Annotated in this window: 103 protein-coding genes, 5 tRNA genes and 4 pseudogenes (2 of these 112 only partly in view); 52 read left to right on the top strand and 60 right to left on the bottom strand. The window is 71.5% G+C overall.

Going from position 1 to position 112,355, the window contains the following annotated elements:
* Positions 1 to 322, top strand: partial view of a site-specific integrase gene (locus tag QE381_RS11870; protein ID WP_307218415.1) — the end only. It extends 848 nt beyond the left edge of the window; only the last 322 of its 1,170 coding nucleotides appear in the window; the start codon falls outside the window, past its left edge; it ends in the stop codon at positions 320 to 322.
* 50 nt (positions 323 to 372) lie between these two features.
* Here QE381_RS11870 and QE381_RS11865 read toward each other — a convergent pair.
* A tRNA-Ser gene (locus tag QE381_RS11865) sits at positions 373 to 463 on the bottom strand.
* A gap of 56 nt (positions 464 to 519) precedes the next feature.
* A complete protein-coding gene (locus tag QE381_RS11860; protein WP_307218413.1) occupies positions 520 to 1,380 on the bottom strand; it encodes an LLM class F420-dependent oxidoreductase in 861 nt (286 codons plus the stop codon).
* Between the two features lie 85 nt (positions 1,381 to 1,465).
* Here QE381_RS11860 and QE381_RS11855 point away from each other — a divergent pair, with 85 nt between their 5' ends.
* From QE381_RS11855 to QE381_RS11840, 4 genes are all read left to right on the top strand, one after another.
* Positions 1,466 to 2,890, top strand: coding sequence for an MFS transporter (locus tag QE381_RS11855; RefSeq protein WP_307218411.1), 1,425 nt, complete (start codon positions 1,466 to 1,468; stop codon positions 2,888 to 2,890).
* A 501-nt stretch (positions 2,891 to 3,391) separates the two neighbouring features.
* A complete protein-coding gene (locus tag QE381_RS11850; protein WP_307218409.1) occupies positions 3,392 to 4,342 on the top strand; it encodes an L-lactate dehydrogenase in 951 nt (316 codons plus the stop codon).
* Positions 4,343 to 4,427: 85 nt separating this feature from the next.
* Positions 4,428 to 5,204: a hypothetical protein gene (locus tag QE381_RS11845; protein ID WP_307218407.1), complete on the top strand. Its 777-nt coding sequence runs from the start codon at positions 4,428 to 4,430 to the stop codon at positions 5,202 to 5,204.
* A gap of 29 nt (positions 5,205 to 5,233) precedes the next feature.
* A complete protein-coding gene (locus QE381_RS11840) occupies positions 5,234 to 5,974 on the top strand; it encodes a creatininase family protein (RefSeq protein WP_307218406.1) in 741 nt (246 codons plus the stop codon).
* Positions 5,975 to 6,031: 57 nt separating this feature from the next.
* Here the strand turns inward: QE381_RS11840 and QE381_RS11835 are convergent, their stop codons facing one another.
* From QE381_RS11835 to QE381_RS11815, 5 genes are all read right to left on the bottom strand, one after another.
* Positions 6,032 to 7,648 (bottom strand): ABC transporter ATP-binding protein, encoded by a 1,617-nt coding sequence (locus QE381_RS11835; protein WP_307218404.1) that lies wholly within the window; start codon positions 7,646 to 7,648, stop codon positions 6,032 to 6,034.
* Complete coding sequence (locus QE381_RS11830) at positions 7,645 to 8,442, bottom strand: ABC transporter permease (protein ID WP_307218402.1); 798 nt, start codon at positions 8,440 to 8,442, stop codon at positions 7,645 to 7,647. Before QE381_RS11830 ends, QE381_RS11835 begins: the two co-directional genes overlap by 4 nt.
* A complete protein-coding gene (locus tag QE381_RS11825; RefSeq protein ID WP_307218401.1) occupies positions 8,439 to 9,449 on the bottom strand; it encodes an ABC transporter permease in 1,011 nt (336 codons plus the stop codon). Before QE381_RS11825 ends, QE381_RS11830 begins: the two co-directional genes overlap by 4 nt.
* Before the next feature lie 14 nt (positions 9,450 to 9,463).
* The gene (locus QE381_RS11820; protein WP_307218399.1) at positions 9,464 to 11,089 is read right to left on the bottom strand and encodes an ABC transporter substrate-binding protein; all 1,626 of its coding nucleotides are present in this window, start codon (positions 11,087 to 11,089) and stop codon (positions 9,464 to 9,466) included.
* Positions 11,090 to 11,165: 76 nt separating this feature from the next.
* Positions 11,166 to 12,377 carry an amidohydrolase family protein gene (locus QE381_RS11815; protein WP_307218397.1) on the bottom strand — a complete coding sequence of 404 codons (1,212 nt, stop codon included), beginning with the start codon at positions 12,375 to 12,377 and terminating at the stop codon, positions 11,166 to 11,168.
* A 240-nt stretch (positions 12,378 to 12,617) separates the two neighbouring features.
* Between QE381_RS11815 and QE381_RS11810 the strand changes: the two genes are divergently transcribed.
* From QE381_RS11810 to radA, 4 genes are read left to right on the top strand one after another with little or no spacing between them, the layout of a single operon-like run.
* A complete protein-coding gene (locus QE381_RS11810) occupies positions 12,618 to 13,094 on the top strand; it encodes a PPC domain-containing DNA-binding protein (RefSeq protein ID WP_307218395.1) in 477 nt (158 codons plus the stop codon).
* Positions 13,091 to 14,476, top strand: a complete 1,386-nt coding sequence (locus QE381_RS11805) for an amidohydrolase (protein WP_307218393.1) — start codon at positions 13,091 to 13,093, stop codon at positions 14,474 to 14,476. The genes QE381_RS11810 and QE381_RS11805 overlap by 4 nt, the downstream gene beginning before the upstream one ends.
* Positions 14,477 to 14,512: 36 nt before the next feature.
* Complete coding sequence (locus QE381_RS11800; protein WP_307218391.1) at positions 14,513 to 15,259, top strand: GntR family transcriptional regulator; 747 nt, start codon at positions 14,513 to 14,515, stop codon at positions 15,257 to 15,259.
* 35 nt (positions 15,260 to 15,294) lie between these two features.
* A complete protein-coding gene (radA, locus tag QE381_RS11795; RefSeq protein WP_307218389.1) occupies positions 15,295 to 16,638 on the top strand; it encodes a DNA repair protein RadA in 1,344 nt (447 codons plus the stop codon).
* A 13-nt stretch (positions 16,639 to 16,651) separates the two neighbouring features.
* Here radA and QE381_RS11790 read toward each other — a convergent pair whose 3' ends face one another.
* A complete protein-coding gene (locus QE381_RS11790; RefSeq protein WP_307218387.1) occupies positions 16,652 to 17,059 on the bottom strand; it encodes a dehydrogenase in 408 nt (135 codons plus the stop codon).
* Between the two features lie 281 nt (positions 17,060 to 17,340).
* Between QE381_RS11790 and QE381_RS11785 the strand changes: the two genes are divergently transcribed.
* The 7 genes and pseudogenes from QE381_RS11785 (at position 17,341) to QE381_RS11755 (ending at position 24,624) form a co-directional block, all read left to right on the top strand.
* Entirely contained in the window at positions 17,341 to 18,312 is a 972-nt protein-coding gene (locus tag QE381_RS11785) for an ABC transporter substrate-binding protein (protein ID WP_307218386.1), read from the top strand.
* Positions 18,313 to 18,380: 68 nt separating this feature from the next.
* The gene (locus QE381_RS11780; protein ID WP_307218385.1) at positions 18,381 to 19,976 is read left to right on the top strand and encodes a sugar ABC transporter ATP-binding protein; all 1,596 of its coding nucleotides are present in this window, start codon (positions 18,381 to 18,383) and stop codon (positions 19,974 to 19,976) included.
* A complete protein-coding gene (locus QE381_RS11775) occupies positions 19,973 to 21,010 on the top strand; it encodes an ABC transporter permease (protein ID WP_307218383.1) in 1,038 nt (345 codons plus the stop codon). The genes QE381_RS11780 and QE381_RS11775 overlap by 4 nt, the downstream gene beginning before the upstream one ends.
* Positions 21,007 to 21,630 (top strand): annotated as a pseudogene (locus QE381_RS11770) (sugar ABC transporter permease YjfF); the annotation flags it as partial. The gene QE381_RS11775 and the pseudogene QE381_RS11770, both read left to right, overlap by 4 nt.
* 100 nt (positions 21,631 to 21,730) lie before the next feature.
* On the top strand, positions 21,731 to 22,042 hold the full coding sequence (locus tag QE381_RS11765; protein WP_307220502.1) for a hypothetical protein: 312 nt from the start codon (positions 21,731 to 21,733) through the stop codon (positions 22,040 to 22,042).
* Between the two features lie 34 nt (positions 22,043 to 22,076).
* A complete protein-coding gene (locus QE381_RS11760; protein ID WP_373426939.1) occupies positions 22,077 to 23,600 on the top strand; it encodes a sugar ABC transporter ATP-binding protein in 1,524 nt (507 codons plus the stop codon).
* Positions 23,593 to 24,624: a LacI family DNA-binding transcriptional regulator gene (locus QE381_RS11755; RefSeq protein WP_307218379.1), complete on the top strand. Its 1,032-nt coding sequence runs from the start codon at positions 23,593 to 23,595 to the stop codon at positions 24,622 to 24,624. Before QE381_RS11760 ends, QE381_RS11755 begins: the two co-directional genes overlap by 8 nt.
* A gap of 270 nt (positions 24,625 to 24,894) precedes the next feature.
* Here QE381_RS11755 and QE381_RS11750 read toward each other — a convergent pair whose 3' ends face one another.
* Positions 24,895 to 25,590, bottom strand: a complete 696-nt coding sequence (locus QE381_RS11750; protein WP_307218377.1) for a hypothetical protein — start codon at positions 25,588 to 25,590, stop codon at positions 24,895 to 24,897.
* A 58-nt stretch (positions 25,591 to 25,648) separates the two neighbouring features.
* On the bottom strand, positions 25,649 to 26,152 hold the full coding sequence (locus QE381_RS11745) for an amino-acid N-acetyltransferase (protein ID WP_307218375.1): 504 nt from the start codon (positions 26,150 to 26,152) through the stop codon (positions 25,649 to 25,651).
* A gap of 253 nt (positions 26,153 to 26,405) precedes the next feature.
* Between QE381_RS11745 and mftD the strand changes: the two genes are divergently transcribed.
* On the top strand, positions 26,406 to 27,647 hold the full coding sequence (gene mftD / locus QE381_RS11740; protein ID WP_307218373.1) for a pre-mycofactocin synthase MftD: 1,242 nt from the start codon (positions 26,406 to 26,408) through the stop codon (positions 27,645 to 27,647).
* Between the two features lie 65 nt (positions 27,648 to 27,712).
* Here the strand turns inward: mftD and QE381_RS11735 are convergent, their stop codons facing one another.
* A complete protein-coding gene (locus tag QE381_RS11735) occupies positions 27,713 to 30,238 on the bottom strand; it encodes an ATP-dependent Clp protease ATP-binding subunit (protein ID WP_307218371.1) in 2,526 nt (841 codons plus the stop codon).
* Positions 30,239 to 30,487: 249 nt separating this feature from the next.
* Here QE381_RS11735 and QE381_RS11730 point away from each other — a divergent pair, with 249 nt between their 5' ends.
* Both QE381_RS11730 and QE381_RS11725 read left to right on the top strand, forming a co-directional pair.
* A complete protein-coding gene (locus QE381_RS11730; protein WP_307218369.1) occupies positions 30,488 to 31,099 on the top strand; it encodes a hypothetical protein in 612 nt (203 codons plus the stop codon).
* Positions 31,096 to 31,329 (top strand): helix-turn-helix transcriptional regulator, encoded by a 234-nt coding sequence (locus tag QE381_RS11725; RefSeq protein WP_307218368.1) that lies wholly within the window; start codon positions 31,096 to 31,098, stop codon positions 31,327 to 31,329. The genes QE381_RS11730 and QE381_RS11725 overlap by 4 nt, the downstream gene beginning before the upstream one ends.
* A 3-nt stretch (positions 31,330 to 31,332) precedes the next feature.
* Here the strand turns inward: QE381_RS11725 and QE381_RS11720 are convergent, their stop codons facing one another.
* From QE381_RS11720 to QE381_RS11710, 3 genes are all read right to left on the bottom strand, one after another.
* Positions 31,333 to 32,061: a hypothetical protein gene (locus tag QE381_RS11720; protein ID WP_307218366.1), complete on the bottom strand. Its 729-nt coding sequence runs from the start codon at positions 32,059 to 32,061 to the stop codon at positions 31,333 to 31,335.
* Between the two features lie 94 nt (positions 32,062 to 32,155).
* Complete coding sequence (gene cls, locus QE381_RS11715) at positions 32,156 to 33,619, bottom strand: cardiolipin synthase (RefSeq protein WP_307220499.1); 1,464 nt, start codon at positions 33,617 to 33,619, stop codon at positions 32,156 to 32,158.
* A 60-nt stretch (positions 33,620 to 33,679) separates the two neighbouring features.
* Positions 33,680 to 33,871 (bottom strand): hypothetical protein, encoded by a 192-nt coding sequence (locus QE381_RS11710; RefSeq protein WP_307218364.1) that lies wholly within the window; start codon positions 33,869 to 33,871, stop codon positions 33,680 to 33,682.
* 135 nt (positions 33,872 to 34,006) lie between these two features.
* On the opposite strand from QE381_RS11710, the gene QE381_RS11705 reads away from it, so the two are divergent.
* Positions 34,007 to 34,696, top strand: a complete 690-nt coding sequence (locus QE381_RS11705; RefSeq protein ID WP_307218362.1) for a DUF4192 family protein — start codon at positions 34,007 to 34,009, stop codon at positions 34,694 to 34,696.
* On the top strand, positions 34,617 to 35,129 hold the full coding sequence (locus tag QE381_RS11700; protein WP_307218360.1) for a hypothetical protein: 513 nt from the start codon (positions 34,617 to 34,619) through the stop codon (positions 35,127 to 35,129). The genes QE381_RS11705 and QE381_RS11700 overlap by 80 nt, the downstream gene beginning before the upstream one ends.
* 11 nt (positions 35,130 to 35,140) lie before the next feature.
* On the opposite strand, the gene lysS is transcribed toward QE381_RS11700, so the two are convergent.
* Both lysS and QE381_RS11690 read right to left on the bottom strand, forming a co-directional pair.
* On the bottom strand, positions 35,141 to 36,688 hold the full coding sequence (gene lysS, locus QE381_RS11695) for a lysine--tRNA ligase (RefSeq protein ID WP_307220495.1): 1,548 nt from the start codon (positions 36,686 to 36,688) through the stop codon (positions 35,141 to 35,143).
* Between the two features lie 75 nt (positions 36,689 to 36,763).
* A pseudogene (locus QE381_RS11690) lies at positions 36,764 to 37,375 on the bottom strand (TetR/AcrR family transcriptional regulator C-terminal domain-containing protein); the annotation flags it as partial.
* A gap of 18 nt (positions 37,376 to 37,393) precedes the next feature.
* On the opposite strand from QE381_RS11690, the pseudogene QE381_RS11685 reads away from it, so the two are divergent.
* Both QE381_RS11685 and QE381_RS11680 read left to right on the top strand, forming a co-directional pair.
* Positions 37,394 to 38,065, top strand: a pseudogene (locus QE381_RS11685) (beta-ketoacyl synthase N-terminal-like domain-containing protein); the annotation flags it as partial.
* A 164-nt stretch (positions 38,066 to 38,229) separates the two neighbouring features.
* Entirely contained in the window at positions 38,230 to 38,622 is a 393-nt protein-coding gene (locus QE381_RS11680) for a hypothetical protein (RefSeq protein WP_307218358.1), read from the top strand.
* Between the two features lie 25 nt (positions 38,623 to 38,647).
* Here QE381_RS11680 and QE381_RS11675 read toward each other — a convergent pair whose 3' ends face one another.
* The 12 genes from QE381_RS11675 to tilS all read right to left on the bottom strand — a co-directional run bounded on the left by QE381_RS11675 (position 38,648) and on the right by tilS (position 48,779).
* Positions 38,648 to 39,274, bottom strand: coding sequence for a formylglycine-generating enzyme family protein (locus tag QE381_RS11675; protein WP_307218356.1), 627 nt, complete (start codon positions 39,272 to 39,274; stop codon positions 38,648 to 38,650).
* Positions 39,271 to 39,972 (bottom strand): DUF2520 domain-containing protein, encoded by a 702-nt coding sequence (locus tag QE381_RS11670; RefSeq protein WP_307218355.1) that lies wholly within the window; start codon positions 39,970 to 39,972, stop codon positions 39,271 to 39,273. The genes QE381_RS11675 and QE381_RS11670 overlap by 4 nt, the downstream gene beginning before the upstream one ends.
* The gene (locus QE381_RS11665) at positions 39,969 to 41,759 is read right to left on the bottom strand and encodes a PH domain-containing protein (RefSeq protein ID WP_307218353.1); all 1,791 of its coding nucleotides are present in this window, start codon (positions 41,757 to 41,759) and stop codon (positions 39,969 to 39,971) included. The genes QE381_RS11670 and QE381_RS11665 overlap by 4 nt, the downstream gene beginning before the upstream one ends.
* Positions 41,756 to 42,355: a PH domain-containing protein gene (locus tag QE381_RS11660; RefSeq protein ID WP_307220492.1), complete on the bottom strand. Its 600-nt coding sequence runs from the start codon at positions 42,353 to 42,355 to the stop codon at positions 41,756 to 41,758. Before QE381_RS11660 ends, QE381_RS11665 begins: the two co-directional genes overlap by 4 nt.
* A complete protein-coding gene (locus QE381_RS11655) occupies positions 42,300 to 42,797 on the bottom strand; it encodes a DUF3180 domain-containing protein (RefSeq protein WP_307218351.1) in 498 nt (165 codons plus the stop codon). Before QE381_RS11655 ends, QE381_RS11660 begins: the two co-directional genes overlap by 56 nt.
* Positions 42,794 to 43,300, bottom strand: coding sequence for a 2-amino-4-hydroxy-6-hydroxymethyldihydropteridine diphosphokinase (gene folK, locus QE381_RS11650; protein WP_307218349.1), 507 nt, complete (start codon positions 43,298 to 43,300; stop codon positions 42,794 to 42,796). The genes QE381_RS11655 and folK overlap by 4 nt, the downstream gene beginning before the upstream one ends.
* Entirely contained in the window at positions 43,297 to 43,662 is a 366-nt protein-coding gene (gene folB / locus QE381_RS11645; RefSeq protein ID WP_307218346.1) for a dihydroneopterin aldolase, read from the bottom strand. Before folB ends, folK begins: the two co-directional genes overlap by 4 nt.
* Positions 43,659 to 44,462: a dihydropteroate synthase gene (folP, locus tag QE381_RS11640; RefSeq protein ID WP_307218344.1), complete on the bottom strand. Its 804-nt coding sequence runs from the start codon at positions 44,460 to 44,462 to the stop codon at positions 43,659 to 43,661. Before folP ends, folB begins: the two co-directional genes overlap by 4 nt.
* Positions 44,459 to 45,049, bottom strand: a complete 591-nt coding sequence (gene folE / locus QE381_RS11635; protein ID WP_307218343.1) for a GTP cyclohydrolase I — start codon at positions 45,047 to 45,049, stop codon at positions 44,459 to 44,461. The genes folP and folE overlap by 4 nt, the downstream gene beginning before the upstream one ends.
* A gap of 9 nt (positions 45,050 to 45,058) precedes the next feature.
* A complete protein-coding gene (gene ftsH / locus QE381_RS11630; RefSeq protein WP_307218341.1) occupies positions 45,059 to 47,065 on the bottom strand; it encodes an ATP-dependent zinc metalloprotease FtsH in 2,007 nt (668 codons plus the stop codon).
* A gap of 121 nt (positions 47,066 to 47,186) precedes the next feature.
* Positions 47,187 to 47,738, bottom strand: coding sequence for a hypoxanthine phosphoribosyltransferase (hpt, locus tag QE381_RS11625; RefSeq protein WP_307218339.1), 552 nt, complete (start codon positions 47,736 to 47,738; stop codon positions 47,187 to 47,189).
* A gap of 54 nt (positions 47,739 to 47,792) precedes the next feature.
* Entirely contained in the window at positions 47,793 to 48,779 is a 987-nt protein-coding gene (tilS, locus tag QE381_RS11620; protein WP_307218337.1) for a tRNA lysidine(34) synthetase TilS, read from the bottom strand.
* Positions 48,780 to 48,909: 130 nt separating this feature from the next.
* Between tilS and QE381_RS11615 the strand changes: the two genes are divergently transcribed.
* Positions 48,910 to 49,443: an inorganic diphosphatase gene (locus tag QE381_RS11615; RefSeq protein ID WP_307218335.1), complete on the top strand. Its 534-nt coding sequence runs from the start codon at positions 48,910 to 48,912 to the stop codon at positions 49,441 to 49,443.
* Between the two features lie 88 nt (positions 49,444 to 49,531).
* On the opposite strand, the gene QE381_RS11610 is transcribed toward QE381_RS11615, so the two are convergent.
* A complete protein-coding gene (locus QE381_RS11610) occupies positions 49,532 to 50,932 on the bottom strand; it encodes a M23 family metallopeptidase (protein ID WP_307218333.1) in 1,401 nt (466 codons plus the stop codon).
* Between the two features lie 232 nt (positions 50,933 to 51,164).
* Between QE381_RS11610 and QE381_RS11605 the strand changes: the two genes are divergently transcribed.
* The 5 genes from QE381_RS11605 (at position 51,165) to QE381_RS11585 (ending at position 52,980) form a co-directional block, all read left to right on the top strand.
* Positions 51,165 to 51,237: transfer RNA gene (locus QE381_RS11605), tRNA-Glu, on the top strand.
* A gap of 28 nt (positions 51,238 to 51,265) precedes the next feature.
* Positions 51,266 to 51,339: transfer RNA gene (locus QE381_RS11600), tRNA-Asp, on the top strand.
* A gap of 67 nt (positions 51,340 to 51,406) precedes the next feature.
* Positions 51,407 to 51,479, top strand: a tRNA-Phe gene (locus QE381_RS11595).
* Between the two features lie 146 nt (positions 51,480 to 51,625).
* Positions 51,626 to 51,698, top strand: a tRNA-Phe gene (locus tag QE381_RS11590).
* Positions 51,699 to 51,825: 127 nt separating this feature from the next.
* On the top strand, positions 51,826 to 52,980 hold the full coding sequence (locus tag QE381_RS11585; protein WP_307218331.1) for a polysaccharide deacetylase family protein: 1,155 nt from the start codon (positions 51,826 to 51,828) through the stop codon (positions 52,978 to 52,980).
* 9 nt (positions 52,981 to 52,989) lie between these two features.
* On the opposite strand, the gene QE381_RS11580 is transcribed toward QE381_RS11585, so the two are convergent.
* From QE381_RS11580 to QE381_RS11570, 3 genes are all read right to left on the bottom strand, one after another.
* Complete coding sequence (locus tag QE381_RS11580) at positions 52,990 to 53,667, bottom strand: metal-dependent transcriptional regulator (RefSeq protein ID WP_307218329.1); 678 nt, start codon at positions 53,665 to 53,667, stop codon at positions 52,990 to 52,992.
* Between the two features lie 10 nt (positions 53,668 to 53,677).
* The gene (locus QE381_RS11575) at positions 53,678 to 54,931 is read right to left on the bottom strand and encodes a sodium:proton exchanger (RefSeq protein WP_307218327.1); all 1,254 of its coding nucleotides are present in this window, start codon (positions 54,929 to 54,931) and stop codon (positions 53,678 to 53,680) included.
* A gap of 333 nt (positions 54,932 to 55,264) precedes the next feature.
* Positions 55,265 to 56,413 carry a glycosyltransferase family 2 protein gene (locus QE381_RS11570; protein WP_307218325.1) on the bottom strand — a complete coding sequence of 383 codons (1,149 nt, stop codon included), beginning with the start codon at positions 56,411 to 56,413 and terminating at the stop codon, positions 55,265 to 55,267.
* 168 nt (positions 56,414 to 56,581) lie between these two features.
* Here QE381_RS11570 and QE381_RS11565 point away from each other — a divergent pair, with 168 nt between their 5' ends.
* A complete protein-coding gene (locus QE381_RS11565) occupies positions 56,582 to 56,833 on the top strand; it encodes a glutaredoxin domain-containing protein (RefSeq protein WP_307218323.1) in 252 nt (83 codons plus the stop codon).
* Between the two features lie 55 nt (positions 56,834 to 56,888).
* On the opposite strand, the gene QE381_RS11560 is transcribed toward QE381_RS11565, so the two are convergent.
* On the bottom strand, positions 56,889 to 57,653 hold the full coding sequence (locus tag QE381_RS11560) for a hypothetical protein (RefSeq protein WP_307218321.1): 765 nt from the start codon (positions 57,651 to 57,653) through the stop codon (positions 56,889 to 56,891).
* Here QE381_RS11560 and QE381_RS11555 point away from each other — a divergent pair.
* Positions 57,625 to 58,647, top strand: coding sequence for an aldehyde dehydrogenase family protein (locus QE381_RS11555; RefSeq protein WP_307220490.1), 1,023 nt, complete (start codon positions 57,625 to 57,627; stop codon positions 58,645 to 58,647). The two genes, QE381_RS11560 and QE381_RS11555, sit on opposite strands and share 29 nt — an antisense overlap.
* Positions 58,648 to 58,715: 68 nt before the next feature.
* Here QE381_RS11555 and QE381_RS11550 read toward each other — a convergent pair whose 3' ends face one another.
* The 3 genes from QE381_RS11550 to QE381_RS11540 all read right to left on the bottom strand — a co-directional run bounded on the left by QE381_RS11550 (position 58,716) and on the right by QE381_RS11540 (position 61,365).
* Positions 58,716 to 60,077 carry a glutamate decarboxylase gene (locus QE381_RS11550; RefSeq protein ID WP_307218319.1) on the bottom strand — a complete coding sequence of 454 codons (1,362 nt, stop codon included), beginning with the start codon at positions 60,075 to 60,077 and terminating at the stop codon, positions 58,716 to 58,718.
* Positions 60,078 to 60,112: 35 nt separating this feature from the next.
* On the bottom strand, positions 60,113 to 61,087 hold the full coding sequence (gene pip / locus QE381_RS11545; protein WP_307218317.1) for a prolyl aminopeptidase: 975 nt from the start codon (positions 61,085 to 61,087) through the stop codon (positions 60,113 to 60,115).
* A 71-nt stretch (positions 61,088 to 61,158) separates the two neighbouring features.
* Complete coding sequence (locus QE381_RS11540) at positions 61,159 to 61,365, bottom strand: helix-turn-helix domain-containing protein (RefSeq protein ID WP_307220487.1); 207 nt, start codon at positions 61,363 to 61,365, stop codon at positions 61,159 to 61,161.
* A 275-nt stretch (positions 61,366 to 61,640) separates the two neighbouring features.
* Here QE381_RS11540 and QE381_RS11535 point away from each other — a divergent pair, with 275 nt between their 5' ends.
* From QE381_RS11535 to QE381_RS11515, 5 genes are all read left to right on the top strand, one after another.
* Complete coding sequence (locus QE381_RS11535; protein WP_307218315.1) at positions 61,641 to 62,996, top strand: DUF11 domain-containing protein; 1,356 nt, start codon at positions 61,641 to 61,643, stop codon at positions 62,994 to 62,996.
* Between the two features lie 38 nt (positions 62,997 to 63,034).
* Entirely contained in the window at positions 63,035 to 63,640 is a 606-nt protein-coding gene (locus tag QE381_RS11530) for a class F sortase (RefSeq protein WP_307218313.1), read from the top strand.
* A 205-nt stretch (positions 63,641 to 63,845) separates the two neighbouring features.
* The gene (locus tag QE381_RS11525) at positions 63,846 to 64,163 is read left to right on the top strand and encodes a hypothetical protein (protein ID WP_307218312.1); all 318 of its coding nucleotides are present in this window, start codon (positions 63,846 to 63,848) and stop codon (positions 64,161 to 64,163) included.
* 94 nt (positions 64,164 to 64,257) lie between these two features.
* On the top strand, positions 64,258 to 66,039 hold the full coding sequence (locus tag QE381_RS11520) for a sodium:proton antiporter (protein ID WP_307218311.1): 1,782 nt from the start codon (positions 64,258 to 64,260) through the stop codon (positions 66,037 to 66,039).
* Positions 66,032 to 66,463, top strand: a complete 432-nt coding sequence (locus tag QE381_RS11515) for a recombinase family protein (RefSeq protein ID WP_307218309.1) — start codon at positions 66,032 to 66,034, stop codon at positions 66,461 to 66,463. The genes QE381_RS11520 and QE381_RS11515 overlap by 8 nt, the downstream gene beginning before the upstream one ends.
* A 19-nt stretch (positions 66,464 to 66,482) precedes the next feature.
* Here QE381_RS11515 and QE381_RS11510 read toward each other — a convergent pair whose 3' ends face one another.
* The 4 genes from QE381_RS11510 to QE381_RS11495 form a co-directional block, all read right to left on the bottom strand.
* Positions 66,483 to 67,055, bottom strand: coding sequence for a DNA-3-methyladenine glycosylase I (locus QE381_RS11510; RefSeq protein ID WP_307218307.1), 573 nt, complete (start codon positions 67,053 to 67,055; stop codon positions 66,483 to 66,485).
* A gap of 77 nt (positions 67,056 to 67,132) precedes the next feature.
* Complete coding sequence (locus QE381_RS11505) at positions 67,133 to 69,244, bottom strand: acyl-CoA dehydrogenase (RefSeq protein WP_307218305.1); 2,112 nt, start codon at positions 69,242 to 69,244, stop codon at positions 67,133 to 67,135.
* A gap of 194 nt (positions 69,245 to 69,438) precedes the next feature.
* Entirely contained in the window at positions 69,439 to 71,229 is a 1,791-nt protein-coding gene (locus QE381_RS11500) for a glycoside hydrolase family 3 protein (protein ID WP_307218303.1), read from the bottom strand.
* 1 nt (position 71,230) lies between these two features.
* On the bottom strand, positions 71,231 to 72,529 hold the full coding sequence (locus tag QE381_RS11495; RefSeq protein WP_307218301.1) for an MFS transporter: 1,299 nt from the start codon (positions 72,527 to 72,529) through the stop codon (positions 71,231 to 71,233).
* Positions 72,530 to 72,675: 146 nt separating this feature from the next.
* On the opposite strand from QE381_RS11495, the gene QE381_RS11490 reads away from it, so the two are divergent.
* A complete protein-coding gene (locus QE381_RS11490; protein WP_307218299.1) occupies positions 72,676 to 73,950 on the top strand; it encodes a TetR/AcrR family transcriptional regulator in 1,275 nt (424 codons plus the stop codon).
* 40 nt (positions 73,951 to 73,990) lie between these two features.
* On the opposite strand, the gene recQ is transcribed toward QE381_RS11490, so the two are convergent.
* The 4 genes from recQ to QE381_RS11470 all read right to left on the bottom strand — a co-directional run bounded on the left by recQ (position 73,991) and on the right by QE381_RS11470 (position 81,053).
* Positions 73,991 to 75,958 (bottom strand): DNA helicase RecQ, encoded by a 1,968-nt coding sequence (recQ, locus tag QE381_RS11485; protein WP_307218297.1) that lies wholly within the window; start codon positions 75,956 to 75,958, stop codon positions 73,991 to 73,993.
* Between the two features lie 54 nt (positions 75,959 to 76,012).
* On the bottom strand, positions 76,013 to 77,080 hold the full coding sequence (locus QE381_RS11480) for a 2,3-butanediol dehydrogenase (protein ID WP_307218294.1): 1,068 nt from the start codon (positions 77,078 to 77,080) through the stop codon (positions 76,013 to 76,015).
* Between the two features lie 141 nt (positions 77,081 to 77,221).
* A complete protein-coding gene (locus tag QE381_RS11475) occupies positions 77,222 to 78,391 on the bottom strand; it encodes a glycoside hydrolase family 3 N-terminal domain-containing protein (RefSeq protein ID WP_307218292.1) in 1,170 nt (389 codons plus the stop codon).
* A 154-nt stretch (positions 78,392 to 78,545) separates the two neighbouring features.
* The gene (locus QE381_RS11470) at positions 78,546 to 81,053 is read right to left on the bottom strand and encodes an RNA helicase (RefSeq protein WP_307218290.1); all 2,508 of its coding nucleotides are present in this window, start codon (positions 81,051 to 81,053) and stop codon (positions 78,546 to 78,548) included.
* Between the two features lie 57 nt (positions 81,054 to 81,110).
* Between QE381_RS11470 and QE381_RS11465 the strand changes: the two genes are divergently transcribed.
* The 7 genes from QE381_RS11465 to QE381_RS11435 all read left to right on the top strand — a co-directional run bounded on the left by QE381_RS11465 (position 81,111) and on the right by QE381_RS11435 (position 87,346).
* On the top strand, positions 81,111 to 81,443 hold the full coding sequence (locus QE381_RS11465) for a GNAT family N-acetyltransferase (RefSeq protein ID WP_307218287.1): 333 nt from the start codon (positions 81,111 to 81,113) through the stop codon (positions 81,441 to 81,443).
* Complete coding sequence (locus tag QE381_RS11460) at positions 81,440 to 82,432, top strand: pirin family protein (protein WP_307218285.1); 993 nt, start codon at positions 81,440 to 81,442, stop codon at positions 82,430 to 82,432. Before QE381_RS11465 ends, QE381_RS11460 begins: the two co-directional genes overlap by 4 nt.
* 163 nt (positions 82,433 to 82,595) lie before the next feature.
* Positions 82,596 to 83,144 (top strand): ECF transporter S component, encoded by a 549-nt coding sequence (locus QE381_RS11455; protein WP_307218283.1) that lies wholly within the window; start codon positions 82,596 to 82,598, stop codon positions 83,142 to 83,144.
* Between the two features lie 156 nt (positions 83,145 to 83,300).
* Positions 83,301 to 85,070 carry an ABC transporter ATP-binding protein gene (locus QE381_RS11450; protein ID WP_307218281.1) on the top strand — a complete coding sequence of 590 codons (1,770 nt, stop codon included), beginning with the start codon at positions 83,301 to 83,303 and terminating at the stop codon, positions 85,068 to 85,070.
* A complete protein-coding gene (locus tag QE381_RS11445; protein WP_307218279.1) occupies positions 85,067 to 85,885 on the top strand; it encodes an energy-coupling factor transporter transmembrane protein EcfT in 819 nt (272 codons plus the stop codon). The genes QE381_RS11450 and QE381_RS11445 overlap by 4 nt, the downstream gene beginning before the upstream one ends.
* A gap of 31 nt (positions 85,886 to 85,916) precedes the next feature.
* The gene (locus QE381_RS11440; protein ID WP_307218278.1) at positions 85,917 to 86,786 is read left to right on the top strand and encodes a siderophore-interacting protein; all 870 of its coding nucleotides are present in this window, start codon (positions 85,917 to 85,919) and stop codon (positions 86,784 to 86,786) included.
* On the top strand, positions 86,783 to 87,346 hold the full coding sequence (locus QE381_RS11435) for an ECF transporter S component (protein ID WP_307218275.1): 564 nt from the start codon (positions 86,783 to 86,785) through the stop codon (positions 87,344 to 87,346). The genes QE381_RS11440 and QE381_RS11435 overlap by 4 nt, the downstream gene beginning before the upstream one ends.
* A gap of 42 nt (positions 87,347 to 87,388) precedes the next feature.
* Here QE381_RS11435 and QE381_RS11430 read toward each other — a convergent pair whose 3' ends face one another.
* From QE381_RS11430 to QE381_RS11420, 3 genes are all read right to left on the bottom strand, one after another.
* Complete coding sequence (locus QE381_RS11430; RefSeq protein WP_307218273.1) at positions 87,389 to 88,552, bottom strand: acyl-CoA dehydrogenase family protein; 1,164 nt, start codon at positions 88,550 to 88,552, stop codon at positions 87,389 to 87,391.
* 175 nt (positions 88,553 to 88,727) lie between these two features.
* A complete protein-coding gene (locus tag QE381_RS11425; RefSeq protein WP_307218270.1) occupies positions 88,728 to 89,864 on the bottom strand; it encodes a hypothetical protein in 1,137 nt (378 codons plus the stop codon).
* A gap of 66 nt (positions 89,865 to 89,930) precedes the next feature.
* Positions 89,931 to 90,920 (bottom strand): M15 family metallopeptidase, encoded by a 990-nt coding sequence (locus QE381_RS11420; RefSeq protein WP_307218268.1) that lies wholly within the window; start codon positions 90,918 to 90,920, stop codon positions 89,931 to 89,933.
* Positions 90,921 to 91,030: 110 nt separating this feature from the next.
* On the opposite strand from QE381_RS11420, the gene QE381_RS11415 reads away from it, so the two are divergent.
* Positions 91,031 to 92,098 carry an Rv2578c family radical SAM protein gene (locus QE381_RS11415; protein WP_307218267.1) on the top strand — a complete coding sequence of 356 codons (1,068 nt, stop codon included), beginning with the start codon at positions 91,031 to 91,033 and terminating at the stop codon, positions 92,096 to 92,098.
* A 16-nt stretch (positions 92,099 to 92,114) separates the two neighbouring features.
* On the opposite strand, the gene QE381_RS11410 is transcribed toward QE381_RS11415, so the two are convergent.
* Positions 92,115 to 94,025 (bottom strand): DEAD/DEAH box helicase, encoded by a 1,911-nt coding sequence (locus QE381_RS11410; protein WP_307218265.1) that lies wholly within the window; start codon positions 94,023 to 94,025, stop codon positions 92,115 to 92,117.
* Positions 94,026 to 94,262: 237 nt separating this feature from the next.
* On the opposite strand from QE381_RS11410, the gene QE381_RS11405 reads away from it, so the two are divergent.
* Positions 94,263 to 95,168: an aldose 1-epimerase family protein gene (locus QE381_RS11405; RefSeq protein ID WP_307218263.1), complete on the top strand. Its 906-nt coding sequence runs from the start codon at positions 94,263 to 94,265 to the stop codon at positions 95,166 to 95,168.
* A gap of 138 nt (positions 95,169 to 95,306) precedes the next feature.
* Positions 95,307 to 95,978, top strand: a pseudogene (locus tag QE381_RS11400) (DUF998 domain-containing protein); the annotation flags it as partial.
* Between the two features lie 157 nt (positions 95,979 to 96,135).
* Here QE381_RS11400 and QE381_RS11395 read toward each other — a convergent pair.
* From QE381_RS11395 to QE381_RS11375, 5 genes are all read right to left on the bottom strand, one after another.
* On the bottom strand, positions 96,136 to 99,297 hold the full coding sequence (locus QE381_RS11395) for an efflux RND transporter permease subunit (RefSeq protein ID WP_307218261.1): 3,162 nt from the start codon (positions 99,295 to 99,297) through the stop codon (positions 96,136 to 96,138).
* A gap of 62 nt (positions 99,298 to 99,359) precedes the next feature.
* Positions 99,360 to 99,728, bottom strand: a complete 369-nt coding sequence (locus QE381_RS11390) for a CrcB family protein (protein WP_307218260.1) — start codon at positions 99,726 to 99,728, stop codon at positions 99,360 to 99,362.
* Entirely contained in the window at positions 99,725 to 100,135 is a 411-nt protein-coding gene (locus QE381_RS11385) for a CrcB family protein (RefSeq protein ID WP_307218258.1), read from the bottom strand. The genes QE381_RS11390 and QE381_RS11385 overlap by 4 nt, the downstream gene beginning before the upstream one ends.
* Positions 100,136 to 100,156: 21 nt before the next feature.
* The gene (locus QE381_RS11380) at positions 100,157 to 101,119 is read right to left on the bottom strand and encodes a DNA topoisomerase IB (protein ID WP_307218256.1); all 963 of its coding nucleotides are present in this window, start codon (positions 101,117 to 101,119) and stop codon (positions 100,157 to 100,159) included.
* 1 nt (position 101,120) lies between these two features.
* Entirely contained in the window at positions 101,121 to 101,381 is a 261-nt protein-coding gene (locus QE381_RS11375; RefSeq protein ID WP_307218255.1) for a Rho termination factor N-terminal domain-containing protein, read from the bottom strand.
* Positions 101,382 to 101,635: 254 nt separating this feature from the next.
* On the opposite strand from QE381_RS11375, the gene QE381_RS11370 reads away from it, so the two are divergent.
* The 4 genes from QE381_RS11370 to QE381_RS11355 all read left to right on the top strand — a co-directional run bounded on the left by QE381_RS11370 (position 101,636) and on the right by QE381_RS11355 (position 103,740).
* A complete protein-coding gene (locus QE381_RS11370) occupies positions 101,636 to 101,797 on the top strand; it encodes a hypothetical protein (RefSeq protein WP_307218253.1) in 162 nt (53 codons plus the stop codon).
* A gap of 165 nt (positions 101,798 to 101,962) precedes the next feature.
* Complete coding sequence (locus QE381_RS11365; RefSeq protein WP_307218251.1) at positions 101,963 to 102,796, top strand: DUF4097 family beta strand repeat-containing protein; 834 nt, start codon at positions 101,963 to 101,965, stop codon at positions 102,794 to 102,796.
* A complete protein-coding gene (locus QE381_RS11360) occupies positions 102,793 to 103,410 on the top strand; it encodes a PadR family transcriptional regulator (protein WP_307218250.1) in 618 nt (205 codons plus the stop codon). The genes QE381_RS11365 and QE381_RS11360 overlap by 4 nt, the downstream gene beginning before the upstream one ends.
* A 135-nt stretch (positions 103,411 to 103,545) precedes the next feature.
* Positions 103,546 to 103,740, top strand: coding sequence for a DUF3073 domain-containing protein (locus QE381_RS11355; RefSeq protein WP_307218249.1), 195 nt, complete (start codon positions 103,546 to 103,548; stop codon positions 103,738 to 103,740).
* A gap of 38 nt (positions 103,741 to 103,778) precedes the next feature.
* On the opposite strand, the gene purF is transcribed toward QE381_RS11355, so the two are convergent.
* Together purF and purM are read right to left on the bottom strand one after the other, a co-directional pair.
* Complete coding sequence (gene purF, locus QE381_RS11350; RefSeq protein WP_307218247.1) at positions 103,779 to 105,239, bottom strand: amidophosphoribosyltransferase; 1,461 nt, start codon at positions 105,237 to 105,239, stop codon at positions 103,779 to 103,781.
* Positions 105,240 to 105,245: 6 nt separating this feature from the next.
* Positions 105,246 to 106,373 carry a phosphoribosylformylglycinamidine cyclo-ligase gene (purM, locus tag QE381_RS11345; RefSeq protein WP_307218246.1) on the bottom strand — a complete coding sequence of 376 codons (1,128 nt, stop codon included), beginning with the start codon at positions 106,371 to 106,373 and terminating at the stop codon, positions 105,246 to 105,248.
* A 138-nt stretch (positions 106,374 to 106,511) separates the two neighbouring features.
* On the opposite strand from purM, the gene QE381_RS11340 reads away from it, so the two are divergent.
* Positions 106,512 to 107,108, top strand: a complete 597-nt coding sequence (locus tag QE381_RS11340) for a zinc-binding alcohol dehydrogenase (RefSeq protein WP_307218245.1) — start codon at positions 106,512 to 106,514, stop codon at positions 107,106 to 107,108.
* Here QE381_RS11340 and QE381_RS11335 read toward each other — a convergent pair.
* The 5 genes from QE381_RS11335 to QE381_RS11315 form a co-directional block, all read right to left on the bottom strand.
* A complete protein-coding gene (locus tag QE381_RS11335) occupies positions 107,105 to 107,446 on the bottom strand; it encodes a potassium transporter Trk (protein WP_307218243.1) in 342 nt (113 codons plus the stop codon). The genes QE381_RS11340 and QE381_RS11335 overlap by 4 nt on opposite strands.
* 148 nt (positions 107,447 to 107,594) lie before the next feature.
* Entirely contained in the window at positions 107,595 to 109,667 is a 2,073-nt protein-coding gene (locus QE381_RS11330; protein WP_307218241.1) for an HtaA domain-containing protein, read from the bottom strand.
* Positions 109,668 to 109,776: 109 nt separating this feature from the next.
* Positions 109,777 to 110,586 (bottom strand): heme ABC transporter ATP-binding protein, encoded by an 810-nt coding sequence (locus QE381_RS11325; RefSeq protein ID WP_307218240.1) that lies wholly within the window; start codon positions 110,584 to 110,586, stop codon positions 109,777 to 109,779.
* Positions 110,583 to 111,641 carry a FecCD family ABC transporter permease gene (locus tag QE381_RS11320; RefSeq protein WP_373426938.1) on the bottom strand — a complete coding sequence of 353 codons (1,059 nt, stop codon included), beginning with the start codon at positions 111,639 to 111,641 and terminating at the stop codon, positions 110,583 to 110,585. Before QE381_RS11320 ends, QE381_RS11325 begins: the two co-directional genes overlap by 4 nt.
* A protein-coding gene (locus QE381_RS11315; protein ID WP_307218239.1) for a hemin ABC transporter substrate-binding protein crosses the window boundary here: on the bottom strand, positions 111,638 to 112,355 show its 3' portion. The gene runs 386 nt beyond the window's last position; 718 of the gene's 1,104 nt are visible here — the last part of the coding sequence; its start codon lies off the right edge, out of view; its stop codon occupies positions 111,638 to 111,640. Before QE381_RS11315 ends, QE381_RS11320 begins: the two co-directional genes overlap by 4 nt.

Here is a 112,355-nt window from a genome sequence, read left to right as displayed (position 1 = left end):
CGCGGCCGCGGTCCGACGTGTCCTCGACGACGAGGCGAAAGCCGCCGCTGAGGCGAAAGCTCGCGGCGGGAAGGAGCCGGCGCGGATGCCGAGAGTGACGCCGCACGATCTGCGGCACACGGCCGCGTCGCTCGCGATCAGCTCCGGCGCGAACGTGAAAGCGGTGCAGCGGATGCTCGGCCACGCGTCCGCGAGCATGACTCTCGACACCTACGCGGACCTGTTCGACGACGATCTCGACGGGGTTGCGACGGCGCTGGATGAGGCTCGCCGTGCAGCAGTTGTTGCCAAAGTGTTGCCACGGAGCAAGTCCGGGGAGTGACGAAGGCCCCGACTTCCCAGTGTTTTCTAGGGGAGTCGGGGCCTTCGTGGTGGCGGTGACGGTGGGATTTGAACCCACGGTAGGGGGTTACCCTACACAACTTTTCGAGAGTTGCACCTTCGGCCGCTCGGACACGTCACCGTCTACCAGCTTACGACACGCCATGCCCACCCCGCGAATCGCGGACGGCCGGGGGCCTACGCGACGCGCGCGGCGACGTTCGAGACGAGCTCGACCGTGCGCGACGGGTCGTCCGCCCCCACGGCGAACACGTAGGTCGCGGTGACCCCGAGCTCGGCGAGCGCATCGACCTCGGTGGCCACCGCATCCGCCGTCGACTGCGGGTTCACGCCGACCATGGCCGTCTTCTCGATCTCGTCGTAGGAGCGCCCGACCGCCTCGCAGTGGCCGCGCAGCACGTCCAGCTTGTGCGCGAGCGCGTCGAGCCCGCCCATCGTCGACAGGTTGCAGGCGTCGGCGTGCTGCGCCACGAGCCGCAGCGTCTTCTTCTCGCCCCCGCCGCCGATCATCAGGTACGGCTTCGACAGGTTCTGCGGCGAGTTCAGCGTGCGTTCCAGCTGCCAGATCTCACCCTCGTACGGCCCGTCGGAGTCCGACCACATCTGCTGACAGATCTGCAGCGTCTCCTCGAGCTCCCGGAAGCGCCGGGCGACCGGCGGGAACGGGAACCCGAGCCCCGCGCACTCCTGCTCGTTCCACGCCGCGCCGATCCCGAGGCCGACCCGGCCGCCGGAGAGCACGTTGAGGGTCGAGATCTGCTTGGCCAGCAACGACGGATGCCGGTAGATCACCCCCGTGACGAGCGTGTGCAGCAGCGCCTTCTCCGTGTGCGCCGCGATGAACCCGAGCGTCGCATATGCCTCGAGCATCTCGTTGCTCTCGGGCCCGATGCCCGGCAGCTGCCAGAAGTGGTCCATCACCGTGATGCGCTGGATGCCGGCGGCCTCCGCCTCGCGCACATGCGCGGCCAGCGCCGGCCCGAGGGCCGCGGGCCCCGTCTTCCAGGTGAAGTCCGCGATGTGCAGCCCGAATTCCATGGTCGTCCGTCCCGGGCGGATGCCGCATCCGCCCTCCCCGCACAGGCTACGTCCGGTGGCGTAACCTCGCACCCGGGAGGTCCCGATGACGGAGCGGTTCACTGCGCAGCAGCGGCTGGTGGTGGCGATCGCGGTCCTCGGATCCTTCGTGTCCTTCCTCGACGGCACGATCGTGAACGTCGCACTCCCCGCGATCGACCGCGAGCTCGGCGGGGGACTCGCGACGCAGCAGTGGGTCGCCGACGCCTACCTCGTCACTCTCGGCGCGCTCATCCTGCTGGCGGGCTCGGTGAGCGACGCGTTCGGGCGGATCCTCGTGCTGCGCTGGGGGCTCGTGGGCTTCGGCGTGGCCTCGATCGCCGTGGCCCTCGCGCCCAGCGCCGTCTTCCTGATCGTCGCGCGGGCGGTGCAGGGTGCGGCGGCGGCATTCCTCGTGCCGAGCTCGCTCGCCCTCATCACCTCGACGATCCGAGGGTCCCGGCAGGCTCGCGCGATCGGCGTCTGGACCGCTCTCACGACCTCCGCCATGGTCGCGGGACCCCTCATCGGCGGGCTGTTCGTCGACCACCTCTCCTGGCGGTTCGCGTTCCTCGTCAACGTGCTCCCGATCGCCGTCACACTGTGGCTGCTGCCCCGGGTCGACGCGCGTGACCGCCGCGTGCCCGGCGCGAAGATCGACTGGTGGAGCGGATCGCTGTGCACCGTCGGGCTCGGGCTGGCCGTCTTCGCGCTCATCGAGGAGCCCAACGCCGGCTGGGGGTCCCCCCTCGTCTGGGCGCCGTTCGCGGCGGGTCTCCTGCTTCTCGGCGGTTTCGTCTGGCGACAGCGCGTCGCCGCATCCCCGCTGCTCCCCCTCGGGCTCTTCCGCATCCGGAACTTCTCGGCCGGCAACATCGCCACCTGGTTCGTCTACGCCGCCCTGTCGCTCAACGGCTTCGTGATCGCGATCTACCTCCAGCAGGGCGCGGGGCTGTCCGCCACCCTGGCGGGTCTCGCCTCGCTCCCCACGACGATCCTGATGGTCGCGCTCAGCTCCCGCTTCGGCGCGCTCAGCGGGCGGATCGGGCCACGGCTGTTCATGACCGCGGGGCCACTCGTCATGGCCGCGGGATCGCTTCTGTTCCTGCGGATCGAGCCCGACTTCGACTACTGGTGGCAGGTGCTGCCGGGGATGCTGGTGTTCGGCCTGGGTCTGTCGATCACGGTCGCGCCGCTCACCGCCGCCATCCTCGGCTCGGTCGACGCGTCGCGGTCGGGCATCGCCTCGGCCGTCAACAACGCGGTCTCCCGCATCGCGGGGCTCGTCGCGATCGCCGCCGTGGCCGCGGCGATCGGCGGCTCTCTCGATCTGGACGGCTTCCACCGTTCGGCCGTGATCACCGCGGTCCTGCTCGCGGCCGGCGGCGTCGCGGCGCTCATCGGCATCCGCAACGCGCCCGCTCTCACCCCCGGCCCCGGCCCCGGCCCCGGCTCCGGCTCCGGCTCCGGCTCCGGCTCCGGCCGTTCATAACTCAGGCAGAACCACCTCCCGCACCCGCCACCAGCCCCACCAGGCCAGTCCTGCCTGAGTTATGCGCACCACGCCCCGCCGACCCCGGCACCACACCCGGCCGCGGCGCCCGCCGCGGCGCCCGCCCAAACCCTGGTCCTGGCCCCGCTTCCGCCTCAGCCTCCGGCCCCGGCCCCGGCCCGGGCTCCGGCTCCGGCCCCGGCCCGGGCTCCGGCTCCGGCTCCGGCTCCGGCTCCGGCTCCGGCTCCGGCTCCGGCTCCGGCTCCGGCCGTTCATAACTCAGGCAGAACCGCCTCCCGCACACCGCCACCAGCCCCACCAGGCCAGTTCTGCCTGAGTTATGCGCACCACGCCGCAGCATGCACCCGACCCCACCACACCACGCCACACCGCGCCCCGGCACGCCCCGGCACGCCCCGGCACGACCCGGCACGACCCGGCGGCGGGATAAACCCGGCGCGAGCAGTGGCCCCGCCGTCCTCGGCCTGAAAGACTGGCCGCATGTCCGTGATCGAGAACTCGAAGCTCACCGTCGTCGGCGCCGGATCGGTCGGTTCCAGCACCGCCTACGCGGCGCTCATCCGCGGATCCGCTCGCCACGTCGCGCTGTACGACATCGCCACCGAGAAGGTCGAGGCGGAGGTTCTCGACCTGGCCCACGGAACGCAGTTCACCGGCACGAGCGACATCATCGGCGGCAGCGACATCTCGGTCGTCGAGGGCTCGCACGTCGTCGTCATCACCGCCGGCGCCAAGCAGAGGCCGGGTCAGACGCGGATCGAGCTGGCGAGCACCAACGCGAACATCCTCAAGACGATGATGCCGCAGCTTCTCGAGGTCGCACCGAACGCGATCTACGTCATCGTCACCAACCCGTGCGACGTGCTCACCGTGCTGGCCCAGGAGGCGACCGGGCTTCCGCCCGAGCGCATCTTCGCCTCCGGCACGGTCCTCGACACCTCCCGACTCCGGTGGCGGCTCGCCCAGCGGGCGGGGGTCTCCGCCTCGAGCGTCCACGCCTACATCGTCGGCGAGCACGGCGACACCGAGTTCCCGCTGTGGTCGAAGGCCACGATCGGCACGGTCCCGATCCTCGAGTGGCAGACGCCCGACCGCCCGCGCATGACGATCGACGAGCTCGACGAGATCGCCGTCGACGTGCGCGACGCCGCCTACAAGGTCATCCAGGGCAAGGGCGCGACGAACTACGCGATCGGTCTCTCGAGCGCACGCATCGTCGAGGCGATCCTGGGCGACGAACACGCTGTCATGCCCGTCTCGACCGTGCTCGACGGCTTCCACGGGGTCGATGGGGTCGCGCTCTCGGTGCCTTCGATCGTCAGCGCAAGCGGCGCCGTGCCGATCGCCGAGACGACGTTCGACCCCGCAGAACGCGTGCTCCTGCGCCGGTCCGCGGATGCGCTGCGGGAGGTCGCCGCCTCGCTGCGATGACTTTTCCCGGCGCCTCGCGTTGAGGCGGCCCCGGCCGCGGGCTTAGGCTCGCCTCCATCGGGGAACGAGTCCGGAGGGGGACACGATGTCGGCCTACGTCACGCTGCCGATCCTCGCCGAGACGGGGTACGCGGTGCTGGATGCCGTCGCGCCGCCGGAGCGGTCGCAGTGGCAGGACCTCGAGTACGTCGGATGGCGGTCGTCGGGCATCACACGCTTCGCCCCGCTCACGAGCTTCGACGGCCGGATCGACTGCAACGCGTTCTGGAACCGGACCCCGCCGCGCACCGACAAGGACGGCGTGTGGATCGACTCGCAGGTGCGGATCGCCCCCGAGCTCGCGCGCCGTGCGCAGGAGCCGGGCGCCAACGTCGGCCGCTGCCGGGTCGTCGAGCTGCAGCCCAACACCTACGCGGATGCGATCTACAACCTGCACGAGGACGACAACAACCGTCTCAACACCACCGGGTCGGGCTGGGTCGTGCGGTGCCTGGAGAATCTCACGCACGACCCCGACTCGGTGCTCGTGCTCCGCGAGGACCGCTTCGACCCCGCGACGGAGACACGGCTGCCGCTACCGGCGGGCAGCCGCATCCTCGTCGACACGCAGCGCCTGTGGCACGCCGTGTGGCATCGCGGCACGCGACCCCGGTACGCGCTGGTGACCTCCTGGGAGTCGGGCTCCGCCCTCGACGCCTACGTCGCAGCGCATGGCGGCCGCACCCGGACGCGGAGTCTGCCGCTGGATGCTGCGACGATAGACGAGGCGCAGCACGAGCTGCATCGTCGCATCGAGGAGCGGCGCGTCGCCCTCGAGGCGGCGGGGCTCTCGTTCGAACGGCCGACCATGAGCGAGGCCTGAGGCCCGCCGACCCGACCCCGGAGGACCCGTTGCTCGAGCTCGCCCACGCCGCCTGGCCCGATGTCGCCGCGCACCTGCGGGAGCGACCGGGCGTCGCGATCCTCCCGTTCGGGGCGCTGGAGCAGCACGGCCCGCACCTCCCGCTGTCGACCGACACGCTGCAGGCGGATGCGGTGGCCCGACGTCTGGCGGAGCGCCTCGACGCGGTGCTGCTGCCCGCGGTCGCATTCGGCAACACGTGGAGCAACGAGGCGCTGCCGGGCACGGTCTCGCTCGGCGCCGACACCGTCGCAGCCGTCTGCGGCGACCTCGCGGCCTCGCTCGAGCGGGGCGGCTTCGCCGCGCTCGTCGTCGTCAACGGCGACTTCGGCAACCGGCTCCCGCTCCAGACGGCGGCGGAGGCATCGGCGGTGCGCGGCGGCATCCCCGTCCTGGTGCTGGACTACCCGGGTCTGACCGAGATCGGCGACCGGGTAAAGGAGACTCCGTGGGCGGCGCCGGGACTGTGCCACGCCGACGAGATCGAGACCTCGATGGTGCTCGCGATCGCCCCAGCGCTCGTGCACCGCGACCGGATGGTCGCCGACTACCCGGAGCTTCCCGCCGACTTCGGGCTGCGCCAGATGGCGCTCGCCCCGCTGTCGGCGACGGGGGTGTTCGGCGATCCGCGCCCGGCGACGCCGGAGAAGGGTGAGCGCATCATCGCGCACGTCGTCGACGAGAGCGAACGGATCGTCCGCCGCGTGCTGAGCGCGCTCGGCCTGAGCTGACCCGCCCACCCCGGCCGGAGCGACCCCCGCGCCGATCGGAAGGCACGCGCCGGGGGCTCAGCCCAGCCGTGCCCCCGGGATGGCGCCGATCAGCTCCCGCGTGTAGTCGTGGCCCGGCGCGGCGAAGATGCGCTCCGTCGTGCCCTGCTCCAGGATCCGGCCGCCCTTCATGACGGCGACGCGATCCGAGATCTGACGCACCACGCCGAGGTCGTGCGAGATGAACAGGTAGGTGAGACCGTGCTCCGCCTGCAGGTCGACGAGCAGCTGCAGCACCTGCTCCTGCACCGAGACGTCGAGCGCGGAGACCGGCTCGTCGAGCACCACGAGCTCGGGGCGCAGCGCGAGTGCCCGCGCGATGGCGACGCGCTGACGCTGACCGCCCGACAGCTCGGCCGGTCGGCGCGCGGCCAGCTCGGGACGCAGCCGCACCTGGTGGAGCAGCTCTCCGACCGCGCTGCTCCGCTCGCGACGGCCGGTCCCGAACGCGCGCAACGGCTCCGCGACGAGCGCCGCGACCGTCATGCGCGGATCGAGCGATCCGAACGGGTTCTGGTACACGACCTGGATGCGGCGGCGCAGCTGCCGCAGCGGCTCGCCCGTGAGGCGGGTGATGTCCTGTCCGTCGAAGTCGATGCGTCCCTCGTCGGAGGGGATGATCCGCGCGACCATGCGCGCCGTCGTGCTCTTGCCCGAGCCCGACTCGCCCACGAGGGCGAAGGTCGAGCCGCGGGCGATGTCGAAGTCGGCGCCCGTCACGGCCGGGGCGGCGTTCGCGCGACGCCCGGAGGAGTAGGTCTTGCCGAGGCTCGTGACCCGCACGAGCGGGGCCGCCGAGGGCTCCGCGGCGGCCCCGACGATCCCCGGTGAGGCCGTGAGCCGCGTGCTGTGGAGTCCGGGCGCGGCGGCGACGAGCCGGCGCGTGTACTCGTGCGACGGCGCGGCGAGCACCTGCTGCGAGGGTCCCTCCTCGACCACGACCCCCTGCTCGACCACGACGATCCGGTCGGCGCGCTCGGCGGCGACCGCGAGGTCGTGCGTCACCAGCAGGACGGCCGTGCCGTGCGCGACGGCGAGGCGCTGCATCCGGTCGAGCACGTGACGCTGCACGGTCGCGTCCAGGGCGCTGGTCGGCTCGTCGGCGATCACGAGCTGCGGCTCGCAGGCCCAGGCGATGCCGATGAGCACGCGCTGCCGCAGGCCGCCGGAGAGCTCGTGCGGGTACTGCCCGGCACGCAGCTCCGGGTCCGGGATCCCCACCTCGGCGAGGATCTCGACCGCGCGACGGGCAGCGTCCTGTCGCGACATGCCCCGGTGGCGCCGCAGCGTCTCGGCGACCTGCTCGCCGATCCGCATGAGCGGGTTGAGGCTGTGCGAGGGGTCCTGCGGAACGAAGCCGATCCGTCCGCCGCGGATCCGCCGGAGCGCGGCGAGCGGCATCCGCCGCAGTTCCGATCCGTCGAAGGAGATCGACCCCTCCCGGACTCGCGCGACGTCGGGCAGGAGCCGCACGATGGCGTGCGCGAGCGTGCTCTTGCCCGAGCCGGACTCCCCCACGATCGCGACGATCTCGCCCGCGCCGACCCGCAGGTCGACACCGCGCAGCGCCGCGTGCGCACGACGTCCGACGCCGTAGTCGACGCGGAGGCCGCGGACCTCCAGCAGAGCGCTCATCGATCCCCTCCGAGGTAGCGGGACACCCGGTTCACGGCCAGCACGACCGCGAGGATCACGACACCGGGAAGGATGCTGAGCCACGGCGCCGTGGCGACGAAGTCGCGTCCGGCGGAGACGAGCGAGCCCCACTCGGGCGCGGGCGGCTGGGCGCCGAACCCGAGGAAGCTCAGCGCCGAGACCGAGAGGATCGCCACCGCGAGCTCGAGCGCGGCCATCGCGACGATCGGGCGGGCGGCGTTGGGCAGCACGTGACGCAGGAGCACGACCGGCCGGCGCACGCCGAGGGTCTCCGCCGCCTCGACGAACTCCTCGCCCCGTACCCGCAGGACCTGGGATCGCATGACACGTGCGAACGACCCCGCGGTCCCGAGCCCGACGCCGAGCGCGATCGAGAGCGGCCCGAAGCCGAGGGAGGCGACGACGATGAGGGCGAGCAGGATGCTCGGGATCGCCAGCAGGACGTCGATGAACCGCATGACCGCGACGTCGACGAATCCGCCGAGCCAGCCGGTGATCAGGCCCACGATGGCCCCGATGACGACGCCCGCGACGACGGCGAGCCCCGCCGCCGACAGCGAGAGCTGCGCACCGTACACGACGCGCGAGAACACGTCGCGTGCCAGGTGGTCGGTGCCGAACAGGTGCTCGAGGCTCGGCGGGGCCAGCCTCATCCTGCCGACCGAGTCGTAGGGGTCGTAGGGCGCGATGAGCTGCGGGGCGACGACCGCGACGAGGACGACGGCGAGGAAGATCAGCGAGACGAGGAGACCGGGCTTGCGGAGGATGCTCATGCGGTCACCGCCGTCCGCTTGGCACCGGAGGTCAGACGCGTCCGGGTGCGGGGGTCGATGACGCCGTAGAGCGCGTCGACGATCAGCGTCACGACGGCGTAGACGACCGCCACGACGACCACGACGCCGAGGACGACGTTGATGTCGCGGGCCAGGACGGCATCCACCGTCAGCCGGCCGATGCCGTCCCGGGAGAACACCGTCTCGACGACCGCCGTGCCGCCGGCGAGGTAGCCGATCTGCAGCCCGATGATGGTGATCGAGGGCAGCAGCGCGTTGCGCAGCACGTGACGGAACACGACGGCCGATTGGCTGAGGCCCTTGGCGTTCGCGGTGAACACGAAGGGGCTCGCGCCCGCATCGAAGACGGCGGCCGAGAAGACCTGGAAGAAGATCGCGCCGGTGGGCAGCGCGAGGGTGATGCCCGGCAGCACGACGCTCGCGAAGCCGTTCGTGCCCGACGCGGGGAACCACCCGAGGCCGAAGGAGAACACGCTGATCAGCACCACACCGCTGAGGAACGCCGGGATCGCGATGCCGAGCGGCGGCACCTGGACCACGACGTTACGCACCCACGCGGGTCGCGCGATGTAGGCCCACACCGTGAATCCGAGTGCGCCGAGGAACCCGACGAGGAGGGCGAAGACCGCGACGGCCGCGGTGTGGGGGAAGGCGCGGCCGACCATCTCGGAGACGGGCTGCCCCGTCGCGATGGAGACGCCGAGGTCGCCGCGGAAGAGGTTGAGGAAGTTCGTGAGGTACTGCTGCCACACCGGTCCGTCCAGGCCGTACCGGGCACGGACCGCCGCGAGCTGCTCGGGGTCGGTCGTGGTCGCGTCCCCGCCCTTGACCGACAGCGCGGCCAGGATGGGGTCGCCGGGCAGCGCGTGGATCAGGAGGAAGGCGACGGTGTAGGTCGCCCACACCACGAAGATGCACTGGGCGATCTTCGGCAGGAGGAACCGGGCGATGACCCGGCCCCTCCCGGCGCCTCCTGAGGAGTCCACGCGCTGCCCGTCGCTCACTTCGCGGTCACCGCCGCGTCGAAGAGCTGGACACGCGCGGCCGAGTCGAACTCGATGCCGCCGACGCCGGCGCGCGAGGCGTGCAGCTGCACGGTCTCGAGGGTCGGCATGACGTAGGCCTTCTCGGCCACGGTCTTCTGGATGTCGTCCACGATCTTCTGCCGGGCGGCGGCGTCAGCCGTCTGCGCCTGCTTCTGCAGCATCGACTCCAGCTCCGGGTCGTCGACGATGCCCCAGCGGGACTTCGACGTGGAGGAGAGGAGCACTCGGAGCACATCGGGGTCGGTGCGGGTCAGGCCGGCGCCGAGCATCTCGTAGTTGCCGCTCGCGATCGCACCGAAGAAGTCGCCCGAGGAGACCATGTTCAGCTGCAGGTCGATGCCGGCGTCCTTCAGCTGGATCTGGGCGGCCTCGAGGACGTCCTGCGCGTAGAAGGCCGTCACGGTCACCGTCAGCTTCTGGCCGTTCTTCTGGTAGATCCCGTCGGAGCCGAGGGTCCAGCCGTCGCCTTCCAGGAGCTTCTTGGCGCCGTCGGGGTCGTGCGCGAGCACGTCACCGAGGTCGGTGTAGCCGGGCGTCGAGCTCGTGAGCACGCTCGTGGGCGCCTTGCCGCTGGCCGAGCCGGCGATCACGTTGATCTTGTCGCGGTCGAGCGACTTGCTGATCGCCTGGCGCACCGCCTCGTCGCCCATGAGCCCCTTCGTCGTGTTCACGATGAGGGAGTTCGGCACGCCCGGGTTGGCCTTGGCGTACAGGTGGTAGGAGTCGGTCGTGAACCGGCTCTCGTCCACGTAGGGGAGGTCCTGGATGACGTCGTACTCGCCGGACTGCAGCCCGCCGGTGCGCACGCTCGCCTCGGTGATGATCGGGAACGTCACCTTCTCCAGGTAGGCCTCGCCCTGGTGCGTGCGCAGACCCGACGCCCAGTCGTAGCCGGCGCGCTTGACGATCTCCACCGAGTCGTTCGGGACGTAGGACGCGAGCGTGAAGGGGCCCGAGCCGACGGGCTTGGCGCAGCGTTCCTCCGCGCTCGCCTTGGCGGATGCGTCCGAGAGGATGCCGAGGGACATCGTGGTCGCACCCTGCGCGAACTGCACGTTCGGTGCCGAGAAGTTCACGGTGAACGTCGTGTCGCTCGTGACGGTCGTTCCGGCGTAGCCGGCGAGGTAGCCGTTGGCGAGGGATGCCGAGGCCCCGAGGGCGGCGATCGCGTCGAAGTTGTCCGCCACGACCTGCGACGTCAGCGGCGTGCCGTCGCTGAAGGTGACGCCGTCCTTGAGCGTGAAGGTGTACGCCGTGAGGTCCGTGTTGGCCGACCACTCGGTCGCGAGCCACGGGACGATCTCACCGGTGTCGGGGTTCTGGTCCAGCAGCGAGTCGACGAGCTGGCGCCCCACGTTCAGCGCCGTGGTCATCGAGGTCTGCTGCGGGTCGAGGCACTTCGGGTCCTCCTTGAGCGCGAACACGATGCTCTGCTCGAGGTCGGGGTTGGGCGTGCTCGCCGCGGCCGTCTGGCCGCCGGTCGCTCCGCCGGACGCGCAGCCGGCCATCGTCAGGGCCGCGACGGCGATCCCCACGGGCAGGGCCAGGACCCGCATCCGGGCTGTATGCGGTGATGCCATGGTGTCTCCTTCTGTGATCGGGTGGTGCAGGTGTGTGTCGATTCGGTGCCGGGGGACGGGCCGGCACCCCGGGTCCTCAGGCGGGCAGCGCGCCCCGGACGACCTCGCCGCGCGCGACGACGGCGACGATGTTGTCGGAGGTGAGCGCGTCGATGTCCTCCCAGGGGCGTCCGCGCAGCACGATGAAGTCGGCGGCGAGCCCCGGACGCAGGCGGCCCGCGACATCCCCGAGGCGGATCGCGTCGGCGGCGTCGGACGTGCCCGAACGCAGGGTGCGCTCCGCGGTCCAGTCGAATGCCGTGCGCATGAGCCGCAGCTCCTCGAGCTGGTCACCGAAGCGGACCATGACGCCGTTCGCATCCGTGCCGAGCACGAACCGGACGCCCGCGGCAGCGGCGCCGACGAAGTTCGCATCGCGTTCGATGACGACGGCGCGGGCCTTCTCCGCGGCGTCCTCGCTGACCGGGATCCGCCGGTCGGCGATCGCGTCGTTGATCATGAGTGTCGGGGCGACAGGGATGTTGCGCTCGATGAGCACGGGCCAATGCCGCTCGAGGATCCCGGTCCCGTGCTCGATCGAGTCCACCTCGAACTCGAGGGCGATGTCGACCCCCTCCGCGGAGTGGGTGTGGGCGGCGACGAGCATTCCGAGGGCGTGGGCCTCGTCGACGGTGGCCGCGATCTCGGCCGGGGTCTGGTTGCGCCAGCCCACGCGGTCGCCGATCGAGAGGACACCGCCGCTCGTGAAGATCTTGATGCCGTCCGCACCCTGCCTCGCCCATTGGCGCACGAGCTTGCGGCACTCGTCGGGCGAGTCCGCGACGGGCGCGCGATGCGGGTAGTGCGGGGGGATGAAGAGGTCGCCGTGGCCGGCGGTCATCCCGACCGCGCCGTGCACGAGCAGGCGCGGTCCCGCGACGACGCCGGTGGCGAGCGCGCGGGCGGCGGAGAGCTGCACCTCGCTGCCGGACAGATCGCGGAGGGTCGTGACCCCGGCCGCGGCAGCGTTGCGCGCGTGCGCGAGAACGTGCAGCGAGCGCTCGGAGGCGGGCGTGATGAGCGGCCAGGTCATCCAGTCCACCGGCGAGGGAACGGCCGACGCATCGAGGTGCACGTGCGTGTCGATGAGGCCGGGGATGACGCTGAGCTCCGGCTCCGCCGCCGTGTCCCGGTCGACCGCGTCGACCGCCTGGAGCCGTCCGTCCGACCACGAGAGGGTGACCACCCCGCGGTCCTCCTCGCCGTCCCAGAGGCGGATCCCGGACAGCTCGCTCACGACATCCGTCATCGGTTTCCTCCTCGGTCGGGGTACGGGCAATGACCCGGCCGAGGCTGGGCATCTCTTCACGATATCCGTTGATCTCCCCAACACATCGACAAGTGGCAAGCTGCCCCGCAGTGTTTACGACCCCGAAACACGATGCAGTGCCCGCAGAAACCGTAAAACGGTGAGGTAGAAGGCAACGGAACGTGGCGCGCATGGCACACACTTGTCGATAACCGCTCCGCAATCGAGACTCGAGGTCATATGCGTTCACATGTCGCACGCACCGGAAGGCGCATCCTCGTCGCCCTGGAGCCCGGAGACGAGGTGCTCGGCTCGATCGCTGCCGCCTGCCGCGCGCACGAGATCGCGCAGGCGGTCGTCGTGACCTTCAGCGGAGCGTTCCGGTGGGCCGACCTGATCGCCGGCGATCACGAGCCCGACGACCCCGAGGCACCGTCGGCCGAGGTCACCCGCGTCTCCTACACCGAGGGCGTGGGGTCCGGGACGATCACGAGCGAGAACGGCGAGCACGTCGTGCACATCCACGTCGCGCTCGGCGAGAAGAGCCGCTCCGGCGCCGCCGTGGCCGGTCATCTGCTGCGCGCCGAGACGCACTACGTCGTGGAGATCGCCCTCGACGAGATCCTCGCGCCCGCGATGCTCCGACGCCCGCACCCCGGCAGCAGCGGGGTCGGCATCCTCACGTTCGCCGAGAGCCAGAACGGACCCCAGGCATGAGCGCCTTCCTCCTCACCGCCGACATCGTCGTGCCGATGACCCCGGGTCGCGAGATCCTCACCGACGCGGGTGTCGCGATCGAGGGCGACACGATCGTGGCCGTCGGCCCGACCGCCGAGCTCGTCGCGCGCCATCCGGGCGCCGCGCGACGCCACCTGCCGCACCACGTGCTCATGCCGGGGCTCGTCAACGCCCACCACCATTCCGGCCTGCTGCGGGGCACGGCCGAGCATCTCCCGGTGTGGGAGTGGCTCCGCCTGCACATCGACCCGATGCACCGCGTGCTGCAGCCGGAGGACGCGGAGGCGGCGGCCTGGCTCTGCTACGCCGAGGGGCTGCTCTCGGGAACCACCACGGTCGTGGACATGTGGCGCTACATGGACGGCGCCGCCCGCGCCGCGGACGCGCTCGGCAACCGGCTCGTCACGGTCAACTACGTCGGCGAGCACCCCGACTACGACTACTTCGACACGCTCGACGACAACGAGCGGATCCTGCGGGACTGGTCCGGGCACGACCGCGTCATGCCGTGGGTCGGACTCGAGCACCCCTTCTACGCGGATGAGGCGGGCCAGCGCCGCGCGATCGCGATGGCGCAGCGGTACGACACCGGCCTGTACACGCACTGCAGCGAGTCCGAGCTCGACGTGCAGATCTTCGCCGAGCGCACCGGCGCCCGCCCCATGATCGCCCTGGACCGTCTCGGGTTCTTCGACACGCCCCGCACGATGATCGCGCACGCGGTGTGGCTGGATGCCGACGAGATCGACCTGATGTCCCGCCGCGGGGTCAGCGTCTCGCACAACCCCGTCAGCAACATGAAGCTCGCGAGCGGCTTCGCCCCGGTCGCCGAGCTGCTGGCCGCGGGCGTGGCCGTCGGCCTCGGCACGGACGGCGAGAAGGAGAACAACAACCTGGACATGTTCGAGGAGATGAAGGTCGCCTCGCTCATGGGCAAGCTGCGCTCGATGGATGCGGCCGCGATGGACTCGTGGCAGGTGCTCGAGATGGCGACGACCGGTGGTGCGCGCGCCATCCGCCAGGAGCACCGCCTGGGCTCGCTGGAGACGGGCAAGCAGGCCGATGTGGTCGCCGTGCGCACCGACACCCCGCGCATGACGCCGCTCATTCCGTCCGGGGCATATGCCAACATCCACCACAATCTGGTGCACGCCGTGCGCGGCGGAGACGTCGATCTCACGATGGTCGCCGGCCACATCGTCGTCGACGGCGGCGAGCTGCGCTCGGCGGACATGGACGGGATCATCGCGGCGGCGCGGGCGCGCGTCCCGGAGCTGTTCGCCCGCCGCTCGGCGTACCTCGACTCGATCGAGGAGCCCACGGGCCTGTTCGGATCCCCGGGGACGGGCTCCTCGCGCTAGCGTGGGGTCACGTATCGGAGCACAGAGAGCATCGACATGTCCTACATCCCGCTGCCCCGTCCGAGACAGGATCCGGCCCACACGCGCCTGCAGCACGAGCTGCTGCGCTTCGTGCGCGACGCGGCGGCCGCCCACGCGCCCCTGCCGGGCGAGCTCGAGCTGACCGCCCGGCTGGGCTGTTCCCGTCAGCAGCTGCGCAACGCCATGTCGGAGCTGGAGCGACAGGGCATCCTCCGACGGCGCCAGGGCGCCGTCACGACGGTGGATCCGATCGCGCTGCGCATGAGCGTCCGGCTCGAGGAGCAGTACGAGCACAGCGAGCTGCTGGACCGGCTGGGGTTCCGCTCCGACGTCGACGTGCTCGGATCGGAGGTGACCGAGCTTCCGGCGAGCGTCTCCGCCCTGATGGAGCTTCCCGCCGCGACGCGGGGCATCGGCATCCGCAAGCGATGGCGTGCGGACGGCGCGGTGGCGATGGTCGCGCACGACGTGGTGCCGATCGCGGGCGACGTCGAGTTCGACCCGGAGGAGTCGGTCTTCACGATCGCGGCACGCGTGTGGGGCGAGCCCGTGATCTGGGAGGTGTCCACTCCGGGGGTCGCGGCCCTGGACGCGTCGCTGGCCGAGCTGTTCGAGCGCCCGGTGGGAACCCCCGTCATGACGCTCGAGTTCGTCGGCATCGGGGCGAGCGGACGGCGCCTGCTGTACAGCATCGAGCACCACGACCCGGATGTGGTGTCGTACTCGCTCGTGCGCACGGTGCGGCCGCCCTGGAACGCCTGAGAGCGGATGTCGCAGGCTCGCCGTAGCCTGAACGAATGGCCGTCAAGAAACCCGCCCCCGCACCGTTCCGCTGCACCGAGTGCGGCTGGACGACGGCGAAGTGGGTCGGACGGTGCGGCGAGTGCCAGCAGTGGGGAACCGTCGTCGAGGCAGCCGCGCAGACCGGCGTGCTGCGGGGCTTCGTGCCCGTCGCGCCGAGCGACGAGCGAGCCGCGCGCCCGATCACGCACGTCACCACCACGGATGCGCCGCGCTGGGCCACCGGCGTCGCCGAGTTCGACCGGGTGCTCGGCGGCGGCGTCGTGCCGGGCGCGACGGTGCTGCTCTCGGGCGAGCCTGGGGTGGGCAAGTCGACGCTGCTGCTCGAGGTCGCCTCGCGGTCGGCGCACGACGGACGAAGGGTGCTGTACGTCAGCGCCGAGGAGTCGATGGCCCAGGTGAGGCTCCGCGCGGAGCGCACGGGCGCGCTGCACGACGAGCTGTACCTCGCGAGCGAGACCGACCTCGCGACCCTCGTGGGACACGTCGACCAGGTTCAGCCGGGGCTTCTCATCGTCGACTCGGTGCAGACCGTCTCGTCCTCGTCGAGCGAGGGGCTCGCAGGGCACCCGAGTCAGGTGCGCGAGGTCGCCGCGACGCTCGTGCGCATCGCCAAGGAACGAGGGCTGTCGGTGCTCATGGTCGGGCACGTCACGAAGGACGGCCAGGTCGCGGGCCCCCGGCTGCTCGAGCACCTCGTCGACGTCGTCTGCCACTTCGAGGGCGATCGCCACACCGCGCTGCGCTTCGTCCGCGCGCTGAAGAACCGCTTCGGACCGACGGACGAGGTCGGCTGCTTCGAGATGACCGGCGACGGCATCGTCGAGGTCCCCGACCCGTCCGGCCTGTTCCTCGGCAGCGGGGAGCCGGTCAGCGGCACCTGCGTCGCGGTGGCGCTGGAGGGCCGGCGGGCGCTTCCGGTCGAGATCCAGGCGCTCGTCGTCCCCTCCGCGACGCCCAACCCGCGCCGGATCGTGAACGGGGTCGAGTCGTCACGGGTCGCGATGATCCTCGCGGTGCTCGAGCGGCGCGCGGGACTGCGGCTGAGCGAGCGCGACGTGTACGTCTCGACGGTCGGCGGGGTGAAGCTCTCCGAGCCCGCCGCCGACCTCGCGATCGCGCTCGCGGTCGCGAGCGCCTCGACCGATCGTCCGCTGCCGCCGAAGGTCGCCGCCTTCGGCGAGCTAAGTCTCACCGGCGAGATCCGCCCGGTCGCGCAAGGGGCCCAGCGCCGTGCCGAGGCGACGCGGCTCGGGTACGCCGAGCTGCTGGACTCCGCGATCCTCGACGTCACGAGCGCGCTGCTGCGCCTGCGGGTCATCGCGCCCCGGGTGGGCTGAGGGCCCGCACCGGTCAGGACTCGAGCGTGAGTGCCGCGAGCAGGTCGGCGGGGGTCGCCTGCATCGGATGCGGACCCGCGATGTCGAAGAACACGGTCGTGATCCGCTCGCCGTGCGTCACGAGGAACTGACGCAGCCACTCCGGGTCCTGGAGAGCGACCGCGGCGGGCAGCGCCTCCGGCTTGTGCACCGCGTCGCTGAACAGCAGGAGGGCGATCTGCCCGGTCGCGGGATCGCGATAGGTCCACACCTCGCCCCGATCGAGCGGGTTGTCGCGCGCGCCGGCGCGCAGGAGCGGGACGACGGTCGGACCGTGGCGAAGCGCGAACGCGACCGCGGCCATGTCCTGCGTCTGCAGGGCGTCGCTCAGCGCGGTGTTGCGGAACTCCAGCTCGACCCCCGGCCGCTTCTTCTTCGCCATCGCTCCAGGGTATCGACCGCTCGCGCCGTGCGCGTCGGGCGGGAACACGACAGGCGCGACCTCACACGAGACCGCTCACATTCGTGCCCCTCCACGCCGCCGTCGTGAGACCACCTCCTTCGCCAGAGTGCAGCGAAACCGCGTGCGTTACGGATTCGTTACGGAAGGATGCTTGTGCGGACGGTGATTGTGAGCGCTAACATTCTGACCACGGACTCCACGGGGGAGGACCGGCATCATCTGCACCGGCATCGAAGCCGGTGGGAACACGGAGGTTTCCGATGAAGATCAAGACCCTGCTCGCCGGCGTGGCGATGCTCGGAGCGCTCGCGCTGACCGCGACCGGCTGCGCCGGCTCCGGCGACAAGGCGGGCGGCGACAAGCCGATCACGGTCGGATTCGCCCAGACCGGCTCGGAGTCGGGCTGGCGCGCGGCCAACACCGAGTCGATGAAGAAGGCGTTCTCGGCGGAGAACGGCTTCGACCTCGTCTTCAACGCGGCCGACAACAAGCAGGAGGCGCAGATCGCCGCGGTGCGCAGCTTCATCAACCAGGGCGTCGACGCCATCGTCATCGCCCCGATCACCGTCGACGGCTGGGACGACGTGCTCAAGGAGGCGAAGGACGCCAACATCCCGGTGATCCTCGAGGACCGCACGGTCAGCGCCAGCCCCGACCTGTACGCCTCATGGGTCGGCCTGGACTTCACCCAGGAGGGCAAGACAGCCGGCGAGTGGGTGAAGAAGAACTTCGACGGGAAGGGCGCGAACCTCGTCGTGCTGGAGGGAACCACCGGCTCCTCCGCGGCGCTGGACCGCTCGACGGGCTTCAACGACGCGATCAAGGGCACCGACATCAAGGTCCTCGACTCGCAGACCGGCGACTTCACCCGCGACGGCGGCAAGAAGGTCATGGAAGGCTACCTGCAGAAGTACGGCAAGTCGATCAACGTGCTCTTCGCACAGAACGACGACATGGGGCTCGGGGCGCTCGACGCCATCAAGGCGGCCGGCCTCACCCCGGGCGTCGACATCCAGATCGTGACGATCGACGCGGTCAAGGACGGCATGACGGCCCTGTCCAAGGGCGAGTTCAACTACATCGTCGAGTGCAACCCGCTGCTCGGCGACAAGGCGGCGGAGCTCGTGAAGGCGGTCCTGGCCGGCGACACGGTCGAGAAGAAGACCATCGTCGCCGACCAGTCCTTCGACCAGGAGCAGGCCGCGAAGGTCCTGGACTCCCGTCCCTACTGATCCCATCCGCCGTGCGGGGACCGGAAGATCCCGGTCCCCGCACGCTCATCGCGAGGAGGCGAGCCCCGATGTCAGCAACGGCCACCGACGCCCACGTCGTCGAGATGCGCGGCATCACGATCGAGTTCCCCGGCGTCAAGGCGCTGTCGGATGTCGACGTCACGCTGCGAGGCGGCGAGGTCCACACCCTGATGGGCGAGAACGGCGCGGGCAAGTCCACGCTCATCAAAGCCCTCACCGGCGTGTACCAGACCACGGCGGGCACCATCCGCGTGGGCGGGCAGGAGCGGACCTTCCGCTCGTCCGCGGACGCGCAGGCCGCCGGGGTCTCGACCGTCTACCAAGAGGTCAACCTCTGCACGAACCTGTCCGTGGGCGAGAACGTGATGCTCGGCCAGGAGGTGCGCCGCGCCGGCCGCATCGACTGGCGTGCGACGCATCGCGTGGCCGCCTCGCATCTGGAGGCCCTCGGGCTGCGGATCGACACGCGGTCCACCCTCGCGACGCACTCGCTCGCCGTGCAGCAGCTCGTCGCCATCAGCCGGGCGATGGTCGCGGAGGCTCGCGTGCTCGTGCTGGACGAGCCGACCTCCAGCCTGGATCGGGGCGAGGTGGAGCAGCTGTTCTCCGTCATGCGCAGCCTGCGCGACCGTGGCGTCGCCATCCTGTTCGTCACCCACTTCCTCGACCAGGTGTACGAGATCTCGGACCGCCTCACGGTTCTGCGCAACGGCACGCTCGTCGGGGAGTACCTCGCCGCAGATCTGCCGCGGGGCGAGCTGATCGCCAAGATGATCGGACGCGAGCTCGACGAGCTCGAGGAGATCTCTCGTGTCGCGGACCGCGAGATCGACCGCACTGCGACGCCCATCGTGCGGGCGACGGGGCTGGCACGCAAGGGCGTGCTCGAGCCGGTCGACATCGAGGTGTACGACGGCGAGGTCGTGGGCCTTGCCGGTCTCCTCGGCTCGGGCCGCACCGAGCTCGTCCGCCTCCTCTACGGCGCCGACCGAGCGGATGCGGGAGCCACCGAGGTGCGCGGAAGGCAGACCCGGCTCACCAGCCCGCGCCAGGCGATCGATCAGCGCATCGCGTTCTCCTCGGAGGACCGCCGCGCCGAGGGGATCATCGCCGACCTGACCGTCGCGGAGAACATCATCCTCGGCCTGCAGGCCAAGCGCGGCGCCCTGCGGCGCATCGGGCGAGCCGAGCAGAACGCGATCGTCGAGGAGTACATGTCGGCGCTGGGGGTGCGTCCGGCGAATCCGAACGCCCTCATCCGCAATCTCTCCGGCGGCAACCAGCAGAAGGTGCTCCTGGCCCGCTGGCTCGCCACGGCGCCCCAGCTGATCGTGCTGGACGAGCCGACCCGCGGCATCGACGTGGGCGCGAAGGCCGACATCCAGCGCAAGGTCGCAGAGCTGTCGGCGCAGGGACTGGGCGTGGTGTTCATCTCGTCCGAGCTGGAGGAGGTCGTGCGCATCGCGCAGCGTATCGTCGTCCTGCGCGATCGCCATAAGATCGGCGAACTGGACGCGCGTGCCGTCGGCGTCGACGACCTCGTGGCCATGATCGCCCAGGAAGACCCGCAGTCGGCGGCACCCGTCGCTGCGCTCGCCCCCGAGACGATGTCGTCTCCCGAGACGCCGGAGAACGCGGCATGAAGAAGATCCTGAAGCATCGGCTGGTCTGGCCGATCGCCGCTCTGATCGTGCTGATCGCGATCAACACCGTGGCGCGTCCGTCCTTCATCGGCATCACGGTGCAGGACGGCCAGCTCTACGGTCCCCTCATCGACATCCTGCGCAACAGCGCCCCGCTCATGCTGGTGGCCCTCGGCATGACGATCGTCATCGCGACGCGGGGCATCGACCTGTCGGTGGGCGCGATCATGGCGGTGTCGGGCTCCGTCGCGCTCACCTTCATCGCCGCCTCGGACGACCCGAGCGGCCCGGCCACTGTCGCCATCGCGATCTCGCTCGGCGTGCTGGTCTCGCTCGTGCTCGGCCTGTGGAACGGCTTCCTCGTCTCGGTCGTGGGGGTGCAGCCGATCATCGCGACGCTCGTGCTGATGCTCGCCGGACGCGGCATCGCGCTGCTCATCACGGGCGGCTTCATCACGACGATCAACAGCGACCCCTACAAGTTCATGGCGCAGGGGTACGTGCTCGGGCTCCCGTTCGCGTTCTACGTCTCGCTCGCCGCCGTGGCTCTCATCGCCGTGATCGAGCGGCGGACCGCCCTCGGGATGCTGACGGAGGCCGTCGGCATCAATCCGGAGGCGAGCCGCCTGGCCGGCGTGCGGGCGCGGGGCATCATCTGGGGCGCCTATGCCCTGAGCGGCCTGCTCGCGGGTTTCGCCGGAATCCTCTACAGCTCGAACATCATGGCCGCCGACGCGAACTCCGCGGGCCTGTACATCGAGCTCGATGCGATCCTCGCGGTCGTGCTCGGCGGGACATCGCTCATGGGCGGCAAGTTCTCGATCGCCGGGACCGTGGTGGGCGTCTTCACGATCCAGACCCTGAAGTCCACCATCACCTTCCTCGGCGTTCCCCCGGCGGTCAGCCCGCTGTTCCTCGCGATCGTCGTCGTGGTGGTCGTGCTCGTCCAGTCGCCGCGGTCGCGCGACTACCTCGCGCGGGCCAGCCGGCGCATCCAGAAGCCGTCACGATCCCAGATGGAGGTGGCCCGATGAGCGGCGCCAGCATCGCCGGCACCGCCGGTTCCCCCGCCACCGCCGCGGTGGAGTTCATCCGCCGGTTCCGGCGCCGCCACAGCTCGTGGGTGCCGACGCTCGCCGCGCTCGTGATCCTCGTCGCGATGCTGCTCGGCGCACAGGCCTACTTCGGCAACTTCCTGACGCCGCGGGTGCTCTCGGCGCTGCTCCTGGACAACGCCTACCTGCTCGTGCTGGCGGTCGGGATGACCTTCGTGATCCTGACGGGGGGCATCGACCTCTCGGTCGGCGCGGTCATGGCCTTCACCGGGATGCTGGGGGCCACGATGCTCGCCTCCGGTCTGCCGACCGCGGTCGTCGTGCCCGCCATGCTCGCGATCGGCGCGGCGATGGGCCTCGCCGTCGGCGTCATGGTGCAGTACTTCGACGTGCAGCCGTTCATCGCCTCGCTCGCGGCCATGTTCGCCGCCCGCGGGCTCGCGTTCATGGTGAGCCTCTCCTCGGTCAAGGTGGAGGACCCGGCCATCCTGTGGTTGCAGTCGACGCGCATCCAGGGCGCACCCGGCTCGTTCTACATCACCCCGACCGGCATCATCGCCCTGCTGGTGGTCGCCGCCGCCGCGCTGATCCTGCACCTGACCCGCTTCGGGCGCACGATCTACGCCATCGGCGGCAACGAGCAGTCGGCGCGCCTGATGTGGCCTGCCCGTCGTCCGCACGAAGCTCCTGGCCTACGTCGTGTGCGGCGTCTGCTCCGGGCTGGCGGGCGTGATCTTCACCGCGTACACGGGGGCGGCGTACCCGCTGAACGGGATCGGGACCGAGCTCGACACGATCGCCGCGGTCGTCATCGGCGGGACGCTGCTCACGGGTGGCAGCGGTTTCGTGATCGGCTCGATGATCGGTGTGCTCGTCTACGGCACGATCAAGTCGGTCATCTCCTTCCTCGGGGCGGAGCAGTCGTGGATGCGGATCTCGGTGGGCGCGCTCCTGCTCGTGTTCGTCGTGGTGCAGCGCGTGCTGGTGGCCCGGTCTGCGCATCGGCGGTGAAGCCGCGCCGCGGCCGCGCGGCATGATAGTCACCATGGACAGCACGGTCGCTCCGGTCGTAGAGATACGAGGAGCGACCGTGCGCTTCGTCTCGGAGACGGCCCTCGACAGCGTCGACCTGCGGCTGCGGCCGGGCGAGGTGCACTCGCTCATGGGCGAGAACGGTGCGGGCAAGTCGACCCTGATCCGGGCGCTCACGGGCGTGCGGCCGCTCGACGAGGGCAGCATCCTGATCGACGGCGTGCCGACACGGTTCTCCTCCCCCGCCGATGCGCTGCGTGCGGGGATCTCGACCGTGTACCAGGAGATCGATCTCCTGCCGAACCTCACGGTCGCCGAGAACATCTGTCTGGGTCGGGAGCCCCGGCGACTCGGCCTGATCGACGTGCGCCGGATGCGTCAGGTCGCCGCCGACGCGTTGCGTTCGCTCGGCGTCGAGGTCGACCCGGCATCGCTTCTCGGCACGCATCCGCTGGCGGTCCAACAGCTGGTCGCGATCGCCCGCGCGATCTCGGCGGACGTGAAGGTGCTCGTGCTGGACGAGCCGACCTCGAGCCTCGATGCCGACGAGGTCGCGGAGCTCTTCCGTGTCATCCGCGAGCTGAAGGCGCGCGGCGTCGCGATCCTGTTCGTCTCCCACTTCCTCGACCAGGTGTACGAGATCTGCGACCGGGTCACCGTTCTCCGCAGCGGGCGTCTCGTAGGCGAGTACCTGACCCGCGAGCTGTTGCGGATCGACCTGGTCGAGAAGATGCTCGGACGTCGCATGGAGCAGCTCGACACCGTCCATCCGCCCGCGTGGGAGGAGAGCACGGCGACCTCCGCGTTGTCGGCGCGGGGACTGACGGTCGGGACAGGGGTGGTGAACGCGGACCTCGACCTCGCGGAGGGCGAGGTGCTCGGGGTCGCCGGCCTGCTCGGGTCTGGGCGCACCGAGCTCGCCCGCGCGCTGACCGGCATCGATCGCCCCGACGCCGGGGCGCTGCGACTCCACGGGCGCGCCGTCCGGTTCACCGGCCCGCGGAGCGCGATGCGCCTCGGCGTCGTCTACTCGTCCGAGAACCGGCGCACCGATGGCATCATCGGCGAGCTCAGCGTGCTCGACAACATCACGCTCGCGCTCCAGGCGCAGCGCGGCATCCTGCACCGGATCAGCGCGGCGCGACGCCGCGAGCTCGCGGCCAGCTGGGTCGAGGCGCTCCACATCCGGCCGGCCGACGTCAACCGCCCGGCCGCGACGCTCTCCGGCGGCAACCAGCAGAAGGTCCTGCTGGCACGCCTGCTGGCACTCGCGCCGGGTGTGGTCGTGCTCGACGAGCCGACGCGTGGCATCGACGTGGGCGCCAAGGTCGACGTGCAGAACCTCGTGGGCGACTTCGCCGAGAACGGTCTGGCGGTGGTGTTCATCTCGGCCGAGCTCGAGGAGGTGCTGCGGGTCAGTCACCGCGTGGCGGTCATGCGCGATGGACGCATCGCCGATGTGCGCACGGCAGCCGAGCTGAGCCCGGACTCGCTGCTCGTGCTGGTGGCGCAGGGCGAAGAGGATGTCGATGGCTGAGGGATCGGGGGCGCCCAGGGCGGCGAACATCTTCGACGTCGCGAAGCTGGCCGGCGTCTCGCACCAGACCGTGTCGCGGGTTCTCAACGACCTGCCGAACGTGCGTCCCGCCACACGCGCGCGCGTCGAGCAGGCGATCGCGCAGCTGCGCTACAGCCCGTCGCCCGCCGCGCGAGCGCTCGTCACCAAGCGCACGCGCACGATCGGTCTGGTGACGCCCGGCAACATCCAGTACGGACCCACCTCGATCGCGACGCACTTCAACTTCGCCGCGCGGGCAGCGCGCTACAACGTGGATGCGGTCAGCTCCCCCGAGGCGGACGTCGCCGGGGTGCGCGCCGCCGTCGAGGCGCTGCTGCGGCAGCGCGTCGACGCCATCGTGCTGATCGTGGTCGACGTGGGAGTGCTGGAGGGCATCCGCTCGCTCGATCTGGGCATCCCGCTGATCGCGGCCGCGGCCACGTCGCGACCGTCGCCGGCGCTCGTCTCGATCGACCAGTATCGCGGCGCACGCTCCGCCGTCCGGCACCTGCGCGAGCTCGGGCACGACCGCATCCTGCATCTCGCGGGCCATCATCGTGCGCCCGACGCGGTCGAGCGCGTCCGCGGGTGGCGCGACGAGGTCGCCGCCCACGGGCTGGAGGTCGTCGAGCCCGAGTACGGCGACTGGTCGGCGACCAGCGGCCACGAGATCGGCGGCGGCTGGGACATCCGGCGCGGCGACGGGATCTTCGTCGGCAACGACCACATGGCGATGGGCCTCATCGCCGCGCTCCGCGCCCGCGGCTTCCGGGTGCCGGCCGACGTCAGCGTCGTCGGTTTCGACGACGTGCCGGAGGCGCCGTACGTCTACCCCGCGCTGACGACCGTGCGTCAGGACTTCGCCGCCCTGGGCGAGCTGATCATGCAGAAAGTTCTGCTCGCGGTCGAGGAGCCCGACCGCGTGACCGAGAGCACGCCGCTTCCCACCCGGCTGATCGTGCGCGAGTCGACGCGATCGCGACGCGCGCCCGACGCCGAGTAGCGCCGCGCCGGGAGCAGCACACGCGACGGCTGGGCTTCGCGCCCCACCCGCGTCGGCGGTCGCGGGGGGTCCACCGTGTCGGCTCAGCGGCGCTCGCCGTGTGTGATCGTCCTCCCCACGACGATTCCCAGTGGGACGCTCAACAGCGCCCACGCGACGATCCCGGCGATGACGAGGGTCAAGGTGTGCATGCTGAAGGGATGCGGCGGTGGCCGGATCGTGACGCGGTCGCCGCGACAACAGGATCAGCGCGGGACGCCGGGCCCCGCGTCAGTAGAGCAGGAACTGCGCGGTCTGCGCGGAGCTCACACCGCCGATCGCGACCGCGAGGTGGTACGAGGCGCCGCCCGCGGGGGCTGCCGGCCGGTTGCCGCTGCCGCACGTGTCGACGGATGAGCGCGTGCGGTCCCACGTGATCGGCGTCGCGCTCGTGACCGTCTGACCGGCGGCGAGGGTCACGTACTGGTCGCTCGGAGCGGTCTGGCAGTCCGTCGAACGCCAGTACACATCCGTCCCGCTCGTCACGGTGAACGACTGGGTCGCGGTCCCGACGTTCATCGTGCAGTCGCTGCCGGAGGTGTTGGTCAGCCGGATCGAGAACTGCGGGTCCACACCGGCGGCGTAGGTGTTCTGGTCGGTGAGGGCCTCGACCCTGACGTCCTTCGCGGCGCACGCGGCGAGCGCGGGCGAGGCGGAAGGGGCGGGCGCCGACGCCTCCGTCGGAGCGGGCGACTCCGCTGCCGGAGTCGCGTCCGTCGGCGTCGGATCCGTCGTCGCCGGCGGCGCGGTCGAGGCGCCGGGCGTCGAGGCGTCCGGCGTGGGTGCCGCGGTGTCGGCGCCGCCACGCCACGGCTGTGCGATGAGCAGCCACACCACGGCGATCACCGCGACCACCGCGAGCAGCAGCACCAGCCGACGCCTGCGGTAGACCGCGGGCGACGGCTTGCGGCGGGGCGGGGTGCTCACCCGTTCAGGCTACGCGGGCCGGCCTGTGAGGCGGTGCAACGCCTCGCGGGAACGGCGCCTACAGCTGCTTCAGCATGCGGGTGTTGCCGAGCGTGTTCGGCTTGACGTGGGCGAGGTCGAGGAACTCCGCGACGCCCTGGTCGGGGCTGCGCACGAGCTGCGCGTACACGTCGGGGTCCACCACGTGCTCGCCGATCGGCGCGAACCCCCGCCGCGTGAAGAAGTCGACCTCGAAGGTCAGGCAGAACAGTCGCGACAGCCCGAGGCTGCGTGCGTTGGCCTCCAGCCCCTCGACGATCGCCCGGCCCACGCCACGATGGAGCCACTCGTCGGCGACGATGAGGGTGCGCACCTCGCCCAGGTCCTCCCACATGACATGGAGCGCCCCGCATCCGATGATCCGGCCGTGGGAGTCCTCGGCGACGAGGAACTGCTGCACGGCCTCGTAGAGCACGACGATGTCCTTGCCCAGCAGGATGCGCCGCTGCACGTAGGGCTCGAGCATGCGATGGATGCTGCGCACGTCGCCCGCGCGCGCGGACCGGACGATGAAGTCGCTCACCCTGTCACCCTACCGAGGAGGATGCACGGATCGGCGCGACGACGACATCGTGACCCTAGTTTTTGGCACCCCGTGCCATTATGCTGATGGCCGGGCGCCCACCGCGCCGTCCATCGGAGCAAGGAGGCTCGACATGACGGGACGTCGCCCTCCTCCCGTCCGACGGCTCACGTCGCATCCCGCCGCCGAGCGCATCGGCATCGACCAGCGTATGCACACGCTCTGACGCCGACGTCAGACAGAAGGGACATCTATGTACTGGCCGTGGAAACAGAACCCGTGGTTCGAATCCGTCCTGGAAGCCCAGCGGCGCGCGAAGCGACGGCTTCCCCCCTCGGTCTACGCGGCCCTCGTGGCCGGCTCCGAACGCGGCGCGACGCCACGCGACAACACCGACGCGTTCGCGGAGCTCGAGTTCGCACCCCATGTCGCCGGCCATCAGGCCGAGCGGGACCTGTCGACCACCGTGCTCGGCATCCCGATCTCCTTGCCCGTGCTGATCTCGCCGACGGGAGTGCAGGCGGTGCATCCCGACGGCGAGGTGGCCGTCGCCCGCGCCGCGGCCGCCCGCGGCACCATCATGGGGTTGAGCTCGTTCGCGAGCAAGCCCGTCGAAGAGGTCGTCGCCGCGAACGAGAACACGTTCTTCCAGCTGTACTGGACGGGCTCGCGCGACTCGATGATCGAGCGGATGGAACGTGCTCGCGCAGCCGGAGCCAAGGCGCTCATCGCGACACTCGACTGGTCCTTCTCCATCGGACGCGACTGGGGGAGCCCGTCGATCCCCGAGAAGATGGATCTCGCGGCGCTCGTGAAGTTCGCACCGGAGGGGATCCGCCGCCCCCGCTGGCTGCTCGACTTCGCCACGCACGGCATCCCGGACCTCACGGCACCCAATCTGCAGCCCACGGACGGTCCGGCCCCGACGTTCTTCGGCGCCTACTACGAGTGGATGCAGACCCCGCCCCCCAGCTGGGATGACGTGAAGTGGCTCCGCGACCAATGGGGAGGCAAGTTCCTCCTCAAGGGGATCACCCGCGTCGACGACGCCCGGCGCGCGGTCGACATCGGAGCCGACGCGATCTCGGTGTCGAACCACGGCGGCAACAACCTCGACACGACACCGGCGACGATCCGTTGCCTGGGCCCGGTGGCCGATGCCGTCGGCGATCAGCTGGAGGTGCTGCTGGACGGCGGTATCCGCCGCGGCGGTGACGTCGCGAAGGCCCTCGCGCTCGGCGCCCGCGCGGTCATGATCGGCCGCGCCTACCTGTGGGGCCTCGCCGCGAACGGGCAGACCGGAGTCGAGAACGTGCTCGACCTGCTGCGCATGGGACTCGACTCCGCCGTGCTCGGGCTCGGTCACTCCTCCATCCGCGACCTCAGCCGCGAGGACTTCTGGATTCCGGACGACTTCTTCCGGACGCTGGGCGCTCCCCCCGCTCGCCCGCCCGCGCGGCGTGCGCCAGCCCGGAAGCCCGTCGCCCAGGGCTGAGCCTGCATACGAGAGGGGCGGATGCCGGAGGTCGCACCCTCGGCATCCGCCCCTCTCGTCGCGCGTCAGTCGGTGGCGGCGATGTCCGGCGTCGCGGCGATCTCGCCCGCCACACCGACGCCGACCGCGACCTTCTCGCCGCGCGGCGCGCTCTCGAAGACGAACGTGCCGTCCTTCGCGTCGACCAGGATGTGGTCGCCCGACTCGAGCTGGCCGTGCAGGATCTGCTCGCTGAGCTGATCCTCGACCTCGCGCTGCATGGCACGGCGCAGGGGCCGGGCGCCGAGCGTCGGGTCGAAGCCGATCTCGATCAGGCGGTCCTTGGCGTCCTGCGTGAGCTCGATCGTCATGTCGCGGTCGAGCAGCCGCTCGGCGAGACGCTTCGTGAACAGGTCGACGATCTGGCGCAGCTCGTCCTTCGACAGCTGCGGGAAGACGATGACGTCGTCGACACGGTTGAGGAACTCGGGCTTGAAGTGACGCTTGAGCTCCTCGTCGACCTTGCCCTTCATCCGCTCGTAGCTGGTCTGCGAGTTGCCCTCGACCTGGAAGCCGACCGGACCACCGGCGATCGCCGACGAGCCGAGGTTCGTCGTCATGATGATCACGGTGTTCTTGAAGTCGACCACGCGACCCTGACCGTCGGTGAGGCGGCCCTCCTCCAGGATCTGCAGCAGCGAGTTGAAGATGTCGGGGTGAGCCTTCTCGATCTCGTCGAACAGCACGACGGAGAACGGCTTGCGGCGCACCTTCTCGGTGAGCTGGCCGCCCTCTTCGAAGCCGACGAACCCGGGAGGGGCACCGAACAGCCGCGACACAGTGTGCTTCTCACCGAACTCGCTCATGTCGAGCGAGATGAGAGCACCCTCGTCGTCGAACAGGAACTCGGCCAGCGCCTTGGCGAGCTCGGTCTTGCCGACACCCGTGGGGCCGGCGAAGATGAACGAGCCGCTCGGCCGCTTCGGGTCCTTGAGGCCGGCGCGCTGACGACGGATCGTCCGCGCGAGGGCGGCGATTGCCTCCTCCTGGCCGATGACGCGCTGGTGCAGCGCCTTCTCCATGAAGACGAGCCGCGAGGACTCCTCCTCGGTGAGCTTGAAGACCGGGATGCCGGTCGCCTGTGCGAGGACCTCGGCGATCAGCCCCTCGTCGACCACAGCGGTGGTGGCGACGTCGCCGTTGCGCCACTGCTTCTCCAGGCGCAGCCGCTCGGCGAGCAGGGACTTCTCCTCGTCTCGCAGGGACGCGGCCTTCTCGAAGTCCTGCTCCTCGGAGGCGGCCTCCTTCTGCTCGCGCACCGCGGCGATCTTCTCGTCGAACTCGCGCAGCTCCGGCGGGGACGACAGGATGCTGAGACGCAGCCGGGCGCCCGCCTCGTCGATCAGGTCGATCGCCTTGTCGGGGAGGAACCGGTCGCTGATGTAGCGGTCGGCGAGGTTCGCGGCGGCGACGATCGCGCCATCCGTGATCTGCACCTTGTGGTGCGCCTCGTACCGGTCGCGCAGCCCCTTCAGGATGTTGATCGCGTGGGGCAGCGAGGGCTCGGCGACCTGGATCGGCTGGAACCGGCGCTCGAGCGCCGCATCCTTCTCGAAGTGCTTCCGGTACTCGTCGAGCGTCGTCGCGCCGATCGTCTGGAGCTCGCCACGGGCGAGGAGGGGCTTGAGGATCGAGGCCGCGTCGATCGCGCCCTCGGCGGCACCGGCACCCACGAGGGTGTGGATCTCGTCGATGAAGACGATGATGTCGCCGCGAGTGCGGATCTCCTTCGTGACCTTCTTGAGGCGCTCCTCGAAGTCGCCGCGGTAGCGGGAACCGGCGATGAGCGAACCGAGATCGAGCGAGTAGACCTGCTTGTCCTTGAGCGTCTCGGGAACCTCGCCCTTGACGATCGCCTGCGCGAGACCCTCCACGACGGCCGTCTTGCCGACGCCGGGCTCGCCGATGAGGACGGGGTTGTTCTTGGAGCGGCGGGAGAGGATCTGCATGACCCGCTCGATCTCCTTCTCGCGCCCGATCACCGGGTCGAGCTTGTTCTCGCGCGCGGCCTGAGTGAGGTTGCGGCCGAACTGGTCGAGCACGGCGGACCCGCCCTGGGCGGCCTGCTGGCTCTGCTCGCCGGATCCGGCGGCGACGCCCGCGGGCTCCTTGCCCTGGTATCCGCTGAGCAGCTGGATGACCTGCTGGCGCACCTTGTTGAGATCGGCGCCGAGCTTGACGAGCACCTGGGCGGCGACGCCCTCGCCCTCACGGATGAGGCCGAGGAGGATGTGCTCGGTGCCGATGTAGTTGTGACCGAGCTGCAGCGCCTCGCGCAGGGACAGCTCGAGCACCTTCTTGGCACGGGGCGTGAAGGGGATGTGCCCTGTCGGCTGCTGCTGGCCCTGGCCGATGATGTCCTGGACCTGCTCGCGCACGGCGTCGAGCGAGATGCCCAGGCTCTCGAGCGCCTTGGCGGCGACGCCCTCGCCCTCGTGGATCAGGCCGAGCAGGATGTGCTCGGTGCCGATGTAGTTGTGGTTGAGCATCTTCGCCTCTTCTTGGGCGAGGACGACCACTCGACGGGCGCGGTCCGTGAATCTCTCGAACATTCTGTTCCTCCGACCTGGGGCGGGGCAGGCACGAGTTCCCGCGCCTGTGTATCGAGGGTAACGAGCGACCGGATGCCGCGGTCCCGTGTTCGCTGGGGGCGTGACGCCCGAGACGGATCTGCGCCCGCGGGAACGGTTGACAGCGCCGACATATCGTTTATCGTTGCTATCGATAGTCGATACGCTCTCGCTGCACGAAGCGCTGGGTCGAGGAGAGCGCCCGCAGCATGACACGGAAGGACTGGCGCGATGTCGAACACGCAGCCCATCAGCCGCCGCATGGAACGCGGCATCCTGATCCTCTTCGCCGCAGCCGGGCTCGTGCTGGGCCTCGCGCTCGCGCTCCCCGGCATCCGACAGGCGATCGGACTCGCGACGGGCGAGAGCGGAATCTCCCTGCTCACCGACGCCGCGGTGCCGCTGGGCATCGGCGGCGGCGCATCCCTCACCGCTGCGACGTTCGACACCGCCTGGGTCGTGCCGACCGGGCTGAGCGCGAGCGCCCGGTCGCTCCTCGTGCTCGGCGCGCTGTCCGGCGCCCTCACGACGCTGCTCACCGTCGGCGCGGTCGTCCTCTTCCTGCTCCTCCTCATGTGGCGTCGGCCCTTCCACCGCGCCGTGATCGTCGCGACGCAGGTCGCGGGCTGCGCGCTCCTCCTGGGCAGCATGCTCTCGTCCGGCCTGGGAGGCCTCGGCCGCATGATGGCGGCGGACGAGCTGAACCCCGTCGCCGGGGACGTGTTCGTCGTCGGCTTCCGCTTCGACCCCGCCTGGACGCTCGCCGGGCTGGCGGTGCTGGCGCTGTCGGTCGTCTTCTCCTACGGAACGCGGCTGCAGCGCGACACGGAAGGCCTCGTATGACCCCTGTGGAGGACGAGGGACCCAGCGGCATCCACTGCCGGCTCGACGAACTGCTCGCCGAGCGCGGCATGACCCTCACGAGACTGAGCGAGGTCGTGGGGGTGTCGGTGGTCAACCTCTCGATCCTCAAGAACGACCGCGCGCGGGCGATCCGCTATTCCACGCTCGCGGCGATCTGCCGGGCGCTCGACTGTGAGATCGGCGAACTGCTCGTACGGGCCGACCGCTGATCCTCAGCCGCCCCCGACGATCGGCACCGCGACTCCGGCGAACGCATCCCCCGCGAGCACGAGCTGCGCGCCGGATGCGGTCTTCACACCGGACACCTGGGCGAGCCCGGCGCGCGGGACCATGTCCATCGTGCAGACGCGGTCGGCGGCGGGTTCCGCGAACGTCAGGGTGACCTGCGCGTCGCCGGTGGCCGCGACATCCTTCACCGCGGGGACGCACGAGGACGAGCCCCATGTGACGAAGGCGAACATCCCCGGCGTGCCGGTCCAGCCGGCGCTCGGAGCGTTGTCGCTCGGCGTGTCCGGCCGCGTCAGGCCCGGCGCGGCGGCGAGCGCCGTCTCTCCCGCCCCCGCGCCGTAGGTCACATGCAGGCCGACGCCCGTGGCGGGATCGACGCCCTGGGGGACGTCGACCAGGCTCACGCGCGGGGCGTGATCGGCCGTGCAGGCTCGCGGGGTGCCGCCCTCCGAGGCCGGGGCGTCCTCGAGCGTCACGGCCAGCGTCCCGTCGGCGCCGAGGGCCGCCGATGCCGCGACGGGCACACAGCTCGAGCTGCCCCAGGTCACGACGCCGATCAGACGGCCGCCGTCGAGCCAGGCCGCATCCACATCCATCGCGGTCGTCGTGGTGGTCGTCGGCGCCGGCGCGCCCGCGCATCCGACGAGGATCCCCGCCGCCGCCAGCACAACGCCGGTCAGGGCCGCTCCCGCGCCCGCACGCCATGCGCTCATGATTCCTCCCGAGGGTCGTGCCGCCCATCCTGACGCACGGCCCCGCGCGATCCGTGCACGACCGGTAACGGCGAGGTCACGATCGGGGCTGCTGCTACTGGAGCGCGGAGGTGAGGCGAGCGATGTTGTCGAGCACGGTCGAGCGCAGCGGCTGCGTCAGCCACTCCTCGAGCGTCAGCTCGCGGGACAGCTCGCGGTAGCGCCCCTCGACCTCGCGCATCTGCTCCACGAAGCCCGCGCCGCGCACGAGCAGCGAGATCTCCATGTTCAGGCCGAACGAGCGCATGTCCATGTTGCTCGAACCGATGACGGCGACCTCGTCGTCGATCGTGAAGGCCTTCGTGTGCAGGATGTAGGGCTTCCGGTACATCCAGATCTTCACGCCGGCCCGCAGCAGCGCCTCGTAGTAGCTGCGCTGCGCGTGGTACACCATCGCCTGGTCGCCCTCCTCGGAGACGAACAGCTCGACCTCGAGACCTCGGTGGCACGCGGTGGTGATCGCCAGGAGCATCGACTCGTCGGGCACGAAGTAAGGGCTGATCAGCACGATCCGCCGCTGAGCGCTGTAGAGGAGGCCCAGGAACAGGCGCAGGTTGTTCTCGAACTCGAACCCCGGACCGGAGGGGACGATCTGGCAGTCGAGCGCGCCGACGGCCCGATCGACGTCGAACAGATCGACCTCGCCCGAGAGGATCTCGTCGGTCTCGCTGTACCAGTCGGACAGGAAGACGGCGTTGACGCTCGCGACGACCGGCCCCTCGAGGCGCACCATCAGGTCGACCCAGTGCAGGCCCCGCCGGATGTTCTTGCGCAGGTTGTACGTCGAGTCGGTGACGTTCTGGGAGCCCATGTACGCGACGTCCCCGTCGATGACCAGGAGCTTGCGGTGGTTGCGCAGATCGGGGCGCTGATAGCGACCCTTGAACGGCTGCACGGGGAGCATCAGATGCCACTGCGCGCCCATCGCGTCGAGCCGCTTGAGCGTGGCGCGGTAGAAGGGCTTGCCCCGGTTGGCCCAGTGGTCCAGCAGCACCCGCACCGTGACGCCGCGTGCCGCGGCCTCCTCGAGCGCCCGGAAGAACCCGTCGGTCGAGGCGTCGGACTGCAGGATGTAGAACTCGACGTGCACGTAGCGCCGCGCCCGCCGGATCGCCTCGGCCATGTCGTCGAGGCTCGTCTGGTAGTCGGCGACCAGGCGCGCGGAGTTCTCTCCGGACAGCGGGAGCGCGCCCAGGTTGCGGTTGAGCCGCACGAGGGAGGTGAACCACTCCGGCGCCCCGGGCTGAGCCATGCCGAAGTCGAGGCCCGCCGTCGTGTCCTCGATGTAGTCGTTGATCGCGCGCTGCTTGCGGCGGCGCTTGCGCGGCAGTCGCGGCGTGCCGATCACGAGGAACAGCAGCACGCCGATGATCGGGATGAAGTAGATCGCCAGCAGCCACGCCATCGCCGCCGTGGGCCGACGGTTGCGCGGCACGATGATCACCGCCGCGACGCGCACCACGACGTCGAACACGAAGACGAAGAGCAGCCACCACGGATCGTCGAAATCGAACTGGATCACGGCTGCCCCCCGGGGTCGGCTCTCAGCGTAGCGGAGGCCTCCGACGCCGAGCCGTTCTCAGCGCTCGGATGCGGCGGCGCCGGCCGGCGGCATCCCCCGCCGCGCGCGTTCCTCGGCCTCGGCCTTCGCGTAGGCGCGACGCTCGTTGCGGTCCATGTGCACGACCGAGCGGAGGATGAAGAAGAACAGCACCACGAGGCACGCGGTCGGCAGGACCGCCCAGAGCGCGGCGACCCAGAAGCTGTCCATGCGCCCATCGTACGCCGCGAGGCTGGGAGGCGGACTGCGCCATCCTCTCCTCCCCAGCCGGGACAGACGGCGGGAGGGCGACGACACCTGGGGAGGGCCGGCCCGCGCCGGGCCGCCGCAGCCGATCCTCGACGCATGAAGACGATCGTGAAGGCCACCGAGCCTCGCCAGTTCCTGTCCGTCGTACCGCACCTGCTGGGCTTCACCCCGACCCGGAGCGCCGTGATCATCCCCTTCTCCGGGGGCCGGAGCGTGGGCGGCATGCGCGTCGATCTCCCGCGCGAGAGCGAGATCGACACGTTCGCGGCGACGCTCATCGGCATGGTCTGCCGTATCGCGGATGCCGATGCCTACGCGCTGGTGGTGTACGGCGAGGAGCGGATGAGCGCGGGCGCCGTGCCGTACGCGACGCTCGCCGCAGCGCTCGCGGCACGAGCCCATGCGTGTGGTCTGGGCACGGTCGACGCACTGTACGTGGGCGGGGGACGCTGGGCGTCGTACCTCGTCGCCGACCTCGGCGGGGACGCCGCCGACCTCGACGACGGGCCGGCCGCCGGTGTGGTCGCGGATCCCGTGGGCGACCAGGCCACCGGCGCCGCGTTGCCGGCGGTCGATCTCGCCACGACCGAGCGCACCGCGGTGGCGCTACGGGAGCTCGGACACGCCGTGCGCCTCCTCGCCGGCTCGCCGTCCGCCGAGGGAGCACGCGTGCATCCGCTTGCCGTCGCGGCGACCGGGGTGCTCGATGACCTGCCGGGCTTCTTCGACGACGTCGTGGCGGAGCGCGCTGTGTCGGCGGGCGCTCCCGCCGACACGGCACGCTGACGACGCCTACGCCCGCGCCCTGCTGATCTGGTGCCTGGAGCGCCCGGCGGCCCGCGACATCGGCCTGCTGACCTGGATCGGCGGGGTCGACGCGGGTGACGACGCGGTCCACGCTCAGCTGCGGTGGGAGAACGGCGAGGAGTACTCCCACGAGTTCGCGCCGTCCATGTGGGGCGAGGGCCCGCGACCCGACATCGAGCGGCTCGGGATCGCGCTCGACGCGTGTCGCGAGGCGGCGGCGTCCGCACCGCGGGAGCATCGCCCCGGAGCGCTCTCCGCGTGCGCCTGGCTCTGCTGGGCACTCGGGCGGTCGACGCACGCCGATGCCTACGCCCGCGGAGCGCTGGAGATCGAGCCGGGCCACGGGCTCGCCGGCATCGTCATGTCGATGGTGCAGGCGGGGCATCTGCCGGACTGGGCGTTCCGCCCCTGACGAGCGGCCGACTACTTGACGAGCGGGAAGAGGATGGTCTCGCGGATGCCGAGGCCGGTGATCGCCATGAGCAGCCGATCGATGCCCATGCCCATGCCGCCCATGGGCGGAAGGCCGTGCTCCATGGCCCGCAGGAACTCCTCGTCGATGCGCATCGCCTCGTCGTCGCCGCGGTCGGCGAGCTTCGCCTGCTCGACGAACCGCTCGCGCTGCACCACGGGGTCGACCAGCTCGGAGTATCCGGTGGCCAACTCGAACCCGCGCACGTACAGGTCCCACTTCTCCACGACGCCCGGGATCGAACGGTGCTCGCGCACGAGCGGGCTCGTGTCGAGGGGGAAGTCCATGACGAACGTCGGCCGCTCGAGGCCGCCCTTGACGAAGTGCTCCCACAGCTCCTCGACGTACTTGCCGTGGGTCGCGGTCCGCGCAGGGACATCCACGCCGGCCTCCTGCGCGAAGGCCGCGAGCTCGTCGACCGAGGTCTCCGGGGTGACGGCGCGGCCACTCGCGGCGGTGAGCGAGTCGTACATCGAGATGCGATCCCACTCGCCGCCCAGGTCGTACACCGTGCCATCGGCCCAGACGACCTCGTGCCCGGCCTCCGGACGACCGAGCAGCCGGTTGACGGCGGCGGCGGCGTTCTGGATCAGCTCCTGGGTGAGGTCGGCGATGCCGTTGTAGTCGGTGTAGGCCTGATAGGCCTCGAGCATCGCGAACTCGGGGCTGTGGGTCGAGTCCGCGCCCTCGTTGCGGAAGTTCCGGTTGATCTCGAACACCCGGTCGAGCCCGCCCACGACAGCGCGCTTGAGGAACAGCTCGGGCGCGATCCGCAGGTACAGCTCGGTGTCGAAGGCGTTCGAATGCGTGACGAAGGGGCGCGCCGAGGCGCCGCCGTGCTGCACCTGGAGCATGGGGGTCTCGACCTCGATGAAGTCGTGCCCGGCGAAGGTGGCGCGCAGCGAGGCGTTGACCGCGGCCCGGGCGCGGACCGAGGTGCGGGCCTGCTCGCGCACGATCAGGTCGAGGAAGCGCGAGCGCACGCGACTCTCCTCGCTGAGCTCGGTGTACAGGTTCGGCAGCGGCAGAAGCGCCTTGGCGGCGATCGTCCAGTCGCTCACCATGATCGACAGCTCGCCGCGACGGCTGGAGATGACCTCGCCGGTGACCGAGACGTGATCGCCGAGGTCGACGAGCTCCTTCCAGCGGGCAAGCGACTCCTCGCCCACGACGGCGAGCGAGACCATGGCCTGGATGCGGCTTCCGTCACCGGACTGCAGCGAGGCGAAGCAGAGCTTGCCGGTGTTGCGGCTGAAGACCACGCGACCGGCGACGGAGGCGACGACACCCGTCTCCGCGCCCGCCTCGAGATCGGCGTAGCGCTCGCGCAGCGCCGGGATGGTGTCGGTGACAGGAACCGTCACCGGGTAGGCACCGCCGGCGGCGTCGACGCGCTCGGCGATGAGCCGCTCCCGCTTGGCCAGACGCACGGCCTTCTGCTCGAAGACATCCTCCTCGGAGGAGTCTGCGGGCACGGCGGAGTCGGGCTTCGAGGTCATGGGGTCTCCGGTCTGAGCGGTCGACGGGGGCGATTTCAGTCTATCGGCGCGGTCGTGGACGCTCAGAATGCCGGCGAGGTCGAGGTCGGCGGCCGTCCCCGCCGCCCCCGCCCGCGCAAGCAGAGCACCGCCGAGCGCGGTGCTCCAGAAGGTCCTGACCTCGAGGTGCGGCGAGCGCTCGATGCCCCAGCCCCGGCGGTCGAGGAGGACGCCGAGGTAGCGCTCCGACTGGCGGAAGAGCAGGTGGAGATGCTGGTCGATGACCGGCGCGACATCCGCCCGGGCGATTCCGATCGCGAGCGCCCCGGCCACGCCGGGCAACGAGGGCAGTGCCAGGACGGCACGGCTGATGTTGCGGCGGAACGCCTCGGCCGTCGCAGCCGCGCGGCCGATCCGCTCGACGCGGCGGGTGTCACGCAGGAGGCGGAGGAACGCCGCGTGCACGAGCAGCGCGTCCTTGGAACCGAAGTGGTAGGTGATCTGGTTCGGGAAGACACCGGCGGCCTCCGCGACCTCCGCCACGCTCAGAGCCGAACCCGGACGCTCGACACCGAGCCGCGCCGCCGTCTCGATCAGCCGCAACCGGGTGGACCGTCCGCGCGCCCGCCTGCTCGGATCGCCGCCCGTCCGCTCAGAGGTCACCCCGTAATTGTATGTGATACAAATGACCAACGATTTGTATAACATACAAGAAAAGTGGTCGCCATGTCTTTCGGAACCGACGTCGTCGTGACGGGAGTGGGCGCGCTCACCCCGCTCGGAGTCGACGCGCACTCGACCTGGGAGGCGCTGCTGGCGGGCGCATCCGGCATCCGAGCCGGCGTGCTGGCGGGCAGCGACGGGCTCGCGGCCATCGCGGCGGGCACGATGGCCGCCGATCCGGGAGAGCTCCTCTCCCCCGTGCAGCGCAAGCGTCTCGACCGCTCGCAGCAGGCGGTGCTCGTCGCCGCTGCCGAGGCATGGGCCGATGCCGGCGCACCCGAGCCCGATCCCGACCGCCTGGCGACCGCGATCGGCACCGGGATCGGCGGTGTGCAGACGCTGCTGCACGAGGAGGGCGTCCGCCTCACGTCGGGAGCCCGCAGGGTGTCGCCCCGGACCGTCCCGATGCTCATGCCGAACGCTGCGGCCGCCGTCCTCGGCATCGCCTACGGCGCACGGGCCGGCGTGTTCACCCCGGTGTCCGCCTGCTCGTCCGGCGCCGAGGCGATCGCGCTCGGCGCCCGGCTGATCCGCGCGGGCGAGGCGGACGTCGTGATCACGGGCGGCACCGAGGCCGCCATCACCCCGATCACGGTCGCCGGCTTCGCGCAGGCACGCTCGCTCTCCCATCACACGGGCGATCCGGCGTCCGCGTCACGCCCCTTCGCCGCCGACCGCAGCGGGTTCGTCCTCGCCGAGGGCGCCGCCGTCCTCATCCTGGAGAGTCGCGCACACGCCGTCGCGCGCGGCGCACGCATCCGCGCCGAGCTCGCGGGAGCAGGGATCGCCTCGGACGCCCACCACACCTCACGGCACCGGACCCGGCGGGCACCGGTCAGATGTCGGCCATGCGCAAGGCTCTCGCCCAGGCGCGGCTGGCCCCCGAGGACATCGGACACGTCAACGCGCACGCCACCGGAACCGAGGTCGGGGATGCGGCGGAGGCGCACGCGATCACCCGGGTGTTCGGACGGGCCACGGTCACCGCGCCGAAGGCCGCCCTGGGGCACCTCTTCGGCGCCGCCGGTGCCGTCGAGGCCCTCATCGCCGTCCTCAGCGCGCAGCACGGACGCATCCCGCCAACCCGCAACCTGAGCTCGACCGGGGTCGATCCGCGCATCGCGCTCGATGTCGTGACCGAGGCGCGACAGGCGACACCTCACGCCGTTCTGAGCAACTCGTTCGGTTTCGGCGGGCAGAACGTCTCCCTGGTCATCGCTCCCTCGCGGTGACAGGGCAGCACCCGCAGACCCGGCGTCACAGACTGCGCGCCACGCGGAAGCCGACGTCGGGCGCTCCCTCACGACGAGGCCCGGCACGGCGCACGTCGGCGCGCACGCTCCACGCGTCGTCGGCGAACCCGCCGCCGCGGATCGCGTGCTCCTCACGGCCTTCGTCCACGACGTCCTCGCACCACTCCCACACGTTTCCGAGGATGTCGAACAGGCCGTTGAGGTTCGGCAGCCGGGCGCCGACGGGCTGCGGCGTGCGGACGCCGTCGGCGACGGTCCAGGCGATCTCGGGCAGCGGGCCGTACTGCGGCGCGGCCGAGCCCGCCCGGCACGCCAGCTCCCACTCGGCCTCCGTCGGCAGCCGGTACCCCTCGGCGTCGTCGTAGCGGGCGACCTCGTCGCCGTCGACCCGGTACGCCGGCTCGAAGCCCTCCCACTCGGACACCGCGTTGCAGAACCGCACGGCCCGCAGCCAGCTCACACCCACGGCCGGGCGACGGGGATGGGCGGCGGTGACGCCGAGGATCTCGGCCAGCTGCTCCTCGGTGACGGGATACACACCGATCTCGAAGGCCTCGACCCGGACGGGCGGGCGCCCCCGTTGCGGCGGCAGGGCACCCGCGGGGATGCGCGCGAGCTGGATGTCGCTCACGACAGCGGCGGGTCGGCATCCGCGGCCGTCCCCGACGCGAGCGCCTGGTCGACGGCGGAGCGCACGAGGGCGGAGAGGAAGCCGCCCGGGTTCTCGACGCCGATGCCGGCGAGGATACCCGTGGACTGCCGGACGATCGAGCGGGAGAACTCGGTGGCGGTGGCGATGGCCTCGGCGTAGAGCGGGCGGTCCTCCTCGGCGACGACGACCGGCTCGCAGCCCATCTCGACCGCGAGCGCCTGCGCGATCGGCAGGACCGCGGCGGGTGCCGTGACGGCGGCGTACGCGGCGGCCAGCTGGCGCAGGTCGATGCTCGTCCCGGTGAACGAGATCGCCGGGTGCACGGCGAGCGGGATCGCACCCCGCGCCGCGGCGGGCGCCAGCACGGCCGTGCCGTAGGCCGGGTCGGGATGCAGCACGAGCTGGCCCGGCTGCCACGCGCCGACCTCGGCCAGCCCCGACGCGAGGCCCGGCAGCTCGTCGTGCGGCACCGCGACGACCACGAGCTCGCTGCGCCGGACGACCTCGAGGGCGTCGAGCACCGGCACCCCGGGCAGGATCGCGTCGACCCGGTCGTCGTCGGAGCCGCTCGTGATGCCGACGAGCGCGTGACCGGCGCCGGCGAGCGCCGCCGCGAGCACCGGGCCCACGCGCCCGGCACCGATCACGCCGACGCCGAGTCTGCCGTCGCGGTTCATGTGTCCTCCTCGGTGGTCGGGTCCTCGGGCTCGGGCTCGGGCTCGGGCTCGGGCTCGGGGTCGGGCTCGGGCTCGGGCTCGGGCACGGGCTCGGGCGAGACCGAACGGCGGGAATCGTACGCAACACCCCGAGAATCAGCATCCCCCACCGGCGTGTCGATCACGATCCCCGCCGTTGCGGATGCCGCGGCCGACCCGAACGCGGCGGCGAGCCCCGGCTCGGCGACCGCCCCGGACGCACCCGCGGAGCGGGCCGGCGGAACGGCGGCCCATCGATGCGAACGGTCCGCCGCGGCGGCGGCCACGACGGCGTCGGCGGCCCGCTGCCACACGGCGAGCGCGGCGTCGCGGTCGAGACCTGCCACGACCGTCCGGACCGGCCCCGCGACGGTATGCACGTGCAGCGACGCGACGCGGGCCGCACGGGAGAGCGGGCCCTGCTGCACCGCGACGCTCTGCATCCTCGCCCACGGCACGATCGCGAGCGAACGACGGATCGCGCCGCGACGCAGCAGCAGCGCATCGGCAGCGCGGAGCACGCCGGTGCGCCGCCACGACAGCGGACGCAGGAACCACGCACGGCGCGGCATCGTCGTGAAAGGGTCCGACGCCGGCCGGGCGGCGAGGCCAGCAGGCATCGCCGCCGCGACGTCCGCCGCGGGCAGCACGAGAGCCAGGACCCGTGCCGCATCCGCCGCGGTGCCGACGGGCATGAGGGTCGTGAACTGGTCGGATGTCGTGTCGCTCGCGCTGCGCCCGCTCACGCGGTTGATGCGCACGGCCCACCACCCGGCGGGCCGCCACAGCAGCGGCTGGCTGAGCTCGACGGCGTGGATGCGCCCGGGCGGGATCGTCTCGGTCACGGTCGTGAGCAGCCCGAAGGTGATGCGCACCCCATCGGGGGTCGCCACGATCGCGTAGCGCAGCGCACGGATGATCTGCCGGACCTGGTAGGCGCCCAGGCCGAACACGACCGGCACCGCGACGAAGACGATCCAGGGCGGGCCGAGCGTTGCGAGGACGACGGCCGCGACGGCGACGAGCACCATGACGACGGTCAGGGTGTCCAGCAGGTGAGAGAGCACGATGCGGGCCGGCGGCAGACGCACGACCGACGCGGGCTCGGGCACGGGTTCGTCGCCTTCGGCGAGTCCCTGGATGCCGCGCGCCACGTCCGCGAGGAACGCCGGGCGTCCCTCCCCCGCCGCCTCGGCCAGGCGGACACCCGAGGCGAGGCGCAGGATGTCGGCGCGCACCGTCTCGGCATCGCTGCGCCGCAGGTACTCCAGGCGCACGTTCGCGTCGAGCCCCGCGCCGACGACCTCGAGCTTGGCCAGCCCGAGCAGCCGCGCGACGAACGGGCGTGTCAGGTTCACGCCCTGCACCCGATCCAGCGGCGCACGTCGGTGCGAGCGGAAGAGCACGCCGCGGCGCACCTCGACGTCCTCCTCGGTGACGCGGAAGGTGTGGAACCGCCAGGCGAGGGTGAACGCGATGACCAGCACCACGAGCACTCCCAGGACCACGAGGGCGGCCACGAGCACGAGACCGCGGGCGAGCACCCAGTCGACCGGGTCCCCCGGAGTCGTCCACCGCTCGTAGTCGTCGCCGAGCGCCGGGTCCACCCGCGGCAGGAAGAAGCCGACGATGCGTTCCCGCAGGTTCGCGATGATGACGCCCGAGACCGCGAGGAGCGCGAACCCGCCCCGCAGCAACGGCGTCAACGGATGCGGCCGGTGCCACTGTCCGTCGCTCAGCGGCGAGCGCGAGGGCGGGGGAGCGGTCACAGCCCGGTGCGCCGGTTCTCTGCGACCCGCACGAGGTGGTCGCGCAGCGCCTCGGCGGCCGACTGGTCGAGCCCCGGGATCACGACCGCGCTCGACGCCGCCGCCGTGACGAACTTCAGCTGCGCGATGCGGAACCCGCGGTCCAGCGGCCCGTGCGTGATGTCGATGAGCTGCATCCGCCCGTACGGGACGGCGACCTGGCGCTGCCACAGGATGCCGCGCCGGAACTCGAGGTCGTCGTCGCGCAGGCGGTATCCGATCGAGCGCACCCGCCGCGGGAGGATGACGAGCTCGCCCAGGAGGAGCACCGCCAGGACGGCGCCGGGGACCAGCGGCCACGGCTGCCCGACGAGCGCAGCGACGACGGGAGCGGCGACCGCGACGGCCGCGAGGAGGGCGCCCGTCGTGATGAGCTGCGTCCACAGGTAGCGACGCGAGATGCGGTGCCACCCCTCGCCGTCGGCGGGCAGACGGTTCGGCGACCGCGACTCCAGGAACCCGGCGTAGGTGTCGGCGTCCAGCAGCGCGGCGAGCCCGACGTCAGTGGTGGGACGGGGTGACGCCGGGTCCGGGGTCGTCTGATCCGGGTTCGTGATCGTCGTCGTCCTTCCGGATGATGCACAGGTGTTCGGCGATCAACGCCGCCGCGACCAGCCAGGCGCTGGCCACGACCGTGGCGATCAGTGTCGTCATCGACTCTACCGACGGCGTGACGGGACGGGTCAGGAGGAAGACCAGAAGCCCGAGCGCGCCGCCGCCGAGCGCGGCGCCGACGAGGCTCGACGCCTTCGCCAGCACGACGACCCGCAGCGCACGGAACGGGTCGATGGGCACCTGGGACCTGCCCTGTATGGCACGGCGGATCGGGATCGCGAAGGCGAGCACGACGACGCCGACGAGCGCGAGCACGAGGGCCATGGAGATGTGCGGGGCGACGGTCGCGGCGCCGCCGCTGGTCAGCAGCTGGTCGATCAGGAAGCCGACTCCGCCGCCGAGCACGGCCGCGATGACGAGAACGGCGGGGTTGGTGCGCTTCACGCGGCTCCCTCGATCGTGGCGAGCAGCCGGGACACCCGGCCGCTGCCGGGCAGCTCGGCCTCCGGGTCGAGAGCGAGCCATGGCCGGAGGACGAAGTCCCGCTCCGCGGCGTGGGGATGCGGCAGGACGAGCGCGGGCTCGGTCGAGCGCACCTCGCCGTAGGCGATCAGATCCAGGTCGAGCGTGCGGTCGCCCCAGCGCTCCACACGCACACGGCCGTGCCGACGCTCGATCTCGTGCAGGCAGGCCAGGAGCACGGACGGCGCGAGACGGGTCCGCACGAGCGCGACGGTGTTCAGGTACCCCGGCGCCTCGACATCCGGCCCATCGGGCTTGACGGCGACCGAGGAGACGGCCGGCGCGAGACGGACGTCGTCGACGAGCGGCAGCGCGCGCAGCTCCGCCGCGGCGGCCTCGATGGTCGCAGCGCGGTCGCCGAGGTTGGCGCCGAAGGCGACGACCGCCGTCTGCGACCGGAGGCCCTGCGCCAGCCGTCGGTTCACGGTCGCGCCCGCTCGATCGTGACGGCGACGTCCGCGAACGGCACCGTGATGGGCGCACCGGGCTTGTGGACGGTCACCCGGACGGCCTCCACCGCGGGGCGAGCCAGCACGGCGTCCGCGATGCGTTGGGCGAGCGTCTCGACCAGGTCGACGGGGTCGCCGGTGACGACCGCGACGACATCCTCCGCGACCTCGCCGTAGTGCACCGTGTCGGCGACGTCGTCGCTGCGGGCGGCCGGACGGGTGTCGAGCGTGATCTCGACATCGACCACGAACTCCTGCCCCTCCCGTCGCTCCTCGGGGAACACCCCGTGGAAGCCGCGGCCGCGCAGGCCGGTGAGGGTGATGCGGTCGCCGTTCATGCGTGTCCCTTCCGCCAGGCGGCCTCGACCAGCAGCGCATCGCGCGTCGAGACGACGTCGTGGACGCGCACGGCCCAGGCGCCCTCGCGTGCCGCCAGCGCGCTCGTGACCGCCGTCGCCAGGTCGCGACGCTCGACCGCGGCATCGCCGCCGAGCAGGTCGCCGAGGAAGCGCTTCCGGCTCGCGCCCACGAGCACGCGGGAGCCGATGCCGGTCAGCTGCGGCAGTGCCCGCAGCACCTCCCAGTTCTGGGCGCCGCGCTTGCCGAACCCGATCCCGGGGTCGAGGATGAGCCGGGAGGGGGCGATGCCGGCCGCAGCGGCTGCCTCGACGCGACCGGCGAGCTCGGCCGAGACCTCTCGCACGACGTCGCCGTACTCGGCCCGCGCGTACATGTCGGAGGAGTGACCGCGCCAGTGACCGAGCGCGATGTCGGCGTCGGTGGCGGCGACGGCGGGAAGCATGTCGGGGTCGGCGAGGCCGCCGGACACGTCGTTGACGATGCGGGCGCCGGCGGCGACGGCGGCGCCCGCGGTCGCCGCGTTCATCGTGTCGACGCTCACGGTCGCGCCGGCGGCGGCGAGCGCCGCGATGACGGGCAGCACGCGCTCCTGCTCCACCTCGACCGGGACGCGCTCGGAGCCCGGTCGCGTCGACTCGCCGCCGACGTCGAGCAGGTCGGCGCCCTGGGACAGCAGCAGCAGCCCCTGGGCGATCGCGGCGTCCGCGTCGAGGTAGCGGCCCCCGTCGCTGAACGAGTCGGGGGTCACGTTGACGATCCCCATGATGAGACAGCTCATGCGCCCCCCGGGCCGATCAGCGCGACCAGCTCCGCCCGCGCGGCGGGCTCGACGTACTCGCCGCGCGCCGCGACCGTCACCGTCGTCGCGACCGGCTGCCGGCCGCCGCGCATCGTCACGCACTCGTGCGACGCGTCGAGGATGACGAGCACCCCGCGAGGCGCCAGTGCGTGGTCGATCGTGTCCGCGATCTGCTCGCCCAGTCGCTCCTGGACCTGGGGCCGCGCCGCCAGCACGTCCACGACCTTCGGCAGCGCTCCGAGCCCCACGACGCGCTCGCCCGGCAGGTAGGCGATGTGCGCCCGCCCGCGGAACGGGAGCAGATGGTGCTCGCAGGTGGAACGGAAGAGGATGTCGCGCAGCATCACCGCGCCGGAGGGGGACGTCTCGGGCGCGGGGCCCCGCGAGACCGAGATCGTGTGCTGCAGCGGCTCGGCCGCATCCTGCCCCACACCGGAGAAGAACTCCGCATAGGCGTCGGCGACGCGGCTCGGGGTCTGGGTCAGGCCGGGACGGTCCGGGTCCTCCCCGATGGCCTCGAGAAGATCACGGACGAGCAGGGCGATGCGCTCACGGTCGACGGCCATCGGCCGAGCCTACGCGGTCGCGGGCCGCGCCTGTCCGGTGCTGGGGCGACGACGCGGAGCCTTCTCGGTCGCGGCGGCCTCGGCCTCGGTCTGGGCGGCGACGCCGACATCCTGCCGGCGCGGCACGTCGATCGGCGGCTGGTTCGACACCGGACGGTCGGAGCTGGAGAGCCACTGCGGACGCGGCGGGAGCTTCTTGATGTCGGTGAAGATCTCCGCGACCTCGTTGTGGTCGAGTGTCTCCTTCTCGAGCAGCGCCAGGGCGAGCCTGTCGAGGATGTCGCGGTTCTCGTTGATGACCTGGTACGCCTCGTTGTGCGCCTGCTCGATGAGCGCACGCACCTGCACGTCGACCCGCTCCGCGATCTCGTCGGAGTAGTCGCGGCCGTGGCCCATGTCGCGGCCGAGGAACATCTCACCCGAGGAGCCGCCGAGCTTCACCGGGCCGATGTCGGTCGTCATGCCGTACTCGGTCACCATCTTGCGAGCGATGCCGGTGGCCTTCTCGATGTCGTTGGAGGCACCCGTGGTCGGGTCGTGGAACACGATCTCCTCGGCGACGCGCCCGCCCATCGCGTAGGTGAGCTGATCCTGGAGCTCGTTGCGGGTGACGGAGTACTTGTCGTCGAGCGGCAGCACCATGGTGTAGCCGAGCGCCTTGCCCCGAGGCAGGATCGTGATCTTCGTGACGGGGTCGGTGTGGTTCATCGCCGCCGCGGCGAGGGCGTGACCGCCCTCGTGGTAGGCCGTGATGAGCTTCTCCTTGTCCTTCATCACGCGGGTCCGACGCTGCGGTCCGGCGATCACGCGGTCGATCGCCTCGTCCAGCGCACGGTTGTCGATGAGCTGCGCGTTGGACCGGGCGGTCAGCAGCGCGGCCTCGTTCAGCACGTTCGCCAGGTCGGCTCCCGTGAAGCCGGGGGTCTTGCGGGCCACGACCTCGAGGTCGACCGAGTCGGCGAGCGGCTTGCCGCGGCCGTGCACCTCGAGGATCTTCTGCCGACCCTTGAGGTCGGGGGAGTCGACACCGATCTGCCGGTCGAAACGGCCGGGACGCAGCAGGGCCGGGTCGAGGATGTCGGGACGGTTCGTCGCGGCGATGACGATGACGTTCGCCTTGGGGTCGAAGCCGTCCATCTCGACGAGCATCTGGTTCAGGGTCTGCTCGCGCTCGTCGTGCCCGCCGCCGAGCCCCGCACCGCGGTGGCGGCCGACGGCGTCGATCTCGTCGATGAAGATGATCGCCGGCGCGTTCTCCTTGGCCTGGTTGAACAGGTCGCGCACGCGGCTCGCGCCGACGCCGACGAACATCTCGACGAAGTCCGAGCCGGAGATCGAGTAGAAGGGCACGCCCGCCTCGCCCGCCACGGCGCGAGCGAGCAGGGTCTTGCCGGTTCCGGGAGGGCCGTACAGCAGCACGCCCTTGGGGATGCGGGCTCCCAGCGCCTGGAACTTGGAGGGGTCCTTGAGGAAGTCCTTGATCTCCTGGAGCTCCTCGATCGCCTCGTCGGCGCCGGCGACGTCGCCGAACGTGACGGTCGGCGTCTCCTTCGTGACGAGTTTCGCGCGCGACTTGCCGAACTGCATGACCTTGCCGCCGCCGCCCTGCGCGGACGAGAGCAGGAACCAGAAGATCACGCCGAGCAGCAGGATCGGGATGAGGAGAGAGAGGATGCTGTCGAACCACGTCGCGCGGGGCACGACGTCGTTGTACCCGTCCGAGGGGTTCGCGGCGTCCACGGCCTGCACGACCTCGTCGGCGCGCGCGCCCACGTAGTAGAACTGCACGTTCGTCGCGCCCTCGAACGGCGAGGACAGCGTCATGTCGACCCGCTGGTCGCCGTCGGTGTTGGTGACCTTCGTGACGGTGGTGCCCTTGAGCAGCTGGAGACCCTGCTGGGTCGTGATCTGCTTGGCCGCACCGAGGCTGGAGATCAGCGAGAAGCCCACGATGAGCAGCAGACCGATCAGCAGCACATAGATCAGCGGATTTCGGGTGATCTTCTTGAAGTCCATTGTGCGGGGGCGAACCCCGGCCCTTTCCTCGACGAGCCCACCGGTGGCGGATCGTCTCAGGGTAGCGTGCGCCCGCTATGCCGCGTCTGTGCATTCGCCCACGGCGTACAGAGGCTGGACATCAGCTGTACACGTGCGGGGCGAGGACGGCGACATCCCTCAGGTTGCGGTACTTCTCGGCGTAGTCGAGCCCGTAGCCGACGACGAACTCGTTCGGGATGTCGAACCCGACGTAGCGGCAGTCGACCTGCACCTTGGCGGCCTCCGGCTTGCGGAACAGGGCGAACACCTCGACGGACGCGGCGCCGCGGGCCGCGAAGTTCTCGAGCAGCCAGCTCAGGGTCAGGCCGGAGTCGATGATGTCCTCGACGATGAGCACGTGCTTGTCGTGGATGTCGGTGTCGAGGTCCTTGCGGATCTGCACGACGCCCGAGGAGCGCGTGCCGGTGCCGTAGGAGGACACCGCCATCCAGTCCATCGGCACGAGGATCGGCAGGGCACGGGAGAAGTCGGCCATCACCATGACGGCTCCCTTGAGCACGCCGACCAGCACGAGGTCCTTGCCGGCGTAGTCGCTCGCGACCTGGGCGGCGATCTCGTCCAGCTTCGCGAGGATCTGCTCCTCGGTCGCGAGCACGTCGGTGAGGTCGTCGGCGAGGTCTGCGGCGCGCATCCCTCGATGTTAGGCGCTCGCGGTGAGGGCTCGCGACGGGGGCGGGGCGATCCGTCAGAGGTCCGCGTGCGCGGTGATCTCGATGCGGCCGCCGACACGGGCGGCGCGGCACCCCGGAAGGTCGATCGGGCCCTGTCCCCGCCAGTCCGTCACCAGGCGAGCGACCTCGAGCGTCTGCGTGCGGGTGAGGGAGACGTGGAACTCACTGGCCACGACGTGGCGGATGATGCGGTGCCGCAACGCGGGCGGGTTCGCCGCGAGCGCCGCGACCGAGACGGCGATGCCCGCCTCCGCGTGCTCGACGATGTCCTCGATCGTCTCCTCGATCATCTCGGCGAAGGCCTCGGCGTCCTCCCGCAGCTGCTCGGCGGTGCGCGCGAGTGCCTCCGCGACGCCGGGGCCGAGCTCGTCCTCCAGCAGCGGCAGGATGCGGCGGCGCACCCGCACGCGCGTGAACCGGGGATCGTCGTTGTGGGGATCGTGCCAGGGCTCGAGGCCCTGCGCCCGGCAGGCCGCGACGGTCGTCTCCCGGCGCACCGCGAGGAGCGGCCGCATCCAGCGCACGCCGTCCTCGGTCCGGTCGGGGGCCATCCCGGCCAGGCTCGTCGCCCCCGAGCCGCGTGCGAGCCCCAGCAGGACGGTCTCGGCCTGGTCGTCGAGCGTGTGCGCCAGGAGGACGGCACGCGCGCCGACCTCCCCGGCGGTGTCGCGCAGAGCCGCGTACCGCGCGATCCGCGCCGCGGCCTCGGGCCCGCCTTCCCCGCCGACGGAGACGCGGACGATCCGCGCGTCGAGCCCGAGCGCACCCGCGGCGGCGGCCGCCGCGGACGCGACGGCGGCCGAGTCGGGCTGCAGCCCGTGGTCGACCGTCACCGCGATCGCCGGGAGGCCGAGCTTGGGCGCCTCGAACGCGACGGCCGCGGCGAGCGCGAGCGAGTCCGCCCCGCCGGAGAGAGCGACGAGCACCGGAGAGGGCTCGGACGCCTCCAGCGCCGCGCGCACGTGTCGACGGATCTCGGCGACGGCGGGATGCGGGGCCACTCCCTCACCGTATCCCCTCGCTCCACCGCGCCGAACCGAGCCGAGAGGCCCGGGACCGGTCTCTCACGGCCCGCGAGGACGTCGCACTAGGCTGGTCGCGGCATCCACCCCTTCCGAAGGAGTTCAGAGTATGGGCGCGTACGACGCCGTCATCGAGATCCCGCGCGGCAGCCGCGTGAAGTACGAGGTCGACCACGGCACGGGCCGTGTGTTCCTCGACCGCATCCTCTACACCGTCTTCGGCTACCCGGCCAACTACGGGTTCTTCGAGAACACGCTCGGCGAGGACGGCGACCCCCTCGACGTGCTGGTGCTCCTGGATCGCGACCTGTACCCGGGGATCCTCGCCAAGGTGCGCCCGGTCGGCGTGCTGAAGATGAGCGACGAGGCCGGCGGCGACGACAAGGTCGTGGCGGTCCTCGCGAAGGATCCGCGCTGGGATCACATCCAGGACGTCGGCGACATCGACGACTGGACCAAGAAGGAGATCTCGCACTTCTTCGAGCACTACAAGGACCTCGAGCCGAACAAGTGGGTCAAGGTCGACGAATGGGCCGACGCGGCCGAGGCCGAGCGCCTCGTGGCCGAGGCCTTCGAGCGGTTCGCCCACCACGACGGGCAGACCAAGACGCAGGGCGAGGGCGAAGCCCCCAACACGCTCTGAGCGGCGGGATCACGACGAAGCCGGCGTCCGCCCCTCGGGGCCGACGCCGGCTTTCTCGTTCCCGTGCGGCCTCATCGGCCGGCGTGGATCATTCGTAGCCGATCCACACGCCGTGCTGCTGCATGAAGACCTGCGGGTTGACGATGCTGCTCCCGACGTAGACCTCGAAGTGGAGGTGGCAGCCGAAGGAGTTGCCGGTGTTGCCGACCGAGGCGATGCGCTGCCCTGCGCTGACCCACTGACCGCGCCCGACGTAGATCCCGCCGTCGACGATGTGGGCGTAACCCGAGCCGGTGCCGTCACCGTGGTCGATCTTGATGTAGTTGCCGTAGCCGCCGTTGTAGCCGGCGTAGACGACCGTGCCGGAGTGCGCGGCGTAGATGTCTCCCCAGCACCCCGGGGCGAGGTCGACGCCGTAGTGGAAGCTGCTGGCGCAGTAGTCCGGTCCGCACTGACCGTAGCGCTGGCCGTAGTTCGAGCTGACGCCTCCGCCGGAAGGCCGGACCCAGTCGCCGCCGCCACCACCGCCACCGCCGCTGTCGCCGCCCCCGCCACCACCGCCGCTGTTCGCGGCAGCCGCTGCGGCGGCGGCCTGGCGCGCCGCTTCCGCCGCGGCGGCGGCCGCAGCCGCAGCCGCGGCGTCGCGACGCTTCTGCTCCTCGACACCGGCCTGGTAGTCGGCGACGGTCTTCGCGGTGTCGTCCTGCAGCGCCGCGAGCTGCGCCTGCAGGGTGCCGAGGTTGGCGTTCTGGGCGGCGAGGGCGTCCTCCGCGGCCTGCGCCGCCTGCTGTGCGTCCTGCATCGCCGCGTCCGCGGCCTTCTGGAGGCGGTCGCGCTCGTCGCGGGCGACCTTGGCCTTGTCGGTCAGCGACTGCGCGGAGTTGCGGGCCGTGACGGCGTCCGCATAGACCGCCTGATTGCGCTCGAGGAGCTTGTCCATCGTTCCCAGCCGGGCGAGCAGGTCGTCCGCGCTGGCCGCGGACCCGGCGAGGAACAGCTGCAGCGAGGTGCCGTCGCCTCCGCTGCGGTAGAGCTGCGCGGCGACGCGGCCGGCCTTGTTCGCGGCATCCACCGCCTTGCTCGACTGCTGATCGGCCTGGGACTGGAGCTGGTCGGCGGTGACACCGGCGTCGAAGAACGCCTGCTGCGCCGCGAAGAACTCATCGCTCTTCTGTTTCGCGATCGCCTGCTTGTTGGCGACGTCCGCCTGCAGGTCGGAGATGAGCTGCTGGATGCGCGCGATCTCGGAGGCCTTGGCCGCCTCGTTGGCCTTGGCGGCCTGCACGTCGTCCCACGAGGGATAGCCCTCGATCGCGAACGCGGAGGAGGACGAGGAGACGACCGAGGCGCCGACGCCAGCGAGGGCGATCGCGCCGAACGCGCCGATGCCGAGCGCCGTGCGGCGGTCGACGGCGGACCACATGGTGCGTCGTTCCCGCCCGGAGGGGGCGCAGTCGCACTCTTCGGTCGGGTCGATGTGATCGCGCATGCGCACACCCCTCGGTCGTGTAACTCGAACAACAGTAGCAACATCCGTCCCATCCGCAACGGGAGAAGCGGATGCCGGCACCTGCGCCCCCGTCATCCTCGCCCGCGTCGAGCAGTTGCCCGGCCAGGCGCGCGGGCCCGCGTCGAGCCCGATTAGGGATTTGCGGCGCCAGACCGTATGCTTGAGCGTCGGTAAGCGTGAGCGCCGGGTCTCCGGATTCGGGGTTTCACTCGGCCCCATCGTTTAGCGGCCTAGGACGCCGCCCTTTCACGGCGGTAGCACGGGTTCGAATCCCGTTGGGGTCACAGATTCCGAACACAACTCAACAAGCATGGCCCTGTAGCGCAGTTGGTTAGCGTGCCGCCCTGTCACGGCGGAGGTCGCGGGTTCAAGTCCCGTCAGGGTCGCTCCAAGCGACGGGCCCTTTTCTCGAAGAGGGCCCTTCGTGTAAGACGCGGCGAGACATCGCCGTGCGGCTCTGTAGCTCAGTTGGTAGAGCGTTCGACTGAAAATCGAAAGGTCACCGGATCGATGCCGGTCGGAGCCACAAGGGTGAGCGTTACACTCACCCCAGGAACCCTCGCGTAGCTTCTACATCGCGGGGGTTTCGCCTTTTCCGGGTCACCTCGGCGATCCGCGGGACCATGTGCGGATCGCCGCCACGGCCTAGGATGGACGGGCACTTCGGTGCGCGGCTCTGTAGCTCAGTTGGTAGAGCGTTCGACTGAAAATCGAAAGGTCACCGGATCGATGCCGGTCGGAGCCACAACACAGTCCTCAGGCGGTGACCGCGCAGAGCCCGCCCGGGCGCGACCTCGGTCCTCTGCGCTGACGGGTCCGTGCACCCGTCCAACGTAGGATGGGGAGATTTCTCTCGTCCCGGAGGAGACCGGATGGAGCCGACGCGGCAGCAGCAGCGCACCCGAAGGATGACCGCACGGCGCCGGCGACGACTCACGCTCACCGCGACCTCGGCGGTGCTTCTCGTGGCCGCGGTGGTCGGCGCCGTCCTGGTGGTGCGGGCCGTCGCCGGCGCGGGGGAACCGGTCGCGGCGGATCCCCGGACCTCCTCGCCCGCGCCCAGCCCGACGCCGACTCCCCTGTCGCCGGAGGAGGCGCTGCTGGCCTCCAGCGCCGACCCGAACGCCTGCGCCGTCAGCTTCGCCGGCGACGGCATCGCCGAGGCGCCCCGCCTGCAGACACAGGGCGCCCTCTACCAGTACCTGCCGATCCCGCACCGCGACGGCGCGGTCTTCGCCGGCTGGTACGCGAGCCCGGCCGCCGCCGCCTCGCAGAGCACGATCGACCGCATCAACGGCGCCGACCTCGTGAGCTGCGAGCACCGGCGCATCACGGTCTACGGCGCGTGGACGACGCCGGCGGCCGTCGCCGCGGCCGATGTGGGCGTGCCGATCCTGATGTACCACCAGTTCACGACCAACCCGGCCGGCGAGGACAACTCCCTCAAGCTCAACTACATCTACACGGCCGACTTCGACGCGCAGATGGCGCACATCGCGGACAACCGCTTCTATCTGCCGACCTGGGACGAGCTGAGCGCGTTCATCGACGGCAAGCTGTCCCTGCCGCGCAACTCGGTCATCATCACGGACGACGACGCCGACGCCACCTGGCTGACCCTCGGCGTGCCGATCATCAACAAGCACAGGCTGCTGGCGACATCCTTCGTCATCACCAAGTGGCGGCACGAGCCGACCCCCTCGCCCTACGTGCTGCAGCGTTCGCACACGGACGACATGCACGAGGCCGGCGCCAACGGCAAAGGTCGCATGGTGAACTACACGGCCGACCAGATCGCCGCCGACATGGAGGCGTCGGCGAAGATCCTGGGCGCCAAAGAGGTGATGGCGTACCCCTTCGGGCACTACAACGACACGGCCAAGCAGGGCCTGCGGCAGGCGGGTTTCGAGATGGCGCGCACGACAGAGCACGGGTACGTTCGGCCCGGGACGGACAAGCTCGCGCTGCCCTGCATCCGGATCAACTACGGCACGAGCCTCAGCGAGTTCATCTCCGAGATCGGCTGAGCGCGAAGCTCACCGCCCCGACGGGGCAGCGACCCGCAGCGCGCTCGCGGCGACCGTGCTGAGCTCGACGCTCGACGCCGCGGTGTCGACGCGGATGGTCCCGGCCGCGGTGTGGACCTCTGCGATCCGCAGCCGTGCGCCCGGCGTGATCTCGCGCTCCTGCAGATAGCGCAGCACGTCGGCGGAGCGGTCGGAGACCCGCACGACATCCACGACCTGGCCCTGGGACGCCTCGCTCAACGGGTAGCTGTCGTCGGCGGGAACGCTCCCGTCCGCCGCCGGGATGGGGTCGCCGTGCGGGTCGCGCGCCGGATGGCCGAGCGCGGCATCCATGCGGTCGAGCACGAGGTCCGAGACCGCATGCTCGAGCCGGTCCGCCTCCTCGTGCACCTGATCCCAGGTGAGGCCGAGGCGCCGCACGAGGTACGTCTCGAGGATGCGGTGGCGTCGGACCACGGCGACGGCGACCTGCCGCCCCTCGCCCGTCAGCTCGATGCGCCCGTAGGGCTCGTAATGGAGGAAGCCGTCGCGGGCGAGCTTCTTGAGGTTGGCGGAGACGGTCGAGGCCGTCACGCCGAGCTGGGCGGCGAGGTCCGTGGTGGACGGCTCCCCGCCGGGCCACTCGTACGCCTTCCAGATGAGCGTGACGTAGTCCTCGACCATGCGGGTGACGGACGCACGGGACATCTCCGCCATTCTACGAGCGCATCCCGGCGACGGGCTCTGCGGGCGCGAGCGGGGCCGGCCGGGCTCGACGGAACGGCGCGGCGAGGGTCGGGAGGATCGCGTGGCGGTTCACGACGAGGAGGGTCACCGCGAGCACGGCCTGGATCGCGCTGAGGACGTAGCGACCCGTCGTGTCGGTGACGAAGAACTGGACGGCGAAGAGCGCCGCGAGGGCGATGGCGGCCCATCCGTGGAACCGCAGGGCGAGGAGGAGGGCGACGCCCAGCAGCGTCTGCGTGGCCGTGAGGACGAACTCCTCGATCTGCCGCGCGTCGAGCGGTAGCGCGGCGGTGCCGCCGCCGGCGAGGTGGGCCAGCGGCAACGATCCGACGAGCAGGCTCCACTGGTTCACCTTCGAGGCGATCAACGTCCCGATGGCGGCCGCGCCCATCCCCCGGAGGGCGAACATGACGGCGATGATGAACTCGGGCGCCTCCGAGGCGAGCGGGGCGAGCCACTGCACGAGGAAGTAGCTGTCGATGCCGAGGGACGAGCCGGAGGCCACGAGCGCATCGGCGAACGGCTCGGCCGAGAGCAGGATGATCGCCGCGGAGCCGACGAACAGAGCGCCGACGGTCACCCGGCGCGCGACCGTCGGCATCCCCGCGATCAGCGCTGCGGCGCCGACGAACTCCTCGTCGCCGCCGTCGTCGACCCGGCCGGCCCGCCAGAGGTAGAGCCCGAACCCGATCACGAGCGCGACACCGAACCACACCGGGATGGCACCCATGGCGGGGATCGCGAAGGCGACGATCCCGAAGATCGCGAGGAACCCGATGTCGAGGCGACTCTTCTCCGGCAGCGCGAGGAAGCGCGGAGCGCGCGCCCCGCGAGCCCGCGCGGCCCGGCGCGCGACCACCAGGCCGACGATCACGACGAGCGGCCAGCCGAAGCCGAGCAACAGCCGGTTGGAGCCGGTCATGTTCGCCGCGGCGTAGTGGAGGTACTCCGGGTCGGAGCCCGACCGGAAGGCGTAGTAGAGGTCCACCGCGTACTCCGGCAGGACCGCGATCAGCGCGAGGAGGGCGATCGCGAGCGCGCCGGAGATGTCCTTCTGAGCCGCCTCGGCGGCCCACGCCAGCAGGAAGGCCGCCGCGACGACGGCGGCGCCGTACAGGAGCATCTCGGCCACCGGCCAGAGGTGGGTGCCGGAGAGGCGGACGACGAGGGCCGGCGCGGCGACGGCGAGACAGATCAGGACGCGGCGAACGAGGGCGGCGGGCATGCGAGGTTCCTTGCGACGTGCCGTGCCGAGGAGGGGACCCCGGCCGGAGGAGCGGCCGAAGGTCTCGTTCGCCTCGTGGGTCGAGGTGCCGCGCCGGGCGTGTCACCGTGACCGCCAGCATGTCGACGCAGCGCACCCGGGCATACCGCCCGGGTGGAACTACTCCCCTTCGACACACAAGCCTCGACGGTCGCCGCGCGATGTGTCTACGCACAACTCAGGATGCGGCGAGGCACACCTCAGAGTGTGAGTGCCCACACTCTCGAACGCGGGCGGGAACACGACGCGGGCGCAGCCGATCGGCTGCGCCCGCGAGGGTACGTCGGGTGCGGCTCAGAGCTCGCCGGGCGACAGCGACTGCCGGTCGAGCTCCTCGACGAAGCGCGTGGCGGGCGACGCCTTGCGCGCAGCCGAGCGGCGGGGCGCGTAGACGACGAGGGAGTGGAACAGGAACCGCACGATGAAGGCGGCCACGAGCGTCATCGCCGTGGCGATCACGACGGAGATGTGCCAGCTCGAGATCATGAGAGCCGTGATCGGGATGCGGATGATCAGCTCCGCGTTGTTGAACGCGGCGGACTTCGCGAACCTGCTGAAGACCCCGGACGCCTCTGCGCGCATGTCCTGGAAGACGAAGCGCTCCTGGAGGATGAAGTTCGCGATGATCGTGATCTCCGCGGCGACGATCATCGCCGGCAGGTCGTGGACCCCCATGTGCGAGAGCACCCACACGATCGCCAGGTTGGCGACGGCGCCCAACGCGCCGATGAGCGCGAAGACCGACATCTTGCCGAACCGCAGCGCGGTCAGCTGGGCGAGGAAGTTGACGCCCTGCATGAAGGTCGCCTTCGACTCGCCGGCGTGACGGCTGGCGAACGAGAACGGGATCTCGGCGACCCGCAGCGACTCGCGGGCGAGGATCTCGAGCAGGATCTTGAACCCGCGCGGCTTCAGGTCCGCCACGTCGACCGCGCGGCGGTCGAGCAGGAAGAACCCGGTCATGGGGTCGGAGACATCCTTGAGCCGGATGGGGAACATCGCCTTGGTGACGAGCGTCGAGCCGCGGGAGACGAGCACGCGGGAGCCGTCGGCCAAGCCCGCGGAGTTGCCGTCCTCGGCGTAGCGCGAGGCCACCACCATGTCGACGTCACCGCGACGGAAGCGCGTCACCAGGCGAGCGATGTCCTCCGGCGGGTGCTGCAGGTCGCCGTCCATGACGACGCACACGTCTGCGGTCGCCGCCGCGAGACCCGTCGTGACCGCGCCGCTCAGACCGCCGACCGGGTGGTCGCGGTGGATGAGCCGCACCGGGATCGGCGCGCTCTTGGCGACCTGCTCGATCACGCGGGGCGTGTCGTCGGTGCTGTCGTCGACGAAGAGGATCTCGGGGTCGTACCCGTGTGCGGAGCCTGCGACCCGCTGGACGAGCTCTGCCACGTTGGGCGCTTCGTTGAACGTCGGCACGACGATCGTGACCTGCATGCGTTTCGCCTCCGCGAACAGTGGGACACCGCTCGAGAACCCGAACGACCTTCTCATCGTGGCATGCGCTCTTGGCCGAAACCTGGGGGTTGAGGAAGTCCACAGGAATCCGTTAGCCAATGGTTGTGTTCCGCGACCGGCCGTGTCGGCGCGCCGTACCCTAGGATCATGACCTCCTCGCTCACGATGTTCGGCGCCGACTGGTGCCGGGACTGCCGCCGCACGAAGGCTCAGCTCGACGAGCTGGGCGTCGCCTACGAGTACGTCGACCTCGAGGCCGACCCCGCCGCCGCGGAGGTCGCCCGCGAGATCTCGGGACGCACCAACATCCCCGTCGTGGTCTACCCGGATGCGACCCACCAGGTGGAGCCCAGCAACGCCGACGTCGAGACGAAGCTGCGCGAGCTCTCCCTCATCTGAGCGCGCGGCGCTCCGCCGGCGTCGCCGCTGGGCTGATGTGAGCGGCGCGCCCTGATTAGGCTGGAGCCCTCGCACGAAGGAGACCGCCGTGAGCCCTGCCGTGACCCCCGAGCCGCCTGACGCCGACGGGATCGAGCGCGAGATCGAGGCGCTCCGCGGCGGCGCACGGGTGTGGTCGCGGATCACGCTCGGCCAGCGGGTCACGCTGCTGGAGCGCGTGCGCGCGGCCGTCGCCGCGAACGTCGACGACTGGGTGGATGCGGCGGCGACCGCCAAGGGCCTCGACGTGCGCCACCCCCTGCGCGGCGAGGAGTGGTTGAGCGGACCCTACGCCGTGCTCGGCGCTCTCGACGGCTACCTGCGCACGCTTCGCGCCCTCGCCCGCGGGTCGAGCCCCCTCGACGGCGTACGGATCGACGCGGCTCCGGGCGACCGCGTCCGTGCCCACGTGTATCCGGCGACGGCGACGGATCGGCTGCTGCTGTCGGGCTTCACCGGCGAGATCTGGCTGCGCCCGGGGGTCTCGGCCGCCGACGCGGTCCGCGCGGCGGGCCTGGGTCAGCTGCGTCCCGCGGACGAGCCCGACGTCGGCCTCGTGCTCGGCGCCGGCAACATCAGCTCCATCCCCGTGCTCGACGTCCTCTACGAGCTGCTGGCCGGCAACCGGATGTCGCTGCTCAAGGTCAACCCGACGCAGGACGCCCTCGTGCCCGTCTTCGCTCGCGCGCTCGCACCGCTGATCGAGCCCGGCTTCGTGCGGATCGTCCGCGGCGGCGGCGAGGTCGGCGCGTATCTCACGGCGCACGACGCGTTCGCGCACGTGCACATCACCGGCTCCGCGGCGACCTTCGACGCGATCGTCTCGGGGAACCGGCGAGGACGCCGCCGACCGCCGCCGCGACGACCGGCCCCGGCTCACGACGCCCATCACGGCCGAGCTCGGCGGTGTCGCGCCGATCATCGTCGTCCCCGGCGAGTGGACGGACGCGGACCTGCGCTATCAGGCCGAGCACATCGCGACCATGCGGCTGCAGAACAGCGGGCACAACTGCATCGCGGGGCAGGTGGTGCTCGTCTCGGCGGACTGGCCGCAGCGCGAGGCGTTCCTCCGCGCGCTGCACGACGCCTACTCGAGCGCCCCCGCGCGGCCGGTCTGGTATCCGCGCAGCGACGAGAAGCTTGCGCGCGCCGACGCCGACTACCCGGACGCGATCCGCTGCGGCGACGGGACACGGCGCCTCGTCGAGCTCGCGCCCGGCGAGGACGCGACGGCGCTCGAGTCGACCGAGTACTTCGCGCCCGTGCTCGGCGTGGTCGAGCTCGCGGGGCTCGGCCAGGCGTTCCTGGACGCGGCCGTCGCCCACGCGAACGAGTGTCTCGCCGGGACGCTGGGCGCGAACGTGCTCATCGACCCGGTGACCGAGGACACGCTCGGCGCGGGCTTCGAACGGGCGATCGCCGACCTGCGGTACGGGGGCATCGCGATCAACACCTGGACGGGCGTGCTGTTCGCGACCCCGGTCCTGTCCTGGGGCGCGTTCCCCGGCGGGACGATCGCCGAGGTCGGCAGCGGGCTCGGCGTCGTGCACAACACGAGCCTGCTCGAGGACGTCGAGCGATCCGTGCTGCGGGGGCCGTTCCGTCCGTTCCCGCGGTCGCTCGGCGCCCGGGGCCGGTTCACGGTCCTGCCCAAGCCCCCATGGTTCGTCAGCTCCCGCACGGCGGCGGCGGTCAGCGAGGGTCTGACCCGATACCTCGCCGGACACGACCCGGTGGGCCTGGCGGTGACCCTGACGCGCGCGATGGGCGCGTAGCCGGAGGCCCGACGACGAGTCGGGCACCGGGAGACGGCACCGGGCGAGCGCCCTCCCGCGGCGCGCCGTCAGTGATGGAAGGAGGGGCGCCGGCCCTCTCGCGGCATGGGCGACTCGAGCCGGTCGAGGTAGGCGACCTCCGCCTCGATGTCGGCGAGCAGCTTGTCGGCGAGGTCATGGCTGAGGTCGCGGCGCACCACGATGCGCTGGACCGTGATCTTCTCGAGGTTCTTCGCCAGCGGGTAGGCGGGCACGAGCCAGCCGCGCATCCGCAGCCGATCGCTCAGGTGATAGAGGTCCCAGGTCTGCGTGTACCCGTCGGCCATCGTCCACGCGAACACCGGGATGTCGGTGCCCTCGCTCAACAGGCGGAACGCCGGCATCGCGCCGATCGCCCTCGACAGGTGCACCGCGACATCCTGCGCCCCCTGCTGCACGGCCGTGTAGCCCTCGAAGCCCAGCCGCAGGAAGAGGTAGTACTGCAGCAGCACCTGCGCGCCCGGGCGCGAGAAGTTGAGCGCGAAGGTCGGCATGTCGCCACCGAGGTACGAGACACGGAACACGAGATCCTCGGGCAGCCATCGCTCCTCGCGCCACACGACCCATCCCAGGCCCGGGTACACGCCGCCGTACTTGTGACCCGAGGTCGAGATCGAGTGGACGCGCTCGAGCCGGAAGTCCCACTCCAGGTCCGGCTGCAGGAACGGGGCGATCATCGCCCCGGAGGCGCCGTCGACGTGGATCGGGATGTCGAGCCCGGTCGATGCCTGGATCGCGTCGAGCGCCGCGGCGATCCGGTCCACCGGCTCGTACGCCCCGGTGAAGGTCACCCCCATGATCGCGACGACGCCGATCGTGTTCTCGTCGACGTGCTTGTCGAGGTCGTGCCCGTCGAACACGGGGTGCGCCTCGCTGACCGGAACGAGCCGCATCTCGACGTCCCAGTAGTTGCAGAACTTCTCCCAGCACACCTGCACGGCGGACGACATCACGAGGTTCGGACGGGAGGCGTCCTGGCCGGCGGCCTTGCGAGCGTGCTGCCACCGGCGTTTGAAGGCGAGCCCGGCGAGCATGCACGCCTCGCTCGAGCCGGTCGTCGACGTGCCGATGGCGTGGCGCGCGCTCGGCGCGTGCCAGAGGTCGGCGAGCACCCGCCAGCAGCGCTCCTCGACGGCGGCGGTCGAGGGGTACTCGTCCTTGTCGATCATGTTCTTGTCGAACGTCTCGGCATACAGGCGGTCGGCCTCGTCGTCCATCCAGGTGGTCACGAACGTCGCGAGGTTGAGCCTCGCGTTGCCGTCGAGGAGGGCCTCGTCGTGCACGATGCGGTACGCGGCACCCGCGGACATCGGCCCCGGGGGCAGACGGTCGCGCCCGAGGGAGCGCTCCGCGAGCCGGCGATCGATGCTGGCGGCGAGTTCCTCGTCCATGGCGTGCTCCTGTCGAAGACGGGCGGTCGAACGGGTCAGCCGGCGAACCGGTCCGTGGCACGGCGGAGGGACTCGGCGATGCCGGGCTCGCTCGCGGCATGCGAGGCGTCGGGGACGACCACGAGCTCGGCCTCGGGCCACGCGCGATGCAGATCCCAGGCCGTCATGATGGGCGTGCACACGTCGTAGCGTCCCTGCACGATCACGGCGGGGATGTGGCGGATGCGGTCGACGTCCTCGATCAGCTGTCCCTCGCGGAACCATCCGCCGTGCACGAAGAAGTGGTTCTCGATGCGCGCGAACGCCGTCGCGGTGTCAGGGTCGGTCATGGCCTCGACCGTGCCCGCGTCCGGGAGCAGCGTGAGGGTCGAGGCCTCCCACCGCGTCCACGCGAGCGCCGCGGGCCGGTGCACCTGGGGGTCGGGGTCGAACAGGCGACGGTGGTAGGCCTCGATCAGCCGCGAGCGCTCCAGCACCGGGATCTCTGCGAGATAGTCCTCCCAGAGGTCGGGGAAGATCGCCGACGCGCCCCCCTCGTAGAACCACTCCAGCTCGTGCCGGCGGAGGGTGAAGACGCCGCGCAGCACGATCTCGGTCACCGCTTCGGGGTGGCTCTCGGCGTAGGCGAGCGCCAGCGCGCTGCCCCACGAACCGCCGAACACCTGCCACCTCTCGATGCCGAGGTTGCGACGCAGCAGCTCGATGTCGGCGACGAGGTGCCACGTGGTGTTGTAGGTCAGGTCGGCGTCCGGCGCGCTCGCGTGCGGCGTGGACCTGCCGCATCCCCGCTGGTCGAACAGCACGATCCGGTACCGTTCCGGGTCGAAGAAGCGGCGATGCCACGCGCTCGTGCCGCCGCCCGGCCCGCCGTGGAGGAACACGACGGGCTTGCCGTCGGGGTTGCCGGACTGCTCCCAGTAGAGCCGATGGCCGTCGCCGACCAGCAGCATGCCGGTCTCGTACGGCTCGATCGGCGGGTAGAGCACATCGTCGAGCTGGGCCACCGTCATGGGATCACGCTACTGCCAGACCGGCACGATCGCCGGGAACGCCTGACCCCCCGCGGCGCGGACGACCGCCGTCAATCCCTCGCCGAATCGTCCCGCAGAAGATCCAGAGGATCGACGTGCAGATCCTCCGCGAGCGTCTCGAGGGAACGCAGGCTCAGGTTGCGAAGCCCCTGCTCGATGCTGCCGATGTAGGTGCGGTGGTAACCGAGGCGTTCTGCGAACTGCTCCTGACTGAGGCCGAGCCGCTGCCGGTGTGCACGCATGTTCCGACCGAGCACCCGCTGCAAGTCACCTTCCACCGGGGCCACACTACCCGCGACAGGTAGATCCCGGCGTTCGAGGTGTGCTACTTATAAGTAGCGACCCGTCAGTGGGGCGCGAGGGGGATGACACGGGTGATCACCAGGGATTCACAGCGCGGTTGCTCCGCCGACGTGTCCGCCGAACCTCACGACAGCGCATCGCCGCGCGGGTACGGCGCGATGCGAGGAGAAGGAGGAAGACCATGAGAACGACACACCCGAGAGCACATCTCGCCAGAGCTGCGAGGGTGATGACCCTCTCGCTCACGGCCGGGGCTCTCGCCACGATGGCGATCGCGTCGCCCGCGTCAGCGGCCACGACGCTCTCCCCGCTCCATCCCGACGGAGGCCCCTCGGCCCCCCTCGCCGACGGCGCCGTCGGATATCAGCTGGATCCGTCCACGCCGGCGCAGTACGACCCGGCGACGACGACGCACCAGGTGGGGAGCTTCCGGGACGCCCCCTCCGACTCCGGCCAGGTGCGGGCCCGAGGCTTCGAAGGCACCTTCGACGTGACCGTCAGCAACAGCGGCGGCGGGCGGGCGTCCTTCAACAGCTCGTCGGACGGCACCCTCCCCGTGATGCGAAACCCGACGCAGACGCCTCCGGTGGGAACGCAGTACTCCGACAGCTGGCAGTTCGTCGGCGAGACGGGCACGTGGACCTACACGTACGACTTCTCGGGCCTGTCCGGCGGCCGCCTTCCCGCGGGCGCGATCCTCAGCGCCAACGACGTCGACGTGTGCAACGGCACGACCTCGGAAGGGGCCGCTTTCGCCTCCGATGCACCGGGCGACTGGCTGCAGTACTGGAGCAACGAGGGCACGGGAGACCCCGCCACGGTCACGCAGGACGGAACCACGTACTCCCTGGCGCCGAAGTCGCCGTGCAACAACGACTCGTCGCGCGACAACGTGACCGAGACGTTCCAGACCACGCGCGAGCTGACCAGGCTCACCGTGACGCTGCAAGGGGTCGTGCCCGGCAGTTCCGGTTCGGGGCTGTGGTGGGAGCTGCTCGCACCGACCGTTCCCCTGACCCCCGACCTCTTCCTCAGCAAGACGACTCCCGTCCGGGACGCCGCCCCGGGCCAGGAGGTCACCTACACGATCAGCGCCATCAACTTCGGCACCGCGCCGGCCACGGGCGTCTCGTTCAGCGACCGCCTCCCCGAGGGGATGACCTTCGTCTCCGCGGATGCAGGCGGACGGTACGCCGACGGCGTCGTCACGTGGGACGTCGGCGACATCGACTCCGGAGGCAGCGCGACGGTCCACGTGACCGTGAGGATCGGTGCGCTCTCGGGCATCGTCGTCAACACGGCGGTCGCCTCGGCCTCCGACACCTGCGCCGACGTGGTCAGCCAGCCCAAATGCGAGAGCTCCTACGCGCTCGGAATCACCCCGACTCAGACACAGCCGACATCCCCCGCATCTCCGACGGCGGCGCCCGCGGCCCTCGGCCCCCACGTGAACACCGGCGGCACCGCGGTCTCCGACGGCCACGGGACGGTGCCGCTCGCGCTCGCTCTCGGCGCGTCGCTCACGGCCGTCACGGCGGGCACCGTCTGGCTGCTGATTCGTCGCAAGGTCGCCGGCTCGCGATGATGGACCGGCGCTCGAAGCGCCGCGCCATGGTGGTCGCTGTGATCGTTGCAGCGACCACCATGGCGGTGGTCGTGTCCGCGGTGCTGCTGATGTCTCCGGGACGGACACCCGGGCATGCTCCTGCGATCAGCATGGACGGCCGTCCGGTCGAGCTCGATCCGGGTACGACGGCGGTCCCCCGCGAGCAGTCCCGCGCGGTCGACGACACGGGCGCCGTCTTCGAGGTCCCCTCGGTCGGGCTCAGCGTGCCCCTGGGAGCGATCGATGAGACCGACGGAGAGATCACCCCGCCCGGCTATCGGTCCGCATACTGGGTCAGGAACCTGGGCGTCTCGGTCGGCGATGCACGGGCAGGCACCGTCTACGTCGTCATGCACGCGCTCCGCGGCGGCGGCACAGCGCCGGGAGACTACCTGACGGACGTACCCGGCGGGCGGTCCACGCTGCACGCGGGCGAGTCGGTCGTCGTGTCCGGGGTCCGCTACTCGGTGACCGCGACGACGACGGTGACCAAGGACGAGCTCCCCTACGACGCACAGGTGTGGGCCGACGTCCCGGGCCGGCTGGTCGTCATCACATGCCTCGAGAAGCCGGACGGAAGTCCGTCGACGCAGAACATGATCGTCTTCGCGGAGACGACCTGACTCCTCGAGTCCTGCCTGACACGCCGGCGCGGAGGCACCTGCGCGTCTCGTCTCACGACCCCCGGATGACCCCACCGGCATATGCGAATCCGCGCGTCCGCGCGGTTCGACATCCGATCGTCCTCCCTGCGGCTGGACTCCGAGCCGACCGTCAACTTGGCTGGGTAGCCCTCGCCGCGTCATCGCAGCTGGATAAGGAGCCCCTATGACCGACGTCCCAGCGCCGTCCCCCTCGTCCGATCCCTGCCCGGAGTGGTGCTGCGGCGATCACGACGAGGAGGGCTATCACCAGAGCTGCTTCGAGATCCTCCCGGCGGTCGTGCCACTGCCCCCGGGATGCGACGGAGAGGGGAGGAGCGAAGAGGCGACCGAGCTGAGCGTGGCCGCCTATCGATATTCTCACTCGTCCGCGGTGTGGGTCGCGATAACAGAGGGGCGGCAGACCCTGGACGTCTCCCTCGAGAGCGCCCGACGGCTCCACGCATGCCTCGCCCGTCTCCTCGAGCAGCTCGAACGGGTGTAGGCGGCCGATCCGCCCGGAGGCGCAGCGACGCTCCGCAGGGGGAAGAGGCTGCCGCGGCACAATAGGCTCGTCGGGAATCGGAGGGGAGAAGCGCGTGGAGACCCTCGTCGTCATCGTGATCGGGATCGTCGTCATCACGATCGTGACCGCCATCGGGCAGCGGGTCAACATCGCCGCGCCCCTCGTCCTCGTCGCGGTGGGCCTGCTCACGGCGCTGACGCCCTTCATCCCCAACCTCCGGCCCGTCGACCCCGAGATCATCCTGATCGGCGTGCTGCCGCCGCTTCTCTACTCCTCGGCGATCAACCTGCCCGCGATCGAGTTCCGGCGCGACTTCCGCCCCATCGCCGGCCTGTCGGTGTTCCTCGTGATCATCAGCTCGGTCGTGCTCGGGCTCTTCTTCTCCTGGGCGATCCCCGGGCTTCCGCTCGCGGTGGGCGTCGCGCTGGGCGCCATCCTCTCGCCCACGGACGCCGTCGCCACCTCGATCGTGAAGCGCGTGGGGCTCTCGCCGCGCGTGGTCACGATGCTCGAGGGCGAGAGCCTGCTGAACGATGCGACGGCGCTCGTGCTGCTGCGCACCGCGACGATCGCGATCGCCGGGTCGTTCTCGATGGGCCTCGCGATCGGCACCTTCCTCTGGGGCGTGCTCGTCGCGATCGTCATCGGCGGCGTGATCGGCTGGCTGACGCTGCGACTGCGGGCGTGGATCGGCAATGCCGCCGCGAACACCGCCCTGAGCTTCGCCATCCCGTTCATCGCCTATCTGCCGACGGAGGCCCTGGGCGGCTCCGGTCTCGTGTCCGCGGTCGTCGCGGGCGTCGTCATCGGCCAGGGCGCCGCCCGCTGGCTCACCCCCGAGCAGCGCATCTCCGACGCGTTGAACTGGCGCACCATCGAGCTCATCCTCGAAGGCGGCGTCTTCCTGCTGATGGGTCTCGAGCTCACCGATGTCGTGACCAAGAACCTGACCGAGCACGACGGCCTCTGGCACGGCACCTGGCTCGCCCTCGCCGCCCTCGCCGCCCTCGCGATCATCGTCCTCGTCCGCGCCGTGTACGTCACGCTCCTGCTCTGGGGGCAGGGACGGAGAGCGCGTCGCTATGCCCGCTTCGACCTCGACCGCATCGGCACGCGACTCGACGCCCTGGAGAGCGGCGAGCCCGTGACCTGGGAACGGGACGGCGCACGCACGAGGACGTCCCGGCGGCGGACACGGGCGCTGCCGAGGGACCCCGAGGCGCGCGCCCGCCGCATCGGCGACATCCGCCGCCGGGTCACACGGCTGGCGGCCGACCTCGACTACTACCGCAGCTCGCCGCTGGGCTGGAAGCACGGCACCGTGATCGTCTGGGCGGGGATGCGGGGCGTCGTCACGCTCGCCGCGGCCCAGACGCTGCCGATCGACACGACGCACCGTCCGCTGCTCGTCTACATCGCGTTCGCGGTCGCCGTCGTCAGTCTGCTCCTGCAGGGCTTCACCCTGCCGCCGCTCGTGCGGGCGCTGCGGATCCGCCGCGCCCCCGAGGCGAACGAAGGCTCCGACGACGAGGCGCTGCAGGACGAGCTGCGCGAAGCGGGCGCGGCGGTGCTGCGCAACGACAGGCTCGCCCGGCGCGACGGCACGCCCTTCTCGCCGGATATGCTCCAGCGGGTCGGGGCACGGCTCGCCGAGCCACCGGACCCCGACATGACCGGGGAGCTTCGTGAGAGGCTGGAGCTGCGCCTGGTGATGATCGAGGCGATGCGGCGACGCCTGGTCGAGGTCACCTCGACCGGCAGATACAGCTCGGCACTCCTTCGACGCACGCTGGCCGAGCTCGACGCCGACCAGCTGAGCCTGGAACTGAAGATCGCGGGGAACACGGATGACTGACGCAACAACCGGTCCGCTTCCGGTGCCGCACGCCGCGGCGGAGTGTCCGCAGTGCTTTCACGAGCTCGAAGCGGACGACAACTGGTGGCGGGCTCGCCCGGCGGGCGCACGCCTCGTCGGCGTCGTCGTCAACCGCGACGACATGCCCTCGGTCGTGGAGCAGCGGGCGCAGCTCGCGCGCTTCGGGGTTCCGATCCACGGATTCCGGCACCCCTCGCCCGAGCCGCTGGAGAGCTGGGAGCAGCGACTCGCGCGGCTGTTCGGGCACCTCGGGAGAGGGGATGTCGTGGTGGTGACGAGCGTGCACGCCCTCGGCCGCGACATCGCGGAGGAGACCCGCACGGTCGCAGAGCTCCAGCGACGCGGCGTCGTGGTCAAGGTGCTCGGTCACGGCGCGGCGCACCTGTTCGACACCGGACGCTGACCGCCCCGGCTCGACCGCCTCAGGCAGCAGCGCGCCAGCACCCCGCGACATGGTCGTCGACCATCCCGGCCGACTGCATGAGGGCATACATCGTGGTCGGCCCGACGAAGCGGAACCCCCGGCGGCGCAGCTCTGTGCTCAGGGCCGTCGACTCCGCCGTCACGGCGGGCACCTCGGCCAGGGACGACGGATGCGGCGCCTCCGGCGGCGCGAACGACCACAGCAGCGCGTCGAACTCGCCCGGAGCCATCGCCGCGACACGCACGGCGTTGCCGATCACGGCCTCGATCTTGGCGCGGTTGCGGACGATGCCGGCGTCCGTCATGAGCCGTTCCACGTCATCGGGACCGAAGGCGGCCACGGCGGCAGGCTCGAAGCCGGCGAACACCTCGCGGAAACGCGGCCGCTTGCGCAGGATCGTGATCCACGAGAGTCCCGCCTGGAACCCCTCGAGGCTCGCCTTCTCGAAGAGCGCACGGTCGCCCCGCAGCGGGCGGCCCCACTCCTCGTCGTGGTAGCGGACGTACTCGGGGTCGGCCCCGACCCAGCCACAGCGCGCACGGTCGTCGGAGCCGGTGACGAGGTCGATCATGCCGCCACCCTACGACCGGGCTCCGACATCGCCGCCCACCCGACCGTTGCGGACAGGCGACGAGAGCCTCGACTCCGCTACCTCTTGGACTTCTGCAGCGACTTCTCCGAGACGGGCGCCTCGCCCGAGGCCGCGAGCGCGGCGTAGTACGCCGCCGCCTCGTCCTGGCGGGCCTGCTCGGCGCCGGAGGCGATGGGGGCGCGCACGTGCTCGGGCTCGAAGCCCCAGGCATCGACCAGGTCCTGAGCGTGCGGGCGGAGCCGCAGGCACAGTCGATCGATGTAGCGCGAGACCGCGCCCGCACGCTGTGCCGACAGCCGGCCGTTGATCAGGTACCAGGCCAGGTGCTTCTCGATCAGCGAGAGACCGAACAGGTCGCGAACCCAGGTGAGCACCTGGAGCGTGCCGTCGTCGCTCACCTGGTGCAGCGCGTCCGTGAACGCCTCCCACTGCAGCAGCTCCGCGTGGGCACGCGCCGCCTCGATGAGCGTCGCCTGGTTCTCGTTGAACAGTGCCGCGGCCGCCTCGGGCGACAGCTTGGATGCCGGACGCAGCCGCCCGGCGATGTCCGAGACCATACGCTGCACCCGCCCCGCGAGCAGCTCGTGCTGCTGGTCCTCGCGCAGACCGAACTCCACCGACCGCGCGGTCGAGCCGAGATCGGCGACCGTCTGGCCGAGCTGACGCAGCCCCGCGCCGTGGAAGACCTTGCCCGCCGTCTGGCCGACAGCGAAGCGGGCGAGCGCGGCGGCGTCCGCGCCCTTGAACTGCTTCGCGAAGTCGCCGAGCAGGCGCTTGCCCACCAGCTGCAGGAGGATGTTGTTGTCTCCCTCGAAGGTGGCGAACACGTCCAGGTCGGAGTGGAGACCCACCAGCCGGTTCTCGGCGAGGAAGCCCGCGCCGCCGCAGGCCTCGCGGCACTCCTGGATCGTGTCCAGGGCGTTCCAGGTGCTGAGGGGCTTCAGCGCCGCCGCGAGCGTCTCGAGGTCCTCCCGCTCGGCCGGGGTGTCGGCCGAGCCGCCGAAGACGCCGTCGAACTTCTTCAGGAACTCGTCGTGGGCGAACGCCTGCGCGTACGCCGTCGCGATCCGGGGGATGAGCCGGCGCTGATGCTTGCCGTAGTCCAGCAGCACGACCTCGGGCGTGCCGGAGCCGGAGTCGAACTGCCGCCGCTGGTTGGCGTACGTCACGGCGATCTTCAGCGAGAGGGCTGCGGCCGTCGTCGCGGCGCCGTCGAGCGAGATGCGTCCCTGCACGAGGGCGCCGAGCATCGTGAAGAACCGGCGGCCCGGGCTCGGGATGTCGCTCGTGTAGGAGCCGTCCTCGGCCACCTGCCCGTATCGGTCGAGGAGGTTGAACCGGGGCACGCGCACGTGGTCGAAGTGGAGGCGGCCGTTGTCGATGCCGTTGAGGCCGCCCTTGACGCCGTCGTCCTCGCCGCCGACGCCGGGCAGGAACGCGCCGTTCTCGTCGCGGATCGGCACGAAGAAGCAGTGCACGCCGTAGTTGACGCCGCCCGTGATCAACTGCGCGAAGACCGTGGCGGCACGCCCGTGCAGCGCCGCGTTGCCGAGGTAGTCCTTCCAGGCCCCGCGGAACGGGGTGTGGATGACGAACTCCTCGCTGTCGGGGTCGTAGGTCGCGGTCGTGCCGATGGCGGCCACATCCGAGCCATGGCCCGTCTCGGTCATCGCGAACGCTCCCGGCAGCCGCATCTCCGCGACATCCCGGAGCCACGCGTCATGGTGCTTCGTGGTGCCGAGCTGCTGGATCGCGGCGCCGAACAGGCCCCACTGCACACCCGCCTTGATCTGCAGGCTCGGGTCCGCGAGCACGAGCTCCTCGAAGCCCGCGATGTTCGCGCCGTTGTCGTCCTTGCCGCCGTACTCCTCGGGGTAGGCGCGCGCCGACGCCCCGTGCTCGACGATCAGGTGCAGCTGCCCGAGCACGCGCTCGCGGTGCTCCGCCACCGTCAGCCCGTCGATGCGCCAGAACGCCGGGTCCTTGATCATCTCGCGCGCCTCGCGCCGCGTCTCGGCCCACGTTCCGAGCAGCATGTCGGTGACGGCGGAGACGTCGATGCGCGGCTCGGCCGCCTCGGCCGCGCTGCGCGGGGCGGCAGGCGCGCCGCCGGCGGGAGTGCGAGTGCTGGTCGCGGGCTTGCGGGAACGGATGACGGTGTCGGCCATGACGCCACCTTTCAGCGAGGAGGGACAGCGGAAGTCACTATCGACGGTAGGACTTCCACAACATCACCCCAACTCGGTTGGCCACCTCGCACAACGTCGCGGGGCGACGTCTCGCACGATCGTTGTGTCCTCCCCACAGGCCCGCCCGGGCCCTCGCCCCCCGCGGTCATCGCCGGGGCGGGGGGCGGAGCGGGTCAGAGGGACAGGCCGTGGCCGAACCGGAACAGCGGATCGGCCGTGTCGAACGGCACGTCGGGGCGGGAGGCCTCGACCGCCGCCATCGACCGGGGCACATCGAAGGGCAGGGCGCCGCGCGCGGGCACCGCGCCCGACAGCACGTCCAGCAGCGCGGCCGCGCTCGAGCCCCAGTTGGCCGTCACGGCGGCCGCGGCGGACACGATGGGCGCGAGGATCGCGGGGCGGTCCAGGAACACGTCGACGACGGTCGGCACGGATGCCGACACCTCGGCGATGTGCGCCAGCAGCGCGGCCGGGAGCTCGAGCGATCCCGCGTGGAAGAAGTTCTCGAAGGCGGTAGCGCGCTCCTCGTACGGCGCCGCGATCCGGAGGATCGCCAGATCGGCCTCGGCGGGGGTCCCGACCACCTCGCCGTAGGCGGCCGCCGCCGCCGGGTCGATGCCCTCGACGTAGAGCCTCGTCCCGCGGGCGAACGGCAGCACCGGCGTCCCGTTCTCGGGCGTCCGGTTCGACAGCACCGCGATCGAGGCCTGCTGCGCCGCGAAGCCCGCGGCCCGGAACGGCTCCGAGCCCACGATCTCGTCGGCGGCGTCGACATCCACGTAGGGGTCGTCGAAGAGCCCGAGCACGAACTTCTCGCGCAGCAGCCGTCGCGCCGAGACGTCCAGGCGCGCCTCCGAGACCGCCCCCGAGCGCACGAGCTCGATCAGCACGTCGGTGCACGACTCGCCGCCGAGCTGGTCGGCGCCGGCCTCGAGGATCTTCGCGACCCGCTCGGGCCGCGACAGGTGCTCGACGCCCCACGCCCGCGCCGGGAAGGGCTGGCCGAGGATGAGGGAGTCGGTCACGAGCCCCCAGTCCGTGCAGACGATGCCGTCGAACCCGAGTCGCTCCCGCAGGAGCCCGGTCAGCACGGCCTTGTTGAACCCGAACCCGACCTCTTCGTAGCTCGTGCCGACCGGCATCCCGTAGTACGGCATGACCTGGCTCGCGCCCGCCTCGAACACGGCGGCGAACGGCTTCAGGTGGAGCTCGAACGCGTCGCCGGGGTAAACCTGCTCCCGCCCGTACGCGAAGTGGGGGTCTTCGCCGTCCTTCTGCGGGCCGCCGCCGGGGAAGTGCTTGACCATGGTCGCCACCGACTCCGTGCCCAGCGTCTCGCCCTGGAACCCGCGGACGTAGGCGGCACCGAGCTCGCTCGTGAGGTCGGCGTCCTCGCCGAAGGTCTGCAGCGCGCGCGCCCATCGCGGCTCCGTGGCGAGGTCGACCTGAGGGTGCAGGGCCACCCGCAGCCCGACGGCCGTGTACTCGCGACGGGCGATGTCGCCGAAGGTGCGCACGAGCTCCGCGTCACGTGTCGCGGCGAGCCCGAGCGGCTCCGGCCACTGCGAGAACGGGCCCGCCATCATCGCGGCGCCCGGGTTCTCGCTGAAGGAGTGACGGGGGTCGGTCGACACGGTCACCGGGATGCCGAGCCTGGTCGAGGCGGCGAGCTCCTGCAGCCGGTTGTGCCAGCGGGCGATCTCGCCCGCTGTGGGAGCGGCGCCGAGCAGGTTGAAATGCGTCATGTGGCGGTCGAGGACGTACTCCTCGGTCGAGGGGAGACCGAAGTCCGGCTCCCCCGTGGACAGCTCGCCGCCGGGGCCCATCCGGATCATGGTGTGGAAGAAGAGCCCGGCCTTCTCCTCCACCGTCATCTCGGCCAGCAGCAGCTCCACACGCTCCGCGACCGGCAGGCTCGCATCGAGCCAGGGCCGGGCGCCGGTGATCGTCTCCGTCGTGGTCATCTCACTTCACTCCCTTGATGCGGTACACGAAGACCGCGCCGGCGAGCGCCACGAGGGCGCCGAACAGGTAATAGACGGTATAGCCGCCGAGCGCCGTCGTCGCTCCCAGCGCGATGATCCCGGGGGCGATCGCGGGAGCGATCGACTGGGGCAGCGCGTTCGCGATGTTGAGCACCCCGAGGTCTTTCGCCGTGTCGTCGGGGTTGGGCAGCACCTCGGTCGCCAGCGCCAGGTCGACGGAGAGGAACGATCCCGCCCCGAGGCCGATGATCGCCTGGGCGATGATCAGCACGGGCAGGCTCGGCGCGAACGCCAGCAGCACGAGACCGACGACCATGATGAGTCCGGCGAGCGCGACGAAGGGGCGACGCTTGCCGATCTTGTCGGAGAGCCACCCTCCCAGCGGGCTGGAGATCATCATGGCGACCATGGAGGCGACGTTGGCCAGCAGGATGATGCCCGTCGCTCCCTTCTCGTCGAGCTGGAACCGCTCGGTGAGGTAGTAGGGCAGATAGGTCGCGATGCCCGCGTAGCCGAACATGACGAGGAACTTCGTGAGCCAGGTCCACCCGAAGTCGGGGTGGGCCGCCGGGTTGAACACGAACGAGCCGAGGAACTGGCCCACGGTGAAGCGCTGCGCCGGCTTCTCGGCGAGGCGGCGGTCCCGGAGGATGAGGCAGAACAGCACGACGAGGACCACCGCGATCACGGCGGGAACGAAGAAGCGCAGGAAGTCGTCGGCGATGAGGTTGGTGAGGAAGCTGCCGCCCAGGACGCCGAGGGGGGTCATGATCCCCACGACCCCGGACACCCTGCCGCGGCCGCCGACAGGCACCTGATCGGGGATCGTGGCGTTGGCCGCAGCGAGGACCGCGTTCATCGAGGCCTGCGCGAGACACCAGGCGACCAGCACGACCCACACGCTCGTCGCCGCGCCGATGAGGACGAAGGAGCCGAGGCCCACGAGCACGCCGCCCAGCATCCAGGGCCGGCGCATGCCCCACCGCGAGGTCGTCCGGTCCGAGAGGCGACCGACGAGCGGATTGGCCACGAGCGCGAAGAGCGCCCCGATGCCGAGCACGAGGCCGAGACTGCCCGTGGCCCCCGCGGGGTCGATGTGCTGGATCTTGAACGCCATCGCGACCATGACCGGCGTCAACAGCGCCAGGTAGATGCCGAAGTTCACTCCGGCCAGCGCGGGCGTGTAACCCCGAGGAGTGCGCGAGGGGGTCGTCCCCGGCGCCTTGAAGCCGGTCGTGCCTGCGGCGGCGGCACTGGCGGCGGCTGACAGCTCTGTCATCTCGTGTCCTTTCACGCGTGACGCCTGGCCTGCCTCGGCGGCGTCGAAAGCACGATACACCCGAAACAGACCGACTGGTAACCATTTCTCGATCGACTGGTATCGTCTCGATCACCGCGGTAGCGGTAGCCTCGACGGAGACGGCCATGACGACGACATCCCCCGAGCGCGGCATCCCGACGCGCGACGTCGGCGCCCTGACCGCACGCGGTGCACGCACGCGGGAGCAGATCCGTTCCGCTGCGCTGGGGCTCTTCGTCGACCCCGGCTACCGCGCCACCTCGCTGCGCGACATCGCCGCCGCAGCCGGCCTCAGCCACCCGGGGCTGCTGCGCCACTACCCCTCGAAGGACGACATCCTGCGGGACCTCGTGGCCGAGTTCGAGTCGGTGAACGCGGAGTGGGTGCGGGAGCGCCAGCGCTCGCACGCGCCGCTGAGCGCCGCCGACCTCGCCCGCCGCAACGCCGAGCGTCCGGGGTACCTCGCGGTGTTCACAGCGCTCGTCGGCGAGGCGACCGCATCCGGTCACCCGGCCCACGACGAGATGCGCCGCCGGTACGCCCGGATGCAGTCGAGTCCGGCGACCGAGCAGGCTCGCGCCTACGGCGCGGGCCGCGACCTGCGCGTGGAGACCCGCCGGCTGATCGCGGGATGGGACGGCCTCCAGATCATGCAGCTCTACGCCCCCGACCGAGTGGATGTCGCGCGGGAGCTCGACCGGGACGCCGAGCTCGTCGCGCGCCCGTACGCAGACGGGGCCCCGCCCCGCCCGCCCACCGGCATCGCGCCCTCCCCGCTGCCGGAGATGCGCCTGCCGAGCGCCCCGATCCGCCCCCACGGCAACAGCGCGGGGCGGGCCCGCCGCGATCGCATCCTCCGCGACGCGACCGCCCTGTTCGCGCGGGAGGGATACGGCGACACCAGCATGCGCTCGATCGCCGAGCGCGTCGGCGTGTCGAAGTCGGCGCTGTTCCATCACTACCCGACCAAGGAGGACCTGCTGCAGGCGGTGCTGTCCGAACGCGACAAGGAGATCGGCCGCGCGCTTCCGATCCTCAGCGCGACGACCGCGGCCGCCGCGCTGCGCGAGATCCCCGACGGCGCCGCACGGAACGCGACCGCCGCCCCCGGGCTGATCGAGGTCTACACGGTGCTCTCGTGCGAGGCGACCGCCTCCCGGCATCCCGCGCACGCCTACTTCTCGAAGCGGTTCCACGCCTCGATCGACATGTTCCGCGCGCTCTTCGAGGCCGCAGCCGCCGACGGCGACCTGCCGCCCCATCGCGATCCCGAGCACGAGGCCGTCTGGCTGGTCGCGCTGTGGGACGGCCTCCAGATCCAGTGGCTCTACGACCGGGAGAACGTGGACATCGCCGCGATCCTGCGCACCCACCTCGAGGACGTGCTGCCACGACGGTGACCGCCCGGGCGGGACGGCGGCGCGCCCGAAGACGGGGAGGTCAGTGCGCCGCGATGACCTCGAGCACGGCGTCGCCGTAGGCCTCGCGCTTCTTCGCTCCGATGCCGGTGATCCCCTCGAGCTCCCCCGGGCGGGAGGGTCGCTGCTCGGCGAGCGCGCGGAGGGTCGCGTCGCCGAACACGATGTACGCCGGGACCCCCTGCTCGCGCGCGGTCTCGGCCCGCCAGGCACGCAGCGCCTCGAACAGCTCGCGGTCACCGTCGGCGACGTCCGCAGATGCCGCGGGCTTGCGCGTGCGGGAGACCGTCACGCGGCCGATCGTGTCGCGCCGGAGGGGGACGGGCGTCTCACCGCGCAGCACACCGGACGCGTCGTCGCCGAGCGCGAGGGTGCCGTACTCGCCCTGCGCCACCAGGATGCCGCGGGCCAGCAGCTGGCGGACCACCGAGCGCCAGTCGGCATCGGAGAGGTCCTGCCCGATGCCGTACGTCGCGAGCTGCGCGTGCCCCATCCGGCGGATGCGCTCCGTGTCGGCGCCGCGCAGGATGTCGATGAGGTGCCCCGCACCGAACGCCTGCCCCCGCTCGCGCTGCAGCCGGACGATCGTGGACAGGAGCTTCTGCGCCGGGACGAGGCCGTCGAACGTCTCGGGCGGCGTGAGGCACGTGTCGCAGTTGCCGCAGGCGCCGGACTCCTGCCCGAAGTAGCCGAGCAGGTTCTGGCGGCGGCATGCCACGGTCTCGCACAACGCCAGCATCGCGTCGAGGTGCTGCTGCATGCGCCGCTTGTGGGCGAGGTCGCCCTCGGACTGGTCGATCATGCGGCGCTGCTGCACGACGTCGCCGAGGCCGTAGGCCATCCAGGCGACCGAGGGCTCGCCGTCGCGGCCCGCGCGGCCCGTCTCCTGGTAGTACCCCTCGACCGACTTCGGCAGGTCGATGTGCGCGACGAAGCGCACATCGGGCTTGTCGATGCCCATGCCGAAGGCGATCGTCGCGACCATCACGATGCCGTCATCGCGGAGGAAGCGGCTCTGATGGGATGCGCGGACGGGCGCCGGCAGCCCCGCGTGATAGGGCAATGCGTCGATGCCCTGACCGCGCAGGTAGTCGGCGGTCTGCTCGACGCTCTTGCGGCTGAGCGCGTACACGATGCCCGCCGCGCCCTCGGGCTGGCTGCGGATGAACGCCAGGAGCTGGCGCCGCGGATCGACCTTGGGCTCGATGCGGTACTGGATGTTCGGCCGGTCGAAGCTCGCCACGAAGTGACGCGCGTCCGGCAGCCGCAGCCGCTCGGCGATCTCGCGGTGCGTCGCGCGGGTCGCCGTCGCCGTCAGCGCCATGCGCGGCACCCCGGGGAAGTCGTCGGCGAGCGCGCCCAGCTGCAGGTAGTCGGGGCGGAAGTCGTGGCCCCACTGCGACACGCAGTGGGCCTCGTCGATCGCGATGACGCTCAGCCGGCCGCGCTGCAGCAGCGCCTTGGTCGCCGGCAGGTTGAGACGCTCGGGCGCGACGTAGAGGAGGTCGAGCTCGCCCGCGACGAACATCTGCTCGGTGAGGCGGCGCTCGTCGGGCGTCTGGGTCGAGTTGAGATACGCCGCCCGCACGCCGTTGGCGATCAGCGCGTCGACCTGATCGTGCATGAGCGCGATGAGCGGGCTCACGACGAGCCCCGTTCCCTCGCGCACGAGCGCGGGCACCTGATACGTGACGCTCTTGCCGCCGCCCGTGGGCATCAGCACCACGGCGTCGCCGCCCGCGACGACGTGCGCGACGATCTCGGCCTGGTCGCCGCGGAACGCGTCGTACCCGTAGACCTCGGCCAGGACCGAGAGGGGATCGGCGCCCGTCAGGTGGCGGCGGGGAGCGGATGCCTCCCCCACCGCCGTCGACTCGTCGGGGGGCGGTGCGAACTCGTCGTCGGGGGCCCAGTCATCCGGCGGGACCCAGTCGTCCGGAAACGCGTCGAAGCCCGGTTCGGTCCAGGAGTCGGGATGCGGCGCACTCACCCGTCCAGGGTAACGACCGCCGCCGACGCCCGGGCCGGGCGTCGGCGGCACAGATCACAGCCGCGGGTCGACGAGGATCTTGACCGCCGTCTCGTTGCGGTGGATGAGGGTGTCGAAGCCCTCGTCGACGAGGTGGTCGAGCCCGATGCGGCCCGTGATGAAGGGCTTCAGGTCGACCTTGCCCTCCTGCACGAGCCGGATCGTGTCCGGGTGGCTGTTCACGTAGCCGATCGTCCCCCGCAGATCGACCTCTTTGAGCACGAGCTTCTGCATGTCGAGCGAGCCGGGATGTCCCCAGATCGAGACGACGACGATGACACCGCGGGGCTTGACCGCCTCGAACAGGGTGTCCAGCGCAGGCTGCACCGATGTGCACTCGAAGGCGACGTCCGCACCGACCCCGCCGGTGAGCGCTCGCACCTCGGCGACGACGTCGACCTCGCGCGGGTCGAAGACGTGAGCGGCCACCCCCGTCTCGAGCGCCTTCTCGCGCCGCAGCGCGCTCGGCTCCGAGATCGCGACCGTGACCCCCTCGGCCGTCAGCACGGCGGCCGTCAGCAGCCCGATCGGGCCGGCGCCCGTGACGAGGGCGAGGTCGCCCCGCTGGGCGCCCGACCGTCGATACGCGTGGTAGCCGACCGACAGCGGCTCGATGAGCGCCGCCTCGTCGAGCGGGATGTCGGGGCCGATGGGGTGCACCCAGCGGCGCTGCACCACGATCTTCTCCGCCAGCCCGCCGCCGCGTCCCGCCAGCCCGATGAAGTTCATGTCGGGCGAGAGGTGGTAGGCCATGTTGGCCTCGCTCGTGTCGACGTCGTCGCGCACGATGTAGGGCTCGACGACCACGTGGTCGCCGGGGGCGAGATCGGTGACCCCGGCTCCCACCGCGTAGACGACCCCCGACATCTCGTGCCCGAGCGTGACGGGAGCCGACTCGCCCGAGATCGGATGCGGGTGACCCGCGGGAGGCACGAAGATCGGTCCGTCCAGGTACTCGTGCAGGTCCGTGCCGCAGATGCCGCAGTAGGCGACGTCGATGCCGACCGTTCCCGGTTCGACCTGCGGCTCCGGGATGTCCTCGATGCGGATGTCGCCGCGGTCGTAGTAACGTGCAGCCTTCATGGCAGGGTCTCCTCCACTCTCGTGCGGAGCGCACATCCGCTCCGCGGATCGGGGACGATCGTGTCGCCCCGTTCTCCACGCTACGCGCACGGGAGCGCCCGGGGGCGGCCACGGGCCGGGGAAAACCCCGCCCCGTGCGGGTCAGCGGAACGAGCTCTTGAGCTCCACGATGCGTCGGGCCGACGCATCCACCAGCGCCGCGAACGACGGATCGTTCTCCGCCTGCTTCAGCACGGCGTCGTACATCTCCGGGAACACCGAGGGATCCGCCGAGACGAGCAGGAGGTCCACGCCCGCGCGGATCGCGAGCACCGCGCGGTCGCCCGGCGCCCATTGCTGCACCTGCGCGGCGGCGGAGAGGTCGTCGGTCGTGACGACGCCGTCGTAGCCCAGACGTCCGCGGAGGAGACCGGTCACCACCGGCGGCGAGAAGGCGGCGGGGGCGGCGGGATCGATCTGCTGGTACACCGCGGTCGAGACCATCACGACCGCGGGGCCCTCCGCGAGCAGGGTCCGGTAGACGTCGACGTCGGGGGAGTCCGGCCCGATCGCGGTGTCCACCACGTCGGCCGACACGTCCGTGTTGCCGGCGACCCGCCCGAGGCCCGGGAAGTGCTTGAAGGTCGGCAGGACGCCGGCTGCCCGCATCCCCTGCGCGAAGGCGCCCGCGCACGCCGCGACGGTCGCCTCGTCGTACCCGTACTCACGGTCGAGCGCGCCGATCGGCGGGTTCTCGCCCGCCGTGTCGGGGCTCGTGACGATGTCGGCGACCGGGGCAAGGTTCATGTTCACGCCCGCCTTCGACAGCGAGCCCGCCCACCCGAGCGCGCTGGCCCGTAGCGTGTCGCAGCCGTCGGTCGCCTGCGTCACGGCCGAGGGGATGTCGTCGAAGCCGGGGCCGGAGAGCACCTGCACGTCCCCGCCCTCCTGGTCGGTCGCGACCCAGAGCGCGGGCGAGGTCGTGGGGTTCGCGCCGGTGAACTGCGAGACCAGGGAGGAGGTCGCGTCCACGCCGGCGGACGACCGGCCGTGCAGGAAGACGCCCCCGATGCGCTGGCTCTGCACGGCCGCGAGGGTCTCGGGGGTGACGCCGTCGACCGAGGTCCCCACCATGAACAGCTGCCCGACACGGTCCTCGAGGCTCATGCCGGCGATCGGATCCACCGTGCGCGTCGGCGTCGGCGTCGGGGTGGCGGACGCCGTGCGCGAGGAGGAGGGGGAGGGCGCCGGTGGCTCCGGCGCGCAGCCCGCGAGGAGGGCCAGCACGGCCAGAGCCGCGACGGGGAGGGGCACCCGCGACCGTGTCTGCATCCCCTCAGTCTCGCGCGCCGCACATCGCCAGGCCAGCCCGTGGACAAACCCGGCATCGACGGCGCCGACGTGGCACACTATGCGCCGGCGGTGGGAGATGATCACCGTTCCGTTGGATGTGCTCGACCGCGAGTCTCACCGAGAGGGAGACGGCCTAGAGCCGCACGACCTCTGTGACCCGCACTGCGGCGGCGCCCTCCTCGGCGGATGCGGCGAGATCGACCTCTGCGCGGATGCGCCAGTCGTGGTCGCCCGCGGGGTCGTCGATCGTCTGCTCGACCCGCCACACGCCGTCGGATGCGTCGGACTCGTCGATCACGCACAGCGCGGGCGAGCGCGCCGCGCCGCCCGTGCCGATCCCGTCGTGCTCGTCGTAGTAGCGGTCGAGCACCGCGGGCCAGTCGACATCCGGATCGAGGGCCGCCAGATCGTCGTCACGCTGGAGCGCCGCGAGCTGGATGCGCCGGAACAGCTCGTTGCGCACGAGGACCGTGAAGGCGCGGCGGTTCGCGACGACCGACGGCGGAGGCGGCGGCACGACGACCTCGCCCTCGGCCGCGGGGTTCACCAGCGCCTCCCACTCATCGACGAGGCTCGAGTCGACCTGCCGCACAAGCTCGCCGAGCCACGCGATGAGATCGAGCAGCTCCGGCGTTCGCGCCTCGGCGGGGACCGTCTGGCGGATCGCGCGGTAGGCGTCGCTGAGGTAGCGCAGCACGAGCCCCTCGCTGCGGCCGAGCTGATAGGCGTTCACGAACTCGGCGAACGAGAACGCCTGCTCGAACATGTCGCGCACGACCGACTTGGGGCGCAGCTCGAAGTCGCGCACCCAGGGCTGGCTCGAGGCGAACGTCTCGAAAGCCTGGGACAACAGCTCCTGGAGCGGCTTCGGATAGGTGATCTCCTCGAGCGCCGCCATCCGCTCCTCGTACTCGAGCCCGTCCCGCTTCATGGCTGCGACCGCCTCCCCGCGGGCGCGGAACTCCTGCTGCGACAGGATCGCCCGAGGGTCGTCGAGGGTCGCCTCGATCACACTGACGACATCCAGCGCGTAGTGGCCCGTCCCGACGGATCCGGACGCATCCTCGGGATCGAGCAGCCCGATCGCGGCGAGCGCGAACGGCGAGAGCGGCTGGTTGAGCGCGAAGTTGGGCTGCAGGTCGACCGTGAGCCGGATCTCCCCGGAGCCGGGGACCACCTCGACCACGCCGGCCGCCCGCAGCGTGCGGAAGATCGCGAGCGCCCGGCGGGCGAGCGCGTACTGCTGCGCCCGCGTCTGGTGGTTGTCGAACACGAGCGAGCGCACGTTCGAGAACACGTCGCCGCCGCGGCCGATGACGTTGATGAGCATCGCCGCCGTCAGCTGCAGCTGCGGCACGAGCGGTTCCGGCTCGGCATCCCGCAGCCTCTCGAACGACCCCTCACCCCAGTTGACGACCCCCGTCGGCGCCTTCTTGCGGACGATCTTCTTCCGCTTGGCCGCATCGTCGCCCGCCTTGGCGAGCGCGACCGCGTTCTCGACCTCCCACTCGGGCGCCATCACGACGACGTTGCCGTGCGGGTCGTACCCCGCGCGGCCCGCGCGGCCGGCGACCTGGTGGAACTCGCGGGCGGTGAGCTGCCGCATCCGTGTGCCGTCGTACTTGCTGAGGGCCGTGATGAGCACGGTGCGGATCGGCACGTTGATGCCGACGCCCAGCGTGTCGGTGCCGCAGATCACCCGCAGCAGGCCCCGCTGGGCGAGGGTCTCGACGAGCCGGCGGTATCGCGGCAGCATGCCCGCGTGATGCACGCCGATGCCGGCGCGCACGAGCCGCGACAGCGTCTTGCCGAAGCCGGTCGTGAAGCGGAAGCCGCCGATCGCCGCGGCGATCTCGTCGCGCTGCGCACGGCTCGCGATCTGCACGCTCGCGAGCGCCTGGGCGCGCTCCATCGCCGCGGCCTGGGCGAAGTGCACGACGTAGATCGGCGCCTCGCGCTCCTCCAGCAGGTTGTGCACGACCTCGTGCACCGGGCGCCGCGCGTAGGAGAAGTGGAGCGGCACGGGGCGTTCGGCGCCCGTGACCTCCACGACCGGCCGGCCCGTGCGGTGGGTGAGGTCCTCCGCGATGCGGGTCGTGTCCCCGAGCGTCGCCGACATGAGGAGGAACTGCGCGCGCCGCAGGAGCAGCAGCGGCACCTGCCACGCCCATCCGCGATCGGGGTCGCCGTAGTAGTGGAACTCGTCCATCACGACCTGGTCGAGGTCGGCGTCCGGGCCCTCGCGCAGCGCCAGGTTGGCGAGGATCTCGGCCGTGCAGCACACGATCGGCGCGTCCGGGTTGACCGCCGAGTCGCCCGTGACCATGCCCACGTTCTCGGGGCCGAACACGTCGACGAGCGCGAAGAACTTCTCGCTGACGAGGGCCTTGATGGGTGCCGTGTAGTACGAGCGGCCGCCGCGGGCGAGGCTCGCGGCGTGCGCGGCGATCGCCACGAGCGACTTGCCGGTGCCGGTCGGTGTCGACAGGATCACGTGCGCGCCGGAGACGAGCTCGATCGCCGCCTCGTCCTGCGCCGGGTAGAGCGTGAGGCCGCGACCGGAGGCCCAGGCGACGAACGCGTCGTACACCGCATCCTCGTCGCCGACCGCGGCGCGGACGGTCTCGAACAGGGCGGTCACTGTACGAGTCTGCCCCACCTGCGTAGCGTGGGGACCACGACCCCGGGAGGAGCCCCCATGAGCGAGCCGCTCGAGAACGTCACCGTCACCCGCAACGACGAGGCCGGACGCTACGAGATCCACGTCGGCGACGTCCTCGCCGGGTTCACCGTGTTCGAGCCGGACGGCGCGGGACGCCTCGTCTTCCCGCACACCTCGATCGACAACGCGTTCGCGGGACACGGGCTCGGCTCGGTCCTCGTGGCGGCGGCGCTGACGGATGTCGCGGCCCGTGGCGAGACCATCGTGCCGCTGTGCCCGTTCGTCGTGAAGCACCTGCGGAGCCACGAGGTGCCGGGGCTGACGGTCGAGTGGCCGGAGCCGCGCGCGACCGAGGGGTTCGCGGAGTGACCCGGCTCGACGCGGAGCCCGAGGAGGCGGTCGCGGAGGAGCCGTCGCCGCCCGCGGGGCCCCGGTCCCTGCTCCTGGAGGCGCGCGACGTGCCCCTCGGCGGCGTGCGTGCGATGGAGGTGCACCGCAGCCTCCCGCAACGCGACCTGCCCACCGTGGGCGCGTGGTGCTTCCTCGACCGGTTCGGGCCGCAACGCGCGCGGATGCGGGTCGAGCCGCATCCGCACATCGGCCTGCAGACCGTGACCTGGCCGATCGTGGGCGAGGTGCGCCACCGCGATGCGGTCGGCAGCGATGTCGTCATCGCCCGCAGCCAGCTGAACCTCATGACCAGCGGCGCCGGGATCTCGCACTCCGAGTACTCGGTCGGCGAGGGCGAGGTGCCGCTGGACGCGCTGCAGCTGTGGGTCGCGCTGCCCGAGTCGCGCCGGCACGGTGGGCCGGCCTTCGAACGGCACGAGCGGCTGCCCGAGATCGCGCTGCCGACCCGCGATGGCCCGGACGCCGTGGCCACGGTCGTGATGGGGGAGCTCGCCGGGGTGAGCTCCCCCGCGACCGCCTACACGCCCATCGTCGGCGCGGAGCTCCGCATCCCCCAGGGGGCGGTGGTCACCGTGCCCCTGCACGAGGAGTGGGAGTACGCGCTGGCGGGCGTCCACGGGCACGGCGCCCTCGCGCTGGACGGCGGGGCGGAGCCATCCGTGCGCCCGGAGCAGCTGCTCTACCTCGGCACGCAGCGCGCCCGGATCGAGATCGCGGCGCCGGACGCGGACACGACGCTGTTCCTGCTCGGCGGGGAGCCCTTCGAGGACGACATCGTGATGTGGTGGAACTTCGTGGGACGCTCGCACGACGAGATCCTCGCGGCCCGCGACGAGTGGGAGGCGGGTTCGCCGCGGTTCGGGCACGTGGTCGGGCACGGCGACGAGCGCATCCCGGCGCCGCCGCTCCCGCACGTGCGGCTCACGCGGCGCCGACGGCGACTGTAGCCCCGGCAGGCCCGCGCCGGATCAGGACGTTCGGCGCGGGCAGGAGGTTCTGCCGGCGCTCTCGCCTGCGGCGGCGAGATGGCCTGATCCGGATGCGGTGCGCCCCGGGTTTCGCACGGCCCGCTCCCGCCTGCGCCCGCCCGCGGACAAGTACGCTGGGCACGTGGCCCGAACCTCCGTCCTCTCGACGCGCGTCCTGCTGACGTGCGCCGCGATCGGCGTCGCGACGGGCCTGCTCGGCGGCCTCGCCGGCTGGATCACCTACCCGGTGCTCGCCGTGGCCGCCCCGCTCTACGGCTTCGTGCTGGGCGTGCACGTCCTCCCCGGCATCATCGCGCAGGAGGTCCTCCGCCTGCCGTGGGTGGCGCTGCTCACGCATGTGCTCGCCGCGCTCGTCGCCAGCGCGATCGGACCGCAGTGGACGCTCCGGTTCCTGGGCACGGCGATCCTGTTCGGCGGCATCCAGGAGGTCATCGCAGCGCTGACCCGGTACCGCTCGTGGGCGGCGTGGCGGTTCTTCGTCTCGGGCGCGGTCATCGGGCTCGTGATCGCCGTCGCCGTCTTCTTCGCCGCCCACATCGGGGGCATGCCGCTGTGGGCCCAGATCCTCTACCTGGTGCTCTCCGTCGTCGCCCCCGTCCTCTGGACCGCGGTCGGGCTGGGCGTGGGCACGGGCCTGCGCCGGGCGGGCATCACCCGCGTGCGGCGCTGAGCCGAACGGCGGGGATCGTCCCCGACACGCCGCGGCCGCGAGGGTGGCGACGGCGTGTCGCGCAGGATCCCCGCAGATGCGGACGTCGGCGCACCCCTCGCCCGTCAGGTTAGGGTGGGCTAACCTAGCAGGACCCGCCCCGACCGTCTGGATGCCGTGTCCTCCCCCGCCGCCACCGCCGCGCCCGCTCCCACGCCGGCGCCGCTCGCCCGGCTCGAACGCGTCTCCATCACGCACGAGGATGCGCCGGAGGCGACCCCGAAGGGGGTGTCGTTCGAGATCGCGCGAGGCGAGGTCGTGCTGCTGCTCGGCCCGAGCGGCTCCGGGAAGTCGACGCTCGCGCTGGCACTCGACGGCCTCATCCCGCACTCCGTGCCCGCCGCGGTCGCGGGTCGCATCGAGGTCTCGGGAGTGGACACCGCGACGACCACGGTCGCTCGGCTGAGCACGCACGTGGGGATGGTCTTCCAGGATCCGGATGCGCAGCTCGTCACCGGGACCGTGCTCGACGAGGTCGCCTTCGGCCCGGAGAACCTGCGGCTCCCGGTCGACGAGGTGCTGCGCCGCGCCGAGGCTGCCCTGCGCCGGGTCGGACTGTGGGAGCGGCGGCACGAGAACCCCGACCGGCTCTCGGGCGGCGGCCGCCAACGCCTCGCGATCGCCGCGGCCCTGGCGCTCGGCTCGCCTCTGCTCGTGCTCGACGAGCCCACGGCCAACCTCGACCCCGCCGGCATCGAGGACGTCTACGCGGCCCTCGCCGACCTCGTCGCCGCCGGCGATCACGGCATCCTGCTGGTCGAGCACAACCTCGACGCCGCCATCGGGTTCGTCGACCGGGTCGTGGTGCTCGACGGCGAGGGGCGGCTCGTGGCGGACGGCCCGGCCGAGCAGACGCTCCGCGAGCGCGCCGGGGAGCTGCACGACCTGGGCGTCTGGCTGCCGACGGCGACGCTCGCCGCACTCCGACTGCACCGCGCCGGCTACCGGCTCGACCCCCTTCCCCTCACGCCCGATCAGCTGCATGCGGCGCTCGTGGCGCATCCCCCGCTGGCGGATGGCGCGCCCCCGCCTCGCGCAGACCACGGCCGAACCGCTCCCGGCGTGCGGGTCGCGCACCTCACGCTCCGCCGCGGCCGGACCACCGTGCTGCACGACGTCTCGCTGGAGGTGCCCGCGGGCTCGTTCACCGCGATCGTCGGCGCCAACGGAGCCGGGAAGACGAGCCTGCTGCAGGCCATCGCGGGGGTCGTGCCGCCGCCGCGCGGCACGGTGCACCTCGGCGAGGTCGATGTCGCGCGCGCCGATCCGCGCTCGCTCCCCTCCCGCATCGGCTTCGTGTTCCAGAACCCGGAGCATCAGTTCGTCGCGCACACCGTGTTCGACGAGGTCGCGCAGGGCCTGCGCCGGCAGCGGCTCGACGAGGCCGAGGTGCGCGAGCGGACCGTCGCGCTGCTCGATCGGTTCGGTCTGGCGGAGATGGGCGAGCGGCATCCGTTCCTCCTCTCCGGCGGCCAGAAGCGACGCCTCTCGGTCGGGACGGCGCTCGTGGCCGGCGCGCCCGTGGTGGCGCTCGACGAGCCGACGTTCGGCCAGGACCGCGCCCGCGCCGAGGAGCTGCTGCGGCTGCTGCAGGACCTCAACGACGAGGGCACGACCGTGCTCGTCGTCACGCACGACATGCAGCTGGTCAGCGAGCACGCCGACCGCACCGTGGTGCTGGAGTCCGGACGGGTCGCCGCCGCGGGGCGAACGGGCGAGGTCTTCGCCGATGTGGCGCTCATCGAGCGCGCGGGCCTGCGCCTGCCGCCGCTGCGACGCGCCCTCGGCGGGTTGTCGCAGCATCCTTCACTCGCCTCCGCGACGCGCCTCGCCGACCTCCCCGGCGCCGACCTCGCCGCGCCCCACTCGCCGGGAACGCCGGGATGAGTCTCGCGATCGACCCCTTCGCCCCCGCGCCGCCCGCGACCGCGGTGCGGTTCCTGTACCGGCTCAATCCGCTGTCGAAGCTCGCCGCCGTGATCCCGGCGACCATCGCGCTCGTGTTCGTGCGCGATCTGGCCACGCCGATCGCCTTCCTCGTCCTCTCCTACGTCACGCTTCTGATCGGCGTCCGGATGTCGGCGCGGCTGTCGGGCGTGCTGCTCGGCGCGATCCCCGGCGGGATCCTGCTGATCGGATGCGGCTTCTCGCTCTGGGTGGATGCGAGCCGGGTGGCCGACACGTCCGCCGTCCTCCGCCTCGGCGACTGGACGCTGTACGCCGGCGCGCTCTCCCTCGGGTTCGCGACGGCGCTGCGGCTCGGGGCCATCATCGCGCTCGCCCTGGTCGCGGGGATGAGCACGGCCGGTCCGGACCTCGCGCGGTCGCTCGTGCAGCAGCTGCGCGTGCCCTACCGGGTCGGATACACCGCTCTCGCGGCGTTCCGGTTCGTGCCGCGCTTCGCCTACGAGCTCGAGGTCATCCGCCAGGCGCACCGCGTGCGGGGCGCCCATGCCGGCCGCACCCCCTGGGCCGCAGCCGCACGCGGCTTCGGCTACGTCGTCCCGCTCCTGGCCGGCGCCATCCGGCACGCCGAGCGGGTCGCGATGGCGATGGACGCCCGCGCGTTCGGCGCCTACCCGACCCGCACCGAGCGCCACCTGGTTCCCTTCCGCGCGCGCGACGTCGTGTTCATCGTGCTCGCCTGGGCAGCCTCGGCCGCCGTGTTCGCACTCACCGCCCCCGGGAACGCCCCGCTCTGATCGCCCCCGTCGTCGCCCCGAGGAGGAGCCCATGGCCCGCAACAGCAAGATGGTCAAGCCCGAGGACCAGCGGCTGATCCGGCTGCGCGTGCTGCGCACGGCACGGCTGTCGCCCCACTGGGTGCGCGTCACCGTCGGCGAGGGAGAGGTCGACGCCTTCCGGCCGATGGGGTACGACCAGTGGTTCCGGCTGTTCCTGCCGCTGGGCGGCGAGGAGGGGATGACCCGCCTGCCGGCGAAGGCGAACACGCTCGTCGGGTATCTGAAGTACCTTCGCATCCCGGCCGGGATGCGCCCGGTCATGCGCAACTACACGGTGCGCGCGTTCCGCCCGGCGACGACGCGGGCGGGTGCCGAGCTCGACATCGACTTCGTGATCCATGGCTCGGAGCGCGACGACACGGCCGGGCCCGCCTCGGGATGGGCGGCGAGCGCGGCTCCCGGCGAGGACATCGTGATCATCGACGAGGGGATCATGTTCACCCCCGAGCGGGGCGTCGACCGTGTCGTGCTGGTGGGCGACGAGACGGCCCTGCCCGCGATCTCGGGGATCGCGGCATCCCTGCCGGAGACGGCGACCGGGCTCGCCATCGTCGAGGTCCCGGATGCCGCGGACGCGCTCGAGTTCGACCGTCCCGCGGGGCTGGCGGTGCAGTGGGTCGTCCGCGGGCACGATGCCGCGCCCGGCACGGGCGCGCTCGCCGCGCTGCGGGAGGCGGAGCTGCCCTCGGGCGGGCCGCACGCCTTCATCGCCGGCGAGCAGGCGCTCGCGACGGGCGGTCGCCGCCTGCTCGTGAACGACCGAGGCATGGACAAGGACGCGGTGAGCTTCTGCGGGTACTGGCGGATGGGCGCCGCCTCCGCCGCCGCACGGGCGGCGCGGACGGAGAGCCCGGCATGAGGAACGCCTCGACCGCCTACCTGCTGACCTGCGCGGCGATCGGCGTCGCCACGGGCCTGCTGACCGTGCCCGCGACCGCGTTCTCGACCGCGCTCGCTCCGATCGCTCCGCCCGTGGCGGCGCTCGCCTACGGCGCCTGGTCGATCGGGTTCGTTGTGGCGTTGCGGCTCCTCGAGCGCCCGGGGGCGGGCGTGCTCACCGGCCTCCTCTCGGGGCTCGTGGCCATGCCGCTGTCGGCGACCGGCCCCGCGATCGTGGTGACGAACGTGCTCTACGCGCTGCTGCTGGAGCTGCCGTTCCTCCTCGCGCTCTACCGCCGCTGGCACACGTGGATGTACTACGCCGGCACCGCGGTCGTCGCGACGCTCTACGCCGTGTGGTCGGTGACCGCGGCTGACATGCAGTCCTTCGCGCCGTGGATGCTGGCGGCCTTCGTCGTCGTGGCGATCGCCTCCCCGCTTGTGGGCACGTGGCTCGGCATCCTCATCGCGGACCGGCTGACGCGGGCGGGTGTGGCCCGCACGGCCCGTCGCCGGCGGGCGGGCACCGCCGCCGGCTGAGCCGGGGGATGCGCCAGTGGGCCGCCGCATCCCCCTCCGCTCTCACCGGCGGCCGGTGACCTGCCGCGCGACGATCTCGCGCATGATCTCGTTCGACCCGCCGTAGATCCGGTGCACGCGCGCGTCGGCGAACGCCCGCGCGATCGGGTACTCCATGATGTACCCGTAGCCGCCGTGCAGCTGCAGGCACTTGTCGAGGATCTCCCACTCGCGCTCGGTCGACCAGAACTTGACCTTCGCGGCCTCCTCGGGCGTGAGCTTCTTCTGGCCGTACAGCGTGATCGCGCGGTCGACGTAGGCCCACAGCACATCGACCGTGGTGGCGATGTCGGCGAGCGTGAATCGCGTGTTCTGGAAGTCGATGACGGGCTGGCCGAACGCCTCGCGGCTGGCCGTGTAGTCGAGGGTCCACCTCAGGCCCGCCTCCGAGGCCGCCGCGGCTGCGACGCCGATCGAGAGGCGCTCGAGCGGCAGGTTGCGCATGAGCTGCACGAAGCCGTGACCCGGCTCGCCGCCGATCAGGTTCTCATCGGGCACGAAGACGTCGCTGAAGCTGAGCTCCGCCGTGTCGTGCCCGTGGAAGCCGATCTTGTTGAGCTTCTTCCCGTGCTCGAACCCGTCCATGCCGTTCTCGATGAGCAGCAGGCTGAAGGCGTCGGGGCGGTTGCCCTCGCCGGTCTTGACGAAGGTCACGACCAGATCGGCCGTCTTGCCGGAGGAGATGAAGGTCTTGGCGCCGTTGACGACCCAGCCGCCGTCGACCTTCTTCGCCGTCGTCTTGACGCCCCGCAGGTCGCTTCCGGCGCCCGGCTCGGTCATGGCCAGCGCTCCGATCACCTCGCCGGTGGCCATGCCGGGCAGCCACTTCTCCTTCTGCTCCTGCGTGCCGAAGTGCGCGAGGTAGGGGACGGCGAGGTCGTCCTGGATGCCGAGGGCACCTGCGAGGGAGCCGAGCCCGGCCTTGATGGTCTCCTCGTTGACGACGGCTCGGAAGCGGTAGTCCTGCAGCATCCCGGCACCGCCGAACTCCTCCGGCACCGAGAGCCCGAGGATCCCCGCCTCTCCCGCGGCGAGCATGGTGGCGCGGTCGATCTCGCCGTCGGCGTCCCACTTCTCGCGCTTCTCGTTCGTGCCGTAGCGCTTGATGAACTCGATGACGACGTCGCGGAACGCCTCGTGATCGTCGTCGTAGATGTCGCGCTCCATGGTGCGCCGTTCCTTCCTCTGCGGGTATCGCTCAGGCGGCGCCGGTGTGTGCACGGGCGTCGTCGCCGCTTGCGATCCTAACGAGCCGAGGGTGGATGCGGCAGCCCGATGTGACATCGCATCGCACATCTCATGGAACTCCGTGCCGCCGTTTGTGGGATGCCTCCAGGAGCGGTCAGCTCGTGCGCGCGAGCCCCGTGCCGTCGGCGGCGGCGCGGTAGAACGCGCTGCGGTAGGCGTCGCCGATGCCGAAGACGACCTCGACGGGCCCCACTGGCCGCGCGAACGTGTCGCTGTCGATGTCGTCGTCGACGGATCGATCGACAGTGATCGTGGTGGCGGCCGGATCGGCGATGCGCTCGGCGGCGGCGGCCTGCTGCACGAGCGACCACAGCCGGTCCCACGCCACATCGTCGAGCGAGAACTGCTCGGCGGCGAGCTCGGGCTGAGTGCCCGCGGGGCCGTCGTGCGAGACGCTTCCCCGACGGTAGGTCCAGCGGTCGCTCGCGGTCTCACCCGGCCGCAGCGGCGCGGTGACGGCCACGTAGTCGGCCGCGACGACGACCGTGTCGACGACGTCGTGGCCGATCGCCTCCCGGAGCGCCTCGAGCGCCGCGGACAGCGGCTGGGGCTGACGGACATCGGCGTGCCACCGCCCCTGCGGGAGCGCCTCGATCGTCTGCGAGAGGGCATCACGATAGGGAAGGGCGACGGCCGCCGCGGCGATCGCCGCGACCAGCACGTAGGCGACGATGCGCAGGGGGCGACCGCGGCGCCCCACACCGATCAGCGGCGGGCGCCCGAAGCCGGCACCGGGTTCCGGCGCTCGCCAGGCCAGCGTGTCGGCGGCGGGCATGCGCAACGGCAGGACCTGCGGCGCGACGAGGCCCACGACGGGCGGGTCGCCCGCGCTGAGCACCGCGGAGAAGCCCGCACCCGGCTGGTACAGCGGGATCTCCGTGAGCGGCACGACGCGGCGGATCGTCGTGCGGAAGGCGGCGCCCTGGTGCGGCTGGACGCTCACGTCGAGCTCGCAGAGGGGCTGCTCGTTGATCTGCGTCCCGATCTGGCGCAGGACGTCGATGCGGGCGACGCCCTCGCGACCCGACGCCGCGGCCTCCTCGACCTGACGCGCCGTGGGACCGATCGCCCCTCGCGTCGTGCGCGCGATGGCGACGAGCGTGCCGGCGCCGATCATGAGAGCGAGCCCGAGCGGCAGCGCCCACCACGCGGCGCCGGGCGGTCCGACGACCATGACGACGACGGCCGCGAGCAGGATGCCGAGCCCGGCGAAGAACAGGAGACGCAGCATCCTGCCAGCCTAGGAAACGCGGGGCGGTGAGCCGCCCCGCGTGTGGACGACGCCGCTCGCGCGGGATCAGCCGGCGTAGTCGGGCGCCGGCGGCAGCCCGAAGAAGTCCTCGAGCGTGTGGAACCCGCCGTCGTGATAGGCCTTGGCGAGCGCCGGACCGATGAAGCGCAGGTGCCACGGCTCGGACTCGTAGCCGGTGACGCCCATGTAGCCGTCCTCGTAGCGCACGATGAAGCCGTACTCCCACGCGTGCTGCGCGACCCACTGGCCCTGCGCCGTCGCGCCGAAGTCGTCGAGCCCGCCGCATCCCCGGCCGCAGGCGACCATGTCGAGGGCGAGCCCGGTCTGATGCTCGCTGTAGCCGGGTCGTGCGCTGCCCGCGTCCGCGACCGCCTGACCCTCGTCGTCCACGTGCTGCGCGTAGGTGCTGACCTGTGTGCGGTACGAGCGGTACGAGCTGAGCACCGCGACGTCGCCGACGCCCGCCGCGGCAGCGCCCGCACCGAGCGCGGAGAGCGCCGCATCCGCATCCTGCCGCAGATGCCCGCCGTTGAGCGAGGTGACCTGGCTGAGCGAGCCGAGGTTCGCGGGCTCGTAGTCCAGCGGGCTGAGCGGCCGCAGCTTGTCGACCACGACCCAGCGCCGCGCGGGGTCCGAGAGCGAGATGCAGGGGGCGGCTCCGGCGATCACGGCCGCGCGGAAGGACTCGCCACCGCCGGCGGCCTCGACCACCGCCTCGTCGTCCCTCGCCGCGAGCGCCGCCTGCACCGCGGGCTCGTCGCAGAGCGCCGCGGCCGCGACGACCGCGAGCTGCGGGACCGGGAGCTCCTGCGCCACCGGCGCGCGCTCGTAGACGCCACCGACGACGACGCCCGGCCCCGCAGGGGCGGCGTCGACCGCCGCGGTGGAGAGGATGACCCGCGGCACGAGAAGCACGAGGGCGGCGAGGAGCACGACGATCAGAGCGCCGATCGCGACCCGTCGCCGCCGTCGGCGCATCTGTCTCTCGCGAGCGGCCTTTCGGGTGTCGGCCGCGTCTGTCGCCCGGGTGCTCACCCCTCCTATTGTGACCGTCGCGCCTCGCTCACGCGCGACCGTGTCGCATCTCGTATCTTTGTACGCATGTGCGCTTGACCTTCATTCGTATTCTTGTTCTACTCGTACGCATGAGGTGGCAGGGTCAGTCGCTCGGGAGCACGGATGCCGATGCGCTCGCGGGGCTCGAGGGGTTCGGCGGCGTCGTGCGCTCGGTCACGACCCCGGAGTTCGCGGGCATGACCTTCCACGAGGTGCTGTGCCGATCGGCGCTCAACCGGGTCCCGGGCGCCTCCGCGATGCCGTTCGACTGGACGGTGAACCCCTATCGCGGGTGCAGCCACGCCTGTGTCTACTGCTTCGCGCGCGGCACGCACACCTACCTCGAGCTCGACTCCGGACGCGACTTCGACTCGCAGGTCGTGGTCAAGGTCAACGTCGCCGAGGTGCTGGCCAACGAGCTGCGGCGCGGATCGTGGGGGCGCGAGCACGTCGCGCTCGGCACCAACACAGATCCCTACCAGCGGGCGGAGGGGCGGTACCGGCTCATGCCCGGCGTCATCGATGCGCTCGCCTCCTCGGGCACGCCGTTCTCGATCCTCACCAAGGGCACGCTGCTCCGACGCGACCTCCCGATGCTGCGCGAGGCGTCGACGTCCGTCGCGATCTCCCTCGCGATGTCGATCGCGGTGTTCGACGACGCCCTGCAGGGCTCGGTCGAACCGGGCACCCCGACGGCGCAGGCCCGGTTGGAGACGGTCCGGGCGGCGACCGAGGCGGGGTTCCGCGTGACGGTGTTCCTCATGCCCGTGCTGCCGCATCTGACCGACTCCGTCGCCGCCCTCGACGACGCCCTGCGTCGCATCCGCGAGGCCGGCGCCGTCCGCGTCGTGTACGGCGCGCTGCATCTGCGCCCGGGCGTGAAGCCGTGGTTCTTCCAGTGGCTGTCGCAGAGCCGGCCGGACCTGATGTCGTCCTACCGGGCGCTGTACCCGGGCGCCGCGGTGAACGCACCCAAGCCCTACCGCCAGTGGCTGGCGCGCCGCATCCGCCCGCTCCTGCGGCACCACGGTCTCGACGGACGCGCCGAGGAGGAGCCCGTGCGCGCGCGGCCCGTGCGCGCACACGCCACGGCCCTCGCGGCCGCGTCCGTGCGCACGACCGGGCCTCGCGCCGAGGCGCAGCCGCGACTGTTCTGACGCGGGAGGCGCCGGGTCAGGAGACGGGGTCGACCTGCCGGCCGGCGATCTCCTCGAGCAGATCGTCACCGGGGCGGACCTCGTCGAATGGCGCCTCGATCTCGGCGCGCTGCAGCAGCTCGGTCATGCGACGGCGGCGCTGTCGCGCGATGAGCGAGACGACCGTGCCGGAACGTCCGGCTCGACCGGTCCGACCGGACCGGTGCAGATACGTCTTGTACTCGTCCGGCGCGTCGGCCTGCACCACGAGGTCGATGTCGTCGACGTGGATGCCGCGGGCCGCGACATCGGTGGCCACCAGCACGCTGACCCGGCCGTCGGTGAGTCGCTGGAGGTTGCGGGTGCGCTTGGCCTGGTTGAGGTCGCCGTGCAGGGCGACGGCGGGGATTCCCGCGTCGTCGAACTGCTCGGCGAGCATCTCGGCGTAGGCGCGGGTGCGGGCGAAGACGAGCGTCTTGCCCTCGCGGTCGACGAGCGAGGTGAGGATCTCCGCCTTGTCGCGGTGGTCGATCACGAGCACACGGTGGTCGATCGTGCCGGAGTCCTGATCCTCCCCCGCGACCTCGTAGACGGCCGGGTCGACCAGGAACTCGTCGACGAGCGCCGCGACCTCACGGTCGAGCGTCGCGGAGAAGAGCAGCTTCTGCGCGCCGTCCGCGACGAGACGCAGGATCCGCTGCATGGGCTCGAGGAAGCCCAGCTCCGACATGTGGTCGGCCTCGTCGAGCACGACGACGCCGACCTGGGAGAGGTCGAGCTTGCCCTGGTTCTGCAGGTCCTCGATGCGTCCGGGCGTGCCGATGATGATGTCGACGCCCTTCTTCAGCGCGCCGACCTGGCGTGCCTGCGGCACACCGCCGTAGATCTGGGTGGTGAACAGGCCCACGCTCCGAGCGATGGGCTGGACGGTCCGGTCGATCTGCAGCGCGAGCTCGCGCGTCGGCGCGAGGATCAGCGCGACCGGGGCACGCCCGAACTCGCGCTTCACGCCGGCCTTCGAGCGCAGCACCCGCTCGACGAGGGGCGCGCCGAAGGCGATCGTCTTGCCCGAGCCGGTGCGCCCGCGGGCCAGGACGTCGCGCCCCTCGATGATCGGGGCGATCGTCGCGGTCTGGATCGGGAACGGGCTCGCCGCGCCCAGCTCGGCGAGGGCGCGCACGATGTTGTCGCCGAGCCCGAGCTCGGCGAAGGACGCCTCGGTCACGGCGTTCGCATCGACCGCTTCGGCCTGCAGCCGCTCGTGGACGACGTCGACGTGCTGCTCGGCCGCCGCGGTGCGCTGCGGCGCCGCGTTCCAGTCGGAGCGGTTCGGGCGATCGTTCCTGCGGTCGTCGCGCCGCGGACGCTCATCGCGCGGGGAAGGACGGGACGGGCGGTCGCCGAACGACCGGCTCGGGCGCTCCGCGCGATCGAACGACCGCGCGGGACGGTCCTGCGGCGGACGCGTCCCCCGCTCGCCGCGGTCGTGCGAGCGTGCGGGACGCTCATCGAAGGATCGACGCGGACGATCGTCGAACGACCGGGCAGGACGGTCCTCCCGGCCGGACGAGCGTGCGGGACGGTCCTCGAACGACCGACGCGGACGCTCCTCACGATCGAACGACCGGGCAGGACGGTCATCACGCGCACGCGCCGGACGCTCGTCGAACGCGCGACGCGGACGCTCGTCGCCGCGCGCCTGCGAGCGGATGCTGCGCGCCTCCTCGCGACCCGCACGCTCCTGGGACGTCCACCGCTGCTTGGGCGCGCCGGCACGCTCGGCGTCGGCGGCGCGGTAGCCGCGGTGGTTCGGGCTCTTCGAGCCGGCCGTTCCGGCCGAGGCCTCGCCGGGACGGCGCTTGCGATCCTGGTAGCTCGTCTTCGAGCCGTAGCGCGGCTCGAAGTTCTTGGCCGGGCGACCGCCGGCGGGCTTCTTGTTCTTGGGCATGAGAGTGTCCTTCTGGGTCGTGCGCACGAGAACAGCGCTGCGCTCCGCGACACGCACGGGGAACACCCGCACGCGCACCCGCGCATACCCGGACTACCGTCGGCCGGGGCCATTATCGATGATGGTCATGCGTGCCGATCGGCACCCATCATCGGCCCCTGGGACTCACACAAGAACGAAACAGTCCAGAGCCGACGCTCTACCATAGCGCGCCCCGCTGGGAAGTAGCCTGGTCCCGTGAGCAGCGATCCCACCGGCCACCGTCACGTCCTCCGCACGTCCCGTGCGTCCGCAGAGATCACCGAGGTCGGCGCCGCGCTCCGCGCCCTGACCGTCGACGGTGTCGACCTCGTCCCGCGGTATCCGGACGACATCCCCACCCCCGCGGCGTCGGGGGTCGTGCTCGTCCCCTGGCCCAACCGCATCCGTGACGGCCGGTGGAGCCAGCGCGGCACCGACTACCAGCTCGCGATCACCGAGCCGAAGCTGGGCAACGCCTCGCACGGCCTGCTGCGCTTCGCGCCCTATCGGGTGATCGCCTCGCAGCCGGATGCGGTGACCCTCGGCGCGCACGTGTTCCCGCAGACGGGCTACCCCTTCCACCTCGACACCCGGGTGACCTACGCGCTCACCGACGACGGCCTCGACGTCCTGCACACGATCACCAACCTCGGCGGGGCGGACGCCCCGGTCGCGCTCGGCGCGCACCCCTACCTCTGCGTCGGCGACGTCGACACGGCCGAGCTCACGCTGGAGCTCGACGCGGCGGCGTGGTTCCCGCTGGACGAGCGCAACCTCCCGCTCGAGGAGGCCGCCGTCGACGCCGCGCACGACCTGCGCGCACCGCGCCGTGTCGGCGATCTCCACCTCGACGCCGCCTACACGCAGCTGCGACGCGGCACCGACGGACGCGTGCGCGGCATCCTGCGCACGCCGGACGGACGCACGCTCGAGTTGTGGGCCGGGACGGATGTCGAGTATCTGCAGGTCTTCACGACGGATCGCTATCCCGGGAACCCGCTCGCGATCGCGGTCGAGCCGATGACCGCGCCCGCCGATGCGTTCAACTCCGGGCGCGATCTGCGCTGGCTCGCTCCGGGTGAGACGTGGGAGATCGACTGGGGCATCGCCTACCGGGGCTGAGCGCGGCTCAGTACACCACCGCGCGGCGCGCACCCGTAACACGCGCCGCATCCGGCGTTAACGGCCCGCCGCTAGACTGACGCCAGCGGTACAGGGCCGCCGCGTCGGATCAGGGTTTCGGCGCACGCCATCCGGCGGATGACGGGGTGTGGGCGGCTCCACGTCGGAGGGATCAGGTGTCCGTCTGGGTGGAGGGTGCCCCGCATGCGTATCGTTTTTCCGTCTCCGAGCCTCCGTCTCGCGCTGGCGGACGCCGCCTCGACGCCGCCCGAACGCGTCGGCGCCCGCCTCTCCTTCGGTGCACTGCTCGGTGCCAGCCCGCTGCGGCTCGCGGTGCTCTCGCTGACGGTGCTGCTCACGGGTATCGGGATCTCGATCGCGACGACGACCGACCCGCTGTGGTGGCACCTGCACTTCAGCCGTCTCGGGACCTTCCGCAACGGCTCCGGCGCCTTCTTCAATGGGACCCTGATCGCGGGCGGCACGCTCGTGACCCTCTTCGCCCGCGCGGCGGCGCGCGAGCTGCGGAAGCTCGAGCGGCGCGTCGTGCGGCGCGGCACGGCGCGCACCGCCGGCATCCTGTTCGGCGTCGTCGGCATCGACCTCGCGCTCGTCGGATGCGTTCCGCTCAACGTCAACAAGACGGTGCACGACCATGTCGCCGCCGCCATGGTGCTCGGCTTCGCGGGTCTCCTGGTGACGAGCCCGTGGATGATGCATCGGATGCCGAAGCGCCTGCTCGCGACGACGGGAGCGGTGTTCGCCTACCTCTTCGCGGGCGCCTGGCTGTTCGTGACGGCGGCCATCAACCTCGCGCTCTTCGAGGTCGTCGCCTTCAGCGCCATGTTCTCCTGGTCGGGCGTCTTCGTGCTCTGTCTCCTCCGAGCGGGCAGCGCGCTGACCGGCTCGACAGCTCAGCCGGCCGCGGCAGGCACGCCCGGGGCCGTCCGTGCCGTGCCCGCGCGGGTCAGTGCCCCTCGCGCTCGCGCAGCTCGCGCCTGCTCGACGGATGCTCCTCGCGACCGTCGGCGTCCGGCACCTCGTCGCCGGCACGACGGGCGGCCCGCCGCTCACGTGCACCCTCGACGAGGTTGTACAGCGTCGGCAGCACCAGCAGCGTCAAGACGGTAGAGGACACCAGCCCGCCGATCACGACGATCGCCAGCGGCTGCGAGATGAAGCCGCCGTGCCCGGTGATGCCGAGCGCCATCGGGGTCAGCGCGAAGATCGTCGCGAGTGCCGTCATGAGGATCGGGCGCAGCCGTCGCGAGCCGCCCGCCATGACGGCGTCGTGCGCGGTGAGACCCTTGTCGCGGTACTGGTTGACCAGATCGACGAGCACGATCGCGTTCGTCACGACGATGCCGATGAGCATGAGCACGCCGATGAGCGAGGCGACGCCGAGGGGAACGCCCGTCGCGATCTGCAGGAGGATCGCGCCGGTGGCCGCGAACGGCACCGACACGAGCAGCAGCAGCGGCTGCCGCAGCGAGCGGAAGGTCGCCACCATGACGATGTAGACGATGAGGATCGCAGCCAGCATCGCCAGCCCCAGCTGGGAGAAGGCGTCCGTCTGCTGCGTCGCCACCCCGCCGAGCGAGGCGCTCGCCCCCGATGGGAGCGAGGTGTCCTTGAGCGCAGCCGAGACAGATGCGGTCGCCGTCGCCAGGTCGTCGCCGGCGGGCGTGACGGTGACGGTGGAGGTGCGCTGCCCGCGCTGGGTCGTGATCGAGGTGGGGCCCTCCGCCTGGGCGACGGTCGCGAGCTCGTCGAGCCGGACGGCCCCCGCGGCCGTCGGGATCTGGAGCGCCCGGAGGTCGTCGATCGTCGCCGGCGTCTGCGACGCCGCCAGGTACACCGTGAGCGAGGTCCCGTCGATCTCCACCGTGCCGGCAGACTGCGGCCGCATGGTGCGCGACACGATCCCGCCGACCGCGACCTCCGAGAGGCCGCGTGCGGCCGCCTTGTCCCGATCGACGGTGACGGCGATGTAGGGCAGCGAGGCGGAGAGGTTGCTCGTGACCTGGCCGATGCCCTCCTTGCCCTGGACCGCCCCCGTCACCGCGTCGGTCGCCGTCTGCAGCGTCTGCTGGTCGGGGGCCGTGATGTCGACGGCGATGTCGGAGGAGCCGAATCCGCCGCTGGAGCCGGCGATCGTGATGGTCCCGACATCCGTGAGCGGCGCGAGCGTGCTCTGCACACGGTCACGCAGCGCGACCTGGTCGGCGCCGGCATCCGTCGTGACGGAGTAGGTGATCCCGCCGCCGCCGCCCGAGAACGCGTCGCGGATGGCCGAGCCGCTGGATCCGATCGAGACCTGCACCGTCTCGATGCCCTCGACTCCGGTCAGCGCCGACTCGACCTGCTTCGCGGCGGCGTCCTCGGCGTCCAGGCTCGCCGCCGGTCCCAGCTTCTGGGTGATCGTCAGCGTGTTCTGGCCCGAGTCCCCGAGGAAGTTCGTCTTCATGAGGGGCGCGAGGGCGACGGTTCCGACGAGCACGACGACGGCCGCGAGAACCGTGATCCAGGAGTGGCGGAGGGTCCAGCCGAGGATCGGCAGGTACGCCTTCTGCAGGCGCGAGGGCGGGGCACCCGGATCCTCCGGATCGATCTGCTCGCCGGCCGCGTTCGTCACGGGCTTGCCGGGCTTGAGGAACCAGTAGGCCAGGACGGGGACGATCGTGAGGGCGACGAACAGCGAGGCGAGCATCGCGATCGTCACGGTCATCGCGAAGGGGCGGAACAGCTCACCCGTCAAGTCGCCCACGAACGCGATCGGCAGGAACACCGCGACGGTCGTGATCGTCGACGCCGTGATCGCGCCGGCGACCTCGCGCACGCCGAGCAGGACCGCGGCGAGCTTGTCCGCCCCGGCGACGTAGTGCCGCTTGATGTTCTCGATCACCACGATCGAGTCGTCGACGACGCGGCCGATGGCGATCGTGAGGGCGCCGAGGGTCAGGATGTTGAGGGAGTACCCGAACGCCTGGATGCCGATGAAGGTGATGAGCACGCTCGTCGGGATCGAGATCGCGGTGACGAGCGTCGAGCGCACCGAGAGGAGGAACAGCAGGATGACGATGACCGCGAACGCCAGCCCGAGCAGCCCTTCCTGCGCGAGCGAGTCGATGGACTGCTGGATGTAGGGCGCCTGGTCGAACACGACCGTGAAGCTCGCGTCGCCGCCGAGGTCGTCCGACAGCTTCGGCAGGGCGTCGCGCACGGCCGTGGACACCTCGACGGTGTTGGCGGAGGGGAGCTTCGTCACCGCGATCGTCAGGGCCGGCTCACCGTTCACGCGGGAGATCGAGGTCACCGGGTCGGTCCCGAGCGCGACCGTGGCCACGTCGCCGATCGTCACGGTGCCGCCCGTCGCCTGCGCCGGCGACGTCGGCACCAGCGGGAGGGCGGCGATCTCATCGACCGAGGACAGCTTGGTCCCGGTCTGCACCGTGAGCGTCTCGTCGCCCTGCGTGATGGCACCGCCCGGGAACAGCACGCCGTTCTGCGTCATGGCGTCGCTGATGGCCTGCTGCGTGAACCCGCGCGCGGCGAGTTTGGCGGGGTCGGGGGTGATCGTGACCCGCTGCCCCAGGCCGCCCACGATCTGGGCGGCGTTGACGCCGCTGATGTCCGTGATGTCGGGGATGACGGACGCCTCGAGCTTCGCCTGGATCGCCTGCTCGTCGCTGTAGCCCGTGACGGCGAGCTGGATGACGGGCAGGTCGTCGGTGGACACGGCGACGACCGTGGGGTCGACCCCCGTCGGCAGCTGGCTCTTGATGCGGTTGATCGCGGTGCTGATCTTCTGCTCGGCGGTGGCGAGGTCGGTGCCGTAGGTGAAGGAGGCGCGCACGATGGAGGCGTTCGTCGTGCTGGTCGCGGTCGTCGACTCGAGACCCGCGATGCCCTGGATCGCCGACTCGATCGGCGTGGACACATCGTTGGCCACGACCTCGGGGGACGCGCCCGTGTAGGTGGAGAGCACCGAGAGCTGCGGGTACTCGATCGAGGGGATGAGCTCCTGCTTCAGGCTCGTCAGCGCGAGCCCGCCGAAGACGGCGGCGACGATGGTGATGAGCGCGATGAGAGCACGGTTGCGGAGGCTGAGGACGGCCAGACGGGACACGGTGCGCCTTCCGGATGCGGGGGGATGCGGCGGAGCCGGCGGATACGGAACTGTATCGAGATTCAGTATCGCATGGCGCCCAGCGCCAGACCGCCCGCCGCGGCCGCCACGGTGAGCACCAGGGTGCCGACCGTGTTCGCGAGCGCCGCGGCGGTGCGACGCTCCATCGCGAGGAGCACGGTGCCGCTCGCGACCGAGCTGAAGGTCGTGTAGCCGCCCAGCAGCCCGGTGCCCACCGCGCCGAGCACCGTCGCATCCGTCGTCGCACCGACGAGCAGGCCGAGCGCGAACGAGCCGCTCACATTGATGACGAGCGTCCCCCAGAGAAAGCGCGCGCCGACCACCCGGGTGACGCCGAGGTCGACGAGATAGCGCAGCGCCGCGCCACCGCCGCCGCAGACCGTGACGAGAAGGAAGAGACCGAGGCTCACGGCTCCCGCCCCCGCCTCGGCGCCGCGGGACGGAGGCGCCCGCGTGCAAGGAGCAGCCCGAGCCACGCGGCGAGGACTCCCGCAACGGCCGTGGCGACGGTCAGCCACACGGCGGCGCCGTGGACCGCCTGCACCGCGAAGGTGCTGTAGGTCGTGAACCCGCCGATGACGCCGGTCCCGAAGAAGTGCCGCGCCGCGCGTGACGCGGGGCTCTCGCCCCGCCGGAGGAGAGCCCCGGTCACGACCCCGAGCAGGAACGCACCGGCGACGTTGATGACCGGCACCGCGATCGCCTGCCAGGCCGGCACGTCGATCGCGAGCAGGGCGGCGCGCCCCGCGACGCCCACCGCTCCGCCGAGGGCGGTCAGCGCCAGATGCGACCACGAGAAGACGGGACCGGACGGCACGGGTCCACGCTACTCCCGGGCTCAGCCGGCCAGCAGCGCGCGCAGCGCCGACTCGGGCGACACGCTCCGGTCCAGCAGACGTCCCCGCGCGTACGCCCGCCACAGCCTCGGGTCGATGTAGCTGGCCCGGGCCACGGCGGGGGTGTTGCTCAACACGGCCGCGCACGCGCGCACGGCCTCGCGCTCGGCCTTCTTGCGCTCCGACCTGCCCCGGCGTGTGCCCGAGACGGCGAGGGACTGCGCCGCGGCGATCGTCCCTCGCAGCGTGCGGAAGTCCTTGGCCGTGAACGCCCCTCCCGTCAGCGCGCGGACGTAGGCGTTGACGTCCGCGGCGGTCAGCGACATCCGTCCCCGCCCCTGCGGAAAGCTGAGCAGCGGTGAGCTCTGGCGACCTGCGACCATCGGGGCGAGCACCCGCGCGAGCTCGGCGTCGTCGATCGAGATGTCCGCGCGCACGCCGCTCTTGGCGGGGAACCGCAGCCGCACGACGCTCCCCTCGATCGTCGCGTCCCGGCGCTGCAGCGTCGTGAGCCCGCGACTGCCGCCCCGCGCGAGGTAGCGCCGGGAGCCGATCCGGATGGCGCCCGCGTCCAGCAGACGGAAGGCGACGGCCAGCGCCCGCTCGCGCGAGTCGTCGTCTCGGCGGAGGGTCGTCGTCACCCGGGCGCGGGCGCGAGGGAGCGCCTCGGCGAGAGCCAGTGCGCGGGCGAACTTGCCCCTGTCGCGCGGGGCGCTCCAGTCCGGGTGGTAGAGGTACTGGCGGCGACCGGCGGCATCCGTTCCCACCGCCTGGATGTGCCCGCGCGGATCGGCGCAGATCCACACGTCCTCCCACGCGGGCGGGATGACGAGGGCACGGATGCGGTCGATGTCGCCGGCGCCCACGGCGCCCCCGTCCGTCCTGCGGTAGCGGAACCCCTCCCCGGAGCGGAGACGGGAGATGCCCGCGTCCTCCCCCGGGGAGACGCGACGAAGACGCGGCACGTCAGTGGGACCGCAGGCGCGAGATCAGCTCGGCCTTGCGCAGCCGCGAGTATCCGCTCACGCCGAGCTCCTTGGCCCGCACGCGCAGGCGATCGACGGTCCAGTCCTCGTAGTCGCCGGCCTCTCCGCCGCGGTGGGCGACCGCCGAGCGCCCGTCCCGAGCGGCCGCGTTGGAGATGCGGGCGGCCTTCTCGGCCGAGGCGCCCTGCTCTCGGAGCGTGTCGTACAGCTCGGGATCCTTCAGGCTGCTCTCGCGGGGCATGACCGCTCCTCTCCCGGCACCCGACGCGCCGTCATCGTGAGAGTAGGACGCCGCAGGAAGCGCCCTCGCGACCCTTGACAGCGTCTCGCGAGCGCAGTAGCGACGCGTCGCCTCGCGTGAGGCGCGGAGGGATACCACCGGCCGCGGAAGCGCGTCAACCCCCGTCCGTGCCGGCCGGAGCCGGTGGGACGCTGAGGCCGTACCGCCGAGGCACCCGGGGATCCCCCCGCCCCGGACAGAGAGAGGACCTGCTCATGAACATCGCACTCGTCATCATCATCGTGGTCGCCATCGTCCTGGCGATCGTGGGAGGTCTGAACACCGCGCTGAACTGGCTGCTGTGGGTGGCCCTCATCGTCGCGGTGATCGCGCTCATCGCCTTCCTGTTCCGAGTCATCTCCGGCGGTCGCCGCTGACCCCACCCCCACGACGAGGACCCCGGCGCCCCGCGGCGCCGGGGTCCTCGTCGTTCACCGCGTTGACAGGCCGCGGAACGCGATATAACGTGTTCGAAAGATACGCGATATATCGCGATGACGCATCCACGGGCACGGGCCCGCGGCGAGGAAGGAATGGCAGACATGACACCGGAGAAGTGGCTCATCCACCCCGGAGAGACGAGGGTGATCGATCTCGACGACGTCCGGGCGGCCAAGATCGGGCTGGTCGGCGGCCAGGTCGATGTCGTCGTGCACGACGAACCCGGCATGCGGATCGAGGTGCACTCGGTGACGGTCAAGGATCTCCGGATCGAGGTCGCGGACGGCAACGTCGAGATCGACCACCCCCAGCTGCGCTGGGACAACTTCCTCGAGGTGTTCCGCAACTTCGGCAGCGGGGGCCCCGCGGCCGATGTGAGCGTCGCCGTGCCCCGCACGCTCGCGCTCACGCTGGGCGTGGTCAGCGCCGGGGCGCTCGTCTCCGGGCTCGAGGGGAAGACGCGCCTCAACACGGTCTCCGGCGACATCATCGTCGACGGGCACCGCGGCGAGCTCGCGATCAACTCGGTCTCCGGAGACGTCCAGATCCGCGACCTCGACGGCGGGCTGAACGCCAACAGCGTCTCGGGCGACATCGCGGTCACGGGCAGGATCACCGAGGCGACGGTCGACACGGTCTCGGGAGCCGTGCTGATCGACGCCCACGGCCCCGTGCACCGGATCGGGCTGAACTCCGTCTCGGGCGACGGCACGATCCGCCTCGACGCCCGGCATCCCGCCAACTACGTCGTGCGCAGCGCGAGCGGCCGCGTGCAGCTCGACGGCGAGGTGCGCAGCGGCAAGGGCGGCCCGATCACGAACTACGTCGGATCGCGCGGCGAGCTCAGCGGGGCGTTCGTCGACCTTCGCGCCAACTCCGTCTCGGGCGACCTCACGATCGTCCGCCGTACCGGGGACTCCGAGGACGAGCGATGAGCCCGGTGTTCTCGCATGGCGACCTGCGCCTCTACCTGCTGAGCCTGCTCGAAGACGGCCCCCGGCACGGATACGACCTGATGACCGCACTCACCGAACGCACCGGCGGCACCTACACGCCGAGCGCCGGCACGATCTACCCCCGCCTCGCGAAGCTCGAGGAAGAGGGCCTCGTGACCAAGACGGTCGATGGCCGCAAGACGGTCTACGCGATCACGGACGCCGGACGCGCCGAGGTCGCCGCCCGGACCGACGATCTCCAGGACATCGAAGCGGGCCTCGCCGACTCCGTGCGCCTCATCGCCGACCAGGTGCGCGGCAGTGTCACGGCCGCCATGAAGAGCCTGCGCGCCGATCTCGCCGCCGCTGCCGCCGCGGACCGGCGCGGGGACATCCCCCGCCCCGAGCCGGAGCCCGAGTCCGACGCCCGGACCCGCACCCGCGAGCAGATCCGCCGCGCCGAGACGCTGCTGGCCGAGTTCCGCGGCCAGGTGCGGGCCGACCTGCGCACGCACGCGGCCCGCGGCGGCGAGGTGGCCGCGGGCATCGTGGACGATCTCGCCGCGGCCCTGGACGCCGCGGCCCGCGAGGTGACGCGAAGGCTTCGCGGATGAGGCGGCCGCCGACGCCGTCGGCCCCGGCCGCCGTGATACCCTGAGTGCTACTCTTCCCGGTGCGATACAACCGGAATCGTGAATGCGGCGGGCCCAGGCGAACGCTCGCGACATCAGAACATGAGGGGGTCTCGCATGGGGCGTGGCCGTCAAAAGGCGAAGCACACCAAGATCGCCCGTGAACTCAAGTACGACACCTATTCGGTGAACTACGCGGCCTTGGAGCGCGAGCTCGGGCACCCGAGTGACGGCGAAGACGAGTATGTCGACAAGTGGGCAGACGAGTACGCCGACGAAGACGAGGACGAAGAGCGAGTCGACGCGCGCTGACGCGACGCTCGCCCGGGCGGACGTGGCCGGTTTCCGCCTCAGGAGGTCTGGGTGCCCTCGACCCAGTCGAGGTACTCCTGGGTCACGGTTCCGGTCACGTACCGGCCGTCGAAGCAGCTCATGTCGAGGTCCTCGACATCCGAGCCCTCCAGGATGGCCGCTTTGAGGTCCTCGACCTCCTGGTAGACCATGTAGTCGGCCCCGAGCTCGGTCGCGATCTCGGGGATCGTGCGGCCGTGAGCGACGAGCTCGTGGCGCGAGGGCATGTTGATCCCGTAGACGTGCGGGAAGCGCACGGGCGGCGCGGCGCTCGCGAAGGTCACCGAGGTGGCTCCCGCATCCCGCGCCATCTGGATGATCTCCTTGCTCGTCGTGCCGCGCACGATCGAGTCGTCGATCAGCAGCACGTTCTTGCCCTTGAACTCGCTCGACATCGCGTTCAGCTTCTGCCGCACGCTCTTCTTGCGCACCGCCTGTCCCGGCATGATGAACGTGCGTCCGACGTAGCGGTTCTTGTAGAAGCCCTCGCGGTACTCGATGCCGAGCTTGCGCGCCACCTGCATCGCCGCAGGGCGGGCCGAGTCCGGGATCGGCATGACCACGTCGATGGATCCCTGCGGGGTGTAGCGGGCGATCGTGTCCGCCAGCCGATCGCCCATGCGCAGCCGCGCCTCGTACACCGAGATGCCGTTCATGATCGAGTCGGGCCGCGCGAGGTAGACGTACTCGAACGAGCACGGGACGAGCTTCGGGTCGGAGGCGCACTGCCGCGTGTGCAGCGTGCCGTCGAGGTCGATGAACACGGCCTCGCCCGGCAGCACGTCGCGGACGACGTCGAACCCGGCGTTCTCGAGCACGAGCGACTCGGAGGCGACGATCCACTCGTACTTGCCGTTCTCGGCCTGCCGCGTGCCGAGGATGAGAGGCCGGATGCCGAAGGGGTCGCGGAAGGCGAGCAGACCGTAGCCCGCGAGCAGCGCGATCGTGGCGTACGACCCCTCCACCCGCTCGTGGACGCGGGAGACGGCCTGGAAGATCTGCTCGGGGTCGAGCTCGAGCCCGCCGATCGCGGCCTGCAGCTCGTTGGCCAGCACGTTCACGAGCAGCTCGGTGTCCGAGCTCGTGTTGAGGTGACGGCGGTCCTTGTGGAACAGCTCGTCGGTGAGCTCACGGGTGTTGGTGAGGTTGCCGTTGTGCACGAGGACGATGCCGTAGGGCGCGTTGACGTAGAACGGCTGGGCCTCCTCCTCGCTGGAGGCCGTGCCCTTCGTGGCATAGCGGCAGTGACCGAGACCGATGGTGCCCAGCAGCGACCGCATGTCGCGGGTGCGGAACGCCTCGCGCACCTGGCCGCGTGCCTTGTGGGAGTGGAACACCCCGTTGGGCTCGGCGGTCGCGATCCCCGTCGAATCCTGCCCCCGGTGCTGCAGCAGGAGCAGCCCGTCGTAGATGTCCTGGTTGACCGGACCCTGCCCGACCATGCCGACGATTCCGCACATGTGGTGTTAGTTCGCTCCGTCTCGGGGGGTGCCGGCGTAGCCGCCGACCAGGCGCACCGCGCCGCCGTCGACGCCCTTGGCACCTTCGACCCAGTCGCCGCCGGGGCGCACGCCGTCGCGCACGACACCGGCCTGCCACGCGTCGATGCCGTCGCGCGCGAGGGCGGCGATGGCCGCATCCGCCCGCTCCGGGGCGACGACCGCAAGGAATCCGATGCCGAGGTTCCACGTGGCCTCGGTGTCGGAGATCGCGAGGTCGCCCAGGTCGGCGAGCACCTGGAAGACGGCGGGCGGCGCCCACGTGGCACGGTCGAGCTCGGTCCACGCGCCGCGCGGGAGGACGCGCGCGAGATTGGCGGCGATGCCGCCGCCCGTGACGTGGCTGAGGGCGCGCAGATCGTCGCCGAGCTCGTCGGACAGGCGCAGCAGCGGCGCGGTGTACAGCCGCGTCGGCTCGAGGAGAGCCTCTCCCCAGGTCGTGCCGAAGTCGGCCGCCTGGTGGCCGTAGGAGATGCCGGCGCGCGCGACGATGTGCCGGACGAGGGAGTAGCCGTTCGAGTGGAGGCCGCTCGAGGCGAGCGCGATCACGACGTCGCCGGAGCGCACGCGCTCAGCGCCCAGCACCCGGCTCGCCTCGACGAGGCCGGTCGCAGCCCCCGCGACGTCGTAGTCGTTGATGCCGAGCAGACCGGGGTGCTCCGCGGTCTCCCCGCCCACGAGGGCGGTGCCGGTCTCGGCGCATCCGGCGGCGATGCCGCGGACGACGTCGGCGATGCGTTCCGGGAAGACCTTTCCGCACGCGATGTAGTCGGTCATGAACAGCGGCGTGGCGCCCACGACGACGATGTCGTCGACGACCATGCCCACGAGATCGATGCCGATCGTGTCGTGCTTGTCGATCGCCTGGGCGATCGCGACCTTCGTGCCGACGCCGTCGGTGCTGGTCGCGAGCAGCGGACGTTCGTAGGCCCTGAGGGCGGACACGTCGAAGAGGCCGGCGAACCCGCCGACGCCTCCGAGGACCTCCGGACCCTGGGTGCGACGCACGGCCGACTTCATCAGCTCGACAGCGAGGTCTCCGGCGGCGGTGTCGACACCGGCCTCGGAGTAGGGATCGTGGGATGGGGCGGCCACGCGAACAGCCTACCGGCGCTGCACCCGTGCCCGGTCATGCGAGCGGAGACGTCCGGGGAGCGGACCCGGGAGCGGTCCCCGGACGGCGTCCGGCCCGGCGCTCCCCGCAGGCTCCGGGCGCACGCCTACAATGGCGGCATGCACAGCGGCGGGGGCCCGGTCCGCGAGGACGCGAGCGAAGCCGTGCTCCTCGCGCTGTATCTCCGTCAGGCGCTCGGGCTCCGGTCGCCGGAGGAACTGCCGTCGCTCCGCGGCGTCGCACGGCTGGAGCCGCAGCGCACCGACGACGAGCAGGCGCTCCTCGAACGTCAGTGGCGCGAGTACTGGGCCATGACGGTCGAACCGCAGGCTCACCCCTCTCCGGTCCCCCTCGCCCTCGTCGACGGCTTCGACACGCTCGTGGCACTGCCCGCCGACGGCGCACGGCAGCTGCGCGAGGCGATCCGGCCATTGGCCGCGGAGGCCGTGAGGTATGCGCAGGACGCGCACGCCGCGTACCTCGCCCGCGCGGCCGACGCGCCGGCGAGCCGCTCCTACGCGGGCGCGATCGCACAGCATGAACGTCAGGCGGGCCGCCCCGCGCATCCGTTCGAGCTGACCGTGCAGGTGCTTCCGCTCGCGCAGCGGGGACTCTGGTGGATCGGCTCGCTCACGGTCGCGGTGACGGACGGGCTTCGGGAGGACGTCGCCGCCTTCGACACCGCGATCCGCCCGATCATCGCGGAGCTGGCTTAGTCCTCTTCGACCCGGACCCGTTCGCGATCGACGCGCACCTCGCGGGTGCGGCGGCCGACGGTACGGTCGAGCACGAGCGCGACGAGCGCGCCGAACCCGAGGCCGACCGCCACACCGGCCAGGGCGAGGAACCCGAAGACCTGCATGGCGGAGTACTGAACCCCGATCTCGCTGGGCTGATCCGTGCCATGGAAGGCGAGGGTGAGGATGCCGGCGACCGCGACGCCGAGCAGGGCGCCGAGCACGAGGAAGAGGCCGAACCGGGGCACACGACGCACACGCACCGTCTCGAGGTGGTCCTCGACGGTGACGCGGGGTTCGCTCGGCTGCTCAGCCATCCCCCCATCCTCTCACCCCACCGCCCCTCGCCCCACCTCCCAAGACCGCGAGACCAGTCCGCCGCGCCGAGACCGGTGGTTTTCCCACCGGTCTCGGCGCGCGGAACTGGTCTCGCGGTCAGGCGCGGTCAGGCGCGGTCAGGCGCGGTCAGGCGCGGGCGCGACGGCGGACGGCGAGCGTGCCGACGCCGAGCACGAGCATCGCGAGGCCGATCCACGCCAGGTCGATCGGCGCGTCGCCGCCCGTGGCGGCCAGCGCACCGTTCGTCGTGCCGTCGCACGACACCTGGACGCCCAGCGGGAAGGCGAACGACACCGGGTCGAGCGCCGTGCCCGCAGGGTAGAAGGCGTTGCCGTTGTAGCTGAACAGCTGCGATCCCGCGCTGGTGAGCGACGCCGAGGCGTCCGACCACGAGATGCGGTCCGCCGACACGGATGCCGCCGGCAGCGACAGCGAGGCGATCGCGATGGTGCCCGCCGAGGTCGTGGCGTACAGGGTCGCCGAGGTCGTGCTGTCGACCTGCACCCGCAGCTGCGAGAGCGAGACGTCCAGCACGCCGGAGTGACCCGTGTAGCGCACGGTGCCCGAGTAGGTCACGCTGCCGCGGTTGTCGGCCGTGTTGTAGGCGCCCGAGCCGGTGCCCCACGAGCCCGAGATCGAGCCCTTGGCGATCGGTCCGTTGATGTAGCTGACGAACGACTGCTTCATGCCCCACTCGATCGTGGCACCGGACACCGACTGCGCGACACAGACCTTCTCGACGACCGGCACGGGTGCCGCGGTCACGGTGACGGGTGCGCTGAGGCTGACCCCGGGCGCGGTGACGACGATCGTGTGACTCGTCCCCTGCAGGTTCGTGGGGATGATGCCGGTGACGGAGAAGGCCCCCGTCCCGCCGATCAGCGCCGTGCCGAGCGTCACGGGGTCGGAGTGGATCTCGACGGTCGCGAGCGCGCCGGCCGGGAATCCGATCCCGCTGACGGTCACGGTGTCGCCGGCCTGCAGCGTGGTCGAGCTGACCGTGATCTTGGGCTCCGTGAAGGAGAGCGCCACGGACTTCTCGTTGACGGCCTGCACCACTCCGCCGGCACCCGTGGTGAACACGGAGAGCGTTCCCCCCTCGAGCTTCTTCGCGTCCAGCGTCGCCTTGTCGATCGTCACGGTCCACGTGAAGGACGCGGTCCCATCACCGTTGTCGGTCCACTTCACATACGGCGACGCGGTCTCCACACCCTGCACCCACGCCGAGTACGCGTTCGTACGGGCCGACGACGCCGCCCCCTCGGACGGACGCCACGTCGGTGCGAGCCACCCGATCTGCGCATAGAAACCCGCAGCCCTCCCCGCCGTCGGACCATACAGACCCTTCGCACTCGTGTCATACCCCACACCCGTCACCGTGATCGTGCTCGATGCGGGGTCGAGTCCGGCCGTCTGCGAGACGGTCAGGGTCGGCGTGGGCGTGACGGGCCCGGCGGTCGTGGCCGTCACGGTGAAGGGCAACTCCTCCGACGCCGACGCGGCGAAGAGCGCGGCATCGGCGGGCGTGAAGACGGCGCGCAGGCTCAGCGAGCCGACCGGCAGCGTCGAGATCGTGCGGGCGGCGCTGCCGTCCGCGACGGCGGCCGTGCCGAGCGAGGCCGTCCCCGCGAAGAACTCGACCGATCCGGCGGCATCCGCCGGCGACACCGTCGCGGTGAGCGTGACGTCCGCGCCCTCAGCGGCCGTCGTGGCCGGATCGACGCCGAGCGAGGTCTGCGTCGCGGTCGCCGGGGCGGCCGCGTAGACGATCGGCGTCGTGGTGGTGTTGGTCGTGTTCGCGATGCCGTGGGCGCCGCGCGTGACGATCGAGTACCCCGCACCGGAGTACGCCGGGACGGGGACGGAGAGCGAGAAGTCGCCCGCTGCCGACATCGGCGCCGTGTCGCCCTGCGGGGTGCTGGCCGCGACGTTGGTGTCGTCGACCCAGACCGTGTAGGTGTCGGTCGACGTGCCGTCCGCATGCACGCTGAGATAGATGCCGAACCCCGACGCGTCGAAGCCCGATCCGGTCACCGTGACGTTGCCCCCGGAGCGGGGCGCCTGCGTCGCGGTGACGGTGGCGACGGATGCCGCCGCGGCAGGCAGCGCGACGCCGACGACGGCGGCAGCGGCGACCAGCGCGGCCGTCACGATGCTCGCGAGCGTGCGCCGGAGCGCGCTCTTTCTGGATATGTGCACGGGTGTACTCCTCGGGAGGCGCCGAACGGCGGAACGTGTGCCCAGCAAAGGTGGGTCTTACTTAGGTTAGGCTAACCATTCCTATCCATATGAATCGGCTACCCGATCGTTATGAAACGCCGACGCGACCCTCATCGCCACGGCGGGGGAGGACGATCGGCCGGCCCGTGTCCGGGTCGGGCATCACGCGGACCGGCGTCCCGTAGACGTGCGCGATGCGCGGCTCCGTGAGCACATCGGCGGGTGTGCCGAACGCGACGATCCGGCCGTCGTGCACCATCGCGACCTCGTCGGCGTACGCGGCGGCGAGCGACAGGTCGTGCAGCACGACGACGATCGCGCGACCCTCGGAGGCCAGCTCGCGGGCGATGCGCAGCACGTCCTCCTGATGCCGGAGGTCGAGCGCGGCGGTGGGCTCGTCGAGCAGCACGACGGGGGTGTCCTGCGCGAGCACCCGGGCGAGCGACGCCCTCGCGCGCTCCCCGCCGGAGAGCGAGGAGAACGCGCGATCCGCGAGATGCGCCACGTCCGTCCGCGCCAGGGCGGCGGCGATCGCCGCCTCGTCGGCGCCGAGAGACCCGCCGCGGACGCCCACCCAGGGCGCCCGCCCCATCTCGACGACCTCCGCCGTCGAGAACGAGAACGCCACCTGGTTGAACTGCAGCAGCACGGCACGCCGGCGGGAGAGCTCGCGGGCGCTGTGCGAGGCGATCGGCCGGCCGTCCAGCAGTGCGGCGCCGGAGGTCGGCCGGAGGTCCCCGCTCAGAACTCCGAGCAGGCTCGACTTGCCGGCGCCGTTGGGGCCGACGAGCGCGAGGACCCGGCCGTACCGGACGGCGAGCTCGACGTCCGCCAGGATCGTGACCGCCTCGATGCGGTACCCGACGCCGGCGAGCGCGTAGGCGACATCCGTGTTCACGCCCAGCCTCCCGCCTTGCGTCGACTGCGTCGGATGAGCCAGTAGAAGAACGGGCCGCCGATGAGCGAGGTCAGCACCCCGATCGGCAGGTCGGCGGAGGGGACGAGCGTGCGCGCCAGCAGATCCGCGTAGACGAGCAGCATGCCGCCGCCGAGCAGCGAGATCAGGATGAGCGACCGGTTCGCAGGGCCCAGCAGCATGCGCACGAGGTGCGGCACGACGAGCCCGACGAACGCGATGATGCCCACGAAGGCGACCGCGACGCCCGTCATGAGCGCGACGAGCACGATCGACACGACGCGCAGTCGCTCCACGCGCACGCCCAGATGGGATGCCGTGCGCTCACCGAGTGCGAGGAGGTCGTACTGGCGCGCGAGAACGATGGCGCCGGTCACCGCGGCGGCGCCGACGACCACCACGATCAGCACCTCCGGCCATCGGGAGCCGTTCATCGAACCGAGCTGCCAGAACACGATCTGCTCGCGCGTGGCCGTGTTGCCGGCGAACATCAACAGCGCGAGGCCCGCCCCGCCGAAGGCATTGACGGCGATGCCGGTGAGGATGAGGGTGACCGACTCCGTGCGTCCCTGTGCGCGCGCCGTGGAGTAGACGACGAGCGTCGCCGCGAGGCCTCCGGCGAAGGCGAGCACGGCCGGAGTCCACGACCCGAACGTGGAGAGCCCCAGCACGATCGCCAGCGCGGCACCCAGCGCCGCGCCCGAGGAGACCCCCACGACGCCCGGCTCGGCCAGGGGGTTGCCGAAGATCGCCTGCATGACGGCCCCCGCGACCGCGAGCAGCGCCCCCACCAGCAGCGACATCACGATGCGCGGGAAGCGGATCTGCCACAGCGTCTGCTCGATGAGCGGATCCGTCGGCGCCCAGCCATTGGGGATGCCGACCGCCCGCAGCACGGAGCCGACCACCTCGGCCGGTCCGATCGGAAGCTGGCCCAGCCCGGCCGAGAGCACGACACCGATCAGCAGCGCCGCCGCCGTGACGACGACCACGGTCGTCCGGCGGACCGCAGACGACCCTCGTGCGGCGACGCTCACGATCCCGCCGCGGCAGGGGCATAGATCGCCCGGGCCAGCGCGTCCAGGACGGCCGCGGAACGCGGACCGAAGGAGAGGATCTGCCCGTCCGCCATGTCGACGAAGCGACGGTTCTGCCCCGCGGTCGTGAGGGCGATCGCAGGCTTGTCCTGAAGCAGGCCGTCGACGCCTCCGACGGAGGCCAGCCCGTCCGTCATCACGAGGATGAGGTCGGGATCGGCGGCGACCATGGCCTCGTCGGTCATCGGCTTCATGCCGCCCCAGCCGAGCTGGCCGGCCACGTCGACGCCGCCGAGCGCGGTGATCAGCCGGTCGGCCCCCGATTCCTCCCCGAAGAGGTAGTAGACGCCCGCGGAGCCGCGCAGGTACAGGAAGATCATGCGCAGCTTGCGGTCCTCCGCGGTCGGCGCGATGCGCGCGATCTCGGCGGTCGTGGCGGCGACCTGCGCCGCCGTCTGAGCGGCGAGCGCCTCGCCCGCCGCTGGCGCGCCGAAGACCGCGGCGACGTCGCGGGCGAGCTGCTCGGCGCCCTCGAACGAGGACTCGTTGCGGACGGCGACGACGGTGATGCCGACATCCCGCAACTGCTCGACCACGTCGCGCGGTCCGATGCTGCCGTCGGTCAGCACGAGGGTGGGCCGCAGCGCGATGACCGCCTCGGCGTTGATCGTGTGCCCGCTGCCGGTGACGACGGGAAGGTCCACGGCGCCCGGG

This window comes from Microbacterium sp. SORGH_AS_0888 (assembly GCF_030818905.1).
Taxonomy (GTDB): domain Bacteria; phylum Actinomycetota; class Actinomycetes; order Actinomycetales; family Microbacteriaceae; genus Microbacterium.
This window is presented reverse-complemented; position numbering and strand designations above follow the sequence as displayed.

What these genes read in the sequence shown, in the direction of transcription:
- QE381_RS11760 (WP_373426939.1), top strand. Translation starts at nt 22,077, where the DNA reads ATGGACAGCACGGTCGCTCCGGTCGTAGAGATACGAGGAGCGACCGTG.
- QE381_RS11465 (WP_307218287.1), top strand. Translation starts at nt 81,111, where the DNA reads ATGAGCGAGCCGCTCGAGAACGTCACCGTCACCCGCAACGACGAGGCC.
- QE381_RS11800 (WP_307218391.1), top strand. Translation starts at nt 14,513, where the DNA reads ATGTCCTACATCCCGCTGCCCCGTCCGAGACAGGATCCGGCCCACACG.
- QE381_RS11575 (WP_307218327.1), bottom strand. Translation starts at nt 54,931, where the DNA reads ATGCCCGCCGCCCTCGTTCGCCGCGTCCTGATCTGTCTCGCCGTCGCC.
- QE381_RS11700 (WP_307218360.1), top strand. Translation starts at nt 34,617, where the DNA reads ATGACCTGCCGGGCTTCTTCGACGACGTCGTGGCGGAGCGCGCTGTGT.
- folB (WP_307218346.1), bottom strand. Translation starts at nt 43,662, where the DNA reads ATGAACGGCGACCGCATCACCCTCACCGGCCTGCGCGGCCGCGGCTTC.
- QE381_RS11830 (WP_307218402.1), bottom strand. Translation starts at nt 8,442, where the DNA reads ATGAGCATCCTCCGCAAGCCCGGTCTCCTCGTCTCGCTGATCTTCCTC.
- QE381_RS11525 (WP_307218312.1), top strand. Translation starts at nt 63,846, where the DNA reads ATGACCGACGTCCCAGCGCCGTCCCCCTCGTCCGATCCCTGCCCGGAG.
- QE381_RS11510 (WP_307218307.1), bottom strand. Translation starts at nt 67,055, where the DNA reads ATGATCGACCTCGTCACCGGCTCCGACGACCGTGCGCGCTGTGGCTGG.
- folE (WP_307218343.1), bottom strand. Translation starts at nt 45,049, where the DNA reads ATGGCCGTCGACCGTGAGCGCATCGCCCTGCTCGTCCGTGATCTTCTC.
- QE381_RS11735 (WP_307218371.1), bottom strand. Translation starts at nt 30,238, where the DNA reads ATGTTCGAGAGATTCACGGACCGCGCCCGTCGAGTGGTCGTCCTCGCC.
- mftD (WP_307218373.1), top strand. Translation starts at nt 26,406, where the DNA reads ATGTACTGGCCGTGGAAACAGAACCCGTGGTTCGAATCCGTCCTGGAA.
- QE381_RS11705 (WP_307218362.1), top strand. Translation starts at nt 34,007, where the DNA reads ATGAAGACGATCGTGAAGGCCACCGAGCCTCGCCAGTTCCTGTCCGTC.
- QE381_RS11430 (WP_307218273.1), bottom strand. Translation starts at nt 88,552, where the DNA reads ATGGAGCGCGACATCTACGACGACGATCACGAGGCGTTCCGCGACGTC.
- QE381_RS11495 (WP_307218301.1), bottom strand. Translation starts at nt 72,529, where the DNA reads ATGACAGAGCTGTCAGCCGCCGCCAGTGCCGCCGCCGCAGGCACGACC.
- QE381_RS11500 (WP_307218303.1), bottom strand. Translation starts at nt 71,229, where the DNA reads ATGACCACGACGGAGACGATCACCGGCGCCCGGCCCTGGCTCGATGCG.
- QE381_RS11810 (WP_307218395.1), top strand. Translation starts at nt 12,618, where the DNA reads ATGCGTTCACATGTCGCACGCACCGGAAGGCGCATCCTCGTCGCCCTG.
- QE381_RS11820 (WP_307218399.1), bottom strand. Translation starts at nt 11,089, where the DNA reads ATGGCATCACCGCATACAGCCCGGATGCGGGTCCTGGCCCTGCCCGTG.
- QE381_RS11335 (WP_307218243.1), bottom strand. Translation starts at nt 107,446, where the DNA reads ATGGCTGAGCAGCCGAGCGAACCCCGCGTCACCGTCGAGGACCACCTC.
- QE381_RS11370 (WP_307218253.1), top strand. Translation starts at nt 101,636, where the DNA reads ATGAACATCGCACTCGTCATCATCATCGTGGTCGCCATCGTCCTGGCG.
- QE381_RS11815 (WP_307218397.1), bottom strand. Translation starts at nt 12,377, where the DNA reads ATGACGGATGTCGTGAGCGAGCTGTCCGGGATCCGCCTCTGGGACGGC.
- QE381_RS11790 (WP_307218387.1), bottom strand. Translation starts at nt 17,059, where the DNA reads ATGGCGAAGAAGAAGCGGCCGGGGGTCGAGCTGGAGTTCCGCAACACC.
- hpt (WP_307218339.1), bottom strand. Translation starts at nt 47,738, where the DNA reads ATGCGCGCCGCAGACCTCGCCGACGACCTCACCGACGTGCTCGCGACC.
- QE381_RS11730 (WP_307218369.1), top strand. Translation starts at nt 30,488, where the DNA reads ATGTCGAACACGCAGCCCATCAGCCGCCGCATGGAACGCGGCATCCTG.
- QE381_RS11365 (WP_307218251.1), top strand. Translation starts at nt 101,963, where the DNA reads ATGACACCGGAGAAGTGGCTCATCCACCCCGGAGAGACGAGGGTGATC.
- QE381_RS11725 (WP_307218368.1), top strand. Translation starts at nt 31,096, where the DNA reads ATGACCCCTGTGGAGGACGAGGGACCCAGCGGCATCCACTGCCGGCTC.
- QE381_RS11425 (WP_307218270.1), bottom strand. Translation starts at nt 89,864, where the DNA reads ATGCTGCGTCTCCTGTTCTTCGCCGGGCTCGGCATCCTGCTCGCGGCC.
- QE381_RS11360 (WP_307218250.1), top strand. Translation starts at nt 102,793, where the DNA reads ATGAGCCCGGTGTTCTCGCATGGCGACCTGCGCCTCTACCTGCTGAGC.
- QE381_RS11835 (WP_307218404.1), bottom strand. Translation starts at nt 7,648, where the DNA reads ATGAGCGCTCTGCTGGAGGTCCGCGGCCTCCGCGTCGACTACGGCGTC.
- QE381_RS11445 (WP_307218279.1), top strand. Translation starts at nt 85,067, where the DNA reads ATGAGTCTCGCGATCGACCCCTTCGCCCCCGCGCCGCCCGCGACCGCG.
- QE381_RS11720 (WP_307218366.1), bottom strand. Translation starts at nt 32,061, where the DNA reads ATGAGCGCATGGCGTGCGGGCGCGGGAGCGGCCCTGACCGGCGTTGTG.
- QE381_RS11585 (WP_307218331.1), top strand. Translation starts at nt 51,826, where the DNA reads ATGGAGCCGACGCGGCAGCAGCAGCGCACCCGAAGGATGACCGCACGG.
- QE381_RS11490 (WP_307218299.1), top strand. Translation starts at nt 72,676, where the DNA reads ATGACGACGACATCCCCCGAGCGCGGCATCCCGACGCGCGACGTCGGC.
- QE381_RS11355 (WP_307218249.1), top strand. Translation starts at nt 103,546, where the DNA reads ATGGGGCGTGGCCGTCAAAAGGCGAAGCACACCAAGATCGCCCGTGAA.
- ftsH (WP_307218341.1), bottom strand. Translation starts at nt 47,065, where the DNA reads ATGGACTTCAAGAAGATCACCCGAAATCCGCTGATCTATGTGCTGCTG.
- QE381_RS11550 (WP_307218319.1), bottom strand. Translation starts at nt 60,077, where the DNA reads ATGGACGAGGAACTCGCCGCCAGCATCGATCGCCGGCTCGCGGAGCGC.
- QE381_RS11680 (WP_307218358.1), top strand. Translation starts at nt 38,230, where the DNA reads ATGTCGGCCATGCGCAAGGCTCTCGCCCAGGCGCGGCTGGCCCCCGAG.
- lysS (WP_307220495.1), bottom strand. Translation starts at nt 36,688, where the DNA reads ATGACCTCGAAGCCCGACTCCGCCGTGCCCGCAGACTCCTCCGAGGAG.
- QE381_RS11415 (WP_307218267.1), top strand. Translation starts at nt 91,031, where the DNA reads ATGAGGTGGCAGGGTCAGTCGCTCGGGAGCACGGATGCCGATGCGCTC.
- QE381_RS11475 (WP_307218292.1), bottom strand. Translation starts at nt 78,391, where the DNA reads ATGCAGACACGGTCGCGGGTGCCCCTCCCCGTCGCGGCTCTGGCCGTG.
- QE381_RS11710 (WP_307218364.1), bottom strand. Translation starts at nt 33,871, where the DNA reads ATGGACAGCTTCTGGGTCGCCGCGCTCTGGGCGGTCCTGCCGACCGCG.
- QE381_RS11410 (WP_307218265.1), bottom strand. Translation starts at nt 94,025, where the DNA reads ATGCCCAAGAACAAGAAGCCCGCCGGCGGTCGCCCGGCCAAGAACTTC.
- QE381_RS11505 (WP_307218305.1), bottom strand. Translation starts at nt 69,244, where the DNA reads ATGGCCGACACCGTCATCCGTTCCCGCAAGCCCGCGACCAGCACTCGC.
- QE381_RS11570 (WP_307218325.1), bottom strand. Translation starts at nt 56,413, where the DNA reads ATGCAGGTCACGATCGTCGTGCCGACGTTCAACGAAGCGCCCAACGTG.
- QE381_RS11340 (WP_307218245.1), top strand. Translation starts at nt 106,512, where the DNA reads ATGCACAGCGGCGGGGGCCCGGTCCGCGAGGACGCGAGCGAAGCCGTG.
- QE381_RS11580 (WP_307218329.1), bottom strand. Translation starts at nt 53,667, where the DNA reads ATGTCCCGTGCGTCCGTCACCCGCATGGTCGAGGACTACGTCACGCTC.
- QE381_RS11435 (WP_307218275.1), top strand. Translation starts at nt 86,783, where the DNA reads ATGAGGAACGCCTCGACCGCCTACCTGCTGACCTGCGCGGCGATCGGC.
- QE381_RS11860 (WP_307218413.1), bottom strand. Translation starts at nt 1,380, where the DNA reads ATGGAATTCGGGCTGCACATCGCGGACTTCACCTGGAAGACGGGGCCC.
- QE381_RS11440 (WP_307218278.1), top strand. Translation starts at nt 85,917, where the DNA reads ATGGCCCGCAACAGCAAGATGGTCAAGCCCGAGGACCAGCGGCTGATC.
- purF (WP_307218247.1), bottom strand. Translation starts at nt 105,239, where the DNA reads ATGTGCGGAATCGTCGGCATGGTCGGGCAGGGTCCGGTCAACCAGGAC.
- pip (WP_307218317.1), bottom strand. Translation starts at nt 61,087, where the DNA reads ATGACGGTGGCCCAGCTCGACGATGTGCTCTACCCGCCGATCGAGCCG.
- QE381_RS11565 (WP_307218323.1), top strand. Translation starts at nt 56,582, where the DNA reads ATGACCTCCTCGCTCACGATGTTCGGCGCCGACTGGTGCCGGGACTGC.
- QE381_RS11850 (WP_307218409.1), top strand. Translation starts at nt 3,392, where the DNA reads ATGTCCGTGATCGAGAACTCGAAGCTCACCGTCGTCGGCGCCGGATCG.
- folP (WP_307218344.1), bottom strand. Translation starts at nt 44,462, where the DNA reads ATGAGCTGTCTCATCATGGGGATCGTCAACGTGACCCCCGACTCGTTC.
- QE381_RS11480 (WP_307218294.1), bottom strand. Translation starts at nt 77,080, where the DNA reads ATGAAGGCTGCACGTTACTACGACCGCGGCGACATCCGCATCGAGGAC.
- QE381_RS11775 (WP_307218383.1), top strand. Translation starts at nt 19,973, where the DNA reads ATGAAGAAGATCCTGAAGCATCGGCTGGTCTGGCCGATCGCCGCTCTG.
- QE381_RS11535 (WP_307218315.1), top strand. Translation starts at nt 61,641, where the DNA reads ATGACCCTCTCGCTCACGGCCGGGGCTCTCGCCACGATGGCGATCGCG.
- QE381_RS11785 (WP_307218386.1), top strand. Translation starts at nt 17,341, where the DNA reads ATGAAGATCAAGACCCTGCTCGCCGGCGTGGCGATGCTCGGAGCGCTC.
- QE381_RS11610 (WP_307218333.1), bottom strand. Translation starts at nt 50,932, where the DNA reads ATGCGCGATCACATCGACCCGACCGAAGAGTGCGACTGCGCCCCCTCC.
- QE381_RS11670 (WP_307218355.1), bottom strand. Translation starts at nt 39,972, where the DNA reads ATGAACCGCGACGGCAGACTCGGCGTCGGCGTGATCGGTGCCGGGCGC.
- QE381_RS11855 (WP_307218411.1), top strand. Translation starts at nt 1,466, where the DNA reads ATGACGGAGCGGTTCACTGCGCAGCAGCGGCTGGTGGTGGCGATCGCG.
- QE381_RS11515 (WP_307218309.1), top strand. Translation starts at nt 66,032, where the DNA reads ATGACTGACGCAACAACCGGTCCGCTTCCGGTGCCGCACGCCGCGGCG.
- QE381_RS11805 (WP_307218393.1), top strand. Translation starts at nt 13,091, where the DNA reads ATGAGCGCCTTCCTCCTCACCGCCGACATCGTCGTGCCGATGACCCCG.
- QE381_RS11845 (WP_307218407.1), top strand. Translation starts at nt 4,428, where the DNA reads ATGTCGGCCTACGTCACGCTGCCGATCCTCGCCGAGACGGGGTACGCG.
- QE381_RS11780 (WP_307218385.1), top strand. Translation starts at nt 18,381, where the DNA reads ATGTCAGCAACGGCCACCGACGCCCACGTCGTCGAGATGCGCGGCATC.
- QE381_RS11755 (WP_307218379.1), top strand. Translation starts at nt 23,593, where the DNA reads ATGGCTGAGGGATCGGGGGCGCCCAGGGCGGCGAACATCTTCGACGTC.
- QE381_RS11615 (WP_307218335.1), top strand. Translation starts at nt 48,910, where the DNA reads ATGGGCGCGTACGACGCCGTCATCGAGATCCCGCGCGGCAGCCGCGTG.
- radA (WP_307218389.1), top strand. Translation starts at nt 15,295, where the DNA reads ATGGCCGTCAAGAAACCCGCCCCCGCACCGTTCCGCTGCACCGAGTGC.
- QE381_RS11375 (WP_307218255.1), bottom strand. Translation starts at nt 101,381, where the DNA reads ATGCCCCGCGAGAGCAGCCTGAAGGATCCCGAGCTGTACGACACGCTC.